This window comes from Nocardioides sp. NPDC101246 (assembly GCF_044767415.1).
Lineage (GTDB): Bacteria > Actinomycetota > Actinomycetes > Propionibacteriales > Nocardioidaceae > Nocardioides.
In genome coordinates, this window is record NZ_JBIWNX010000020.1 from 1 (window position 1) to 113511 (window position 113511).

At 70.2% G+C, this 113511-nt stretch carries 104 protein-coding genes, 3 tRNA genes and 1 riboswitch (1 of these 108 only partly in view); of the genes, 64 read left to right on the top strand and 43 right to left on the bottom strand.

Annotated elements, in window-relative coordinates; genetic code table 11:
• Nucleotides 1–369: 369 nt before the first annotated feature.
• The gene (locus ACIRON_RS27435) at nt 370–1587 is read left to right on the top strand and encodes a S8 family peptidase (protein WP_402997538.1); all 1218 of its coding nucleotides are present in this window, start codon (nt 370–372) and stop codon (nt 1585–1587) included.
• Nucleotides 1588–1657: 70 nt separating this feature from the next.
• Here the strand turns inward: ACIRON_RS27435 and ACIRON_RS27440 are convergent, their stop codons facing one another.
• Nucleotides 1658–2332 carry a class I SAM-dependent methyltransferase gene (locus tag ACIRON_RS27440; RefSeq protein ID WP_402997541.1) on the bottom strand — a complete coding sequence of 225 codons (675 nt, stop codon included), beginning with the start codon at nt 2330–2332 and terminating at the stop codon, nt 1658–1660.
• 96 nt (nt 2333–2428) lie between these two features.
• On the opposite strand from ACIRON_RS27440, the gene ACIRON_RS27445 reads away from it, so the two are divergent.
• Complete coding sequence (locus ACIRON_RS27445; RefSeq protein WP_402997544.1) at nt 2429–4399, top strand: TIGR03960 family B12-binding radical SAM protein; 1971 nt, start codon at nt 2429–2431, stop codon at nt 4397–4399.
• A 1-nt stretch (nt 4400) separates the two neighbouring features.
• On the top strand, nt 4401–5111 hold the full coding sequence (locus ACIRON_RS27450) for a hypothetical protein (protein ID WP_402997547.1): 711 nt from the start codon (nt 4401–4403) through the stop codon (nt 5109–5111).
• A gap of 148 nt (nt 5112–5259) precedes the next feature.
• Here the strand turns inward: ACIRON_RS27450 and ACIRON_RS27455 are convergent, their stop codons facing one another.
• The 3 genes from ACIRON_RS27455 to ACIRON_RS27465 form a co-directional block, all read right to left on the bottom strand.
• Nucleotides 5260–5925 carry a septum formation family protein gene (locus ACIRON_RS27455; protein WP_402997550.1) on the bottom strand — a complete coding sequence of 222 codons (666 nt, stop codon included), beginning with the start codon at nt 5923–5925 and terminating at the stop codon, nt 5260–5262.
• 109 nt (nt 5926–6034) lie between these two features.
• On the bottom strand, nt 6035–6418 hold the full coding sequence (locus tag ACIRON_RS27460; RefSeq protein WP_402997553.1) for a RidA family protein: 384 nt from the start codon (nt 6416–6418) through the stop codon (nt 6035–6037).
• A gap of 50 nt (nt 6419–6468) precedes the next feature.
• Nucleotides 6469–6891 (bottom strand): GNAT family N-acetyltransferase, encoded by a 423-nt coding sequence (locus ACIRON_RS27465; protein ID WP_402997556.1) that lies wholly within the window; start codon nt 6889–6891, stop codon nt 6469–6471.
• Nucleotides 6892–6939: 48 nt separating this feature from the next.
• Here ACIRON_RS27465 and ACIRON_RS27470 point away from each other — a divergent pair, with 48 nt between their 5' ends.
• Nucleotides 6940–7308, top strand: a complete 369-nt coding sequence (locus ACIRON_RS27470) for a nuclear transport factor 2 family protein (protein ID WP_402997559.1) — start codon at nt 6940–6942, stop codon at nt 7306–7308.
• A 1-nt stretch (nt 7309) separates the two neighbouring features.
• Here ACIRON_RS27470 and ACIRON_RS27475 read toward each other — a convergent pair whose 3' ends face one another.
• On the bottom strand, nt 7310–8302 hold the full coding sequence (locus ACIRON_RS27475) for an endonuclease/exonuclease/phosphatase family protein (protein ID WP_402997562.1): 993 nt from the start codon (nt 8300–8302) through the stop codon (nt 7310–7312).
• 100 nt (nt 8303–8402) lie between these two features.
• On the opposite strand from ACIRON_RS27475, the gene ACIRON_RS27480 reads away from it, so the two are divergent.
• The 3 genes from ACIRON_RS27480 to ACIRON_RS27490 all read left to right on the top strand — a co-directional run bounded on the left by ACIRON_RS27480 (nt 8403) and on the right by ACIRON_RS27490 (nt 14337).
• Nucleotides 8403–9131, top strand: coding sequence for a TIGR03936 family radical SAM-associated protein (locus tag ACIRON_RS27480; RefSeq protein ID WP_091049324.1), 729 nt, complete (start codon nt 8403–8405; stop codon nt 9129–9131).
• 24 nt (nt 9132–9155) lie between these two features.
• The gene (locus ACIRON_RS27485) at nt 9156–10352 is read left to right on the top strand and encodes a winged helix DNA-binding domain-containing protein (RefSeq protein WP_402997566.1); all 1197 of its coding nucleotides are present in this window, start codon (nt 9156–9158) and stop codon (nt 10350–10352) included.
• A 409-nt stretch (nt 10353–10761) separates the two neighbouring features.
• Nucleotides 10762–14337: an Rne/Rng family ribonuclease gene (locus ACIRON_RS27490; protein WP_402997569.1), complete on the top strand. Its 3576-nt coding sequence runs from the start codon at nt 10762–10764 to the stop codon at nt 14335–14337.
• An 87-nt stretch (nt 14338–14424) separates the two neighbouring features.
• Here ACIRON_RS27490 and ACIRON_RS27495 read toward each other — a convergent pair whose 3' ends face one another.
• The 5 genes from ACIRON_RS27495 to ACIRON_RS27515 form a co-directional block, all read right to left on the bottom strand.
• The gene (locus ACIRON_RS27495) at nt 14425–15900 is read right to left on the bottom strand and encodes a mannitol dehydrogenase family protein (protein WP_402997572.1); all 1476 of its coding nucleotides are present in this window, start codon (nt 15898–15900) and stop codon (nt 14425–14427) included.
• Entirely contained in the window at nt 15897–16733 is an 837-nt protein-coding gene (locus ACIRON_RS27500) for a carbohydrate ABC transporter permease (RefSeq protein ID WP_402997575.1), read from the bottom strand. The genes ACIRON_RS27495 and ACIRON_RS27500 overlap by 4 nt, the downstream gene beginning before the upstream one ends.
• Nucleotides 16730–17683: a carbohydrate ABC transporter permease gene (locus ACIRON_RS27505; protein WP_402997578.1), complete on the bottom strand. Its 954-nt coding sequence runs from the start codon at nt 17681–17683 to the stop codon at nt 16730–16732. The genes ACIRON_RS27500 and ACIRON_RS27505 overlap by 4 nt, the downstream gene beginning before the upstream one ends.
• Nucleotides 17683–19059, bottom strand: a complete 1377-nt coding sequence (locus ACIRON_RS27510; protein ID WP_402997581.1) for an ABC transporter substrate-binding protein — start codon at nt 19057–19059, stop codon at nt 17683–17685. The genes ACIRON_RS27505 and ACIRON_RS27510 overlap by 1 nt, the downstream gene beginning before the upstream one ends.
• Nucleotides 19060–19192: 133 nt before the next feature.
• The gene (locus tag ACIRON_RS27515; RefSeq protein ID WP_378732810.1) at nt 19193–19981 is read right to left on the bottom strand and encodes a DeoR/GlpR family DNA-binding transcription regulator; all 789 of its coding nucleotides are present in this window, start codon (nt 19979–19981) and stop codon (nt 19193–19195) included.
• A gap of 287 nt (nt 19982–20268) precedes the next feature.
• On the opposite strand from ACIRON_RS27515, the gene rplU reads away from it, so the two are divergent.
• A complete protein-coding gene (gene rplU / locus ACIRON_RS27520; protein WP_091050071.1) occupies nt 20269–20571 on the top strand; it encodes a 50S ribosomal protein L21 in 303 nt (100 codons plus the stop codon).
• A 36-nt stretch (nt 20572–20607) separates the two neighbouring features.
• Nucleotides 20608–20865, top strand: a complete 258-nt coding sequence (gene rpmA, locus ACIRON_RS27525) for a 50S ribosomal protein L27 (protein ID WP_091049338.1) — start codon at nt 20608–20610, stop codon at nt 20863–20865.
• 171 nt (nt 20866–21036) lie between these two features.
• Here the strand turns inward: rpmA and ACIRON_RS27530 are convergent, their stop codons facing one another.
• The gene (locus ACIRON_RS27530) at nt 21037–21891 is read right to left on the bottom strand and encodes an LLM class flavin-dependent oxidoreductase (protein WP_402997586.1); all 855 of its coding nucleotides are present in this window, start codon (nt 21889–21891) and stop codon (nt 21037–21039) included.
• A gap of 77 nt (nt 21892–21968) precedes the next feature.
• Here ACIRON_RS27530 and obgE point away from each other — a divergent pair, with 77 nt between their 5' ends.
• Genes obgE through ACIRON_RS27545 form a run of 3 tightly spaced genes read left to right on the top strand, consistent with a single transcriptional unit; the run spans nt 21969 to nt 25599 of the window.
• Entirely contained in the window at nt 21969–23519 is a 1551-nt protein-coding gene (gene obgE / locus ACIRON_RS27535; protein ID WP_402997589.1) for a GTPase ObgE, read from the top strand.
• Nucleotides 23516–24628, top strand: a complete 1113-nt coding sequence (gene proB / locus ACIRON_RS27540; RefSeq protein WP_402997592.1) for a glutamate 5-kinase — start codon at nt 23516–23518, stop codon at nt 24626–24628. Before obgE ends, proB begins: the two co-directional genes overlap by 4 nt.
• Complete coding sequence (locus ACIRON_RS27545) at nt 24625–25599, top strand: endonuclease/exonuclease/phosphatase family protein (RefSeq protein WP_402997595.1); 975 nt, start codon at nt 24625–24627, stop codon at nt 25597–25599. Before proB ends, ACIRON_RS27545 begins: the two co-directional genes overlap by 4 nt.
• 12 nt (nt 25600–25611) lie before the next feature.
• On the opposite strand, the gene ACIRON_RS27550 is transcribed toward ACIRON_RS27545, so the two are convergent.
• Complete coding sequence (locus tag ACIRON_RS27550; protein WP_402997598.1) at nt 25612–26151, bottom strand: GNAT family N-acetyltransferase; 540 nt, start codon at nt 26149–26151, stop codon at nt 25612–25614.
• An 856-nt stretch (nt 26152–27007) separates the two neighbouring features.
• On the bottom strand, nt 27008–27898 hold the full coding sequence (gene ppk2, locus ACIRON_RS27555; protein WP_402997601.1) for a polyphosphate kinase 2: 891 nt from the start codon (nt 27896–27898) through the stop codon (nt 27008–27010).
• An 81-nt stretch (nt 27899–27979) separates the two neighbouring features.
• Here ppk2 and ACIRON_RS27560 point away from each other — a divergent pair, with 81 nt between their 5' ends.
• Genes ACIRON_RS27560 through ACIRON_RS27575 form a run of 4 tightly spaced genes read left to right on the top strand, consistent with a single transcriptional unit; the run spans nt 27980 to nt 32402 of the window.
• Nucleotides 27980–29173, top strand: a complete 1194-nt coding sequence (locus tag ACIRON_RS27560; protein ID WP_402997604.1) for a cysteine desulfurase family protein — start codon at nt 27980–27982, stop codon at nt 29171–29173.
• The gene (mnmA, locus tag ACIRON_RS27565; RefSeq protein ID WP_402997607.1) at nt 29170–30282 is read left to right on the top strand and encodes a tRNA 2-thiouridine(34) synthase MnmA; all 1113 of its coding nucleotides are present in this window, start codon (nt 29170–29172) and stop codon (nt 30280–30282) included. Before ACIRON_RS27560 ends, mnmA begins: the two co-directional genes overlap by 4 nt.
• Nucleotides 30279–31280: a methionine synthase gene (locus ACIRON_RS27570; protein ID WP_402997610.1), complete on the top strand. Its 1002-nt coding sequence runs from the start codon at nt 30279–30281 to the stop codon at nt 31278–31280. Before mnmA ends, ACIRON_RS27570 begins: the two co-directional genes overlap by 4 nt.
• A gap of 9 nt (nt 31281–31289) precedes the next feature.
• Nucleotides 31290–32402, top strand: coding sequence for a hypothetical protein (locus tag ACIRON_RS27575; protein ID WP_402997613.1), 1113 nt, complete (start codon nt 31290–31292; stop codon nt 32400–32402).
• A 6-nt stretch (nt 32403–32408) separates the two neighbouring features.
• Here the strand turns inward: ACIRON_RS27575 and ACIRON_RS27580 are convergent, their stop codons facing one another.
• The gene (locus tag ACIRON_RS27580; protein ID WP_402997616.1) at nt 32409–33962 is read right to left on the bottom strand and encodes a hypothetical protein; all 1554 of its coding nucleotides are present in this window, start codon (nt 33960–33962) and stop codon (nt 32409–32411) included.
• 217 nt (nt 33963–34179) lie between these two features.
• On the opposite strand from ACIRON_RS27580, the gene ligA reads away from it, so the two are divergent.
• Both ligA and ACIRON_RS27590 read left to right on the top strand, forming a co-directional pair.
• Entirely contained in the window at nt 34180–36294 is a 2115-nt protein-coding gene (gene ligA, locus ACIRON_RS27585; protein ID WP_402997812.1) for an NAD-dependent DNA ligase LigA, read from the top strand.
• A 25-nt stretch (nt 36295–36319) separates the two neighbouring features.
• The gene (locus ACIRON_RS27590) at nt 36320–38587 is read left to right on the top strand and encodes a glycosyltransferase family 2 protein (RefSeq protein WP_402997619.1); all 2268 of its coding nucleotides are present in this window, start codon (nt 36320–36322) and stop codon (nt 38585–38587) included.
• Nucleotides 38588–38718: 131 nt separating this feature from the next.
• Here ACIRON_RS27590 and ACIRON_RS27595 read toward each other — a convergent pair whose 3' ends face one another.
• A complete protein-coding gene (locus ACIRON_RS27595; protein ID WP_402997621.1) occupies nt 38719–39063 on the bottom strand; it encodes a sigma factor in 345 nt (114 codons plus the stop codon).
• A gap of 142 nt (nt 39064–39205) precedes the next feature.
• Here ACIRON_RS27595 and gatC point away from each other — a divergent pair, with 142 nt between their 5' ends.
• The 4 genes from gatC (at nt 39206) to ACIRON_RS27615 (ending at nt 43373) form a co-directional block, all read left to right on the top strand.
• Nucleotides 39206–39505: an Asp-tRNA(Asn)/Glu-tRNA(Gln) amidotransferase subunit GatC gene (gene gatC, locus ACIRON_RS27600; RefSeq protein ID WP_091049380.1), complete on the top strand. Its 300-nt coding sequence runs from the start codon at nt 39206–39208 to the stop codon at nt 39503–39505.
• Nucleotides 39502–40995: an Asp-tRNA(Asn)/Glu-tRNA(Gln) amidotransferase subunit GatA gene (gene gatA, locus ACIRON_RS27605; RefSeq protein ID WP_402997624.1), complete on the top strand. Its 1494-nt coding sequence runs from the start codon at nt 39502–39504 to the stop codon at nt 40993–40995. The genes gatC and gatA overlap by 4 nt, the downstream gene beginning before the upstream one ends.
• Nucleotides 40992–42485, top strand: a complete 1494-nt coding sequence (gene gatB, locus ACIRON_RS27610; protein WP_402997627.1) for an Asp-tRNA(Asn)/Glu-tRNA(Gln) amidotransferase subunit GatB — start codon at nt 40992–40994, stop codon at nt 42483–42485. The genes gatA and gatB overlap by 4 nt, the downstream gene beginning before the upstream one ends.
• 129 nt (nt 42486–42614) lie before the next feature.
• Nucleotides 42615–43373, top strand: coding sequence for an NYN domain-containing protein (locus ACIRON_RS27615; RefSeq protein ID WP_402997630.1), 759 nt, complete (start codon nt 42615–42617; stop codon nt 43371–43373).
• A 10-nt stretch (nt 43374–43383) separates the two neighbouring features.
• Here ACIRON_RS27615 and ACIRON_RS27620 read toward each other — a convergent pair whose 3' ends face one another.
• Entirely contained in the window at nt 43384–44040 is a 657-nt protein-coding gene (locus ACIRON_RS27620; protein ID WP_402997633.1) for a glycoside hydrolase family 19 protein, read from the bottom strand.
• 79 nt (nt 44041–44119) lie between these two features.
• Nucleotides 44120–44244, top strand: a riboswitch (cobalamin riboswitch).
• A 65-nt stretch (nt 44245–44309) separates the two neighbouring features.
• Here ACIRON_RS27620 and ACIRON_RS27625 point away from each other — a divergent pair.
• Genes ACIRON_RS27625 through ACIRON_RS27645 form a run of 5 tightly spaced genes read left to right on the top strand, consistent with a single transcriptional unit; the run spans nt 44310 to nt 49501 of the window.
• The gene (locus tag ACIRON_RS27625) at nt 44310–45383 is read left to right on the top strand and encodes a prenyltransferase/squalene oxidase repeat-containing protein (protein WP_402997636.1); all 1074 of its coding nucleotides are present in this window, start codon (nt 44310–44312) and stop codon (nt 45381–45383) included.
• Nucleotides 45377–45994 (top strand): hypothetical protein, encoded by a 618-nt coding sequence (locus ACIRON_RS27630; protein WP_402997639.1) that lies wholly within the window; start codon nt 45377–45379, stop codon nt 45992–45994. The genes ACIRON_RS27625 and ACIRON_RS27630 overlap by 7 nt, the downstream gene beginning before the upstream one ends.
• Nucleotides 45991–47106 (top strand): CbiQ family ECF transporter T component, encoded by a 1116-nt coding sequence (locus ACIRON_RS27635; protein ID WP_402997642.1) that lies wholly within the window; start codon nt 45991–45993, stop codon nt 47104–47106. Before ACIRON_RS27630 ends, ACIRON_RS27635 begins: the two co-directional genes overlap by 4 nt.
• On the top strand, nt 47103–48674 hold the full coding sequence (locus tag ACIRON_RS27640; protein WP_402997645.1) for an ABC transporter ATP-binding protein: 1572 nt from the start codon (nt 47103–47105) through the stop codon (nt 48672–48674). The genes ACIRON_RS27635 and ACIRON_RS27640 overlap by 4 nt, the downstream gene beginning before the upstream one ends.
• Nucleotides 48671–49501, top strand: a complete 831-nt coding sequence (locus ACIRON_RS27645; protein ID WP_402997648.1) for an ECF transporter S component — start codon at nt 48671–48673, stop codon at nt 49499–49501. Before ACIRON_RS27640 ends, ACIRON_RS27645 begins: the two co-directional genes overlap by 4 nt.
• Here ACIRON_RS27645 and ACIRON_RS27650 read toward each other — a convergent pair.
• The 5 genes from ACIRON_RS27650 to ACIRON_RS27670 all read right to left on the bottom strand — a co-directional run bounded on the left by ACIRON_RS27650 (nt 49470) and on the right by ACIRON_RS27670 (nt 55104).
• A complete protein-coding gene (locus ACIRON_RS27650) occupies nt 49470–50393 on the bottom strand; it encodes an alpha/beta fold hydrolase (protein ID WP_402997651.1) in 924 nt (307 codons plus the stop codon). The genes ACIRON_RS27645 and ACIRON_RS27650 overlap by 32 nt on opposite strands.
• Nucleotides 50390–50647, bottom strand: a complete 258-nt coding sequence (locus tag ACIRON_RS27655; RefSeq protein WP_402997654.1) for a hypothetical protein — start codon at nt 50645–50647, stop codon at nt 50390–50392. The genes ACIRON_RS27650 and ACIRON_RS27655 overlap by 4 nt, the downstream gene beginning before the upstream one ends.
• Before the next feature lie 120 nt (nt 50648–50767).
• The gene (locus tag ACIRON_RS27660) at nt 50768–51670 is read right to left on the bottom strand and encodes an EamA family transporter (RefSeq protein WP_402997657.1); all 903 of its coding nucleotides are present in this window, start codon (nt 51668–51670) and stop codon (nt 50768–50770) included.
• A gap of 30 nt (nt 51671–51700) precedes the next feature.
• Nucleotides 51701–54346, bottom strand: a complete 2646-nt coding sequence (locus tag ACIRON_RS27665) for a glycoside hydrolase family 65 protein (protein WP_402997660.1) — start codon at nt 54344–54346, stop codon at nt 51701–51703.
• A complete protein-coding gene (locus ACIRON_RS27670) occupies nt 54343–55104 on the bottom strand; it encodes an HAD family hydrolase (protein WP_402997663.1) in 762 nt (253 codons plus the stop codon). The genes ACIRON_RS27665 and ACIRON_RS27670 overlap by 4 nt, the downstream gene beginning before the upstream one ends.
• A 139-nt stretch (nt 55105–55243) precedes the next feature.
• Here ACIRON_RS27670 and ACIRON_RS27675 point away from each other — a divergent pair, with 139 nt between their 5' ends.
• The 9 genes from ACIRON_RS27675 (at nt 55244) to ACIRON_RS27715 (ending at nt 63910) form a co-directional block, all read left to right on the top strand.
• On the top strand, nt 55244–56311 hold the full coding sequence (locus ACIRON_RS27675; RefSeq protein ID WP_402997666.1) for a WD40/YVTN/BNR-like repeat-containing protein: 1068 nt from the start codon (nt 55244–55246) through the stop codon (nt 56309–56311).
• Nucleotides 56312–56397: 86 nt separating this feature from the next.
• Nucleotides 56398–57438: a CapA family protein gene (locus tag ACIRON_RS27680; RefSeq protein ID WP_402997669.1), complete on the top strand. Its 1041-nt coding sequence runs from the start codon at nt 56398–56400 to the stop codon at nt 57436–57438.
• Nucleotides 57435–58409 carry a M28 family metallopeptidase gene (locus tag ACIRON_RS27685; protein WP_402997672.1) on the top strand — a complete coding sequence of 325 codons (975 nt, stop codon included), beginning with the start codon at nt 57435–57437 and terminating at the stop codon, nt 58407–58409. Before ACIRON_RS27680 ends, ACIRON_RS27685 begins: the two co-directional genes overlap by 4 nt.
• 57 nt (nt 58410–58466) lie before the next feature.
• Nucleotides 58467–60314, top strand: a complete 1848-nt coding sequence (ilvD, locus tag ACIRON_RS27690) for a dihydroxy-acid dehydratase (protein ID WP_402997674.1) — start codon at nt 58467–58469, stop codon at nt 60312–60314.
• Between the two features lie 28 nt (nt 60315–60342).
• On the top strand, nt 60343–60885 hold the full coding sequence (locus ACIRON_RS27695) for a pyridoxamine 5'-phosphate oxidase family protein (RefSeq protein WP_402997677.1): 543 nt from the start codon (nt 60343–60345) through the stop codon (nt 60883–60885).
• A gap of 135 nt (nt 60886–61020) precedes the next feature.
• On the top strand, nt 61021–62286 hold the full coding sequence (locus tag ACIRON_RS27700; protein WP_402997680.1) for an MFS transporter: 1266 nt from the start codon (nt 61021–61023) through the stop codon (nt 62284–62286).
• A gap of 34 nt (nt 62287–62320) precedes the next feature.
• On the top strand, nt 62321–63016 hold the full coding sequence (locus ACIRON_RS27705) for a GNAT family N-acetyltransferase (protein WP_402997682.1): 696 nt from the start codon (nt 62321–62323) through the stop codon (nt 63014–63016).
• Between the two features lie 122 nt (nt 63017–63138).
• The gene (locus ACIRON_RS27710) at nt 63139–63453 is read left to right on the top strand and encodes an SHOCT domain-containing protein (RefSeq protein ID WP_402997685.1); all 315 of its coding nucleotides are present in this window, start codon (nt 63139–63141) and stop codon (nt 63451–63453) included.
• Between the two features lie 46 nt (nt 63454–63499).
• A complete protein-coding gene (locus tag ACIRON_RS27715) occupies nt 63500–63910 on the top strand; it encodes a VOC family protein (RefSeq protein ID WP_402997688.1) in 411 nt (136 codons plus the stop codon).
• On the opposite strand, the gene ACIRON_RS27720 is transcribed toward ACIRON_RS27715, so the two are convergent.
• Nucleotides 63907–65244 carry an ABC1 kinase family protein gene (locus ACIRON_RS27720; protein WP_402997690.1) on the bottom strand — a complete coding sequence of 446 codons (1338 nt, stop codon included), beginning with the start codon at nt 65242–65244 and terminating at the stop codon, nt 63907–63909. The genes ACIRON_RS27715 and ACIRON_RS27720 overlap by 4 nt on opposite strands.
• Nucleotides 65245–65378: 134 nt before the next feature.
• Here ACIRON_RS27720 and ACIRON_RS27725 point away from each other — a divergent pair, with 134 nt between their 5' ends.
• On the top strand, nt 65379–67499 hold the full coding sequence (locus ACIRON_RS27725) for a prolyl oligopeptidase family protein (protein ID WP_402997693.1): 2121 nt from the start codon (nt 65379–65381) through the stop codon (nt 67497–67499).
• On the opposite strand, the gene ACIRON_RS27730 is transcribed toward ACIRON_RS27725, so the two are convergent.
• Nucleotides 67440–67967 (bottom strand): nitroreductase/quinone reductase family protein, encoded by a 528-nt coding sequence (locus ACIRON_RS27730; RefSeq protein ID WP_402997696.1) that lies wholly within the window; start codon nt 67965–67967, stop codon nt 67440–67442. The genes ACIRON_RS27725 and ACIRON_RS27730 overlap by 60 nt on opposite strands.
• Before the next feature lie 367 nt (nt 67968–68334).
• On the opposite strand from ACIRON_RS27730, the gene ACIRON_RS27735 reads away from it, so the two are divergent.
• The 3 genes from ACIRON_RS27735 to ilvC are packed head-to-tail and all read left to right on the top strand — an operon-like array spanning nt 68335 to nt 71709.
• Nucleotides 68335–70086, top strand: coding sequence for an acetolactate synthase large subunit (locus ACIRON_RS27735; protein WP_402997699.1), 1752 nt, complete (start codon nt 68335–68337; stop codon nt 70084–70086).
• Nucleotides 70086–70649 carry an acetolactate synthase small subunit gene (gene ilvN / locus ACIRON_RS27740; protein ID WP_189119427.1) on the top strand — a complete coding sequence of 188 codons (564 nt, stop codon included), beginning with the start codon at nt 70086–70088 and terminating at the stop codon, nt 70647–70649. The genes ACIRON_RS27735 and ilvN overlap by 1 nt, the downstream gene beginning before the upstream one ends.
• 34 nt (nt 70650–70683) lie before the next feature.
• Nucleotides 70684–71709 (top strand): ketol-acid reductoisomerase, encoded by a 1026-nt coding sequence (ilvC, locus tag ACIRON_RS27745; RefSeq protein ID WP_091049443.1) that lies wholly within the window; start codon nt 70684–70686, stop codon nt 71707–71709.
• An 84-nt stretch (nt 71710–71793) separates the two neighbouring features.
• On the opposite strand, the gene ACIRON_RS27750 is transcribed toward ilvC, so the two are convergent.
• Both ACIRON_RS27750 and ACIRON_RS27755 read right to left on the bottom strand, forming a co-directional pair.
• A complete protein-coding gene (locus ACIRON_RS27750) occupies nt 71794–72627 on the bottom strand; it encodes an ABC transporter permease (protein WP_402997704.1) in 834 nt (277 codons plus the stop codon).
• Nucleotides 72624–73541, bottom strand: a complete 918-nt coding sequence (locus tag ACIRON_RS27755) for an ABC transporter ATP-binding protein (protein ID WP_402997707.1) — start codon at nt 73539–73541, stop codon at nt 72624–72626. The genes ACIRON_RS27750 and ACIRON_RS27755 overlap by 4 nt, the downstream gene beginning before the upstream one ends.
• A gap of 159 nt (nt 73542–73700) precedes the next feature.
• Between ACIRON_RS27755 and ACIRON_RS27760 the strand changes: the two genes are divergently transcribed.
• The 4 genes from ACIRON_RS27760 (at nt 73701) to efeB (ending at nt 78449) form a co-directional block, all read left to right on the top strand.
• A complete protein-coding gene (locus tag ACIRON_RS27760; RefSeq protein WP_402997710.1) occupies nt 73701–74396 on the top strand; it encodes a DsbA family oxidoreductase in 696 nt (231 codons plus the stop codon).
• A 63-nt stretch (nt 74397–74459) separates the two neighbouring features.
• Nucleotides 74460–76004, top strand: coding sequence for an iron uptake transporter permease EfeU (efeU, locus tag ACIRON_RS27765; protein WP_402997713.1), 1545 nt, complete (start codon nt 74460–74462; stop codon nt 76002–76004).
• Nucleotides 75994–77199, top strand: coding sequence for an iron uptake system protein EfeO (gene efeO, locus ACIRON_RS27770; protein ID WP_402997716.1), 1206 nt, complete (start codon nt 75994–75996; stop codon nt 77197–77199). The genes efeU and efeO overlap by 11 nt, the downstream gene beginning before the upstream one ends.
• The gene (gene efeB, locus ACIRON_RS27775) at nt 77199–78449 is read left to right on the top strand and encodes an iron uptake transporter deferrochelatase/peroxidase subunit (protein ID WP_402997718.1); all 1251 of its coding nucleotides are present in this window, start codon (nt 77199–77201) and stop codon (nt 78447–78449) included. Before efeO ends, efeB begins: the two co-directional genes overlap by 1 nt.
• A 132-nt stretch (nt 78450–78581) precedes the next feature.
• Here the strand turns inward: efeB and ACIRON_RS27780 are convergent, their stop codons facing one another.
• Nucleotides 78582–79151 (bottom strand): O-methyltransferase, encoded by a 570-nt coding sequence (locus ACIRON_RS27780; protein ID WP_091049459.1) that lies wholly within the window; start codon nt 79149–79151, stop codon nt 78582–78584.
• A gap of 267 nt (nt 79152–79418) precedes the next feature.
• Here ACIRON_RS27780 and ACIRON_RS27785 point away from each other — a divergent pair, with 267 nt between their 5' ends.
• The 8 genes from ACIRON_RS27785 (at nt 79419) to ACIRON_RS27820 (ending at nt 88347) form a co-directional block, all read left to right on the top strand.
• Nucleotides 79419–79589, top strand: coding sequence for a hypothetical protein (locus tag ACIRON_RS27785; RefSeq protein ID WP_176884072.1), 171 nt, complete (start codon nt 79419–79421; stop codon nt 79587–79589).
• Nucleotides 79590–79598: 9 nt separating this feature from the next.
• A complete protein-coding gene (locus ACIRON_RS27790) occupies nt 79599–80654 on the top strand; it encodes a 3-isopropylmalate dehydrogenase (protein WP_402997722.1) in 1056 nt (351 codons plus the stop codon).
• Nucleotides 80655–80757: 103 nt separating this feature from the next.
• Nucleotides 80758–81837 (top strand): branched-chain amino acid aminotransferase, encoded by a 1080-nt coding sequence (locus ACIRON_RS27795; RefSeq protein ID WP_176884074.1) that lies wholly within the window; start codon nt 80758–80760, stop codon nt 81835–81837.
• Nucleotides 81838–81982: 145 nt separating this feature from the next.
• Nucleotides 81983–83488, top strand: coding sequence for a protein kinase (locus ACIRON_RS27800; RefSeq protein ID WP_402997725.1), 1506 nt, complete (start codon nt 81983–81985; stop codon nt 83486–83488).
• A gap of 165 nt (nt 83489–83653) precedes the next feature.
• A complete protein-coding gene (cimA, locus tag ACIRON_RS27805) occupies nt 83654–85264 on the top strand; it encodes a citramalate synthase (RefSeq protein ID WP_402997728.1) in 1611 nt (536 codons plus the stop codon).
• A gap of 64 nt (nt 85265–85328) precedes the next feature.
• Entirely contained in the window at nt 85329–85868 is a 540-nt protein-coding gene (locus ACIRON_RS27810) for an NADPH-dependent FMN reductase (protein ID WP_091049473.1), read from the top strand.
• Between the two features lie 103 nt (nt 85869–85971).
• Nucleotides 85972–86931, top strand: coding sequence for a GNAT family N-acetyltransferase (locus ACIRON_RS27815; RefSeq protein ID WP_402997733.1), 960 nt, complete (start codon nt 85972–85974; stop codon nt 86929–86931).
• A gap of 9 nt (nt 86932–86940) precedes the next feature.
• Nucleotides 86941–88347 carry an amidase gene (locus ACIRON_RS27820; protein ID WP_402997736.1) on the top strand — a complete coding sequence of 469 codons (1407 nt, stop codon included), beginning with the start codon at nt 86941–86943 and terminating at the stop codon, nt 88345–88347.
• A 228-nt stretch (nt 88348–88575) separates the two neighbouring features.
• Here ACIRON_RS27820 and ACIRON_RS27825 read toward each other — a convergent pair whose 3' ends face one another.
• Genes ACIRON_RS27825 through ACIRON_RS27835 form a run of 3 tightly spaced genes read right to left on the bottom strand, consistent with a single transcriptional unit; the run spans nt 88576 to nt 90492 of the window.
• Nucleotides 88576–89175, bottom strand: coding sequence for an energy-coupling factor transporter transmembrane component T family protein (locus ACIRON_RS27825; protein WP_402997739.1), 600 nt, complete (start codon nt 89173–89175; stop codon nt 88576–88578).
• Between the two features lie 2 nt (nt 89176–89177).
• Nucleotides 89178–89882 carry an energy-coupling factor ABC transporter ATP-binding protein gene (locus tag ACIRON_RS27830; protein ID WP_402997742.1) on the bottom strand — a complete coding sequence of 235 codons (705 nt, stop codon included), beginning with the start codon at nt 89880–89882 and terminating at the stop codon, nt 89178–89180.
• On the bottom strand, nt 89875–90492 hold the full coding sequence (locus ACIRON_RS27835; protein ID WP_402997745.1) for a biotin transporter BioY: 618 nt from the start codon (nt 90490–90492) through the stop codon (nt 89875–89877). Before ACIRON_RS27835 ends, ACIRON_RS27830 begins: the two co-directional genes overlap by 8 nt.
• Nucleotides 90493–90603: 111 nt before the next feature.
• Here ACIRON_RS27835 and ACIRON_RS27840 point away from each other — a divergent pair, with 111 nt between their 5' ends.
• Complete coding sequence (locus tag ACIRON_RS27840; RefSeq protein WP_402997748.1) at nt 90604–91173, top strand: TetR/AcrR family transcriptional regulator C-terminal domain-containing protein; 570 nt, start codon at nt 90604–90606, stop codon at nt 91171–91173.
• Here the strand turns inward: ACIRON_RS27840 and ACIRON_RS27845 are convergent.
• The 5 genes from ACIRON_RS27845 to ACIRON_RS27865 form a co-directional block, all read right to left on the bottom strand.
• Nucleotides 91159–91461 carry a hypothetical protein gene (locus ACIRON_RS27845; RefSeq protein ID WP_402997751.1) on the bottom strand — a complete coding sequence of 101 codons (303 nt, stop codon included), beginning with the start codon at nt 91459–91461 and terminating at the stop codon, nt 91159–91161. The two genes, ACIRON_RS27840 and ACIRON_RS27845, sit on opposite strands and share 15 nt — an antisense overlap.
• Nucleotides 91389–92198, bottom strand: a complete 810-nt coding sequence (locus ACIRON_RS27850) for a DUF2330 domain-containing protein (protein ID WP_402997754.1) — start codon at nt 92196–92198, stop codon at nt 91389–91391. Before ACIRON_RS27850 ends, ACIRON_RS27845 begins: the two co-directional genes overlap by 73 nt.
• 20 nt (nt 92199–92218) lie before the next feature.
• Entirely contained in the window at nt 92219–92827 is a 609-nt protein-coding gene (locus ACIRON_RS27855; RefSeq protein ID WP_402997757.1) for a pentapeptide repeat-containing protein, read from the bottom strand.
• Nucleotides 92828–92876: 49 nt separating this feature from the next.
• Entirely contained in the window at nt 92877–93965 is a 1089-nt protein-coding gene (locus ACIRON_RS27860; protein WP_402997760.1) for an alpha/beta fold hydrolase, read from the bottom strand.
• Nucleotides 93966–94032: 67 nt separating this feature from the next.
• Entirely contained in the window at nt 94033–94560 is a 528-nt protein-coding gene (locus tag ACIRON_RS27865) for a GNAT family N-acetyltransferase (RefSeq protein WP_402997763.1), read from the bottom strand.
• A gap of 48 nt (nt 94561–94608) precedes the next feature.
• On the opposite strand from ACIRON_RS27865, the gene ACIRON_RS27870 reads away from it, so the two are divergent.
• Nucleotides 94609–95688, top strand: a complete 1080-nt coding sequence (locus ACIRON_RS27870) for a GNAT family N-acetyltransferase (protein WP_402997766.1) — start codon at nt 94609–94611, stop codon at nt 95686–95688.
• Here the strand turns inward: ACIRON_RS27870 and ACIRON_RS27875 are convergent.
• Entirely contained in the window at nt 95681–96541 is an 861-nt protein-coding gene (locus ACIRON_RS27875) for a 3-methyladenine DNA glycosylase (protein ID WP_402997769.1), read from the bottom strand. The genes ACIRON_RS27870 and ACIRON_RS27875 overlap by 8 nt on opposite strands.
• 61 nt (nt 96542–96602) lie before the next feature.
• Between ACIRON_RS27875 and ACIRON_RS27880 the strand changes: the two genes are divergently transcribed.
• From ACIRON_RS27880 to ACIRON_RS27905, 6 genes are all read left to right on the top strand, one after another.
• Nucleotides 96603–97415, top strand: a complete 813-nt coding sequence (locus ACIRON_RS27880; RefSeq protein ID WP_402997772.1) for a fumarylacetoacetate hydrolase family protein — start codon at nt 96603–96605, stop codon at nt 97413–97415.
• 50 nt (nt 97416–97465) lie between these two features.
• Nucleotides 97466–98953, top strand: coding sequence for a glutamate--tRNA ligase (gene gltX, locus ACIRON_RS27885; protein WP_402997815.1), 1488 nt, complete (start codon nt 97466–97468; stop codon nt 98951–98953).
• A 10-nt stretch (nt 98954–98963) separates the two neighbouring features.
• Nucleotides 98964–99902: a lysostaphin resistance A-like protein gene (locus tag ACIRON_RS27890; RefSeq protein ID WP_402997775.1), complete on the top strand. Its 939-nt coding sequence runs from the start codon at nt 98964–98966 to the stop codon at nt 99900–99902.
• Between the two features lie 123 nt (nt 99903–100025).
• A tRNA-Gln gene (locus ACIRON_RS27895) sits at nt 100026–100097 on the top strand.
• A gap of 63 nt (nt 100098–100160) precedes the next feature.
• Nucleotides 100161–100236 (top strand) — tRNA-Glu (locus tag ACIRON_RS27900).
• Between the two features lie 120 nt (nt 100237–100356).
• Nucleotides 100357–100429: transfer RNA gene (locus tag ACIRON_RS27905), tRNA-Glu, on the top strand.
• A 122-nt stretch (nt 100430–100551) separates the two neighbouring features.
• On the opposite strand, the gene ACIRON_RS27910 is transcribed toward ACIRON_RS27905, so the two are convergent.
• Both ACIRON_RS27910 and ACIRON_RS27915 read right to left on the bottom strand, forming a co-directional pair.
• Nucleotides 100552–101601, bottom strand: a complete 1050-nt coding sequence (locus ACIRON_RS27910) for a lysylphosphatidylglycerol synthase domain-containing protein (protein WP_402997778.1) — start codon at nt 101599–101601, stop codon at nt 100552–100554.
• A 160-nt stretch (nt 101602–101761) separates the two neighbouring features.
• Nucleotides 101762–102271 carry an arsinothricin resistance N-acetyltransferase ArsN1 family B gene (locus tag ACIRON_RS27915; protein WP_402997781.1) on the bottom strand — a complete coding sequence of 170 codons (510 nt, stop codon included), beginning with the start codon at nt 102269–102271 and terminating at the stop codon, nt 101762–101764.
• An 18-nt stretch (nt 102272–102289) separates the two neighbouring features.
• Between ACIRON_RS27915 and ACIRON_RS27920 the strand changes: the two genes are divergently transcribed.
• Nucleotides 102290–102862 (top strand): helix-turn-helix domain-containing protein, encoded by a 573-nt coding sequence (locus tag ACIRON_RS27920; RefSeq protein ID WP_402997784.1) that lies wholly within the window; start codon nt 102290–102292, stop codon nt 102860–102862.
• 1 nt (nt 102863) lies between these two features.
• Here ACIRON_RS27920 and hutI read toward each other — a convergent pair whose 3' ends face one another.
• The 6 genes from hutI to ACIRON_RS27950 all read right to left on the bottom strand — a co-directional run bounded on the left by hutI (nt 102864) and on the right by ACIRON_RS27950 (nt 111230).
• A complete protein-coding gene (hutI, locus tag ACIRON_RS27925) occupies nt 102864–104009 on the bottom strand; it encodes an imidazolonepropionase (RefSeq protein ID WP_402997787.1) in 1146 nt (381 codons plus the stop codon).
• The gene (locus tag ACIRON_RS27930) at nt 104006–105310 is read right to left on the bottom strand and encodes a formimidoylglutamate deiminase (RefSeq protein WP_402997790.1); all 1305 of its coding nucleotides are present in this window, start codon (nt 105308–105310) and stop codon (nt 104006–104008) included. Before ACIRON_RS27930 ends, hutI begins: the two co-directional genes overlap by 4 nt.
• The gene (locus ACIRON_RS27935; protein ID WP_402997793.1) at nt 105307–106533 is read right to left on the bottom strand and encodes an allantoate amidohydrolase; all 1227 of its coding nucleotides are present in this window, start codon (nt 106531–106533) and stop codon (nt 105307–105309) included. The genes ACIRON_RS27930 and ACIRON_RS27935 overlap by 4 nt, the downstream gene beginning before the upstream one ends.
• A 152-nt stretch (nt 106534–106685) precedes the next feature.
• Nucleotides 106686–108341, bottom strand: a complete 1656-nt coding sequence (gene hutU, locus ACIRON_RS27940; RefSeq protein WP_402997796.1) for a urocanate hydratase — start codon at nt 108339–108341, stop codon at nt 106686–106688.
• A 169-nt stretch (nt 108342–108510) separates the two neighbouring features.
• Entirely contained in the window at nt 108511–110058 is a 1548-nt protein-coding gene (gene hutH, locus ACIRON_RS27945) for a histidine ammonia-lyase (RefSeq protein ID WP_402997818.1), read from the bottom strand.
• 17 nt (nt 110059–110075) lie between these two features.
• Complete coding sequence (locus tag ACIRON_RS27950; protein WP_402997798.1) at nt 110076–111230, bottom strand: LCP family protein; 1155 nt, start codon at nt 111228–111230, stop codon at nt 110076–110078.
• Nucleotides 111231–111405: 175 nt separating this feature from the next.
• Between ACIRON_RS27950 and ACIRON_RS27955 the strand changes: the two genes are divergently transcribed.
• The 3 genes in view from ACIRON_RS27955 to ACIRON_RS27965 are tightly spaced (each overlapping or abutting the next) and all read left to right on the top strand, a layout consistent with a single transcriptional unit that may run on beyond the window.
• Nucleotides 111406–112893 carry an Ada metal-binding domain-containing protein gene (locus ACIRON_RS27955; RefSeq protein ID WP_402997801.1) on the top strand — a complete coding sequence of 496 codons (1488 nt, stop codon included), beginning with the start codon at nt 111406–111408 and terminating at the stop codon, nt 112891–112893.
• The gene (locus ACIRON_RS27960; protein WP_091049536.1) at nt 112893–113372 is read left to right on the top strand and encodes a methylated-DNA--[protein]-cysteine S-methyltransferase; all 480 of its coding nucleotides are present in this window, start codon (nt 112893–112895) and stop codon (nt 113370–113372) included. The genes ACIRON_RS27955 and ACIRON_RS27960 overlap by 1 nt, the downstream gene beginning before the upstream one ends.
• Nucleotides 113372–113511: the beginning of a hypothetical protein gene (locus ACIRON_RS27965; RefSeq protein WP_402997804.1), read on the top strand. 307 nt of this gene lie beyond the right edge of the window; the window shows 140 of its 447 coding nt (coding positions 1–140); it begins with the start codon at nt 113372–113374; its stop codon lies off the right edge, out of view. The genes ACIRON_RS27960 and ACIRON_RS27965 overlap by 1 nt, the downstream gene beginning before the upstream one ends.

Consider the following 113511-nt stretch of genomic DNA (forward strand, 5'->3'; position numbering starts at 1 on the left):
TCTCTGACAGGCTCGCCGAGCTGGACCTCTGATACCCGCAAGTCCCGCTCCGGGGGGGGGGGGGGGGGGCCCCGGGGGTTGTTTGGGGGGGGGCCCCCCCCCCCCCCCCCCCCCCGGGGGGGGCCCCCCCCCCCCCCCCCCCCCCCCCGGTCTGCTGTTGTCAGGACTTTTTTCATGCCCTGTTTATGGGCTGTTTACAGGTGTTCACCATGGGTATCTGCACGTTGCTGCAATGCGAAGAGTTGGGTCGTTACGAGCACCACGTAACGTGATTACGTGGTTGGCCGAACGCTTCGGGCTGCGGCCGCAGGGAGGGCGCAGGGCGTTCACCGTGGCCCCACAGGGCCGCATGATGACGGGAGTCAGTTCGTGAACCGAACCATGAAGAACCGTGCCATCAAGGCGCCGGCGGTCATCTCCGCCGTAGCCGTCGGAGCAGCAGCCTCGGCGATCGCCTTCGCCGTCCCGGCCGGTGCCGCCGACAGTCCGGCGCCGCTGCGCGGCGCGGACGCCTCGACCGCGATCGAGGGCCAGTACATCGTCGTGATGGAGAAGCAGGGCCGCAGCGACGTGGCCAAGTCCGAGGCCAAGTCGGTGCGCAGCGACGCCCGCGACGCCGGTGGAGACGTACGGGAGGTCTACAACACCGCGTTCAACGGCTTCTCCGCCTCGCTCGACAAGGAGGCGCTCGCCGAGGTCCGCTCCAACCCGGACGTCGCCTACGTGCAGGCCAACCACCGCTACACCACCTCGGGTGACCAGGCTGACCCGACCTGGGGTCTGGACCGCGTCGACCAGGCCGCGCTGCCCCTCGACTCGAACTACCACTACGAGCAGACCGGCGCGGGTGTGACCGCCTACATCATCGACACCGGCGTCGCGACCGACCACTCCGAGTTCAGCGGTCGTATCGGTGAGGGCTTCGACGCCGTCGACGGCGACACCGACCCGACCGACGGCAACGGCCACGGCACCCACGTCGCGGGCACCGTCGCCGGCACCACCTACGGCCTGGCCAAGGAGGCCACGATCGTCCCGGTCCGCGTCCTCGACGACAACGGCTCCGGCACCACCGAGGGTGTCGTCGCGGGCATCGAGTGGGTCACCGAGAACCACACCGACGGCCCGGCCGTCGCCAACATGTCGCTCGGTGGCGGCAACGACGCCGCTCTCGACGCGGCCGTCCAGGCCTCGATCGCCGACGGCGTGACCTACGCCGTCGCGGCCGGCAACGAGAGCTCGGACGCCTGCGGTTCCTCGCCGGCGGCTGTTCCGGAGGCGATCACCGTCGGTGCCACCGACGACACCGACGCCGCCGCGGACTTCTCCAACACCGGTGAGTGCCTCGACATCTTCGCCCCCGGCGTCGACATCACCTCGGCCTGGAACGACGGCTCGACCAACACCATCTCCGGTACGTCGATGGCGACCCCCCATGTCGCCGGCGCCGCCGCGCTCTTCCTCGAGGCGAACCCCTCGGCCACCCCGGCCGACGTCGCCACGGGCCTGACCGGCGCCGCCACCCCCGACGTGGTCACCAACCCGGGCACCGGTTCCCCGAACCTGCTGCTCACCACGCTGTTCTGAGCCACCGGCTCTGAGCTCAGGGTGCTGGGGCCGTCCGGGAGGGGCGGCCCCAGCACCTATTTCCGCTCCGCTACGACGGCTTGGTCCACGCGATGGTGTGCCGGAAGCCGAGGCGGTGCCGGATCGAGGCGCCGGGCATGACATCGGTGAGGATCGCTCGCAGGTCCTCGAAGGGCATCGTCGGATCCTTGACGGGGACCGGCGGTGCCGGAACGCCGTCACCGCTGGGCCACGGATGCTTGACGTACCCGATCATCGGGTTGGTCACCGCGGAGGCGAGGTCCCACAGGTGATCCGTCGCGCTCTGCGGGGGAGCGAGCCCGACGGCCAGGAACCGTCCGCCCGGCTCGAGGGTGCGGCGCACCTCCCGGAGCGCGTCGGCGACGTCGAGATGATGCAGGACCGCGACCATGGTCACCAGGTCGACCGGGCCACGACCCTCGATCCAGGTGCCGTCGTGGATGGTGACGTTGGACAGCCCCGCGCAACGCGTCGCCGCCTGCCCCCGCATGGCCCCGTCCCGATCGGTGCCGTGGACCGCGGTGAACCTCGGCGACAGCGCCGCCACGAGCTCGCCGCGTCCGCAGCCGACGTCCAGTGCTCCGCGACGCTGCGTCGGCAGGTTCGCCAGGACCCAGCTGTGGAAGTGGTCGTTGTGGCTCCAGGGGTGACGGGCATTCAGATTCGCGACCGTCGTCTGCACTGCCCCTCCGGCGAACTCTCGTGCCCACGTCCTCAGCGCCATGCCCGGCATTGTGTCCCACGGCGCGACGTTTGGTCGGGCATCGCCGGGGCGGCGTACGCTTGGGGTTGATCGTTCCCGAGCTTTGAGGTGCCCATCGTGACCGTCGCCCAGAGCGACCTCGTTCCTGATTCTGTCTTCCCTCGGCTGGAGCCGCGCCTGGCGCTGGTGTCCAAGCCGATCCAGTACGTCGGTGGGGAGCTCAACTCGACCGTCAAGGAGTGGGACGAGGTCGAGGTGCGGTGGGCGCTGATGTACCCCGACGCCTACGAGGTCGGCCTGCCCAACCAGGGTGTCCAGATCCTCTACGAGGTGCTCAACGAGCGTGACTGGATCGCCGCCGAGCGCACCTACGCCGTGTGGCCCGACCTCGAGAAGATCATGCGCGAGGGCGACGAGCAGGGGCCGATCCCGCAGTTCACCGTCGACGCGCACCGTCCGGTGAAGGCCTTCGACGTCTTCGGGCTCTCGTTCTCGACCGAGCTCGGCTACACCAACATGCTCAACGCGCTCTCGCTCGCCCAGATCCCGCTGCACGCGGTGGACCGTGGCGACGACGACCCGGTCGTGCTCGCCGGCGGCCACGCCGCGTTCAACCCCGAGCCGATCGCCGACTTCCTCGACGCCGCCGTGCTCGGTGACGGCGAGGAGGTCGTGCTCAAGATCTCCGAGGTCGTGCGCGAGTGGAAGCAGGACGGTCGCCCCGGCGGCCGCGACGAGCTGCTGCGTCGGCTGGCCGTCTCCGGCGCCGTCTACGTCCCGAAGTTCTACGACGTGACCTACGCCGCCGACGGGGCGATCGAGGCCGTCGTGCCCAACGTGCCCGGCATCCCGTGGCGGGTGCGCAAGCACACCCTGATGGACCTCGACGCCTGGCCCTACCCGCGCAACCCGCTGGTGCCGCTGGCCGAGACCGTCCACGAGCGGTTCTCGGTGGAGATCTTCCGTGGCTGCACCCGTGGCTGCCGCTTCTGCCAGGCCGGGATGATCACCCGCCCGGTGCGCGAGCGCTCGATCACCACCATCGGTGACATGGTCGAGAACGGGATCCGGAAGTCCGGTTTCGAGGAGGTCGGGCTCTTGTCCCTGTCCTCCGCCGACCACACCGAGATCGGTGACGTCGCGACCGGCCTGGCCGACCGCTACGAGGGCACCAACGTGTCCCTCTCGCTGCCCTCGACCCGCGTCGACGCCTTCAACATCACCCTGGCCAACGAGTTCTCCCGCAACGGCCGTCGCTCCGGTCTGACCTTCGCCCCCGAGGGCGGTTCCGAGCGGATGCGCAAGGTGATCAACAAGATGGTCACCGAGGAGGACCTGATCCGCACCGTCGGTGCCGCCTACTCCCACGGCTGGCGCCAGGTGAAGCTCTACTTCATGTGCGGCCTGCCGACCGAGACCGACGAGGACGTGCTCCAGATCGCCGAGCTCGCCAAGAAGGTCATCGCCAAGGGCCGCGAGGTCTCGGGCCGCAACGACATCCGCTGCACCGTCTCGATCGGTGGCTTCGTACCCAAGCCCCACACCCCCTTCCAATGGGCCTCCCAGCTCGACCACGAGACGACCGACGAGCGGCTGCAGAAGCTGCGCGACGTGGTCCGCTCCGACAAGAAGTTCGGCCGCGCGATCGGCTTCCGCTACCACGACGGCAAGCCCGGCATCGTCGAGGGCCTGCTCTCCCGCGGCGACCGTCGCGTCGGCCGAATCATCGAGCAGGTCTGGCGCGACGGCGGCCGTTTCGACGGCTGGTCGGAGCACTTCTCCTACGACCGCTGGATGACCGCCGCCGAGACCGGCCTCGCCGGCACCGGCGTCGACCTCGACTGGTTCACCACCCGCGAGCGTGAGTACGACGAGATCCTCCCCTGGGACCACCTCGACTCCGGCCTCGACAAGGACTGGCTCTGGGCCGACTGGGAGGACGCCCTCGCGGTCGCCGACGGCGAGGACATCGAGGTCGAGGACTGCCGCTGGACCCCGTGCTACGACTGCGGCGTCTGCCCGGAGATGAACACCGAGATCCAGATCGGCCCCACGGGCCAGAAGCTCCTGCCGCTCAGCGTCGTCTGAGATGGCGACGGTTGCCGCGCGGGCGGCGGAGGCGGCGGATCCGGGCACTCCGGCCGACGTGCTCGCCGCCCTCGCCGCCGACCGGGCAGTCAAGGTACGCATCGCGCTTGCTCGCAACCCGGCCGTCTCGACCGAGATCTTGCGTGCTCTGGTCGACGACTCGCGTTGGGAGGTCCGGTTCACGGCGGCGGAGAATCGCAGCCAGGATGCGGTGAGGGTCGCCTTGGCGGCGACGCATGTCGATACCAGAGAGATCGCCGCACAGCGGTGCGACCTTGCTCCGGCAGAGATCGAGACGATCCTTCGTGACCCAGCCCGCCAGGTGCGTCAGCAGTTGGCCGATGCGACGGATGACCCTGAGATTCTCTCCCGCCTAGCTCGTGACGAGCATCCTTACGTCCGGGCCTCAGCCGTCCTGAACGATCACATGTCCACGGCGGACACCGAGATGCTTGCCGAGGACCGCATCGCCCGCGTGCGTGGGGCGGCCGCCGCGTCGCGGCGTCTGCGACCGGCGACGCTCACCAAGCTGGCGTCCGATCGGTCGGTCGACGTCAGGTGGAACGTGCTGGCCCACAACCCCGAGCGCCTGGACCTCGCTGCGCTGATCGCCGAGGACGACGACGAGACGAACTCCGGGCAGGCCCGTTCGCAGCTCGAAGACCCACGAACATTCACCGAGCACCTCGGCGACGTCGACCTGATCAGATGAGGCAAGCCGCCGTCACTTTCCCGCATGTGCGTGGAAGTTACCGAGACCGGCGCCGATTTGGCTCCCACAACCGCGCATGTGCGGGGTTATGGCGGTCCGTGAATCGGCTGAACTGGGAGAGCGATGACCGGCAGGGACCGGCAGGTTGTCAGGGGCGGGTGGCGCGCATCGTGCCGGTGATGGCGTCCTCGGAGACGGCCCAGCAGGCGACCCTGTGGGGCTTGTCTGCGGAGATCGAGAATCCGTAGCGCGAGGCGGCCTCGTCCGCGGGGACGCCGAGGTATGCCGCCACGGAGCGGTTGCAGAGCGGGTCGGCGTCGGTCTCGGCGTCGTCGAACCGGTCCGTGTCGGAAAGGGTGTAGGTGCCGGCGACCTCCACCCGGTGTGGCTCGTTGCACAGCGTGGTGGTCGGTCTCTCGACGCTCAGCAGGCAGTCGCCGGTGACGAGCTCTTCCGGAGGCAGCGGCCAACCGACGTCCTCCGTGGTCTCCAGGGACTCGGGATCGTCGATGGGATGGGTGGTCACCGCCAGGATCAGGCCGAGGGCAAGGGTGAGGGTCAGGTGCGCTGCGGCGCTCGACACGGCGATCCACGCCGGCAACCTGCCGTGGTCGATGCCGTGGCGTGATCGGAGGAGCACCAGGACGGCGAGGGTTGTGCCGACGAGCGTGCAGGCCAGGCCCAGGAAGGTATCCAGGATGCCGATCACCATTCCGAGCGGAGGGACCCACACGAGGTTGAGCGCCAGCGCGATCCAGGCCAGTGTCTGCGACTGTTCGGCCTGGGGCTCGACCGCCAGAGGTGGGGCATCCATGGCGCAGAGGCTAGGTCCTGAGGCGGCTCGGAGTCCTGCGAATCACAGTCGGCATACCTGATCTGACCGACCCGCCAGATCGGGACCGACCGTCTCGATCCTGGAGCCGTCAGTAGATGGCGGCGGTCGCCTCCACCTCGATGAGTACGTCGGGCCGGAACAGCCCGGCTACCTGGACCAGCGAGCTGGCAGGCGGGTGGGCGACGTCGACGAACTCGTCGCGCACCGACCGGATCAGCGGCAGCTCGGTGGTGGAGACGACGAAGTAGGTCAGCTTCACGACGTCCGCCCAGGTGGCGCCGGCTGCGGCCAGGGCTACGCCGAGGTTGATGAAGGTCTGCCGGGTCTGCGCCTCCCAACCCGCCTCGACGGTGCCGTCGGCGGTGATGCCGATCTGACCCGAGGTCACGATCAGCCGAGCGCCGGGATCGGTGATCACGACGTGGCTGTAGCCGGCGGGTGCGGGAAGGTCTTCGGGGGTCAGGAAATCCATCCGCCGAAGGTAGACCCGACTCGGTCTCTTTGGCGACCAGTTACGACTGCTCAGCCGACCGGGCGGACCCAGCGGCGCCACTCGGCCTGAGACTCGTAGCCCGAGCTCTTCCACAGCGACTGGCCCAGGTCGTTGCCCTCGAGCACCATCGCATCGATCCGGCTCGCGCCGAGGCCCACGAGGCGGTCCTCGGCGTGGGAGAGCAGGCGGCGGGCGAGCCCCTGGCGGCGTACGTCCGGGTGGACCGCCAGGCGGTAGAGGTGGGCGCGCCAGCCGTCCCAGCCGGAGATCAGGGAGCCGACGACCCGGCCCTCGGCGGTGACCGCGACGGTGCAGGCATCCGGGTCGCGCGCGATCAGTGCCTCGACCTTCGCCGCCGAGTCGGTCGGCCGCGAGTCGTTCTCCGCGGCCACCTCCCACAGCTCGATCAGCACGGGGACGTCAGCAAGAACGGCAGGTCGCAACTCGATCACGGCGGGAAGTGTCCCACGCGGTCGCCCAGCCCCCGATAGGTTGCGGCCATGACGGACAACAGTGCGCTGGGTCGCAGCTATCTCGAGCTCCTCGAGGCCAGGGACTGGGACGCCTGGGCGAGGCTGCTGGACGAGGACGTCGTCTACGACATGCCGCAGACGCGTGAGCTGGTCATCGGGCGCGCGTCGTTCCTCGAGTTCAACCAGACCTACCCCGGGGAGTGGCACCTCACCCCGAAGGTGGTGATCGCCGACGATGCGCGCGCCGTGGTCTGGTTCGACTGGCGGATGGGGGAGGAGTCGGGGGAGTCGCAGACGTTCCTCGAGATCACGGACGGGCGGATCACCCGGGTGACCGACTTCTGGCCGGAGGCGTACGAACCGCCGGAACGCGCCGTGCCCGTCGAGCGCTACTGACTCAGCAGTCCGCGGCACCGCGCATGGCGAAGTCGATGCTGACCGCGTGGTGGTCGGAGAGGCCGGTGGGGGTGACGTTGCCGTCGCCGGCCGAGAGCCATGAGTTGGGGAGCAGGTAGTCGACCCGGCCGCCGCCGTCGTGGCTTGCGCCGAGAGCGGCGCCGGCGTCGGACAGTGTGGCCAGGGCGGTGCCCAGGACGCCGGAGCCGTCGCCGGCGTTGAGGTCGCCGCCGAGGAGCTTGGCGCCGTCGTAGGCGTTGACCTTGGACATGACCGCGCCGATCTGGGCCTGCCGCAGCGAGTCGGAGGTGTGGTCGAGGTGGGTGTTGAAGACGACCAGGCGCTGGCCCTCGACGATGATGTTCGCCCGCAGCACGCCGCGCTGCTCCTTGCCGTCGCGGTTGGGCAGGTGGGTGTTGCCGGATTCCGTAATGGGGAAGCGCGACAGGATCGCGGTGCCGTAGCCACCGCGGTCGGTGATGTAGTCGTTGGCGCCGAAGACCGACTGCATCCCCAGGTGCGAGGCGATGATCGCCGGCTGGTCGACGTTGCCGGAGCGGCGGCGGTTCTGGTCGACCTCCTGGAGGAGTACGACGTCGGCGCCGGAGGCCCGGATCACGCTCGCGATGCCGCCGAGCTCGCCGGGGGAGACCCGGCCACCCTTGATGTTGAAGGTCATCACCGTCAGTTCGCGCGGGACCGCGCACGGGTCGATCTTCGGCTTCTTCGGTGCCTTGTCGATCGCCGGCGGCGCGTCGAGGGTCTTGAACTTCGGTAGCGGCTCGGACAACGTCGAGGCGGAGGCCGACGGGCCGGGGTCGGTGGGTTCGGTGCTCGGCGAGGAGGAGGCCTCCGCGGAGGCCTGCCTGGAGTCGTTCAGCCGGGGCGCGAGGACGGTCAGCGCGGCGATGGCGCCGACCGTGAGGACCACCGCGAGGATCGGCAACAGCTCCTTGAGGCGTACCGAGAACTTCCTGCTTCTGTGGTGGCTCACCGCGCGAGTCTCCCATTTTTCGTATGCGAGTCGTTACATTCCGTTGGCTTTGCATTCGCCGGATGGGTCATCGTGCCCGCGGACCGCCATAATCGACCTCGTGCGTCAACAGCCCGAACAGCAGGCCCCGCCGGTCCAGCGTCTCCGCATCCGCTACGCGAAGCGCGGCCGGCTCCGGTTCACCAGCCACCGCGACTTCAGCCGCGCCTTCGAGCGCGCGGTCGCGCGTGCCCGGATCCCGGTGGCCTACTCCTCGGGCTTCAACCCGCACCCGCGGATCTCCTACGCCGGCGCGGCCCCGACGGGAGCGGCGAGCGAGGCCGAGTACGTCGAGCTGGGACTGCGCGAGACGGTCGACCCGGCCGCGACCAAGGCTGCCCTGGACGAGGTCATGCCCGACGGTCTCGACCTGCTCGATGTCGTGGACACCGCCACCTCGCCCAAGGGTGCGCTGGCCGACCTGCTCACCGGCAGCGAGTGGATCATCGACCTCCCGACGGCGCCGGAGGAGGCCGCGGCGGCGGTCGAGGCGTTCCTCGGCGCCGAGGAGGTCATCGTCTCCCGGATGACCAAGAAGGGTCTGCGCGAGTTCGATGCCCGAGGAGCGGTCGTACGCCTCGCATCGGCGCCCCGCGAAGGCGGCTCCCGGCTGGAGCTCCTGCTCAGGCACGGCACCCCGACCGTACGTCCCGACGACGTCGTCACCGGCCTGGAGCGCATCGGTGGCCTGAAGGTGGGCCCCGAGCACGGCGGGCTGCCGCTCCTGACCCGGCTCAGCCAGGGAGTCTTCGACGAGGACTCCGGCACGATCGGCGACCCGCTCCACTAGCCTGTCTTCGATGAGGCTCTGCCGATGAGAATGGTCACCGACCGTGAGCGCCGGGCGCGGCTGGCCCGCAGGCACGGGCTCGCCCCCGCCCACAGGTACGCCGACGTGGCGGCCGCGACCCAGGCGATGACCGCATGGCACGCGACCGAGGCCGCGACCGTCCACCTCGCCCTGCGCGCGCGGGTGCGGGATCTCCGGGTCGATGACGTCGAGCGCGCGCTCTACGAGGACAGAAGCCTGGTCAAGCAGCTGGCGATGCGGCGCACGCTCTTCGCCTTCCCACGTGACCTGTTGCCGGCTGCGCTGGGGAGCGCCTCGGCCCGGGTGGCGGCGCAGGAGGAGAAGAACCTCCACAAGTGGCTGACCGCGGGTGGCATCGACGAGGACCAGGACGGCTGGATCGAGAAGGCGTACGCGGCGACGCTGGCGGCACTCGCCGCCGGCGAGCCCCGCACCACGACACAGCTGCGTGAGCTGGTGCCGGAGCTCGACGCCCGCTTCCGGATGGGCACGCCCGGCAAGAAGTGGGGCGGCGAGTTCCCGATCGGCCGCTGGGTGATCGGCACCCTCGCCGCGCAGGGCCGGCTCGTGCGGGCGACCAACGTCGGCCACTGGCGGCTCAACAAGCCGGCCTGGACGCTCACCGAGTCCTGGCTCGGTGAGGCGCCGTCCCCGCTCGCGCCCGCCGACGGCTACGCGGAGCTCGTCCGCTGCTGGCTCGGGACCTTCGGTCCGGGCACCGAGGCCGACCTGGTCTGGTGGCTCGGGTCCACGAAGACGGCCGTGCGGGCCGCGCTCGCCGCGGTCGGTGCCGTGGAGGTAGGGCTCGAGGGCGGTGGCACCGGATGGGTGCTTCCGGACGACCCGATCGCCACCTCGCCGGAGCCCGAGATCGAGCCGTGGGCCGCGCTGCTGCCCACTCTCGACCCCACCGTCATGGGCTGGAAGGAACGCGGGTTCTACCTGGACGCCGAGGATGTGGCGTACCTCTTCGACTCCAACGGCAACGCCGGCAACACCGCCTGGTGGGACGGCCGGATCGTGGGGGCCTGGGCGCAGGACGAGGACGGCCGGGTGCACCCGATCGTGCGCCACGACATCGGCGATGCCGGGAGGAAGGCGCTGGCGGCCGAGTCCGAACGGCTCACCGAATGGCTCGACGGCGTCGTGATCGTGAACGTCTACAAGTCGCGCCAGATGAAGGAAGCGAAGCTTCCCTGAGTTTCGTTGGCGTCCAGATATCGGTCTGTTGACAGGGTGTATGCGATACTCCGAGACGACTGCTCAAACAATCGGGCCCGCCCCGAGGAATGGACAGTCCGACGACGCCTCGCCGGCGTGAGCCCTCCGGGGCCGCACTCCGGCACACAGGGGTAGGGCGTCACCAGACCGCGACGCAGGCCTAGCAGGTCAGTGAGAGCGACTCGCCCGGGAAGGTCCCGGACGGCCGAGCGACCGCGGCAGGTGACGAACCGCTGCCTGTGACGCACCGCTGCGGAGGATGCCGCCGCCCTGACAAGCTTTGCGCCGCGACGCGGCTGCTACGTGGAAAAGTTAGATACTGCGCAGCGCCCGTTTCCCGGCACCTGACTATCCGGCACCTGTGAAGGTCCTGGATGAGGAGAACGGCATGGCCGACGAGACCACTGTCGAGAACACCGAGAACGGCGCTGAAACAGCGCAGGCTCCGGTGACCGACACCCCCACGACCGACGCGGAAGCGACCGGCGAGACCACTCCCGCGAAGAAGACCGCGGCGAAGAAGACCACGCGCAAGCGCACCACCAAGAAGGCCGCCGCCGCGGCCCCGGCCGAGGCTGCCGACGCCCCCGCCGACGTGACCGCCGAGGCTGCCGAGAGCGCCGAGGCCCCCGCCAAGAAGACGGCGGCGAAGAAGACGACCCGGAAGCGTACGACCAAGAAGGCCGCCCCTGCGCCGGCTGAGGTCGAGACCCCCGAGGCCACCACCGCGCCGGAGGGCGAGACCTCCGAGGCTCCCGCCGAGACCGTCGAGGCTCCGGCCAAGAAGACGGCGGCGAAGAAGACCACCGCCAAGCGGACCACCACGAAGAAGACGGCCGCCAAGAAGGCCGCCGCGCCTGTCGTAGAGCCCGTCGTCGAGGCCGTCGAGACCCCTGCGGAGGAGGTCGACGAGGAGACCCTCGAGGAGACCGAGGCCGAGCAGGCCGGTCCGCCGGCCCCCGCGGTGCTGTTCCAGGCGCCGACCAAGACGACCACCCGCAGGCGTACGCGCAAGACGGCCGAGCCGAAGCCCGTCGTCGAGGCTCCCGCCGAGGACGAGCCGCAGGCCGCTGAGCCGGTTGCCGAGCCCGCCGCCGAGCCCGCCGCCGAAGCGAAGGAGGAGGCCCCGACCCGGACGCGCAAGCGGAACGTACGCAGCGCCGCCCCGGTCGAGGAGAAGGCCGCCGACGAGGAGCAGCCCGAGGCCACCGACACCGAGTCCGAGACCGACACCGAGGCCGGCAACGAGAACGAGTCCGGCAACGAGTCCGACGAGAGCTCTGCCGATGACGGTGAGGGTGGCGGCAACGGCCGTCGTCGTCGCCGCCGTGGCGGCCGCCGCCGTCGCAAGGGTGCCAACGGCGACGCCGACGGCTCCGACGCGGCCGACGCCGAGGACAGGTCCGAGGAGTCCGAGAGCGACGAGGCAGGCAAGGACGCCGACGCCGACGCCGACCAGGGCGAGGGCGGCACGTCCTCGCGCCGTCGCCGTCGTCGCCGCCGGGCCGGCGAGGCCTCCGGCGACGCCGGGGACGACCCGGAGAACACCGTCACCAAGGTCCGCCAGAGCCGCACCGGCGAGGACCAGATCACCGCGCTGTCGGGCTCGACCCGCCTGGAGGCCAAGAAGCAGCGCCGCCGGGAGGGCCGCGAGGCCGGTCGTCGTCGCGCCCCGATCGTGAGCGAGGCCGAGTTCCTGGCCCGGCGCGAGTCGGTCGAGCGGGTCATGGTGATCCGTGAGCGCGAGGATCTCACCCAGATCGCGGTGCTCGAGGACAAGGTGCTCGTCGAGCACTACGTCGCCCGCGAGAGCCAGACCAGCCTGATCGGCAACGTCTACCTGGGTCGTGTCCAGAACGTGCTGCCGTCCATGGAGGCCGCGTTCATCGACATCGGCAAGGGCCGCAACGCGGTGCTCTACGCCGGTGAGGTCAACTGGGCCTCGCTCGGCTGGAAGGAGGGCCAGCCCCGCAAGATCGAGTCGGTGCTGACCTCCGGCCAGAAGGTGCTCGTCCAGGTGACGAAGGACCCGATCGGTCACAAGGGCGCCCGCCTGACCTCGCAGATCTCGCTGGCCGGCCGCTTCCTGGTCTACGTGCCCGACGGCACCACCTCCGGCATCTCCCGCAAGCTGCCCGACACCGAGCGCAACCGCCTCAAGACCCTCCTGAAGGAGATCGTCCCCGACACGGCCGGCGTGATCGTACGCACCGCCGCCGAGGGCGCCGCCGAGGAGGAGCTCACGCGCGACGTCGAGCGGCTCAAGGCACGCTGGGAGGACATCGAGAAGAAGGCCGGTGGCAACGCCCCGCAGCTGCTCTACGGCGAGCCCGACCTGACCCTCAAGGTCGTCCGCGACCTGTTCACCGAGGACTTCGCCAAGCTGGTCATCTCCGGCGACTCGTCGTGGGAGACCGTCAAGGACTACGTCCAGTCGGTGGCCCCCGACCTCGAGGAGCGGGTGGAGAAGTACGACGGTGAGGCCGACGCCTTCGCCGCGTACCGCATCGACGAGCAGATCGCGAAGGGCCTGGACCGCAAGGTCTGGCTGCCCTCGGGTGGCTCGCTGATCATCGACCGCACCGAGGCGATGACCGTCGTCGACGTCAACACCGGCAAGTTCACCGGCTCCGGGGGCAACCTGGAGGAGACGGTCACCAAGAACAACCTCGAGGCGGCCGAGGAGATCGTGCGCCAGCTCCGGCTGCGCGACATCGGCGGCATCATCGTCGTCGACTTCATCGACATGGTTCTCGAGTCCAACCGTGACCTGGTGCTTCGTCGCCTGGTCGAGTGCCTGGGCCGCGACCGGACCCGTCACCAGGTCGCCGAGGTCACCTCGCTGGGCCTGGTGCAGATGACCCGTAAGCGGATCGGCACCGGTCTGCTCGAGGCCTTCTCCGAGAACTGCGACGCCTGTGGCGGTCGTGGCCTGGTGATCCACGAGCACCCGGTCGAGGCCGGCAAGTCCTCCGGTGTCGCCCCCGACGAGCCGCGTTCGCGTCGTCGTGGTGGCCGTGGTGGCCGCGGCAAGGGCAAGGACGAGGTCGGCACCGAGCACCGCGCCGAGCCCGCCGAGGAGTCCGCCAAGACGCCCTCGCCCGCCGAGTTCGCCGCCATGGCCGGACAGAGCGACAGCGTGGAGAAGACCGACGAGCCGGCTGCCCAGGTCGTCGAGCCCGTCGAGACCCCCGTCGAGCCCGCTGAGGCTCCCAAGGTCACGACCCGTACGCGATCGCGTCGGTCCAAGGCGTCGGCCCCGGTGGCCGAGCCGGTCGAGACCCCCGCCGAGTCCCCGGTCGCCGAGTCCCCGGTCGCCGAGCCCGCCGAGGCCGCGTCCGACGCCGCCGCTGTCGAGGCTCCCAAGGTCACGACCCGCACGCGTTCGCGTCGGTCCAAGGCGTCGACCCCGGCCACCACGCCGGTCGAGACGCCCGCCGAGGCCCCGGCCGCCGAGACTCCGGCCGAGCCGAAGCCCCCGGCCGAGCCCGAGGCCCCGAAGATCACCACGCGTACGCGCACCCGCCGAGCCGCCACGACCGGTCGTCCGGTCCTGGCCGCGGTCGTCGGCAGCTCGACCGAGTCGAAGCCGGCGCCGGCCGCGACCGAGCCGGTTGCAGCCGAGCCGGTCGCGACCGAGCCGGTCGTCGAGGAGGAGCCCGCTCCCGTGGCCCCGGCCGTCGAGCCCGAGGTGACCGAGCCCGAGGTGACCGAGCCCGAGGCAACCGAGCCGATCGTTGCCGAGCCGGTTGCGGCCGAGCCGGTCGACTCCAAGCCCAAGGTGGTCACCCGGCAGCGCCGCGGCGCCCGCCGCGAGGTGGTGAGCACCGGCGAGGGCGCGGTGATGACCGCGACCAAGTCCGAGGCGCCGACCGTCAGCAACGGCACCGCCTCGACCCCGGCGCCCAAGGTCGTGACCCGCACCCGCGGTGGCGTGAGCCGCGACACCACGCCGTCGGAGTAACCGCCCGAACGACGGACGACAGCTGGAAACCACGACGCCCCGGTGACCCCCTCGCGGTCACCGGGGCGTCGTGCTGTCTTAGAGCGCTCAGTCCTCCCAGATCTCGAGAGTCTTGCGTGCCCCGACGGAGTGCAGAGACGCCAACGCCTCGGCGTACGGCTCGGTGAACTCGGGGGAGTCGACGAGGTCGCCGAAGAGGTCGGGGTCGCGGAGGAAGGCGAGCGGGTCCTCGCGCTGCGCGATCGCGCGGGCCGTCACGTCGGCCCGGCGCCGGTCGACGATGTCGATGGGCGAACCCTGCTCGTCGACCCCCTCGGCATAGCGGGCCCAGGACGCGACGACGAGCGCCGATCGACGGACCGAGCCGCCACGACCCAGCTGGGCGGTGATGACCGGGACGAGCCACTTCGGGATCCGGTCGGAGCTCTCCGCGCACAGCCGCGCCAGGGTGTCGCGGATGTAGGGGTTGGCGAAGCGGGCGATCAGCTCACGCTGGTAGCCCGGCAGATCCACGCCGGGCACCTGCGGCAGGGTCGGGGCGCCCTCCTGCGACATGTAGCCGAGCAGGAAGTCGACGAAGAGCGGGTCCGTGCAGACCTCGTGGGCGTAGCGGTAGCCGGACAGATAGCCGAGATAGCACAGCGCCTGGTGGCTGGCATTGAGGAGCCGCAGCTTCATCAGCTCGTACGGCTCGACGTCGGGCACCATCTCCACCCCGGCCTGCTCGAACGGCGGCCGACCCTGCGGGAAGTTGTCCTCGAGCACCCACTGGGAGAACGGCTCGCTGATCACCGGCCAGGCGTCGCCGATCCCGAACCGCCAGCCGACCTCCTCGACGTCGGCGTCGGTGGTCGCCGGGGTGATCCGGTCCACCATCGAGCTGGGGAAGGCCACCTCGGAGGTGATCCACTCACCCAGGTCCGGGTCGCGCAGGGACGCGAACGCCGACAGCATCGCCCGGGCGACCTCGCCGTTGCCGGCGATGTTGTCGCACGACATGACCGTGAACGGCGCCACCCCGGCGGCACGACGGCGAGCCAGCGCCTCCACGACGTAGCCGAACGCCGTCGAGGGCGCCGCACCCGGCCGCAGGTCCTCCTGGATGGCGGGGTCGGAGGCGTCGAAGCCGCCGGTCGCCTGGTTGACGTGATAGCCGCCCTCGGTGATGGTCAGCGACACGATCCGGATCCGCGGGTCGGTGAGCAGCCTCAGCACGTCCGCGGGGGAGTCGGGGGCGAAGAGGTAGTCGATGATCGACCCGATCACCCGCCCTCGCACGCCCCCGTCCGGCGCCCGCTCGACGAGCGTGTAGAGGTGGTCCTGCGCGGCGAGAGCATCCCGCATGCGTACGTCCTGGGGCATGAGCCCCACCCCGACGATGCCCCAGTCGCGGATGCCCGAGGCGAGCAGGTCGTCGACGTAGCGCGCCTGGTGGGCGCGGTGGAAGCCCCCGACCCCGAGATGCACGATCCCGGGGGTGATGGCGGTTCGGTCATAGGTGGGGACGGCGACAGCCGCGGACAGCTCGCCGAGCCGAGCCGTCGTGAGTCGAGCCTGGGTCATTTGACGGCCCCGAGGGAGAGTCCCTGCACCAGCTTGTCCTGAGCGGCGAAGCCGGCGATGAGCACGGGCAGCGAGATCAGCGTCGCCCCGGCCGCCAGCTCGGCGAGGTAGGCGTGCTCGGTCTGGATCAGGGTGTTCACGAAGACCGGTCCGGTCTGCGCGGCGACGCTGGTGAGCACCTTGGCGTAGAGCTGCTCGTTCCACGCGAAGATGAAGCAGATCAGCGACGTGGCCGCGACCCCGGGCATCGAGATCGGCGCCACGATGCGGGTCAGGATCCGGAGCGTGCTGGCGCCGTCGATCGATGCTGCCTCGATGATCGCGGGCGGCACCTCGGCCAGGAACGAGCGCATCATCCAGACCGCGATCGGCAGGTTCATCGCGGTGTAGAGCAGGATCAGGATGATCACGTTGTCGGGCATCTTGATGACCTGGGTCGTGAACAGGTAGATCGGCAGGATCCCCGCGACCATCGGCAGCATCTTCGTCGACAGGAAGAAGAACATCGCGTCCGACCACTTCTTGACCGGCTTGATCGCCAGGGCGTACGCCGCGGGGATGGCCAGGACGAGCACGAGCAGCGTCGAGATCACGCTGGTGATCACCGAGTTGATCAGTGCCGGGGTGATCGGGTTCGCGGAGGTGAACAGGCCGCTGTAGTTCTCCAGCGTCAGCGGGGCGCCCCAGCTGGGCGGGTAGGTCTGGGCGTCCTGCGGTGCGTGCAGCGAGGTCAGGACCATGTAGAGGATCGGGATCACGAAGATGATGCCGACCAGCCACGCTGCGATCGGGATGACGATCTTCGCCACCCGCTGCCGGTTCCATGTGTTCATCGGCTCTCCTCCTCGAGCAGGGACGACACGACGCGCAGCGCGAAGGTCGCGATGATCAGTGAGCCGATGACCACGACGACGCCCAGTGCGGAGGCGACCCCGTAGTCCTTGGCCGAGTAGAACGTCTCGTAGACGGCGTAGGGGATGTTGGTGGAGTTCAGCCCACCGGTCATGCCCAGGACCGAGTCGAAGTTCTGGACGATGAAGATCGTGCCGAGCACGATCGAGAGCTCGAGATAGCGGCGTACGTGGGGGAGCGTCATGTGCACGAACGTCTGCCACCCGTTGCAGCCGTCGATGCTCGCCGCCTCCAGGACCTCAGGGTCCTGCGACTGCAGCCCGGCGAGCAGGATCAGCATCATGAACGGCGTCCACTGCCAGATCAGCTGGATCTCGATGGCGAGCTTGGGATGGTCGGTGAGGAAGGCGATGTCCTGGGCGCCCGGCACGCCGAGCTGACCGAGCACGCCGTCGACCAGGCCGAACCCGGTCATCAGGATGCCGTTGCCCCAGAAGACCGCGGCCGCGATCGGGACGATCAGGAACGGCGCGATCATCATCGTGCGCACCACACCGCGGCCGATGAACGCATGGTTGAGCAGCAGCGCGATCCCGAGGGCGAGCAGGGCGCTGACCCCGACGACGACCACGGTCATCTCGATCGTGTTCAGGACGGCCGTACGGTACGCCGGCGTCGTGAACACGGTCTTGAAGTTGTCCAAGCCGGCGAAGCTGCGCTCCGGTGCGTCGGGCTGGGCGCTCCAGTTCATGAACGACATCACCAGCGTCGCCACGAAGGGCAGCTGCGTCACCACGATCAGGAAGATCAGGGCGGGCAGCAGCGGCGCGCGCAGCTTCCAGGACTCCCGGCCCCATTTCTTGTACGCCTCAGGCGGCCGGCTCGCCTCCGGCTCGGTCGCTTCGCGGAGTGGTGCGGTCACGGTGGCCATCACTGCTTCTCCTTCTGGACGTCGCCGTACGCCTGGGCGAGCGACTGACAGCGGTCGAGTGCCGCGTCGGTGGTCTTCGAGCCCGAGATGGCGCTGCTGAGCTGTTTGGCGCACTCGGTGCCGAAGTCGGTGAAGCTGGGAACGCCGACGAACTGGATGCCGTTGTAGGGCCGCTTCTGGACCCCGGGGTTGTCCGCCTGGGCGTTCTTGATCGCGTTCATGGTCGGGGTCGCGAAGGAGCCGGCCACCTCGAGGTACTCGGGGTCCGCATAGGTCGAGGCACGCTTGCCCGCGGGAACGTTGGTCGGCCCGCCGGTGTCGTTCTCGGTGTCGGCCATCACCAGCTGCTCGTACTCCTTGCTGGAGGCCCAGGCGACGAACTTCTTGGCGTCCTCCTGGTGCTGGGAGGCCTTCTGGATCGCCCAGGCCCAGGTGTAGAGCCAGCCGGCGTTCTCGGTCTGGTCGTGCGGCGCGGCCACGTAGCCGACCTTGCCCTTGACCGGCGACTCCTCGGCTTCCAGCGACCCGGCACCGGAGGTGGCGTCGTACCACATCGCGACCTTGCCCTGCTGCATGGCGTTGAGGCACTGCGGGAAGCTGAAGGTCGCGGCGCCTGCCTCGCCGTGCTCGCGGACCAGGTCGACGTAGAAGTTGGCCGCCTTCTTGAAGCCGCCCTTGTCGACCTGGGCGTTCCAGTCCTCGTCGAACCAGGTGCCGCCCATGGTGTTGACCACCGTCGTGATCGAGGCGAGGTTGTCGCCCCAGCCGGCCAGGCCGCGCAGGCAGATGCCGCGCATGTCGGCCTCGGCCTCGTCGATCTGGGCGGCGAAGCCGGCGACCTGCTCCCAGGTCGGGTTCGTCGGCATCTCGAGGCCGTGCTTCTCGAAGAGATCCTTGCGGTACATCAGGAACGAGGACTCGCCGTAGAACGGCTGGCCATAGACCTTGCCTCCCGCTGAGAGCGCCTCGGTCATCGGCGGCAAGATGTCGTCCTGGTCGAACTCCGGGTCGTTCGCGATGCTCTCCATGTCCGAGATCCAGCCGGCCTCGGCGTAGTAGGGGATCTCGAAGTTGGACAGCGTCGCCACGTCATAGATCCCGGACTGATTGGCGAACTCGGTGCTGGCGGTGTCGCGCATGTCCTGCTCGACCTTGACCACGAAGTTCACCTCGATCCCGGTCTCCTCGGTGAAGTGCTCCGCGGTGAGCTCCTGGAGCTCGAGCATCTGGGGGTTGTTGACCATCAGCACCGTGATGCTGTGCTCACCCGCGCTCGTCCCGCCGGCGCCCAGGCCGCCGGTTCCGCATGCCGTCAACAAAACGGTGGCCAATGAGAGCGCTGTCAGCGCTGCGGAGGTCCGTCTCCGTGCCCGCATCGATCTGCCTCCTCGCAGTGTGACTGTCGTCACGGACCACGATGGCGTAGTTCGGGCCGGACCCCCTAGCCCGGTCGGTGCGCCCGAGGCGCCCGGTTGCTGCCCGTTCTCAGGCCCGTTCTCAAGCCCCTTCTCAGGCCCGGATGACCCGGGGGCCCAGCGCCGAGAACCGGCGGGCATCGCTGGCCGCGAGCTCGGTGCCGGTGATGAGCAGCTCGAAGTCGCGTACGCCGGCGAAACGGCACAGGCTGGAGGCCCCGAACTTGGTGTGGGCGCCGAAGAAGATCCGCCGCCTGGAGCGCTCGATGGCGGTCCGCTTCACCGCGGCGACCGAGGGGTCCTGGGTGGTCAGGCCCTGCTCGCGGGAGATCCCGTTGGCACCGATGTAGGCCAGGTCGATCACCAGGTCGGCGAGCATCCGGGTCGCCCACTGGTCCACGACGCCCCGGGTGATGGTGCGGACCCGCCCGCCCAGGATGATCACGGTGAGCTCCGGATCGGCGGAGAGACGGGTGGCCACCGGGAGCGATGGGGTGATGATCGTCGCGGGTCCTTGGCCGAGCAGCTCCTCGGCCAGGAACTGCGGCATCGTGCCTTCGTCGATGTAGATCGTCTCCGCACCGTGCCGGTGCTGGAGGGCGGCCCGGGCGATCCGGTGCTTCTCGTCGACGTCGCGGCCCGCGCGGAACTCGAGCGAGGTCTCGAAGCTGCCGCTCTCCAGGGCGACCGCGCCCCCGTAGACCCGCTCCACGACGCCGCGGTCGGCGAGCACCTTGAGGTCGCGCCGGATCGTCTCGACGCTCACCCCGAGGTCGGGCGCGAGGTCGGTCACCGAGACCCGGCCGGTCGTGCGTGCGCGCGCCAGGATCTCCTCCTGCCGGGTCTCCGTGCTCTGCGCGAGCGGCGGTTCGGTCGACGTCACGGGCGCCATCATGCCCGGAATCGTGCCCGGTTCGTAGGGGTTGTGGCCGAACCGGGCGCCCGGTTGGCGCGATCGGGGCCTTCTGGGGCACCATGTCGCGGGCACTGTCCGGGTGGACGGTGTCGCGGCGTTTTGCGGCTACCTCGCCGCGTACGTAAGATTGAATCTCGGCGTGCGCAGTGCGCCGTTCCTGCAGGCATCTGCTGGCACCTATCGCTTCGGGGTCCGGTCTGCCTTGCCGCGGGTCGACACAAGACTTTGAGTTCGGAGCAATGAAGGAGACCGCGGTGTACGCGATCGTGAAGGCTGGCAGCAAGCAGCAGAAGGTCGTTGTCGGCGACGTCATCGAGATCGACCGCCTCGACGGTGAGAACGGCTCGTCCGTCTCGCTCCCCGTGGTCCTCCTGGTCGACGGCGAGAACGTGACCTCGACCGGCCTCGACAAGGCTTCGGTTGCGGCTGAGATCGTCGGTGCCTCCAAGGGCCCGAAGATCATCATCCAGAAGTACAAGAACAAGACCGGCTACAAGAAGCGCCAGGGTCACCGTCAGAAGTACACCCAGGTCAAGGTCACCGCGATCAACGCCTGATTCCGGCGTTCTAGAGACACTTAAAGGACTGAGAAGATGGCACACAAGAAGGGTGCGGCAAGCACCAAGAACGGTCGCGACTCCAACGCCCAGCGCCTCGGTGTGAAGCGCTTCGGCGGCCAGCTCGTCGGCGCCGGCGAGATCATCGTCCGCCAGCGTGGCACGCACTTCCACCCCGGCACCAACGTCGGCCGTGGCGGCGACGACACCCTGTTCGCCCTGCAGGCGGGTGCGGTCGAGTTCGGCAAGCGCCGTGGCCGCCGGGTGATCAACATCGTTCCGGGCGACGCCTGAGCAAGCTTTCGAAGGGCCCTCTCCACCAGGAGAGGGCCCTTCGGCGTTTTCTGGTGCTCCTTCGTCAAGGCGTTGTCCTGAGCCTGTCGAAGGGTATGCAGCCGAAGGAACACATCCCGTGCGGAGCTCCGCTGGGGATGTGCGCCTTGACCTGCATACCTTGACGAAGGCTCAGACAGATGCCGCGCGTGCCGCGATCGCCTCGAAGACCTGCTGCGAGACCTCCCAGCGCGTCCCCGGCCGCGGCCAGTGGATCGCGATGTCGGTGATCCCGATCTCGGCGTAGGAGCCGGCCAGGTCCTCGAAGGCGTCGGCCGACTCGGTCCAGGGCTCCTCGGTGAAGCCGGACATGAACAGCTTCGGCATCGTGTCGTAGTCCCGTCCGCGCTTCTCGCACGCCTCCCGCAGCATCTCGAGCCGCTCGGCGACGTACGCCTTCGGGTTCTCGGCCTTCGGGTTGGCGATCCACCCGTCGCCGACCTCGGCGGCGAGCCGGATCCCGCGCGGGCCGTTGCCGGCCAGCCACAGCGGCGTGCGCGGCCGCTGCACCTGGCCCGGGGAGACGGTGACCTCGTGGGTCTGCCAGTGCTCGCCGTCGATCGTCACCGGTGAGTCGCGCAGCAGCAGGTCGACGGTGCGGGTCCACTCCGCGAACCGGTCCGCGCGCTCGCGAGGCGTGAACTCGCGCCCGAGCACGTCCCCGTCGGAGGTGTGGTCGTCCCCACCCGCTCCGATGCCGATCGTGATCCGCCCGCCGGAGATCCGGTCGAGGCTGCGGATCGCGGCGGCGGTCGGGATCGGCGTACGGAAGTTGGGGGTGGTCACCAGCGTTCCGAGCCGGATCGTGGAGGTCAGGGCGGCTGCGGCCGCCATCGACGTGAACGCCTCCTCCCACGGGCTGTGCCCGCGCCAGGCCAGGTGGTCGTAGACCCACGCCGTCTCGAACCCGAGCTGCTCGGCCTGTGCCCAACGCTCGCCCATCGCCGGCCAGTCCTCGATCGGCCACATCACAGTTCCCACACGCATGCGCACAGTCTGCACCCGGCACCCCGCCGAGTCGCGCGGATAACAAGTGTGGGGCGCGCCGTCGGTAGGCTGAGGGCATGGCTGTACCCACTTTCGTCGACCGCGTCACCCTCCACGTCGAGGCCGGTCGCGGCGGACACGGGGTGGCGTCGGTGCACCGTGAGAAGTTCAAGCCGCTGGGCGGCCCCGACGGCGGCAACGGCGGCCCGGGCGGATCGATCATCCTGCGCGTCGACCCCGACGTGACGACCCTGATCGACTACCACCACAGCCCCAAGCGCAAGGCCCCCAACGGCGGCCAGGGCGCCGGTGACCACAAGAACGGCGCCCACGGCGAGGACATGGTGCTCTCCGTCCCCGACGGCACCGTGGTGACCGACATGAACGGCAACGTACTCGCCGACCTGGTCGGTCCGGGCTCCGAGCTGGTGATCGCCGAGGGCGGCCGTGGCGGGCTCGGCAACGCGGCGCTGGCCTCCTCCAAGCGCAAGGCCCCCGGCTTCGCGCTCCTCGGCGAGCCGGGCGAGGCGCGCGAGATCGGGCTCGAGCTCAAGGTCGTGGCCGACATCGGGCTGGTCGGGTTCCCGAGCGCCGGCAAGTCGTCCCTGATCGCGGCCATCTCGCGAGCCAGGCCGAAGATCGCCGACTACCCGTTCACGACCCTGGTGCCCAACCTCGGCGTCGTGAAGGGCGGCGAGATCACCTTCACCGTCGCCGACGTACCGGGCCTGATCGAGGGTGCTGCCGACGGCCGCGGCCTCGGCCACGAGTTCCTGCGCCACATCGAGCGCTGTGCCGCGCTCGTCCACGTCATCGACACCGCGAGCATCGAGCCGGGCCGCAACCCGATCGACGACCTCGATGTCATCGAGAACGAGCTCACCCGCCACGGCGGCCTCGAGGACCGGCCCCGGCTGGTCGCGTTGAACAAGGTCGACGTCCCCGACGGCCGCGAGATCGCCGAGATGACGATCGGCGAGTTCGAGAAGCGCGGGATGAAGGTCTTCGAGATCTCCGCGGCCTCCGGTGAGGGCACCCAACAGCTGATCTATGCGATGGCCGAGCTGGTGGCCGCCTCCCGCAAGGACGTACCGGTGGCGCCGCCGACCCGGATCGTGCTCCGCCCCGAGGGCGCGGAGGGCAAGAACGGTTTCACGGTCAAGGTGTCGAGGAACGGCGAATACCTCGTCCGCGGCCCGCAGCCCGAGCGCTGGGTGCGCCAGACCGACTTCGAGAACGAGGAGGCCGTGGGCTACCTCGCCGACCGCCTCAACCGGCTCGGCGTCGAGATGCGCCTGGTCGAGCTCGGAGCTCAGGAGGGCGACACCGTCATCATCGGCGACCCTGCCAACGCCGTCGTCTTCGACTTCCGCCCCTCGATCGAGACCGGTGCCGAGATGCTCGGCCGCCGCGGCGAGGACCAGCGCTTCTACGAGGAGCGCCCCGCCGCCGCCCGGCGACGCGAGATCGACGCCGGGATGGAGACCAAGGAAGAGTTCGAGGCCCGCGCCGACGTCGCCCGCCGGCTGCGCGACGGGGCAGGCCCGGTGGCGTACGAGATCGGCGGAGAGGACGACCCGGACAGCGACTGGGCCGAGGACGATCCCACGGTCAAGGAGGCCGAGTGAGTCGTGTCCAGGTCACCGGCGCGCGGCGGATCGTCGTCAAGGTCGGTTCCTCGTCACTGACGACCGCGGCCGGCGGCATCGACCCTGGCCGTCTCAGAGGGCTGGTGGACGTCCTCGCCAAGACCCGGGCCGCCGGGCAGGAGGTCGTGCTGGTCTCCTCCGGGGCGATCGCGGCCGGGTTGTCGCCGTTGGGGCTGGCGAAGCGTCCGCGGGCGCTGGCCAAGCAGCAGGCAGCGGCGAGCGTGGGTCAGGGACTGCTGGTCCACCGCTACACCGACGAGCTCGCCAGACACGGCATCATCGCAGGTCAGGTGCTGCTCACGGTCGATGACCTGAACCGGCGGGCGCACTACCGCAATGCCGACGCGACGCTGTCGAAGCTGCTCGACCTGGGTGTGCTCCCGATCGTCAACGAGAACGACACGGTCGCCACCTCCGAGATCCGGTTCGGTGACAATGACCGGCTCGCAGCGCTGGTGGCACACCTGGTCAAGGCCGACCTGCTGGTGCTGCTCAGCGACGTCGACGCGCTCTACGACGCACCTCCGTCCCAGCCCGGCTCGCAGCGGATCGACGAGGTCACCTCGCTGGCCGACCTCGCCGGGGTGACCATCGGCAAGGCCGGTGCCGCCGGAGTCGGCACCGGAGGGATGGTGACCAAGCTGGAGGCCGCCCGGATCGCCGTCGACGACGGTGTTCCGGTCGTGCTGACCTCGGCCGCTCAGGCCGAGGCCGCCCTCGCGGGCGAGGCGGTCGGCACCCTGTTCCACGCCGTCGGCAAGCGGCGCCCGGCGCGCCTGCTGTGGCTCCAGCACGCCACCGAGCCGGTCGGCTCGATCACCGTCGACGCCGGCGCGGTTGCCGCGATCAGCAAGCGGGGCGCCTCGCTGCTGGCGGCGGGCGTCACCGGGTATTCCGGGGCTTTCCACGCCGGTGACCCGGTCGACGTCGTCGACCCGTCGGGCGTGGCCGTCGCGCGCGGCCTGGTGAACTACGACGCCGACGAGATCCCGCGGCTGGCCGGGCGCTCCTCCGGCTACCTCGAGGCCAACCTGGGGGCTGCGTACGCCCGCGAGGTCATCCACCGCGACGACCTGGTCGTGCTATGAGCCGAGCCCGGTGGGTGCCGCTGGCGCTGGCGTGGGGAGTACTGGTCCTCTGTGGCCTGCCCGCGTTGGCGATCACGTTCTCCCGGGCGCTGGCGAGCACGGACCTGCGGGCGGTACGCCTGGCCGCGTTCGCGCCCTTCGGTGTCGGGTTGTACGTCCTGTGCCTGGTCGCTGTCCTGGTGCTGGTCTGGCTGGCCACCGGTCCCGGCCGGATGCGGTTCGCGGTCCTCGCCGGTGTCGTCGCGCTGCTGCTCGCGGTGCACGTGGCCTGGCAGGCGCCGCTCTACGCGGGATCGCGCGCGACCAGCGCCGGTGAGCCGTTGACGGTGATGACCACCAATCTGTTCGAGGGCAAGGGCGAGACCGACGCGGTGGTCGAGGCGGTGCGTGCGCACAAGGTCAACGTGCTCGCCATCCAGGAGATCACCCCGGAGGCGTTCGCGGAGCTGTCGAAGACGCTGCGTGACCAGCTGCCCTACCGGATCGGCGAGGCCGCCCCCGGCACCACCGGCACGATGCTCTTCGCCGACCAGCCGATCACGAAGTCGCGCCGGATCGAGACGTCGATGGGGTCCTGGGTTGCCGACGTGGGGGAGCGGCGGGTCGTCGTCGCGCATCCGGCGCCGCCCACGCTCGCGTCGTGGCCGGCCGAGCAGGAGCTGATGATCGAGGAGGCGGCCGCCGAGAAGCCCGACCTCCTCCTGGGTGACCTGAACGCCTCGCTCGACCACCACACGGTCCGGCGGCTGCTCGACGATGCCGACATGCAGGACGCGGCCCGGGCCAGCAACGCCGGGTGGCAGCCCACCTGGCCGACCGAGGGGTTCGCCGGCGTACCCCTGCCGCCGTCGACCGCGATCGACCACGTCCTGATCGGGGACGACCTGGTCGCGCTGGCGACCGAGACGGTCGAGGTGCCGGGGTCCGATCACCTGGCGCTGGTCGCCTACCTCGGTACTCCCGAGGAATGAGGCTCCGCCGGGCTAGCCGGTCTTGAGCACCCCGAACCACTGCTCCGCACCGAAGCCCAGGAACCGCTCCACCTCGACGAACCCGAGCCTCCGGGCCAGCCGCAGGGAACGTTCGTTGGCCACCTGGGTGGTGAGCACGACCGGCTCACCCGGGAGCGTCCTCTCGATCCAGCCGAGTGCCGCCCGGGTCGCCTCGGTCGCGATGCCCGCGCCCCACGATGTCGGAAGAAGCTCGTAGCCGAGCTCGACCTCGTCGCCCTCCTCGCGTACGTGGTGCGCCCATGCCCGATCCCGCCGCTGGACCGTGATCCTGCCGATGAACTCGCCCGCGTGCTCGACGGCGAAGATTCCTGGCCTGGTGTTCGGATCCTCCGGGATCAGCTGTTCCAGCTCTTCTCGGGTGTGCTGCGGGCCGCCGAGGTAGGCCTGCACGGTCTCCGAGGAGAGCAGCTCTGCCAGTCCTGGCCTGTCCTCGGGCTTGGTCTGTCGGAGGATCAGGCGGTCGGTGACGATGGGATCTGGGGGCCATGGCACGTCGCCCAGGGGTTTCATGTCGTTGGACCGTAGCTGGGATTTTGGGGTTGGTCAGGGGCTTTTGGGGGTACGCCGGGTCTTAGCTCTGCTTCTTCGGGTGCTGTGTTTTCGGGGTTGGTCTGGGCCGCCGACCCGTTCTTCGAGGGTCTTCTCGACCTGCTCCGGAGTCAAGGACGGCCTGCGGCCGCCGGCTTCGCCGGCCGCTTCGCGGTCCTTGACACCCGACCATGTCGAGAAAGATTTGGCTGGCTATCGGGGCGGCGGCCCGAGTGTGGCCACGGAACACTCACCCACGGCAGGTGACCGCTTCGAGCCTAGGCCAGATAGGGAGTCGCTGCGTGGAAGGAAAATTCCTTCCACTCGCCAACCACCTGGCCCGAGGCGGCCTGTGCGGCGAACGAAAATTCGTTCGCCTTACCGACCCGTCTGCCGAGCTAGTCGCCAGGCGGAAAGAATTTTCCTTCCACCGTTCGGCGCGACCGACGCAGTCTGGCCGACCGCCCAAGCTCCCAAGCCCGCGCCCAACCCAAGTCCCCGCGCCAAACCCCCGCCGCCGACCCGATATACAGCCAAAATTCTCGGCGACGACCGGTGTCAAGGATCGCCGCAGGCGACCGGCGAAGCCGGCGGCCGCAGGCCGTCCTTTACTCCGGACGGCGCCGAGAACACCCTCCGTAACGGGTCGGCGGCCACCAAATAGACGAGATCGAGTGCCACGCGACACCAGATTGACGATCCCACCCTGTTTGCTTGCCTGCGACCGATCAATGAAGCCGAAGATCTGAGTACCCCGATCGGGAGCCAGATGACGCCGACGCGCTCGAGGAGAGCATCGAGGCCCACCTCAGGCGCATCCCGTGGCCGGGGTGATTCGTCAGTCGCCGACGGCGTCGATGCCGCGCCGGACGATGAGGGGGTCGGGGGTGCCGACGACCTCGGGGTCCTTCTCGTCGTAGTCGTGGTGGGCGAGGAAGTAGCGCATCGCGTTGAGGCGGGCGCGCTTCTTGTCGTTGGAGCGGATCGTGGTCCAGGGTGCCCAGTCGGTGTCGGTGCGGCGGAACATCTCCTCCTTGGCGGCGGTGTAGGAGTCCCACTTGTCCAGCGACTGCACATCGATCGGGGAGAGCTTCCACTGACGCACCGGGTCGATCTGGCGGATGATGAAGCGGGTCCGCTGCTCCGAGCGTCCGACCGAGAACCAGAACTTCGTGAGGGTGATGCCGGAGTCGACGAGCATCTGCTCGAAGAGCGGCACCTGGTGCATGAACTGCTCGTACTGTTCGTCCGAGGCGAAGCCCATGACCCGCTCGACGCCGGCGCGGTTGTACCAGGACCGGTCGAAGAGGACCATCTCGCCGGCGGTGGGCAGGTGCTGGACGTACCGCTGGAAGAACCACTGCTGCGACTCACGGTCCGACGGCTTGGACAGCGCGACCGTGCGGGCGTAGCGGGGGTTGAGGTGCTCCATGAACCGCTTGATCGTGCCGCCCTTCCCGGCCGCGTCCCGGCCCTCGAAGATCAGCACGTGCTTGCCGCCGACGCGGTCGTTCCAGCGCTGGAACTTCAGCAGCTCGACCTGGAGGAGGTACTTCTGCTCGTCGTAGACCTCGCGGGCGATCCGCTCGGTGTAGGGATAGCTCTCGCGCCAGGTGTCGACGGCCTTGCCGGCCGGATCCAGGAGCACCGGGTCGTCATCGTGATCCTCGCCGATGGTGTGACCCTCGGTGATCAGGTTGTCGATGTATTCGCGGAATCCCTGGGACATGTTCTCGACCTTAGGCAGAGGAGATGAACTGGCGGCGACGTTTCAGCAAGCATCGCCATGGGGCCGTAACCTTGGTAGACGATGAATGCCCGGACCGTCTACCTGGACCACGCCGCCACGACGCCCATGGCCTCGGCGGCGATCGAGGCGATGACCGCGGAGCTGGCGCTGGTCGGCAACGCGAGCTCGCTGCACGCATCGGGTCGCCGTGCCCGCCGGGTGCTGGAGGAGTCCCGAGAACGGATCGCGGCGGCGCTCGGGTCCCGGCCGGGTGAGGTCGTCTTCACCTCCGGCGGCACCGAGGCCGACAACCTCGCGCTCAAGGGTGCCTACTGGGCGCGCCGCGGTCAGGACCCGGCGCGCACCCGGATCCTGGCCTCCACCGTCGAGCACCACGCCGTGCTCGACCCGCTGCACTGGCTGGAGTCGACCGAGGGCGCCCACGTCGACCTGATCCCGTGCGACGAGACCGGCCTTGTCGACCTCGCCGCGATGAAGGACGCCATCGAGCGCGACCCGGGCTCGGTCGCGGTCATCTCGGTGATGTGGGCCAACAACGAGGTCGGCACCCTGCAGCCGATCGCGGAGATCGCCGAGCTCGCCGCCGCCCACGGCATCCCGGTCCACACCGACGCCGTCCAGGCGGTCGGCGCGGTGCCGGTCGACTTCGCCACGAGCGGCGTCGACGCGCTCTCTCTGACCGGCCACAAGCTCGGCGGCCCGGTGGGCGCCGGCGCGCTCGTCGTGCGCCGCGAGCTCGAGCTGACCGCGCTCGTCCACGGCGGTGGCCAGGAGCGAGACGTACGCAGCGGCACCCACGCGACCGCGGCCATCGTCGGCTTCGCAGCCGCCGTCGAGCTCGCGGTCAAGGAGCAGGAGGCGTACGCGGCCAGGGTCGGTGCCCTGCGCGACCAGCTGGTCGCGCAGGTGCTGGCGGTCGTGCCCGACTGCCACCTCAACGGCCCGCCGCTGGAGCCGCTGGGTCGCCACCGGCTCCCCAACAACGCCCAGATCGCCTTCCCCGGGTGCGAGGGCGACTCGCTGCTGATGCTCCTCGACGCCGCCGGGGTCGAGTGCTCGACCGGTGCGGCCTGCTCGGCCGGCGTACCTCAGGCTTCTCATGTCCTCCTCGCCATGGGGCAGAGCGACGAGCAGGCGCGCTCCTCGCTGCGCTTCTCGCTCGGCCACACCACCACGACCGAGGACGTGGACCGGCTGGTCGCGGCGATCGGACCCGCCGTCGAGCGCGGTCGCGCGGCAGGGTTGCAGCGATGAGGATCGTGGCTGCCATGTCCGGGGGAGTGGACTCCGCCGTCGCCGCCGCGCGTGCGAAGGAAGCCGGCCACGACGTCACCGGCGTCCACCTGGCACTCTCGCGCAACCCGGCGTCCTACCGTTCGGGCGCACGCGGCTGCTGCACGATCGAGGACTCCAACGATGCCCGCCGGGCCGCCGACGTGATCGGGATCCCGTTCTACGTCTGGGACCTCTCCGACCGCTTCCACGAGGACGTGGTCGAGGACTTCATGTCGGAGTACGCCGAGGGGCGCACGCCCAACCCGTGTCTGCGCTGCAACGAGAAGATCAAGTTCGCCGCGGTGCTGGACCGGGCGCTCGCGCTCGGCTTCGACGCGGTCGCGACCGGCCACTACGCGACGCTCCGGAAGGGCGGCGACGGGCTGGTCGAGCTGCACCGTGCCGTCGACGCCGGCAAGGACCAGTCCTACGTGCTCGGGGTGCTCGACCAGGCACAGCTCGAGCACTCGCTGTTCCCGCTCGGGGACACCCCCAAGCCGCTGGTGCGGGAGGAGGCCGCTCGCCGTGGCCTGCTCGTCGCCGACAAGCCCGACTCCCACGACATCTGCTTCGTCGCCGACGGCGACAACGCCGGCTGGCTGCGCGAGAAGCTGGGCGAGCGGGCACCCAACGAGTCCGGGCCGATCGTCGACGAGACGGGCGAGGTCCTGGGCGAGCACCAGGGGACGTACGCCTACACGATCGGGCAGCGCAAGGGCCTCCGCCTCGGCAAGCCGGCGCCGGACGGGAAGCCACGGTTCGTGCTCGACATCGAGCCGGTCTCCGGCACCGTCACCGTCGGACCCCGGGAGCACCTGGCCGTCGACGGGCTCTCCGGGATCCGGCCGCGGTGGGCCGGGCGGGCGCCCGAGGGCGTCCTCGAGGGCACCGTCCAGCTGCGCGCGCACGGCGACGAGCACCGGGCCCGGGTCACCGTGGTCCCCGAAGGAGCCGAGATCGAGCTGCTCGACCCCGCCTACGGCATCGCGCCGGGCCAGGCCGCGGTCATCTACGACGGCACCCGCGTCGTCGGCTCGGTCACCATCTCCACGACCCGCCGGGTGGCTCTCGCCCAGGAAGTTCGATGACAGCGGCCACCGGGGCCGGGTCGCTGCCTGGTGAGGACTACGCAGAGGCCTGCCGGGTCGTGCTCGGTGAGCTCACCGACCTGCCGCACCTGCCCGAGCTGCCCGCGCGTGGCGCGATCGCGAACATGACCGGCCGGGCGCTGGCGGTGCTCGAGGGACTCGACGCCGACCTGCAGCCCGCGGGCTGGCGCCTGACCGGCACCTCCGGCTCCGCCGGGGTCGACCACCGGCGTGCCCGCAGCCTGCTCGCCCAGGACCTCGACACCGTCGAGGAGCTGATCCAGGACTCTCCGCTCGCCTCCGGCGGCGGCGCGTTCAAGATCCAGGTCGCCGGACCGTGGACCCTCGCCGCCACCGTCGAGCGGCCGCGCGGCGACAAGCTGCTCGCCGACCACGGCGCCCGGCGTGACCTGGCGCAGGCGCTGGCCGATGGCGTACGCACCCACATCCGTGACGTACGCCGCCGCCTCCCGGGCGCGGACACCCTGGTCGTCCAGGTCGACGAGCCGGCGCTGAGTGCCGTGCTCAACGCCCAGGTGCCGACCGCCTCGGGGTTCGGCAAGCACCGCAGCATCGACCTTCCCGAGGCCTCCCAGGCGCTGGAGTGGGTGCTCGGCGCGATCGCCGAGGAGGGCGCGACCCCGTGGGTGCACTCGTGCGCTCCCGGGACCCCGTTGGGCCTGCTCCGCAAGGCCGGCGCGACGGGGATCAGCGTCGACCTGACCCAGCTCACCGCGGCCGACCACGACGAGCTGGCCACCGCCCTGGAGGCCGGGGACACGGTCGCTCTCGGCGTGGTCCCCGCGGTCGCGCCGGCAGGCGCCGCGCCCACCGACAAGTCGGTCACCGAGACCGTGGAGCGCTGGCTCGACATGCTCGGGCTGGACAGTGCGTACGACATCGTGCTGACGCCCGCGTGCGGCCTCGCCGGTGCCGATGGGCGATGGGCTCGCACCGTCCTGCGCATCCTCACCGAAAGCGCGCGTCACCTGGCGTAGATTCCCCTCATGCGACGACGGGGGATGGCTCTGCTGGCTGCGACCGCTCTGTGTGCCGGGCTGGTCGCCGGCTGCGGCAGCAGCTCGACCGAGGCGGACGACAGTGCCAGCGAGGAACCTACGGTCGTGCCGTCGGTGAGCATCGACCCGGCTGACCTGAAGCCGGGCAACCAGCCCGCGACCCCCGAGGCGATCGCGGCGATCACGCTCCAGCGTGTGCCGGTCGAGCCGGAGACGTTCGAGGGCGGCGATCTCTACTTCGAGCAGGACGAGGTCGGCACCGTCCTCCTGTGGGGCGCCGATCACTCGCTGGAGGTGAAGGCCGGCCCGGTCGACGACGACCTCCTCTCGACCTGGTGCCGCGACGGGATGTCGGGCTGTGTCGAGGTGAAGGCCGAGACCGGTACGGCCACCGTCGCCTGGGACCTCGCCACCGACGACGGCACCCCCGGTCAGCTGATGGTCTCCTACGCCTCCGGTGGGGAGGAGCGCCGGGCCGCCTACGTCGGCGAGAAGATCACCGGCGACCCCCGCAAGCTCGATCTCGAGGTCAGCGTCGAGGATCTGGTCGCCCTGGTCACCGACCCGCGTCTCGGCACGAAGACGACCATGAAGATGACGAAGGCGCAGGTCAGCGGCTTTCCCTCAGCCGGTGCCAACGGCACCGACGAGGTCGCGCTGACCGCCGGGGCGATCGCGGCGGGACTGCTCGAGACCAAGGCGTACGCCGACATCGACTCCTTCGAGAAGGCCGACGTCTCGGCCTACGGCAAGGGTGCCTTCGGCGTCGTCGGCACCACCCCCGGCGGCGGCACCGTCACCGCGGTCCACGCCCCGAACCTGCCCGCCGGGAAACGGAAGTGCCCCTCGACGCTCACCTGCTCCAAGGGTGACACCGACGGCTACGACGGCTGGACCGACGGGTTGGCCGAGACCGTCCGCTGCCATCCGGCTGAGGGGGACGCCCGTGCCTTCTGCGCGGTCGTACGCCAGCAGGCGCCCGCTCCGTTCCCCGGGGACGACCTCGACCCGGTCCTCGCCGGACTCGAGACGGCCCTGGAGACCCTGTGGCCGACAGTTGCGGCCGAGACCGCCGCTCGGGGTGAGTCGCTGGTCGGCTGAGCGCTCTCAGCGTCCGGCGACCCGCTGGCCCTCGTAGGCCTGGGATCGCTGGCTCGGCGGGGCGAACGACTCCGGCGGGCGCGGCTGACGATGGGTCGGCTGGGGGACCGGCTGCTGCGGCAGCTGCTGCTGACGAGCCGCGTGCTGGGGAGCCGCGTGCTGCGGGGCTGCGTGCTGCGGGGCCGCATGCTGGGAGGCTGCGTGCTGCGGGGCCGGCTGGCGGCGGTTCGGCTGACGCTGGATCGACGGCTGCGCGTCCGGCAGACGGCGCGGAAGCTCGGTCTCGTGACGAGGCGGCTGGGGCTGATGCTGCGCGGGATACTGGGGCTGACGCTGCGGCTGGCGGGGATGGGCCGGGTAGGGCCCCGACGCCTGCCGGGGGTCGGACGGATAGCGCGGCGGCGCCTGCGCGTAGCTCGGCTCGTCCCACTCCTGGTCGCGCCTGCGGCGTCCGGAGAGCATCGCAACCGCAGCGCCCACGAGAGCGAGGACGATCATCGAGGCGACGATGATCCAGGTCAGTGCGCCGACGCCGTCCTCCTCGGCCGAGGCCGCTTTCTTCACGGCTCCCGCCGCCGGGGCGCAACCGCTCTGGACGCACTCGCCGTCGCTCGGGGTGCCGGTCACGACGAACGAGATCCCGCGGTTCACCGAGCCCTGGAAGGTGATCGTGTGCTTGCCGAGGCCGATGTCCTTGGGAAGCCGGCCGGACCACTTCGCGACGCCGTGGCCGTTGGCCTTGACGCTGGTCGAGAGGACCAGCGGGGTCGAGTAGACGACGACCCGGATGCCGGTCTCGTTGGGCTTGAACCCGGAGGCCTCGGCGTGGATGACGTCCTCGGCGTCCACGGAACCGTCCTCGACCCTGGTGAGGGTCACGCCCTTGGCGGTCGGCGGCTCCTCGGGCGCGACCCACGGCTTCTTGGACGCCTTGGCCTTCGGCTTGTCGCCGGAGCCGGCGCCGGCACCATCGCCGGACTCACCACCGGCGGGGCGGCCCGAGGTCGTACCGCCGCCGGCTCCCGAGCCGGAGCCCGAGCCCGAACCCGAGCCGGATCCGTCGGAGGATCCGGTGTCGTCCGCGGGCTCGTCCGGGGTCGGCGAGCTGCTGGGCTGGGCGAGCGCGTCGAAGTCGAAGGGGATCTTCGCCTGCCTCGACTCGGAGGAGTCGTAGATGTCGCGGCCGCCACCACGCATGGTCATGATCTGGTAGCTGGTGTCCGGGTCGAGCTCGGCGACCTGGGCGGCGTCGAGGGTGAACCGGTAGGTCCAGTCCTCGGGGTCGTCCGGGTTGATGACGACCGACTTGATGAACGTGTTCCTGGTGCCGGAGCCGAGGTAGCCGGAGGGGTTGAGCGCGATCTCGATGCCGGGTGTCTTGCCGTTGTAGTCGGTGCCGTGGACATCGATCACCACGCCGTCCTTCGACTGCGACACGAGCGAGATCTCGAGGGCGGCGTTGGAGAAGACGCTCCCCAGCCCGAGCGCGTACGTAGCGCCGACCGGGGCGAGCACGATTGCGAGCGCCACCGACAGCGTCACCACGATCCGAGAGAACACGCAGACCTCACAAGGCGGTCAATGGGGGACTGGTGTCGGCCCGCCTTGCCCGACTCGGGAGGAAGGTAGCCCTCTTTACCTCCCGTCGTGACCCGCGTCACCCAGGTGTTGATCGGTTGCATCGATATTGAGGGGGTTGAGTGTCGTTCGGGTCGAGGAAACGCCGAAAACGCCCGGGTGGGTATGGCGTCGAGAAATGTCGGCGGGACCAGGCAAGATGGTGCCTGTGAACGATGACGTGACCGACGCGGGCCCCGAGCAGAAGAACGAGCACCAGGAGCTCGCCGAGCAGATCGAGGACGCTCGCTACCGCTACTTCGTGCTCGACGAGCCGACGCTCTCCGACGCCGACTACGACCAGAAGTGGCGCCGGATCAACGAGCTCGAGGAGCAGTTCCCCGAGCTGCGCACGCCCGACTCGCCGACCCAGAAGGTCGGTGGCACGTTCTCGACGGAGTTCACCGCGGTCGACCACCTGCAGCGGATGGAGTCGCTCGACAACGTCTTCTCGTTCGACGAGCTCGCCGGCTGGCACGCCCGGGTCGCCAAGGACGGCGCCGGTCAGGCCGAGCTGCTGTGCGAGCTCAAGGTCGACGGGCTGGCCATCAACCTGCTCTACGAGAAGGGCCGTCTGGTTCGGGCGCTGACCCGTGGCGACGGGCGCACCGGCGAGGACGTCACCCCGAACGTACGCACCATCAAGTCGATTCCGCACCGGCTCACCGGCACCGACGAGTTCCCTGTGCCGGACCTGGTCGAGGTGCGCGGCGAGGTCTTCTTGTCCATCGAGGCCTTCGACAAGCTCAACGCCTCGCTGGTCGACGCGGGCAAGCCGATGTTCGCCAACCCGCGCAACTCCGCCGCCGGCTCCCTGCGCCAGAAGGACCCGCGGGTGACCGCGACCCGTGCGCTCGGCATGGTCTGCCACGGCATCGGCGCCCGCGAGGGCTTCCAGCCGGTGGCTCAGTCGCATGCGTACGACGCGCTGAAGGCCTGGGGGCTGCCCACCTCCAAGCGGGTCAAGGTGCTCAAGAGCCTCGCCGAGGTCGAGGAGTTCATCAGCTACTTCGGCGAGCACCGCCACGACGTCACCGAGCACGAGATCGACGGGGTCGTGATCAAGGTCGACGACATCTCGCTGCAGCGCCGCCTCGGCTCGACCAGCCGCGCGCCACGGTGGGCGATCGCCTACAAGTACCCGCCGGAGGAGGTCAACGCCAAGCTGCTCGCCATCGACGTCGGCGTGGGCCGCACCGGCCGGGTCACGCCGTTCGGCGTCATGGAGCCGACCAAGGTCGCCGGTTCGACCGTCGAGCGCGCGACGCTCCACAACGCCCACGAGGTCAAGCGGAAGGACGTACGCCCCGGCGACACCGTCATCCTTCGCAAGGCCGGCGACGTCATCCCGGAGATCCTCGGCCCGGTGCTGCCGCTGCGGCCCGAGGGGCTGCCGGAGTGGGTGATGCCCACCGAGTGCCCCGCGTGCGGCACCACGCTCGCCGAGCAGAAGGAAGGCGACAAGGACCTGCGCTGCCCCAACCACCGCGGCTGCCCGGCGCAGGTGCGGGAGCGGGTCTTCTTCGCCTCCGGGCGGGGCGCCTTCGACATCGAGGGGATGGGCTACGAGGCGGCGGACGCGCTGCTGGCCGCCGAGGTGATCACCAACGAGGGCGACATCTTCTCGCTCGACGAGGCCAAGCTCGCCACGACCGCGTTCTTCACGCGGGCCGCGAAGAAGGCCGAGAAGGAGGCCGGCGCCGGCGACCGGGTGCTCAACGCCAATGCCGCCGGGCTGCTGGCCAACCTGGAGGAGCGCAAGCAGGTTCCGCTGTGGCGGGTGCTGGTCGCGCTCTCCATCCGCCACGTCGGCCCGTCCGCGGCCCGGGCGCTGGCCACCGAGTTCGGCTCGCTGGATGCCATCTGGGCCGCCTCCCAGGAGGAGCTGGCCGGCACCGAGGGCGTCGGCGGGATCATCGCCGAGGCCATCGTCGAGTGGCGCCAGGTCGACTGGCACCAGGAGATCGTGGACAAGTGGCGCGACGCCGGGGTCTCCCTCGCCGACGAGCGCGACGAGTCGGTGGCGCGCACCCTCGAGGGCCTGACCATCGTCGTCACCGGGTCGCTCGTGGACTTCTCCCGCGACGGCGCCAAGGAGGCGATCATCAGCCGCGGCGGCAAGGCCGCGGGCTCGGTCTCCAAGAAGACCGACTACGTCGTGGTCGGCGAGAGTGCCGGCTCCAAGGCCGCCAAGGCCGAGGAGCTGGGCCTCCCGATCCTCGACGAGGCGGCGTTCAAGGTCCTGCTGGAGTCCGGCCCGAATGGACTCGGCTAGAAAATACCCCCCATAGTGTGGCGTCGTGCTCGACGCTCTTCCCCCACTCCTCACGGTCGCCGCGGTCCTGCTGGTCCCGGCGACCGTGCTGTTGTTCATGATCCGTACGCCGCGCACCGGCTCTCTCGCGGCGGCCACGGCGATCCAGGTGGCGACCCTCACCGCGGTGTTCGCCCTCGGGGTCGGTCTGCTGCTCGGCCACGACATCGTCAGGGCCGTGATCGGCGGCGTCGTCCTCGGTGCCTCGTTGCTGGCCTGGCTGCCCGCGGCGCGGGACTGGGACGTACGCGGTCTGGTCGCCTGGGCCCTCACCATCGACGTGGGCCTGCTCTACCTGACCTATGTGGGGCTGTGGACGGTCACGACCCACCCCGGGGTGTGGACGACGACGCTGTCGAGCGTGCTGTGGCTGCTGGAGGTCTTCGTCTTCCTGATCGGCGTCGGCTACCTGTGGGAGATGGTCGACGTGCTCGCCCGGCGCCGCTGGCGCGGATGGCCGACGCGGGGTGAGCACCACCCGGGCTGGGGTCGACCGTTCGTGAGCCTGCACGTCCCGACCCACAACGAGCCGCCCGAGATGGTCATCGAGACGCTCCAGCGGATGCTCGAGCTGGACTACGACGCGTACGAGATCCTGGTCATCGACAACAACACCGACGACCCCGCGCTGTGGCGCCCGGTGCAGGACTTCTGCGAGCAGTACGACGGAGTCAGCTTCATCCACCTGGCGAACTGGCCGGGCTTCAAGTCCGGAGCGCTGAACTACGCGCTGACCAGGATGAACCCGCGCACCGAGGTCGTCGGGATCGTCGACGCCGACTACCACGTCGCCCCGGACTTCCTGGCCCACAACGCCCCGCTGTTCACCGACGAGTCGGTGGCCTTCGTGCAGACGCCTCAGGACTACCGGGACTGGGACGTCTCGCCCTACTTCCGCCGCCTCTACCACTCCTACGGCTACTTCTTCGACGTCAGCCAGGTCTCCCGCAACGAGCGCAACGGCGCCATCTTCGGCGGCACCATGGGGCTGATCCGGGCCTCCGCGCTGGTCCGCTCCGGCGGCTGGGACGAGTGGTGCATCACCGAGGACGCCGAGCTGTCGCTGCGGCTGCTGAAGATGGGCTACAACGGGATGCACGTCGACCGCTCCTACGGCCACGGTGTGATGCCGCTGACCTTCGAGACGCTCAAGAAGCAGCGGTTCCGGTGGTGCTTCGGCGGCATCCAGATCCTGCGGATGCACTGGCGCTCGCTGCTGCCCGGGCAACGCACCGAGGACAACCAGCTGACGCTGGCGCAGCGCTGGGCCTACCTCGTCGGCGGGCTGCAGTGGTTCGGTGACCTCGCCGGTGCACTGTTCACCTTCTTCCTGATCTCGGGTGCGCTCGACCTGATGCTCGGCGGGGGTCTGGTCGTACGCCGCCTCTCGGGGCTCCTGCTGTTCGCCGCCGTCGCGCTGGTGCTCTTCGGCGCGGCCCGCTCGATCGCGCTGGTCCGGCTCCGCGGTGGCGCCTCCTGGGCGGACGCGCTCGGTGCCTTCGGGCTCTGGCTCGCGCTCGGGGTGACCGTCACGCGGGCCTCCTGGCTCGGGCTGGTCTCGCGCGAGGGCACCTTCCTGCGTACACCGAAGATCAAGGGGCAGCCCCGGTTGCGTGACGTGGTGCGGGGCAACCTGGTGGAGTCCGTCGCAGCCGTGGTCTGTCTGATGGTCGCGGTCACGGTCGGTGTGACCGGCGGGGCGACCGGGGTCGCCGTCGCGGCACTGCTCGGCTTCCAGGGGATCGGCTACGCGCTGGCCCCGATCAACAGCTGGGCGGCGATCCGCAGCGACCTGCCCGCCGACCTGCGCCGCCGCCGCGAGCGGATCTGGGCCTGGAGCGCGGCGGCAGCCGCCCCCGCGGCCCGGCGCGGTGGGCTGGTGCTGGCGTTCACCTCGGTGCTGCTCGCCGGACTGGTCGCGCTCGCGGCCCCGGTGGGCAGCCCGAAGGTGCCCGAGGTCGGCGACGTCCACGGGGCGCTCGAGAAGAAGTCGCGCGCCGAGGACGAGAAGCCGTCGATCGAGCGAAGCCCGGCTCCGGAGACCACCGTGGACCCGACCCAGGCGCCGGAGAGCACCCCGGGTCAGGCCGGCGCCACGGCCAGCGCTCAGCCGACCGAGACCGCCGACCCGACCCCGTCGGCCGATCCCACCCGCGGGGCCGCCCCGACCCAGGCCGCGACCGGGCAGCCCGGCTCGGCCGGCAGGCCTACCGACAAGCCGTCCAACGGCGGAGGCCCGAAAAAGACGCAGTAGGCCCGCAGGCGGTCAGGACTGGTTCATCGTCCCGCTGATGGTCGAGACGCGCTTCTCGAGGGTGATCGGGGCGTCGGTGCACCCCTGACCGATCTCGTCGCAGGTCTCCACCTTCGTCCCCGTCGCCCGGATCAGCTGCCCCTCGGAGGTCCAGCCGATCCGGTCGCCGAGCGCGACGGCGGTCTCGGTGCCCTGTCCGAGGTCGTGGGGAGGACCTCGGTGGGCTTCTCGCGGTTCCACGAAGCCTTCCGGAACCAGCTCATCGCGGTGTTGAACAGCACCTGCCTGGCGTAGGCGGGGGCGGCTTCGAGCGTGCGCACCCGGCCCCAGTTACCGAAGGTCTTCGCCAACGCCGTCTGGACCAGGTCCTCCGCGCTGGCGTGGTCCCCGACGAGCAGGTAGGCAGAGCGATAGAGCCGCGGCCAGGCAACCTGGGCGAACTCGTCGAACTGCTCCTTGGTTGGGGGTCTCGCCATCGATCCATCCGATCTCTCGAGCCGATTGTCAGGGTTGAGGACGCGGTGGGGCCACTGATCGGTTGTATGTGCGCAGAACTCCCGTCGGGCACGGGCACGGCCGAGGTGAGAGATGGGCGTTCGGCCGCCTAGGATGTGCGGCATGCCAGAAATCACCCGCGACGAGGTCGCGCACCTGGCCGACCTCGCCCGCATCGACCTCAGCGACGCCGAGCTCGATCACCTTGCCCCGCAGCTGCAGGTGATCCTCGAGTCCGTCGCCTCGATCCAGGGGCTTGCCGGCGACGACGTGCCTGCCACCTCCCACCCGCTTCCGATGACCAACGTCTTCCGTGAGGACGTCGTCGTGCCCGGCCTGACGCCGGAGCAGGCGCTCTCCGGTGCGCCCGCCGTCGAGGAGCAGCGATTCTCGGTGCCGCGGATCCTGGGGGACGAGCAGTGAGCATCATCGAGAAGACCGCCGCCGAGCTGATCGACGCGCTCGCCGCCGGCGAGACCACCTCGGTCGAGCTGACCCAGGCCCACCTCGACCGGATCGCCGCGGTCGACGGCGACGTCCACGCCTTCTTGCACATCGACACCGAGGGTGCGCTGAGCCAGGCCGCCGCCTCCGACGCGCGCCGGGCGGACGGCAACGCGCTGCATGCCCTCGATGGCGTACCGATCGCGGTCAAGGACGTGCTGACCACCACCGGTCTGCCGACGACCTGCGGCTCCAAGATCCTCGAGGGCTGGATCCCGCCCTACGACGCGACCGTGGTCAAGAAGATCAAGGCCGCCGGTCTGCCGATCCTGGGCAAGACCAACATGGACGAGTTCGCGATGGGCTCCTCCACCGAGCACTCCGCCTACGGCCCGACGAAGAACCCGTGGAAGCTCGACCGGATCCCCGGCGGCTCCGGCGGTGGCTCGGCCGCGGCCGTCGCCGCCTTCGAGGCGCCGCTGGCGCTCGGCACCGACACCGGTGGCTCGATCCGCCAGCCGGGCGCGGTCACCGGCACCGTCGGCGTGAAGCCGACCTACGGGTCGGTCTCCCGCTACGGCCTGGTCGCCCTGGCCAACTCGCTGGACCAGGTCGGTCCGGTGACCCGCACGGTCCTCGACTCGGCGCTCCTGCACGAGCTCATCGGCGGTCACGACCCGCTCGACTCGACCTCGACGACGACCCCGGTGACCGGGCTCGTCGACGCCGCCCGCGCCGGCCTGACCGGCGACCTGAAGGGCGTGAAGGTCGGCGTCATCAAGGAGCTCGCGGGCGAGGGCTGGGCCCCGGACGTGATGAGCAAGTTCAACGAGTCGGTCGACCTGCTCACCAAGCTGGGTGCCGATGTCGTGGAGGTCTCCACGCCGAGCTTCGAGCACGCGATGGCGGCCTACTACCTGATCCTGCCGGCGGAGTGCTCCTCCAACCTGGCCAAGTTCGATGCGATGCGCTACGGCCTGCGGGTCACCCCGTCCGGGGACCCGTCGGCCGAGGACGTGATGAAGGCCTCCCGCGACGCGGGCTTCGGTGACGAGGTCAAGCGCCGGATCATCCTCGGCACCTACGCCCTGTCGAGCGGCTACTACGACGCCTACTACGGTCAGGCGCAGAAGATCCGCACGCTGATCATCGAGGACTTCAAGAAGGCCTTCGAGCAGGTCGACGTGCTGGTCTCGCCGACCTCCCCGTCGACCGCGTTCCCGCTGGGTGCGAAGCTCGACGACCCGCTGGCCATGTACATGCAGGATCTGGCCACCATCCCGGCCAACCTGGCCGGCACGCCCGGCATCTCCATCCCGGCCGGGGTCTCCGACGTGGACGGGCTGCCCGTCGGCGTACAGCTCCTGGCTCCGGTCCTGGAGGACGCCCGTCTCTACCGCGTCGGTGCTGCCCTCGAGGCCGCCATCGGTCCGGTGCTCTCGATCGACAAGCTGGAGGTGGCCCGATGACCGAGACCCTGGTCGAGTTCGACGAGGTGCTGGAGCGCTACGACCCGGCTTTCGGGCTCGAGGTGCACGTCGAGCTCAACACCAACACCAAGATGTTCTGCGGCTGCCCGGCGACGTTCGGCGGCGAGCCCAACTCCCAGGTCTGCCCGACCTGCCTCGGCCTGCCCGGCTCGATGCCGGTCGTGAACGCGAAGGCCGTGGAGAGCGCCATCCGGATCGGCCTCGCGCTCAACGGCTCGATCGCCGAGTGGTGCCGGTTCGCCCGGAAGAACTACTTCTACCCGGACATGCCGAAGAACTTCCAGACCTCCCAGTACGACGAGCCGATCGTCTACGACGGCTACCTCGACGTCGAGGTCGAGGGGGAGACCTACCGGGTCGAGATCGAGCGCGCCCACATGGAGGAGGACACCGGCAAGACCACCCACATCGGTGGCGCGACCGGCCGCATCCACGGCGCCGACTACTCGCTGGTCGACTACAACCGTGCGGGCATCCCCCTGATCGAGATCGTCACCCGTCCGATCATCGGCACCGGCGCCAAGGCGCCGCTGGTGGCGAAGGCCTACGTCGCCGCGCTGCGCGAGATCCTGCTGGGCCTGGGCGTCTCCGACGTACGCATGGACCAGGGCTCGATGCGCTGCGACGTCAACCTGTCGCTGTCCGCGAAGGGATCGGACAAGCTCGGCACCCGCACCGAGACGAAGAACGTGAACTCGCTGCGCTCGGTCGAGCGGGCCGTACGTTTCGAGATGTCGCGCCACGCCGGGATCCTCGACGCGGGGGAGGCGATCTTCCAGGAGACCCGCCACTTCCACGAGGACACCGGGACCACCTCGGCAGGCCGGCCGAAGTCGGACGCCGACGACTACCGCTACTTCCCCGAGCCCGACCTGGTGCCCGTGGCCCCGGCGCGGGAGTGGGTCGAGGAGCTGCGGGCGAGCCTGCCGGAGCGCACCGCTGACAAGCGGGCCCGCCTGCAGGTCGAGTGGGGCTACTCCGAGCTGGAGATGCGGGACGTCTGGGCCGCCGGCGCCCTGTCGCTGATCGAGGCGACGGTCGCCGAAGGAGCCTCCGCGCAGGCCGCCCGTAAGTGGTGGATGGCCGAGCTCTCCCGCAGCGCCAACGACCGTGGCGTCGAGCTCGCCGAGCTCGGTGTCACCCCGGTGCAGGTCGCCGAGGTGCAGAAGCTGGTCGACGGCGGTTCGCTGACCGACAAGCTTGCCCGCCAGGTCTTCGAGGGCCTGCTCGCAGGTGAGGGCACGGTCGCCGAGATCATCGACGCCCGCGGTCTCGCCGTGGTCTCCGACGACGGCGCCCTCGGTGCCGCCGTCGACGAGGCCATCGCCGCCCAGCCCGCGGTCGCCGAGAAGATCCGCGGCGGCAACCAGGCCGCGGCCGGTGCGCTCATCGGCGCGGTGATGAAGTCGACCGGCGGCAAGGCCGACGCCAAGCGCGTCCGCGAGCTGATCCTGGAGAAGCTCGCCTGACTCCACGCCGAGTCGGCTCGTCCTGACAACAAATCCCGCCGAGTCGGCGCGTCATGACGCGCCGACTCGGCGGTCGTTTTGGTCAGGATGAGCCGACTCGGCGATGGGGTGCACTGGCAGACTGTCCGCGTGACCGAGCCCTTCCGCATCGCGCTGCTCATCGACGCCGACAACGCCCCCGCGTCCAAGATCGACGCGATCTTGAACGACCTGGCCGAATACGGGGAGGTGACGATCCGCCGGGCGTACGGCAACTGGACCAAGCCCGAGCTCAAGGGGTGGATCGAGGAGCTGCACGACGCCGCGATCAGGCCGATGCAGCAGTTCGACCTGACCGCGCACAAGAACGCCTCCGACATGGCGCTCGCGATCGACGCCGTGGAGCTGCTACATGCGGCGGTCCCGGACGCGTTCGCGCTGGTCTCCTCCGACTCCGACTTCACGCCGCTGGTGCACTACCTGCGGGAGAAGGGGCGCGCGGTCTACGGCTACGGCCGGGAGAAGACGCCGGCGCCGTTCAAGAGCGCCTGCACCCGGTTCACCGTGGTGGAGAAGCTCGGCGGCTCCGAGGAGGAGACCGAGGCTGACACCGAGGCCGGTGCCACGCCCGCCCGCAAGCCGTCCTCCTCGGCGACTTCGGGACAACTCCTGAAGCGCAACGCCCGGCTGATCCAGCTGCTGCGCAACTCCATCGCGGCGGCCGCCGACGACGACGGCTGGGCCCTGGTCGGCACGGTCGTCTCGCGCATCCGCAACCAGTCCTCCGAGGACCCGCGCAACTACGGGTACGCCACCTGGACCAAGCTGATCAAGGCGATTGACCTCTTCGAGCTCAAGGACGAGGGCACCTCGGCGATCGCGGTCAGCGACAAGCGCACGAAGAAGTGACGTACGTCTGCTAGGACGCGTCCGGGGTGCGGTCCTGGCTGCTCGCCTTCTTCGGGCGGGTGCAGTCGATCCCCTTGGGCACCGACCCGTTGAGGTGCTTCAGCGCGGCCTTGAAGTCGCGGCAGCGCTCGGTGTCCTCCTCCTTGTTGTACGGATACCCGATCGCCGCGTTGACCGCACCCATGTCGAGGACGTCGGCGAGCGGGTTGATGTCGCGGGCGACGGTCCAGTACCACCGCGAGATCGGCGCGCTGTGGTCCAGCGACCTGGCCAGCTCCGGGCGGCGGCGCAGGTCGATCCCGAGGTAGGCGCCGGCGTCGGTGTAGTTGGCCTCGCCAGTCAGCTGGATGTAGCCACGGCCGGCGTACTTCCGCTTGTCGCGGCCCTTGGCGTCGTGGTGGAAGGAGCTCTCGTGGGCAAGCGTGGTCAGGTAGGCCGCCTGCCGGTAGGGGGTCGTGATCCGGGCGTCTGACATGGCGCGGTTGAGGGTCGGCAGCCCGGTCTCGACGGTCTTCCTGTCGCCGACCCTGTCGCCGAACATGGCGACCAGATCTGCGTACGTGACCGAGGTCCGAGCCGGTTGCGCGACCGCCGTCGTGGTCGGGCAGAGAGCGAGAAGGGTGGCCGAGATCGATAGTGCGACAAGGCCGAGAATCCTGTGGCGCATGGGGACAGAGTGACTGCTCGTCGGCGATCCCGCAAGAGGCGCTCGCCAGGCATAGGATTGCCCCGAAACAAGCAGAGCCTCAATCAACACACGCCGTGGTGGGGGAAGCCGGTCGAATCCCGGCGCTGACCCGCAACCGTAGGCCCGGGACGCCGACCGCGACCCGAGTGAGCCGGAGCACCTGCCGACGGACGCGTACTGACCTGACGCTGTCGTGGAAAGCAGCGGGTCGGCCCTGGGCCTTCCCGACGAACAGCGCGGAAGGAACCATGAAGAAGACCGTCCTCGGTGGCATCGCCGCCGCTCTCGCCCTCACCTCGCTCGCCGGCTGTGGCGAGAAAGCCATCGAGGAGGGGGAGAAGTCCACCTACGACGCCAAGGTGTCGACCTCGGTGGCCGACTGGCTCGTGGCCCAGGCGCCGGAGGGTGTGGCCCACAACGCGCAGTACGGCACCGACGACTTCGGGCTCAGCGCCGACATCGGGATCGCGCTGGCAGAGGTCGGCGGCTACGACGAGGAGCTCTCCACGATCGCCTCGGCCGTGATGGCCAACAAGAAGGCCTACACCTCACCCGGGTTCGGCACCGTCACCTCGGCCGGGTCCACCGCGAAGGCGCTGGTCCTCCAGCAGAACGTGGACGCCTCCGACCCCGGTCTGCTGAAGCAGCTCGAGGGCACGGTCGCCGCCAACGGCCGCATCGCCGACAAGCTCGACCCCAAGAACAAGGAGGCGGCCGACTACTCCAACACCATCGGACAGTCGTACGCCGTGTGGGCACTGAACAACGCCGAGAGCAAGAAGGCCGCGGCCGCGACGGAGTTCCTGGCCGGGCAGCAGTGCGAGGAGGGGTGGTTCCGGGTCACCTTCGCGGCCGACCCCACCGCTGCCGACCAGACCTGCGACGCCGACCCGAAGGCCGTCCCGGACGCCGACGCCACCGCGTTCGCGCTGATCGCCCTCTCCGGCGTGGCCTCGCCGGAGGCGGAGAAGGCCGTCGAGGCAGGCGTGGAGTGGCTGAAGGAGACCCAGGCGAAGGACGGGTCGTTCAAGGCGGCGACCGGCAACATCGCCAACTCCAACACCACCGGCCTGGCCGGGTGGGCGTTCGGGCGTGCCGGTGAGGCCGACGCCGCGGAGAAGGCGGCGACCTGGGTCGCCGACCACGTCGTGACCTGTGGTGACGACGCCGGCGCGGTCGCCTACGACGACGCCGCGCTGACCGAGGGCAACACCAAGGGGCTGACCAAGGAGTCCGAGGGGATGTATCGCCTCGCGGCCGCTCAGGCGCTGCCGTCGCTGGTCTTCCTGCCCAAGGACGCGACCGCGAAGAGCTCGTGCTGATCCTGCGGTCCACCTCGGTGGCCCTGGCGATCCTTGCCGGGGCCACCGCACCCGTCTTCACGACCGTCTCCGCATCCTCTGCCGCCGAGGGGTGTGACGGCGTCACCGTCGTCGTCGAGCCCAACGCGCTGGGCGGCGACCCGGAGGTGAGCTGTGTCCAGCCCGGGGAGGGCGACACCGGCGCCGACCTCTTCGAGAAGGCGGGACATCCGCTCACCTATGTGACCTCGATGCCCAGCGTCGTATGTCGCGTCGATGAGCGGCCGAAATCCGCCGGTTGCGCCCAGATGCCGCCTGCCGACGCGTACTGGTCGCTGTGGATCACCGACGATTCGGGGGCCTGGAGCTACGCCTCCAGAAATGTTACCGAAATCAGCGTGACCTCCGGGCAGGGTGTTGCGTTCACGTGGATAGACGACGATGTCGTTACCGCTCCGGCGACGGAGCTTGGGGATGCTGTGGGGGCGCCCTCAAGCCCGTCGCCGGAGTTATCTCCGGAGGAATCGACGGATCCGGACTCCGGGCCTGAGCATCTGCCCGCCTGGGTCGCGCCCGCGGGGATCCTCGGACTCTTCACCCTCGCCGGTGTCGTGTGGTGGCGTCGGCGATGAGCGAGCTGGTCCGTGAGGCTGCGGTCGCGCGCCTTCCGCGTGATCTGCACCCCGTCGCCTGGTGGGTGTGGGCGATCGGCATGGCTGCGTACGCCTCGTTCACCACCAACCCGTTGCTGCTCCTGCTCGTGGTGGGGGTGGTGTCGGTGGTGGTCGCCGCGCGCCGCGGTGATCAGCCGTGGGCGAAGGCGTTCCGGCTCTACGTCGGCCTCGCGGTGTTCATCGTCGTGACCCGGGTGCTGTTCCGGGTGCTCCTGGGCGCCGTGCCGGGTCACGTACTCCTCGACCTGCCCGAGATCCCGCTCCCGGAGTGGGTGCTGGGGATCCGGCTGCTCGGGCCGCTCACCCGGGAGGCGCTGCTGGCCGGCCTCTACGACGGGCTACGGCTGGGTGTCATCGTGATCTGCGTCGGCGCGGCCAACGCACTGGCGAACCCGAAGCGGCTGCTGCGCTCGCTGCCGCCGGCGCTCTACGAGATCGGCACCGCTGTCGTGGTCGCCGTGACGGTGCTGCCGCAGCTGGCCGAGTCGGTGCAGCGGGTGCGTGCCGCGCAACGGCTGCGCGCCGGTGCGACCGGGAAGGTCAAGCGACTGCGCCGCTTCCTGGTGCCGGTGCTCGAGGACGCCCTGGAGCGGTCGATGGCGCTGGCCGCGGGCATGGACACGCGCGGCTACGGGCGTACGGCCGGAGTCCCGGTCGCCACCCGGCGGATCACCTCGGCGCTCATGCTGGTCTCGCTCGTCGGGCTCTGCGCCGGTGTCTACGCGGTGCTGGACGGCACCACGCCCGGCTGGCTGGCCGTCACCATGCTGAGCCTGGGCGTCGGCACCGCGGCCGGAGGGCTGGCGCTCGCCGGCCGCCGGGTGACGCGGACCGTCTACCGGCCCGACCGATGGCGCTGGCCCGAGGTCGTGGTGGCAGCGAGCGGGATCGTGGTCGTCGCCGTGGGCTGGTGGGTCGCCCGCGATCAGGTCCCGGTCGCCTTTCCGGGAGTGAGCACCGTGCCGGCCGTCACGCTGAGCGCCATGCTGGGTGTGCTCGTCGGGCTGGTCCCGGCCGTCGCCGCCCCGCCACCGGCATCATCGCTCGTCCACGAGGAGGCAGTCGCATGATCGACCTGCGAGGCATCACGTTCACCCCGCCGGACTCCTCCGAACACGTGCTCAAGGACGTCGACCTCACCATCGAGGAGGGCGAGCTGCTGCTCGTCTCCGGCCCGACAGGCTCGGGGAAGTCGACGCTGCTCGGCGTGCTCGCCGGCCTGGTGCCGCGCTTCTCCGGCGGCGTGCTCGACGGTGACGTGCTGCTGGACGGGACCTCGATCGTCCACAGCCCACCGCGCGAGCGCGCCGGGATCATCGGCTACGTCGGTCAGGACCCGGTGGCCGGGTTCGTCACCGACACGGTCGAGGAGGAGCTCGCCTACGGGATGGAGCAGCTCGGCCTCCCGCCGGCGACCATGCGGCGCCGGGTGGAGGAGACCCTCGACCTGCTCGGCATCGCCGAGCTCCGGCAGCGGTCGCTGCGTACGCTCTCGGGAGGGCAGCAGCAGCGCGTCGCGATCGGCTCGGTGCTCACCACCCACCCCCGCGTCGTCGTGCTCGACGAGCCGACCTCCGCGCTCGACCCCACCGCCGCCGAGGACGTGCTCGCCACCATCACCCGGCTGGTGCACGACCTCGGCACCTCCGTCGTGCTCGCCGAGCACCGCCTCGAGCGGGTCGTGCCGTTCGCCGACCGCATCGCGCTCCTCGTCGGCGACGGCTCCGTCGCCGTCGGCGACCCTGCCGAGGTCCTGGCGACCTCGCCCATCGTGCCGCCGCTCGTCGAGCTCGGCCGCGAGCTCGGCTGGTCGCCGCTGCCGCTGACGGTTCGGGATGCGAAGCGGAAGGCACGGGGCGTGGCGCTTGCTGACCGTGTTGATCTCGACACGCCTCCGCCTAGCGGCTCCGGCGGCTCGACCAGCGGGGTCACGGTCACCCGAGGACGTACGCCGGTCCTGCACGACGTCTCGATCGAGCTGCCCGCGGGGCGGGTGACGGCGCTGATGGGACGCAACGGGTCGGGCAAGTCGACGCTGCTGTGGACGCTGCAGGGGACCCAGAAAAGGCTGGCCGGGTCGGTCGCCGTGGACGGCAAGGATCCGGCGACCCTCGACCCTGCCGCCCGCCGAGAGCTCGTCGGGCTGCTGCCGCAGACCGCGGCCGATCTGCTCTACCTGGAGACGGTGGCCGAGGAGTGCGACGCCGGCGGGCCGCGGACCCGGGAGATCCTGGACAGCCTCGTTCCGGGCATCCCCGACGACCAGCACCCGCGCGACCTCTCCGAGGGCCAGCGCCTGGCTCTGGCACTGTCGCTGATCCTGAGCGCCGACCCGCCGGTCGTGCTCCTCGACGAGCCGACCCGCGGCCTCGACTACGCCGCCAAGCACGCGCTCTCGGAGATCCTGCGCGACCTCACCGGAGCCGGCAAGGCGGTCCTGGTGGCGACCCACGACGTCGAGTTCGTCGCCGAGGCGGCAGACGACGTGGTGGTGCTCGCCGACGGCGAGGTGGTCTCCGCCGGTGACGTACGCACCGTCACGGCCGAGTCGCCCGCGTTCGCGCCCCAGGTGAGCAAGGTCTTCGGCCCGGGCCGGCTGACCGTGCGCGAGATCGTCGAGGCGGTGGGCGAAGGATGATCAGGTTCTCGCCCCGCACGGCGGTCCTGCTCGCGATCATCTCCGTGGCCGGGCTGATGATGTTCTGCTGGCCGCTGCTGCTCCACGGCTACGACCGGGTGCAGCCGCCGTTCATCTTCCTCGCGCTGCTGCCGCTGATGCTGGTGGTGCTGCTGAGCGAGCTCTCCACGGGCGGCATCGACACCCGGATGATCGCGGTCCTGGGCGTGCTCAGCGCGATCGAGGCCGTCCTGCGCGCCGTCTCGGCCGGCACCGGCGGGGTGGAGCTGGTCTTCTTCATGCTCATCCTCGGCGGCCGGGTCTTCGGTCCGGCCTTCGGGTTCGTCCTCGGCTGCACCGGCCTGTTCGTCGCCGCGCTCGTGACCGCCGGCGTCGGGCCGTGGCTGCCCTACCAGATGCTCGGCGCCGCCTGGGTGGCGATGGGCGCCGGGTTCCTGCCGCGCGCGAGCGGCCGCCGGGAGATCGGGATGCTGGCGGCGTACGGGGTCTTCGCCTCGTACGCCTACGGGCTCCTCCTCAACCTGCAGGGCTGGCCGCTGCTCACCGGCGTCACGGTGCCCGGCGCGAGCGGCAACCTCTCCTACGATCCCGGTGCCGCGGTCGGCGAGAACCTGGCGACGTTCCTGCGCTACACCCTGGTCACCTCGACCAGCAGCTGGGACACCGTGCGCGCGATCACCACCGCCGTCGCCATCGCCCTGCTCGGGCCTGCCGTGCTCGCCACCCTGCGCCGCGTCGCCCGGAGGGCCACGGTCACCGGAGTGGTGGTTGCGACGAGCTCCACCACCGACCAGGTCAGGCGTGCTGGTGCTCGGCGACCCGGGTGAGGAAGGCGAGCAGCAGCTGGTGGACCCGGTCGGGCTGCTCCATCTGCACGAAGTGGGTGCCCTCGAGCTCGACGAAGGTGCCGTTCTTGACCCCGGCGGCGACCCGCGACATGTGGCGCGAACCGGCGATGAGGTCGCGGGTGCCCGCGACCAGCACGACCGGCACCTTGATCCGGCGCAATGAGACCGAACGGCGCTGCGAGGTGCGCAGCGCGAGGTGGAAGTACCACTCGACGGGGGTGGTCAGGAACTCGGCCAGCGCGGCCGCGGCGAGCTCGGGATCCGGGACCTTGCCGATCAGGCCGGCCCTGGAGAACACCTCGATCGCCCGCGGACCGAGGTCCAGACGCGTCGCCACGGGAGTGATCAGGGAGCCGGTGCGACGCAGCACCCTCGAGGCCGTGCGGGTCACGATCGCGGCAGCGGGGGCGGGCAGCCGCAGCGGACCCAGCATCGACTTGAACGTGTCACCGGGCACCCCGGCGACACCGAAGACGCCGGAGACCCGCTCGGGATGGTCCGCGGCCAGCTCGAACGCGGTGTTGACCCCGATCGACCAGCCCATCACGACCGGCCGGGAGAGCGCGAAGGCGTCCATCACCGACAGTGCGTCCTCGGCGAAGTGCCTCGAGGTGGTCTGCTCCGGGTCCTTCGGCCGCGCGGAGCCGGAGGTGCCACGGTGTTGCCAGGAGACGACGCGTACGCCGCACGAGGTGTGCAGCAGCGCCGGCCAGTTCCACGGGCTGGTGCCGAGGCCGTTGCACAGCAGCACCGTCGGCCCCTCGATCACACCCTCGGGGTCGTTGGTCCAGGCGCGGATCAGGGTGCCGTCGTCGGAGAGCACGTCCCGGAACGCGACCGTCGACTCGGCCATCGCCCGCGGAACGTTCATGCGGTCATTCTCTCCGAAGCGAGCAGCTGGAGATAGGTCTGTACGTCCTCACGCTCGGCACGCCGCAGCAGGATGGCCTCCTCGGCGGCCTTGGCGTTGTGGCGGGCGACGAGCTGGGAGGTCACCGGCCAGGCGAGCAGCAGCTGGATCGGTCGTAGGAACGGGCCGACCATTCGCCCCGCGGTGCGTGCGGCGAGGAGGGCGGCCACCTGGGTGACGGCAGCGGTGTGTACGGGTGCGGTGACGGTCGACAACGGAGCAACTCCAAGGACAGGCGGGGGACCGGGCGGCGGAGGGGGAGTTGTCACCAAACTGTAGTGACCCTGACGTTCGGAGTCAGTGACGTTCCGATGTCGCTTGTGTGAAACGCCCCACTACACCGGGGTCGACTCCGCCGGTACGTGATGCTCGGGCTTCCCGGTGCGGGTCGCCCCCGCGGAGGCGACCACGACGCAGGCGATCGCCAGCCACTGCAGGACCGAGAGTCCCTCGTGGAGGATCAGGATCGCGGCCAGAGCCCCGGCGGCCGGCTCCAGCGACATCAGGATCGCGTAGAGCCCGGACTTGATCGAACGCAGCGCGACGAGATCGAGGGAGTAGGGGATCACCGACGACATCAGGCCCACGATCAGTCCGACCAGCCACACGTGCGGAGCGCCGAGCCCGTCCGCGTACGCCATCGCCGCAGGTGTCAGCGCCACCGCCGCGACGGTGGAGGCCAGGGCGAGGCCGTCGAGCCCCTCCCAGCGGGCGCCGGTCGCCTTCGACAGCACGATGTAGGCAGCCCAGCAGACCCCCGCGAGCAGCGCGAAGAGCACGCCCGCGACCGAGATCCGGCCGGGCTCGAGACCGAGCAGCACGACCCCCGCCGCCGCCAGCGCGACCCAGACCAGGTCGCGGGCCCGACGCGATGTGACCAGCGCGATCGTGAGCGGGCCGATGAACTCGATGGTGACCGCGATCCCGATCGGGAGCCGGGCGAAGGACTGGTAGATGGCCCAGTTCATCAGCCCGAGCGAGGCCCCGAAGGCGACCACGACCAGCCAGTCGCGGCGCGAGAGACCGCGGACCCTGGGCCGGGTGATCGCCAGCAGGATCAGCGCGGACAGCGTCAGCCGCAGCCACACCATGGCCGTCGGGGTGACCTCGTCGAAGAGCGACTTCGCGAAGGTCGCGCCGACCTGCACCGACGCGATCCCGATCAGAACCAGAACGACCGGGTGGGCCAGCCTCGTCCGGACAGAGGAGGCTCTACCGGTTGAGAAGCGGGCGACCACCCGGTCAGTCTAGGTCCACGTAAAGACCCGCTACTGCGCCGAGTCCGTCTGCGAGACGTTGGACAGGTTGGTGGCCTTGTTGGCCTCCTCCGCGAGCCGCTCGGACCCGCGCACGGAGTCGTGCGGGATCGTGGCGTGCTCGGTGTGGTCCTGCTCGTAGATCTCCGGCGGGATCGGCGTGGGCACGGTGGCGGTGATCCGCGATCCGTCGGGGCGGATGCCGCGGTGCGGTTCCTCGTCGATGTGGGCACCGATCCGCGGCCCCTGGTCGGCGAGCGGCACGATGACCGGCGATCCCTTCGAGACCACGAACTCCTCCCCGCGGACGCTGATCGGGATGTCGAACTCCTCGCCCGGGGTGTCCACGACCGTGAACACGATCTGGTCCCGGGTGACGGCGACCTGCATCCGGGTCGAGTGCCACTGCACCCGGAAGATCAGCGAGCCCCACTCCACCGGCAGGCGCGGGTCGAAGGAGAGCTTGCCGTCGTAGTCGCGCATCCCGCCGAAGCCGAACGCGAGCCCGCCCCACACGCCCCCGGTGGAGGCGATGTGCATGCCGTCGACGGTGTTGCCGTGCATGTTGTGCAGGTCGACGTAGAGCGCGTCGTAGAAGTAGCGCAGCGCGTCGTCCTGGTAGCCCACCTCGGCCGCCACGATCGACTGCACGACCGCCGAGAGCGTCGAGTCGCCGGTGGTGATCGGGTCGTAGTACTCGAAGTCGGCCCGCTTCTCCTCGGGTGTGAACCGGTTGCCCTGCTGGAAGAGGGCGAGCACCACGTCGGTCTGCTTGAGCACCTGGAACCGGTAGATCACCAGCGGGTGGTAGTGCAGCAGCAGAGGACGTACGTCGTCGGGGGTGTTGGGCAGGTCCCACACCTCGCGGTCGAGGAAGTTGTCGTCCTGCGGGTGGATGCCGAGCCCCTCCTCGTAGGGGATGTGCATCGCGGCGGCGCAGCGGCCCCACTCCTCGACCTCGTCGGGGGAGATGTCGAGCCGGCCCATGACCTGCGCGTACTCGCGCGGATAGTCCGCCCGGAGCATCTCGATGGTCTCGACGGCCTTCTCCAGGTTGTAGCGGGCCATCACGTTGGTGAACAGGTTGTTGTTGACCACCGTGGTGTACTCGTCCGGCCCGGTCACCCCGTGGATGTGGAAGGACGGCTCGCCGTTGTGGCGCCAGAAGCCGAGGTCGGCCCACATCCGCGAGGTCTCGACCAGGATGTCGACGCCTTCGCGGATGAGATAGCCGATGTCGCCGGTCGCGTAGACGTACTTCATCAGCGCGAAGGCGATGTCGGCATCGATGTGCACCTGCGCGGTGCCGGCCGCGTAGTAGGCCGAGGCCTCCTGCCCGTTGATGGTGCGCCAGGCGAACAGCGCACCCTTCGCGGCCATCTCCAGCGCCCGCTGCCGGGCCGCGGGAAGCATCACCGAGCGGGCGTGCATCACGTTGCGGGCGACCTCGGGCTGGGTGTAGCAGAGGAACGGGACGACGTAGCACTCCGTGTCCCAGAAGTAGTGCCCCTCGTAGCCGGAGCCGGTGACGCCCTTCGCGGGGACGCCGAGCCCGTCGGTGCGGGCGGTCGCCTGGGCCAGCGAGAACAGGTTGAACCGGATCGCCTGCTGGGCCGCGGCGATGTCCTCGGCGTCGTCGTCCGCGGCGGCGGTGATCTCGCCGTCGGCGGCGGACCAGAACTCGTCGTACCAGTTGCGCTGGTCGCGCTCGAAGTGGCCGACGCCGAGCCGGATCGCCCGGTCGAGAGTACGTCCGCAGCGGTCGGCCAGCTCGCGCACCGGCACCCCGCGGGAGGTGTGGTACGTCACCGTCTTCTGCAGCCGCAGCGTGCTGCCCTCGGTCGCGTCGACCCTGAAGACCGTCTTGGCCAGGTCGTCCTCGGCACGGACGACGGTCTCGACCGGGTCCGGCGTGTCGATCTGGTGGGCGGCGCTGACCGCGATCGTCATCCCCGAGTTGGCGCACCGGTAGCCGAGGGTCATCTGCTCCTCGTCGGCGACCGACATCTGCGGGAGCAGGACGCGGGTGTCGAAGGCGGAGGCCTTGCGCGGGTCCATGCCCTCGCCCAGCGCCGCCGACGGCACGTGGTACTCGTCCTTGCCGTCTTGCCGGTTGAGCAGCTGGGAGGAGATCACGATCGGCGCCGCGCCGCTGAGCATCGTGATCTCCAGGGTCTGGATCGAGAGGTGCCGCTGCGTCATCGACACCATCCGGGTCGACTTGATCGCGACCCGCTTGCCCGAGGGCGTACGCCACACCAGGTGCCGGCGCAGCACACCCTCGCGGAAGTCGAGCACCCGCTCGTACTCCTCGAGGTCCGAGGTGCCGAAGGTGAGCGGCTCGTCGTCGACGTAGATCTTCATGATCTTGGCGTCGGGGGCGTTGACGATGGTCTGCCCGGTCTTGGCGAAGCCGTAGGCGTTCTCGGCATGGCGGATCGGCCAGGTCTCGTGGAACCCGTTGATGAAGGTGCCGTGCGCGTAGGTCGGGCGACCCTCCTCGGGAGTGCCGCGCATGCCGAGATAGCCGTTGGCGACGCTGAAGATCGTCTCGGTCAGACCGAGGTCGTCGGGGGAGTAGCTGGTCTCCACCAGCCGCCACGGGTCGATGGGGTAACGGGCCCGGTCCAGGGGGTTCGGGCCGACGTTGGTTCTCACTGCTGTGCTCCTTGAGCAGGGCTGTGGTGGTCAGGGATGAGTTCGGCGAGATCGGAAACGACGAGACCGGCGCCGGCGGCCGCGAGGGTGTCGTGGCCGGCGCCACGATCCACCCCGACGACCAGCCCGAACTCGCCTGCCTTGCCGGCGCGCACCCCGGAGACGGCGTCCTCGAGGACGACGGCTTCGCTCGGGGTGGCTCCGAGGACCTTACCGGCGTAGACGAACGTGTCCGGTGCAGGCTTGCCGGGCAGTCCCAGCTCATCGGCGACGGCACCCGACACGACCGTCTCGAACCGGTCCAGCAGCCCCGCCGCCTTCAGCACGGTCGGCGCGTTGACCGACGAGGACACCACGCCGAGCCGGACGTCGAGGGTGGCCAGATGGTCCAGGAACCGCACCGAGCCGGGGTAGGCCTCCACACCGTCGCGCTCGAGCACCAGGTTGAAGGCGTTGTTCTTCCGGTTGCCGAGTCCACACACGGTCTCGAGCTCGGGCGCGTCCTCCGGGGTGCCCTCGGGAAGGGTGATGTCGCGGGAGGCGAGGAAGTCACGGACGCCGTCGTAGCGCGGCTTGCCGTCGACGTACGCGAAGTAGTCCTGGTCGGTGTAGGCCGGCGCCCCCGGGGTCTTCTCCTGCAGGTAGGCGTTGAACATCTCCTCCCAGGCACGCATGTGCACGCCCGCGGTCGGCGTGATCACGCCGTCCAGGTCGAAGAGGATCGCGGTGAACGTCTCCCAGGCAACAGGTCTGGTCATGACTTCAGGCTAGGGGCTGGGCCGCTCAGGCCGAAGAACCCGGGCCCGCCCGATGTCACCGACGCACGATGTTTTCCCTCGACGCCCTTTCGCCGAAATCTCCTGGCCACAGACGACGACCGGGTGGATGCTGGAATGCATGGGTACGCAGCTGCTGGTCGGGACCCGGAAGGGTCTGTGGATAGGGCGCTCTGACGACGCCCGGCAGGACTGGGACTTCACCGGTCCGCACCATGACATGGAGGAGATCTACTCCGCCATGATCGAGCCCGGGACCGGGCGAGTCCTTGCCGGATGCTCCTCGCTGTGGCTGGGTGCGCTGGTGCGCGCCTCCGCCGACGGGGGCGAGACCTGGACCGAGACCTCGATGTCGTTCCCCGAGGACGTCGACGCGAGCCTGGCCCGGGTCTGGCAGCTCCAGCCGGGGCTCCCCGACGGCACGATCTGGGCCGGTGTCGAGCCGGGCGCGATCTTCCGCTCACGCGACGCCGGCGCGTCCTTCGAGCTGGTGCGCGGACTGTGGGACCACCCGCACCGCACCGAGTGGAACGAGGGATTCGGTGGGCAGGCGTTCCACACGATCCTGCCGCACCCGACCGATCCCGACTCGGTGACCGCGGCGATCTCGACCGGCGGCGTCTACCAGACCTCGGACGGCGGCGAGAGCTGGGAGGCGCGCAACAACGGCATCATCGCCGTCTTCCTCCCCGAGGGGCAGCAGTACCCCGAGTTCGGCCAGTGCGTCCACAAGGTCGCCCGTCACGCCTCCCGCCCCGAGCGGCTCTACCTGCAGAACCACGGAGGCGTCTACCGCTCCGACGACGAGGGCGTCTCCTGGAAGTCCATCGCCGACGGGCTGCCCACCGACTTCGGCTTCGCGATGGTCGTCCACCCGAAGGAGCCCGACACGATCTTCACCTTCCCGATCGGTGCCGGCGAGTCCCGCTACCCGCCGGAGGCCAAGCCGATCGTGTGGCGCTCGCGTGACGCAGGTGACCACTGGGAGGCGCTCGACAAGGGCCTGCCCGACCACTTCTACGTCGGGGTCATGCGCGATGCGATGTGCGCCGACGACCACGAGGTGGCCGGTGTCTACTTCGGCGCCCGCAACGGCTCCGTCTGGGCCTCCGCCGACGCCGGCGAGACCTGGCGCGAGATCCTCCGCGACATCCCCGACGTGATGGTGGTCCGGGCCGCGAAGATCTGAGGCGCACGGATCCGTAGCGTGCTGCCGTCCTCGATGCGGTCGGTCGAGGCTGCACAGGATCCTTGGTCCGGGGGCATGCTGGATGTATGGGACGCCACTGGCTCACCGTCGTGCTCGTATGCGCGCTGTCCGCCTGTGGCGCCGGCACACCAGTCGGGTCCTCGACGACGCCGGCCCCTCCCTCGTCCTCGTCGGTTCCGGTGCCCACTCCTGCTGCGGAGCCGCGTGTGCGGCTGACCGTCGTCGGGGATCTGATGCTGACCCGCGGGGTGCCCGATGCGGCAGCGGCGCTGGCTCCGATGCAGGCGCGCTTGGCGGGCGCTGACATCACCGTCGGCAATCTCGAGTCGACGTTGTCGAGAGCAGGGAGCCCGACTCAGGGTGGGGATTCCTTCGGTGGTGGGCCGGAGCTGCTGCGGCCTCTGCGGGCGGCTGGTTTCGATGCGATCTCGTTGGCGAACAACCACACAGGTGACTTCGGCGACCGGGCGCTGACGGAGACGGTCGAGGCGTTGTCGGGGGCGGGGATCGTGCCGTTCGGGGCAGGGCGGGATCTCGACGCGGCTGCCCGGCCGGCCGTGGTGGAGAGAGCCGGGATCACCTTCGCGTTCCTGGGGTTCAACGCGATCGGCGAGACGCCTCGGGCGACGAGGAGCGACCCGGGCGCCTTCTCGGTGCGGATGCCGCCACGTACGGGTCCTCTCGTCGATGCCGACCTGCGCCGGGTCGAGCGGGAGGTCCGAGCCGCCGAGAAGGTTGCCGACGTCGTGGTGGTGCTGCCGCACTGGGGTACGCAGTACACCCATCGCCCCGAGGCGATCCAGCGCCATGTCGCCCGTCGTCTCGTCGCTGCCGGGGCGGATCTCGTCGCCGGCGGCCACCCGCACTGGGTCCAGCCGCTCGAGCGGGTCGGCGGCGTACCGGTCCTCCACTCGCTCGGAAACTTCGTCTTCGACATGGACTTCATGTCCCAGACGATGGAGGGCGTCGTTCTCGACGCGACCTTCCGCGGCGCCACGCTGGAGGACCTGAACCTCGTGCCCTACCGGATGGATCCCGAGACGTTTGCTCCACGCGTGGTGGGCGGTCGTGAGGCGGCCCGGATCCTTGGGCAGGCGAGGCCATGATCCGTCGGATCGCGTGCGCGGCCGGGTCCCTCCTCGTCCTCACCGGGTGCGGTGAGGCGTCACCGACCCCCGAGACGTCTCCGACAACCACCGCGACAGCGCCGGCCACCGCGTCCAAGCCCTCGCCCACCCCGAGCAGGACCCGGGCCGCCCCGCCACTGACACCCGAGCAGCTCCGCGTCGGGACAGCGACCGTCGCCGTACGCCATCTGGCGGGTGAGATCGGCCCGAGACCCGGGACGTCGCCCGCTTACCATCGAGCCGCAGCCTGGGTCGAGGGACAGCTGGCAGGGTTCGGCTGGCAGGTGCACCGACAGCGGTTCCAAACACCCGCCGGAGTCTCGTGGGGCATCCCGGTCAGCGCGGGGGAGTCGGTCAACCTGGTCGCCGACAGAGGCGACGTACGCCCCGGGCAGCCGTGGCTCCTGGTCGGTGCCCACCTCGACACCGTCCCGCAGGCACCGGGTGCGGAGGACAACGCGTCCGGCGTGGCTGTGCTGCTGGCGATCGCCGAGACGGCCGCAGGACGGTCGACGAGGATGCCGGTGCGGTTGGTCGTCTTCGGCTCCGAGGAGCCGCGAGGTGAGACCGACGACGACCACCACTACGGCTCTCGCGCGTATGTTGCGTCCCTCCCGCCTGTCGAGCGCAGGTCGCTGACCGGCATGGTCTCACTGGACCGGGTCGGCGTAGGGGAGGCTGTCCCGGCGTGCGGCGCACGCCCAGGACGCGACCGCACCCTGGCGAGCCTCCGAGCGGCGGCAAGGCGCGCGAAGGTGCCGACCACCGGCTGCTCCCAGACCCCCAACCGTTCCAGCGACCACTGGTCCTTCGTACGGGCGGGCCTGCCCGGCGTGCGCCTCGGGTCGACTCCGTACGCCGCGTACCACTCACCCGCCGACACACCCGACGTCGTCGACCCGGCCCAGCTCGTGCGCACCGGTCGGATCATGCTTGCCTGGCTCGCCTGACGTCCGCCGTACGTCACTGTGTCGAACGATCCACCCGAACGGGTCTAGCCTTCTGGCATGCCCACTCTTCGCTCCGCAACCTCGACCTCGGGCCGCAACATGGCGGGTGCCCGCGCGCTCTGGCGCGCGACCGGCATGACCGATGACGACTTCGGCAAGCCGATCATCGCGATCGCCAACTCGTTCACCGAGTTCGTGCCCGGCCATGTCCACCTCCGTGACCTCGGCAAGATCGTCGCCGAGAAGATCCAGGAGGCCGGGGGAGTGGCCAAGGAGTTCAACACGATCGCCGTCGACGACGGCATCGCGATGGGCCACGCCGGGATGCTCTACTCGCTGCCCAGCCGCGAGCTGATCGCGGACGCGGTCGAATACATGGTCGAGGCGCACCGCGCCGACGCGATCGTGTGCATCTCCAACTGCGACAAGATCACCCCCGGCATGCTGCTGGCCAGCCTGCGGCTCAACATCCCGGTCGTCTTCGTCTCCGGTGGCCCGATGGAGGCCGGCAAGACGACCGCCATCGAGGGGATCGTGCACGACAAGCTCGACCTGGTCGACGCGATGGTGCTCTCGGTCAACGAGGCGGTCACCGACGAGCAGCTCGACGTCATCGAGCGCGCCGCGTGTCCGACCTGCGGCTCCTGCAGCGGCATGTTCACCGCCAACTCGATGAACTGCCTCACCGAGGCCATCGGCCTCAGCCTGCCGGGAAACGGGTCGACCCTGGCCACCCACGCCAAGCGCCGCGCGCTCTTCGAGGAGGCCGGCCGCACCATCGTGGAGCTGTGCCGCCGCTACTACGAGGAGGGCGACGAGTCCGTCCTGCCGCGCAACATCGCCAGCCGCAGCGCCTTCGAGAACGCGGTCGCGCTCGACGTCGCCATGGGCGGCTCGACCAACACCGTGCTGCACCTGCTCGCGGCCGCGCGCGAGGCCGAGCTCGACTTCAACGTGCACGACATCGACGCGATCTCGCGTCGGGTGCCGTGCCTGAGCAAGGTCGCTCCCAACAGCCCGAAGTACCACATGGAGGACGTCCACCGCGCCGGCGGCATCCCCGCCCTGCTCGGCGAGCTGCGCCGTGGTGGCGCGCTCAACGAGGACGTCCACACCATCCACTCCGACACCATCGAGGAGTGGCTGGGCAGTTGGGACATCCGCGCGGAGAACCCCAGCCAGGAGGCGCTCGACCTCTTCCTCGCCGCACCGGGCGGAGTGCGTACGACCGAGGCGTTCTCCACCGAGAACCTCTGGGCGAGCCTGGACACCGACGCCGCCGAGGGCTGCATCCGCGACTTCGAGCACGCCTACTCCGAAGACGGCGGGCTGGCGATCCTGTCGGGCAACATCGCCCCCGACGGCTGTGTGGTGAAGACCGCCGGAGTTCCCGACGACTGCCTGACCTTCACCGGCACCGCGATCGTCTTCGAGTCCCAGGACGCCGCGGTCGACGGGATCCTCGCCAAGAAGGTCGAGGCCGGCCACGTCGTGGTGATCCGCTACGAGGGCCCGAAGGGTGGGCCGGGCATGCAGGAGATGCTCTACCCGACCTCGTTCCTCAAGGGCCGTGGTCTGGGCCAGAAGTGCGCGCTGATCACCGACGGCCGCTTCTCCGGTGGCACCTCGGGGCTCTCGATCGGTCACGTCTCCCCGGAGGCGGCCGGTGGCGGCCTGATCGCCCTGATCGAGGACGGCGACCAGATCTCCATCGACATCCCGAACCGCTCGATCGCCCTCGACGTCGACGACCTCGTCCTCGACCAGCGCCGAGCCCTCCAGGAGAAGCGGGACAAGCCCTACACCCCGGCCAACCGGGACCGGAAGGTCTCCGCGGCCCTGCGGGCGTACGCCTCGATGGCCACCTCGGCCTCCGACGGCGCCTACCGCAGCGTGCCCGAGTAAACGGCCCATGGGGAAGGTTCACACGCGGGTGGAAGGTCGCCTGCGGGAGTTCGTCGACCGTCAGGTCGTCTTCTTCGTCGCCACCGCGCCGCTCGCCGGCGAGGGTCACGTCAACCTCTCGCCCCGGGGGATCCCGGGCACCTTCGGGATGCTCGACGAGCTCACCTTCGCGTGGCTCGACGGCACCGGGAGCGGCAGCGAGACGATCGCGCACCTGCGTGAGAACGGACGGATCACGGTGATGTTCTGTGCCTTCGACGGGGCTCCGAACATCGTCCGCTTCCACGGCCGCGGCCGGGTGGTGACCCGCTACGAGGAGGAGTACGCCGATCTGGCCGGCCGCTTCACCGACCTGCCCGGTGCCCGGGCGGTCGTCGTCGTGGACATCGAGCGCGTCTCCGACTCCTGCGGCTACGCCGTCCCGCTGATGTCGTACGTCGGCGAGCGCGAGCTGCTCCCGGCGTACTTCGAGCGCAAGGGGGTCGAGGGGTCGGCCGAATACCGGCGCCGGAAGAACCTCGCCAGTCTCGACGGTCTGCCGGCCTTCGACTTCGACCCCGCGCTGGAGTAGCCGTTGCGGGTTGTGAAGCCGAGAGTGGCCTATGGGTCACTCTCGGCTTCACAACCTGTCGGATTCGCTTGACCCCGTTCGTGGCATGGGTGAGGGGCCCGACGGAGCGGCCCACCGGGTGCGGGAGTGGTTGCGATGTCGGATCAGGGGCAGGAACAGAAGTCGGATCGGTGGAAGCGGAATCTGCTGGTCTTCCTCGGCGGCCAGACGGTGTCGTCGTTGGGGTCGATGATCGTCGGGTACGCGGTGATGTGGCATCTCACCGTCGAGACCGGGTCGGCCGCGGTGCTGACCCTGAGCGTGGCGGCCGGGATGCTGCCGCAGGCGGTGGTGTCGGTCTTCGGCGGCGTATGGGCCGACCGGCACTCGCGCAAGCTGCTGATCATCGGGGCCGACTCGGCGATCGCGGTGGCGACCTTGGTGCTCGCGCTGCTGATGCTGAGCGGCGTCGGTGACCTGTGGATGATCTTCGTCGCGATGGCGGTCCGCTCGGCGCTGGCCGGGATCCAGGGGCCAGCGGTCAACGCCATGCTCCCGCAGATCGTCCCGGCCGAGCATCTGATGCGGGTCAACGGGGCTCAGCAGACGATCCAGTCAGGGATGATGCTGTTCGCGCCCGCCGTGGCGGCCGCGGTCTACGCGAGCACCGGCATCGTCGCGGTCTTCTTCATCGACGTGGTGACGGCCGTGGCCGGCGTACTCCTGCTGCTTCTGGTCCCGGTGGGGCGGACGGTCCGCTCGGCGGGCTCGTCAGCACCGGTCAGCTACTTCGGCGATCTCCTCGCCGGGCTGCGGTACGTCAAGGGGAACCCCTCGGTGCGCTGGGTGATGGGGCTCGTGGCCGTCGTGATGTTCATGGCCGGGGCGCCGGCGCACCTCACGCCGCTGATGATCACGCGCAGCTTCGGCGACGAGGTCTGGATGCTGAGCGTCAACGAGCTGTTCTGGAGCGTCGGGATGGTCCTCGGCGGCGCGCTGATGGCCGTCTTCGGGCCCCGGGTGAAGCGCCGGGTGCGGCTGATGGTGGCCGCCTCGGTCGGGGTCGGGGTGCTCGTCGTCGGGCTCGGTGTCTCTGCCGACTTCTGGGTGTTCTCGGTCGCCGGCCTGGTGATCTGCATACTCTTCCAGACGCTGCTGGTGCCCGCGGCGACCGTCCTGCAGGAGCAGGTCGAGGACTCGATGCGCGGGCGGGTGTTCGGGTTCTACGGGATCGTGATGTCGGTGGCGATGCCCGTCTCGATGATCGTCTTCGGGCCGCTCGCCGACAGGTTCGCGGTGGAGTCGGTGATGGTCCTCGCCGGGGTGCTGCTGCTGGGCTGCCTGGTCGGGATGCTCGCCCTCGGCGGCGCCCGGCGCTCGCTCGCCACGGTGGACACGACAGCCGAGGCGACGGCCTCCTGAGCAACGGTCACGGCGGTCGGAGACAATGACCGCCGTGACCGATTTCTCCTATCCCGTAGGTGCTGTCGTCGAGGACTGGCAGGCGCGGCCATGGCCCGAGCCGGTGACCCTCGAGGGGAGCTACGTCCGGGTCGCGCCGCTCTCGTCGGCACAGTATTCGGACCTCTACGCCGCGGTCTGTGGCCCCGAGGACGCCGACCTGTGGACCTACCGGCCGATCGTGATGCCGACCTCGCTGCAGGACCTGTGGATGCACCTGGCGGGTCTGGTCGACGCGGCCGACGTCGTGCCGTTCGCATTCGTCCCGTTGGAGGGGGAGCGGGAGGGCCGGGCGAGCGGTGTCGCGGGCTACCACGCGATCAACCCGAGGAATGGGAGCATCGAGGTGGGTGGGGTGCTCTTCGGGTCCGCGCTGGCTCGCACCAGGGCGGCGACCGAGACGATCCACCTGCTCCTGCTGCACGCGTTCGACACGCTGGGCTACCGGCGCTTCGAGTGGAAGCTCGACTCGCTCAACGAACCGTCCCGGCGGGCCGCGGAGCGGCTCGGGTTCAGCTATGAGGGCCGCTTCCGCAACCACATGGTCGTCAAGGGCCGCAACCGGGACACCGACTGGTTCTCGATCACCGCCGAGGAGTGGCCGAAGGTGCGCGAGGGCCACGAGCGCTGGCTCGACCCCGCGAACTTCGACGAGCAGGGGCGCCAGCACAGCCGGCTCCGGATCGGCTAGGTGCACCTAGGGGCCGCGTACGCACGATTGCGTACGCGGCCCCCGCTCCTGAGCCGATGTGCCGGCGGCTCGTGGGCAGCAGTCTGAGGGCATAGGCAAGCCCGACAGATTGGACACGAGCAATGAGCATCAACGAGACGGTGGCCACCGTGGTGGCCGACGACCACTGGGGTCCGTGGCGCGAGAACGGACCGTGGCAGGACGGGGGAGGGCCGCCGGCGTTCTGGCCGATCTTCCCGATCCTGTGGTTCCTGGTGATCGCCGCGATCATCACGGCTGTCGTCCTCTACAACCGCAAGCGGGTGGCCGAGGGGCCGCGGCGCGCGGGCGAGGCCAGGCTGGCCGAGAGGTACGCCGCGGGCGAGATCGACGAGAACGAGTACCGCGCTCGCCGAGACGTCCTCCGGGAGAAGCCGGGCCGGCCCGAGGAAGCCTGACAGTGGAGGCCTGACACCCGCGCTGGTCCGTGGCAGTGTGACGGTCATGGACCAGCGCATCAGCTTCGTCACCCTCGCTGTCGCCGACGTGGCGGCGAGCCGGTCGTTCTATGTCGACGGCCTCGGCTGGACCCCCGAGATGGAGGCCGACGGCGTGCTCATGATCCGCGTCGGCGAGCACGTCATCCTCTCGCTGTGGGACCGGCGCGAGTTCGAGGAGGAGGTCGGCACGATCGCCGTCGCCGACGGCGTGGCGCCGTTCACCCTCGCTCACAACGTCGCCACCCGCGAGGAGGTCGACGGCGTCTTGGAGCTCGCCCGGTCGCTCGGGTGTGAGGCCCCGGCCGCCCAGGAGCGGGTCTGGGGCGGCTACACCGGCTACTTCGCGGACCCCGACGGCGTGCGCTGGGAGATCGCCTACAACCCCGGTCCAGTCGGGCAGGTCGTACTTCCCTAGTCGGCGAACCCCGGCAGATACTCCTCGAGGATCTCCCGGAACGGCGCCTCCGCGTTGAGCTGCGCCAGCACCCCGAGACCACCGAGCCAGACCCGGTGGATGAGCAGGTAGGACGGCGGCAGGTTGAGCTTGAGGCCGACCGTGTAGGCGGGATCCTTGGGATCGTTGATCCGCTTGAACTCCTCCCGCATCCATTCCCGGGTGAACCGGAAGCGCTCCTCCAGCGCCGGGGTCACGAACGGAGCTAGGTAGTCGAGCACGTGCTGCGGCTCGACCTTGATCCCCTCGCGGATGAAGCCCACCTCGCGCAGACCCGCGACCAGGGCATCGGCGTCGCCGGTCGCGGCGATCCGGATCAGCCGCCCCATCGGCTCGGGGAAGCCTCGCTCCGGGAGTCGCGCGGCGAGCCCGAAGTCGAGCACCGCCATGCGGCCGTCGGGAAGGACCCGGAAGTTGCCCGGGTGCGGGTCGGCGTGGAGCATCCCGGTCAAGCCGGGTGCGGAGAACCAGAACCGGGCGAGCAGCTCGCCATAGTGGTCGCGCTCCTCGGGAGTGCCCTCGGCGATCACCTTCGCGATCGAGCCCTCCGACTCCACCCACTCGGTGATGAGCACCGAGGGTCCCACCGCGACGACATCGGGGACGTCGATGAGGGGATGGTCGGCGTACGCCGTTGCGAAGACGTGCTGGGCCTCGGCCTCCTTCGGGTAGTCGAGCTCCTCGACCACCCGCTCCTGCAGCTCGGTGACGAGCGCCTTGATGTCCATCCCGGGAACCACCGCGTTGCCGATCGCCGCGACCCGGCCGATCTGGCGCAGGTCGGCGCGCAGCGCCTCGTCGGCACCCGGGTACTGCACCTTCACCGCGACCTCGCGACCGTCGGCCCACCGGCCGCGGTGGACCTGCCCGATCGAGGCCGAGGCGGCCGGCTCGTCGGAGAGCTCGACCAGCTGCTCGGACCAGTCGGGCCCGAGATCCCGGGCCAGCAGGCCGCGGACGATCCCGGTCGGCATCGGGGGAGCGGAGTCCTGGAGCCGGGTGAGCTGGGCGCGGTAGTGGGCCGCCTGCGACTCCGGCAGCGCCGCCTCCATCACCGAGAGCATCTGCCCGAACTTCATCGCGCCGCCCTTGAGCTCACCCAGGGTGCGGAAGAGCTGGTCGGCCGTACGCTGGTGCACATCGGCCAGCACCGCCTCGGCGGGCTTGCCCCCGATCCGCTTCCCGAGCCCGAGCGCCTTGCGCCCGGCGTACCCCATCGGCAGCGCGGCCAGCTTCGCCGTCCGTGTCGCCGCTCGCCGCGGCAGACCCTTCGACGACCCCTCCGCCTCACTCATGCCGCAATTGTGCCTGTCGGCCGCAACTTGCGCACCGCGAAGTAGCCTTCCGGCATGAGTGAGCGCCAGCGAACGACGACAAGCGTCAGGCCACCGCATCCGTACTCTTCGTCCTGCCCTACGGAGGCGGTGGCATGACCTCTGAGCAGACGATCGTGACCCCGCTCGACCCCGCCGCAGAGGACCCGTTCGGCTGGTTGGAGGAGGTCGAGGGGGTCGAGGCGCTGGCGTGGGTGCGGGCCCGCAACGAGGAGGCTCACGCGGGCGTCGGTGCCGATCCCGTCTTCGCCAAGATCGAGGCGCAGATCCTCGAGGTGCTCGACTCCGACGACCGGGTGCCCGAGGTCTCGCGCCTCGGCGAGCATCTCTACAACTTCTGGCGCGACGCCGACCACGAGCGCGGCATCTGGCGCCGCACCACGCCGGACTCCTACCGCACCGACGACCCCGAGTGGGAGCTCCTGCTCGACCTCGACGCGCTCGCCGCCGAGGAGGGCGAGAGCTGGGTCTGGCACGGCGCCTCGGTGCTCCGGCCCGAGCCCGGCGAGCCGTGGCGCAAGGTGCTCGTCGACCTCTCCCCGGGTGGCTCGGACGCCGACGTGACGCGGGAGTTCGACCTGGTCGAGAAGGCCTTCGTGAGCCCGGCCGAGGGTGGCTTCACCCGTGCCGTCGAGCAGGGCGGCGCGAAGGGCGCACTCTCCTGGTGCGGCCCGGACGCGGTCTACGTCTTCACCGACTTCGGCGAGGGCTCGCTGACCCCGAGCGGCTATCCGCGGATCGTGAAGCTGTGGCGCCGCGGCACCCCGTTCGAGGACGCGGCGGTGGTCTACGAGGGCACCGACGAGGACATGTACATCTCCGCCCGCCGCATCCACACGCCCGGCTTCGAGCGCGACCTGGTCAGCCGCTCGATCGCGTTCTACAGGTCCGAGACCTACGTCGCCACGGACCCCGGCACCCCCGAGCAGACCCTCACCAAGCTCGACATCCCCGACTCCGCCGAGGCCGGCTTCCACCGCGAGTGGCTGGTCATCGAGCTTCGCGAGGAGTGGACCGTCGCGGGCACGACGTACGCCGCCGGCTCGCTGCTCGCGAGCGACGCGGAGCGGTTCCTGGCCGGTGAGCGTGACCTCACCGTGCTCTTCGAGCCCACCGCGAAGACCTCGCTCGCCGGGGCGACCTGGACCCGCAACCACCTCGTCCTCAACGTGTTCGAGGACGTCAAGAACAAGCTGAGCGTGCTGACCCCGTCCGAGTCCGGCGAGTGGACGCGCTCCGACTTCCCCGCGACCGACCCGGTGGCCGCGGTCGGCACCCGTGCCGTCGACGCGGTCGAGTCCGACGAGGTCTGGGTCGTCACCAGCGGCTACCTGACCCCGGCGACGTACGGCCTGACGACCATCGGCGCGGAGACGATCGAGCCGCTGAAGTCGGCGCCGTCCTGGTTCGACACCGAAGGGCTCCGCGCCGAGCAGCGTTTCGCGACCTCGGCGGACGGCACCCGGATCCCCTACTTCATCGTCGGCGCCGAGGCCGCCCTCGACGCGAGCGGCGGCCCGGCCCCGACGCTGCTCTACGGCTACGGCGGCTTCGAGATCCCGATGACCCCGGGCTACTCCGCCGGTGTGGGCCGGAGCTGGCTCAGCGAGGGCGGCGTCTACGTCGTGGCCAACATCCGCGGGGGAGGGGAGTACGGCCCGGCCTGGCACCAGGCGGCGCTGAAGGAGAACCGGCACAAGGCCTACGAGGACTTCGCCGCGGTCGCCCGCCATCTCGTCGAGACCGGGGTGACCTCTGCCGAGCGTCTCGGGATCCAGGGCGGTTCCAACGGCGGGCTGCTCACCGGCAACATGCTCACCCTCTACCCCGAGCTGTTCGGCGCGGTCGTGATCCAGGTGCCGCTGCTGGACATGAAGCGCTACTCGCACCTCCTCGCCGGAGCGTCGTGGATGGCCGAGTACGGCGACCCGGACAACCCCGACGAGTGGGAGTACATCCGGACGTTCTCGCCCTACCACCTGCTCGACGGCGCGAAGTCCTACCCGCCGGTCCTGCTCACCACCTCGACCAAGGACGACCGCGTCCACCCCGGCCACGCCCGCAAGATGGCCGCGCTCCTGGCGGCCACTGGCAAGGACGTCACCTACTACGAGAACATCGAGGGCGGCCACGGCGGTGCCGCCAACAACGCCCAGTCAGCCCACCTCTCCGCCTTCGCCTGGACCTTCCTGCGCGAGCGGCTCGGCCTGGTCTGAGAGCTCGAGGACCACGACCGGGGTTGGGTGCGAGCGCCGGACGGCATAGTCGTCCAGCTCGCCCCACCCGTCGTCGCTGGCCGCGAGCAGCCCCCACAGCCGCTCCCGGTCAGGGCCGGTCGCCTCGCGGGCGCGCACCCGCTGCGTGCCCTCCTCGACCGTCTCGGCGACGGCGTCGGGATTCGCCAGCAGGTTGAGCCACCAGGCGGGCGGCGGGTCGGCCCAGCCGTTCATCGCCAGCGTGACGTAGCTCGACCCGTCGGGGACGTAGGACACGATCACCGAGCGCTCCTGCCCGGTGCGGCGCCCGGTCGTGGTCAGCCGGAGCATGCCGGCCCGCTCGGCGGTCGGGCGGCGCAGGAATCGCGCTCCGCCCGCGGCGTACAGCCGGCGGTGGAACCACCACGCGGCGCGGATGAACCAGCGGGGCGGCAGCCACGCGGATCTGTGCTTCTCGTCGGTCGACATCGTCGCCTCCACAGGACGGACCCGAGAACCACTTGGTACGTCCAGGCTAGCGATCGCCACGGGCCCGCCGCCTCGGTGAGAACCCTGAGATCCACCGAGCGACTGACAGATACTGGGACGGTGATCTCAGATCATGGGACGCGCGCTAGGGTGAGGTGACACGGCGCGACACATGGGGTTAACGTGTGGGCATGCTGAACAGCATTCTCGTACTTATCAGGCGCGTCGCCTAGGAGCCACTGGCCCCAGACGACGCGTCTCCCTCCGTTGCCCGCCGGGCCGGAGGGTTTTTTGTTGCACGAGCAGCCCAAGCCAGACAACCGAGTACAGCCCATGAGTAGAAGCTCCGATGAGTAGGACGGCGGACATGAGCGAGCAGATGACAGGCGCCCAGAGCCTGATCAAGTCGCTGGAAGCAGCGGGTGCCGAGAACATCTTCGGCATTCCGGGAGGAGCGATCCTTCCGGCGTACGACCCGCTGATGGACTCGAAGATCCGCCACATTCTCGTACGTCACGAGCAGGGCGCCGGCCACGCGGCCCAGGGCTACGCCGCCGCGACCGGCAAGGTCGGGGTCTGCATGGCCACCAGCGGCCCGGGCGCGACCAACCTGGTCACCCCGCTCGCCGACGCCAACATGGACTCCGTGCCGATGGTGGCCATCACCGGCCAGGTCGGCGCGGCGATGATCGGCACCGACGCCTTCCAGGAGGCGGACATCAAGGGCATCACGATGCCGGTCACCAAGCACAGCTTCCTCATCACCGACCCGGCGGAGATCCCGCTGCGGGTCGCTGAGGCCTTCCACCTCGCCTCCACCGGGAGGCCGGGTCCGGTCCTCGTCGACGTCACCAAGTCGGCGTTGCAGGCCACCACCACCTACCGGTGGCCGACCGAGCTCCACCTGCCGGGCTACCGCCCGGTGACCAGGCCGCACGCCAAGCAGATCCGCGAGGCGGCGCGCCTGATGCTGGAGGCCAAGAAGCCGGTCCTCTACGTCGGTGGCGGCACGATCCGCTCGGGCGCCCACCGCGAGCTCCTGCAGCTGGCCACGCTCACCGGGATCCCGGTGGTGACCACGCTGATGGCCCGCGGCGCCTTCCCCGACTCCCACCCGCAGCACCTCGGCATGCCGGGCATGCACGGCACCGTCCCCGCCGTCGCCGGCCTGCAGAAGTCGGACCTGATCATCAGCCTCGGTGCCCGCTTCGACGACCGCGTCACCGGCAACCTGGACTCCTTCGCTCCCAACGCCAAGGTGATCCACGCCGACATCGACCCGGCCGAGATCGGGAAGAACCGCTACGCCGACGTCCCGATCGTGGGCGACGTGCGTGAGGTCCTCACCGACCTGATCGCGGTGCTCACCGCCGAGAAGGAAGCCGGCAAGGAGGGCGACTACGAGGGTTGGATCGCGTTCATGGCCGGGATCAAGAAGGCGTACCCGCTCGGCTACGACCTCCCCGCGGACGGTCTCTCGCCGCAGTACGTCATCGAGCGGCTCGGCAAGATCTCCGGCGAGGAGACGATCTTCACCGCCGGTGTCGGCCAGCACCAGATGTGGGCCGCGCAGTTCATCGGCTACGAGCACCCCAACACCTGGATCAACTCCGGTGGCCTCGGCACGATGGGCTACTCCGTCCCCGCCGCGATGGGCGCGAAGGTCGGCTGCCCGGACTCCACGGTGTGGTCGATCGACGGCGACGGCTGCTTCCAGATGACCAACCAGGAGCTGGCCACCTGCGCGATCGAGGGCATCCCGATCAAGGTCGCGATCATCAACAACGACAACCTCGGCATGGTGCGCCAGTGGCAGACGCTCTTCTACGGCGAGCGCTACTCCAACACCAACCTGCAGTCCCACGGCCAGCCCAAGCGCATCCCCGACTTCCCCAAGCTGGCCGAGGCCATGGGCTGCGTCGGCCTGGCCTGTGACTCCGCCGAGGACGTCGACGCCACCATCGAGAAGGCCATGGAGATCAACGACATGCCCGTCGTCGTCGACTTCCGGGTCAACAAGGACGCCATGGTGTGGCCGATGGTCGCCGCCGGCTCCTCCAACGACGAGATCCAGTACGCGCGCGACCTCGCGCCCGAGTTCGACGAGGACGACCTGTGATGAGCATCCAGCCCGTGAAGACCGGCGGCAAGCACACGCTGAGCGTCCTGGTCGAGAACAAGCCCGGCGTCCTGGCCCGCGTGGCCGCGCTCTTCTCGCGCCGCGGCTTCAACATCGAATCTCTCGCGGTGGGACCGACCGAGCACGACGAGGTCTCCCGCATGACGGTCGTGGTCAATCTCGAGAACACCCCTCTCGAGCAGGTCACCAAGCAGCTCAACAAGCTGGTCGAGGTGATCAAGATCGTCGAGCTCGAGCCTGAGTCGCGCGTCCAGCGCGCCCTCATGCTGGTCAAGATCACCGCCACCACGGAGACCCGCAGCCAGGTGCTCGACACCATCCAGCTCTTCCGGGCCAAGGTCGTCGACGTGTCCACCGACACCGTCGTCGTCCAGCTGGCCGGCAACACCGGAAAGCTCAACGACTTCCTCCGGGTCATCGAGCCCTTCGGTATCCGTGAGCTCTCCCAGTCCGGCATGGTCGGCATGGGCCGCGGCTCCCGGTCGATCTCCGAGCGCAGCCTGCGATCCGTGGCTGTGCCCGCTCCGCCTTCCGCGGTCTGAACCCCATCAACAAACAACTGAAGGAGAAGCCCTCGTGGCTGAGATTTTCTACGACGACGACGCCGACCTCGCGCTGATCCAGGCGAAGAAGGTCGCCGTCATCGGCTACGGCAGCCAGGGCCACGCCCACGCGCTCAACCTGCGTGACTCCGGTGTGGACGTGCGCATCGGCCTGCAGCCCGGTTCGAAGTCGACCGCCAAGGCGGAGGAGGAGGGCCTCAAGGTCCTCACCCCGGCCGAGGCCGCCGCCGAGGCCGACGTGATCGTCATCCTCGCCCCCGACCAGCACCAGCGTGGTCTCTACAACGACGAGCTCGCGCCCCACGTGACCGCCGGCAAGACCCTCGTGTTCGGTCACGGCTTCAACGTGCGCTTCGGCTACATCAAGGCGCCCGAGGGCGTCGACGTGATCCTGGTGGCCCCGAAGGCCCCGGGCCACACCGTCCGTCGTGAGTACGTCGCCGGCCGGGGCATCCCGGACATCATCGCCGTCGAGCAGGACGCCTCCGGCTCCGCGTGGGACCTCGCGAAGTCGTACGCCAAGGGCATCGGTGGCACCCGCGCCGGTGTCATCAAGACGACCTTCACCGAGGAGACCGAGACCGACCTCTTCGGCGAGCAGGCCGTGCTCTGCGGCGGCGTGTCCCACCTGGTCCAGGCTGGGTTCGAGACGCTGACCGAGGCCGGCTACCAGCCCGAGATCGCCTACTTCGAGGTGCTTCACGAGCTCAAGCTCATCGTGGACCTGATGTGGGAGGGTGGCATCGCCAAGCAGCGCTGGTCGATCTCCGACACCGCTGAGTACGGCGACTACGTCTCCGGCCCGCGCGTCATCGCCCCCGCCGTCAAGGAGACGATGCAGCAGATCCTCGCCGAGATCCAGGACGGCTCCTTCGCCGCCCGCTTCATCGCCGACCAGGACAACGGTGCGGCCGAGTTCAAGAAGCTGCGCGAGGAGGAGGCCGGTCACCCGATCGAGGCCACCGGCAAGACCCTGCGCTCGCACTTCTCGTGGAGCCAGTCGGACGACGACTACACCGAGGGCAGCGCTGCTCGCTGACCCCCGGAAAACCCATGCCGAGTCGGCGCGTTCTAACGCGCCGACTCGGCATGATTTATGGTCAGTTCGCGCCGACTCGGCGGGTTACTTGACCTCGGAGCGGAGCACGAGGCGGAGGCCGACGAGCATCGGGACCACCAGCCAGATCACGCTTGCGACACCGAGCTGGGCCCACATCTTGTCGGTCATGTCGGAGTACAGGTTCATCGTCGCCCAGTTGAGGTCGAACCAGGTGGCGTGCTCGGCCCACCAGGTGTTGGTCGAGGCCAGAGCCGAGGAGACGCCGGGCAGGATGAGGGCGTAGACGAAGTACGCCACGATCGCGGCCGGTGAGCTGCGGAAGACCGTGCCGAGCATGAAGCCCATGAACATGCCGATCTCGCTGGCCAGGGTCACCTGGGCGAGCTCGGTGAAGGAGATGTTCCACACCGGGTCGAGGTCCATGACGACTGCCACGCCGAGGTAGCCGAGCGCCCCGACGGCCGCCGCGACCGCGATGGCGACGACGCCGACAACGGCCGTGACGAGCGCCTTCGCGGCGATGACACGTCCGCGGCCAGGCACCAGGGTGAAGGTGGTCAGGGCGCTGCGGGCGCTCCATTCGCTGGTGACCGCCAGCACCGCGATCATCGGCAGGACCACCGACATCGGCATGCCCCAGGCGCTGGCGAAGCCCTCGTAGTCGAGGTTGTCGGCGTCGACGAAGATGATCGTCACCGCGGTCGCTGCCAGCGAGAGCACGACCAGGCTGGCCATCAGCCAGAACCCCGAGCGGGTGTCGAACATCTTGCGCAGCTCGATGCCGGCGATCCGGCCGAAGGGGATCGGGGCCGGCACGGCCCGCTCACGGCGGCGTACCGCCTCGGGGTCGCGTTCGGCCGGGGTTGCCGGCTCAGGGGCGAGGGTCGTGGTGCTCATGCTGCTTTCCCTTCGGGGGTCTCGAGGTGGTCGCGCTGGGTCTCGGCGGTCAGCTGGAGGAACATCTCCTCCAGGCCGGCGCCGTCGGCGGCGCGGAGCTCGGCCAGCACGAGTCCGGTGTCGAAGGCGATCTGGCCGACGGTGGTGAGGTCGGCGTCGCTGAGGACGGCCCCCTCGGTGGTGAGCTCGGCGGTGAAGCCGGCCCGCTGGAGCGCCCGGCCGAGTGAGGTGGGATCACTGGAACGGGCGTACGTCTCGCCGCTGCTGAGCAGCTCCTGCTTGGTGCCCTGCGCCACGATCCGGCCGTTGCCGATGACCACGATGTCGTCGGCGATCACCTCGATCTCGTGCAGCAGGTGCGAGGAGAGCAGCACGGTGCCGCCGTCGTCGGCGAAGCCACGCAGCAGGTCGCGCATCCAGCGGATGCCGGCCGGGTCGAGGCCGTTGGCCGGCTCGTCGAGGATCAGCACCTCGGGGTCGCCGATCAGGGCCGTCGCGATCCCGAGCCGCTGCCGCATCCCGAGGGAGTAGTTGCGTACGCGACGCCCGGCCTCCTCCTCGGTCAGGCTGACCCGGTCGAGGGTCTCTGCGACGCTGGACTTCGCCAGCCCCATGGTGCGGGCCGCCAGGGTGAGGATCTCGCGGCCGGTGCGGCCGCCGTGCTGGGCCGAGGCGTCCAGCAGCACCCCGACCTCGCGACCGGGGTTGGGCAGCTGGGAGAAGTGGCGGCCGAGCAGGTGCGCACTGCCGGAGGACGGATCGGTGAGTCCGACCAGGATGCGCATGGTCGTGGACTTACCGGCGCCGTTGGGGCCGAGGAAGCCGGTCACCCGGCCGGGCTCGGCGGTGAAGGTCACGTTGTCGACGGCCGTGAACCTGCCGTACCTCTTGGAGAGGGCATCGATCTGGATCATGCTCCGAGCCTCGCCTGACACGGGCCCCGCGCGCGTCCGGCAGACCCCTGGCAGATCCCTGGTGGGTTCCTGGCGGTTCCCCTGATCTCCCCTGAGACCGTCTCGGGGTAGATCGGTCCGTTCCGGAATGTTTCCTACCGAACTAAACGTTGTCGAGGTATGCGTATTGATGTCTGGTCCGACGTTGTCTGCCCGTGGTGCTACATCGGCAAGCGCCACCTCGAGGAAGCCCTGGAGCGCTTCGAGCACAGCGACGACGTCGAGATCGTCTACCACTCCTTCGAGCTCGACCCCAGTGCGCCGCAGGTGCCGGTCGAGACCACGGTCGAGGCCCTGGCGAAGAAGTTCGGGGCTTCCGTCGACCAGGCCCGTGAGCTGATGAAGCAGGCCAACGTGCCGGCCGCCGCGGCCGGCCTCGAGTTCCGTCACGAGGACACCCCGCACGCGCGCACCATCGACGCCCACCGGCTGCTCCACCTGGCCAAGGCCGAGGGCAAGCAGGCGGTGCTCAAGGAGGAGCTGCTCGCTGCGTACTTCACCCGCGGTGAGTCGATGGGCGACCACGCCGTCCTGAAGCAGGCAGCGGTGAACGTCGGTCTCGACGCCGCCCGCGTGGACGAGGTGCTCGCGAGTGAGGAGTTCGCCGGTGACGTACAGGCCGACATCGACCAAGCCCGCGCCTACGGCGCGACCGGGGTGCCGTTCTACGTCGTCGAGGGGAAGTACGGCGTCTCCGGCGCTCAGCCGACCGACCTGTTCAGCCAGCTCCTGGAGAAGGTCCACGCCGAGACGAAGCCGGCCCTCACGATCGTCGGTGACGGCGACGCCTGCGGCCCCGACGGCTGCGCGATCTGACCCAGGGCAAAGTTCTGGCTCCCGGTCTACAAGGTGAGGCTTGCCTAAGGTTACGCTGCGGGAATGCTGCCAACCTTCGTCATCGGGCTGCGCGAGGGCCTCGAGGCGGCGCTGATCGTATCGATCATCGCCACCTTCCTCCGCCGTAACGGTGCCCCCCTGCGTGGTCTGTGGATCGGCGTCGGCGCCGGCATCGGGTTGAGCATCGCCGTCGGGGTCGCGCTGAGGCTCCTCGAGCAGGCGTTGCCGCAGCGGCAGCAGGAGATGCTCGAGTGCGTGATCGGCGTCATCGCCATCGTCTTCGTGACCGGGATGATCCGCTGGATGCACACCCACGCCCGCACGCTGAAGGGTGACCTCGAGCAGGCGGCGGCCGCGGCGCTGGGCGCGGGCACGCTGACCGCGATGGCGCTGATGGGCTTCCTGGCCGTGCTGCGCGAGGGCTTCGAGACCTCGGTCTTCTTGCTCGCGACGATCCAGAACGCCACCAGCGCCCCCGCCGCGATCCTCGGCGCGCTGCTCGGTCTGGCGATCGCGATCGGTCTCGGCTGGGGCATCTACGCCGGCGGCCTGCGGCTCAACCTGAAGGTGTTCTTCCAGGTCACCGGCGTGTTCCTGGTCTTCGTGGCGGCAGGGCTGGTGATGTTCGCGCTGCGCACCGGACACGAGGCCGGCTGGGTCACCGTCGGCCAAGGCTCCACCGTCGACCTGTCCTGGCTGATCCCCAACGGCTCGGTGCGCTCGGCACTGATCACCGGGATCCTCGGCATCCCCGCCGACCCGCGGGTGATCGAGGTGCTCGGCTGGTTCGCCTACCTGGTGCCGATGCTCGCGATGCTTCTCCTGCCCGCACACCTGCGGCCAGGCGCCGCGCTCGCCCGACGGCTGCGGATCGGCGGCGCCGTCGTCGCGATCCTCGCCGCGGCCGCTCTCTTCCTCCTCGTGCCGCTGCCGAGTGTCGAGGTGCCTCGCGAGGCCCCGCTGGCGGACGGACGTACGGCGGTGCTGGCCGTCACCGGCGACCGGGCGACGCTGACCGCGGACAGCGAGAAGATCGAGCTCGGCGACCCCAGCGACCACACCGGCACCGCCGACACCGCCTGGCACGCGGAGGGCTCCGGGGAGCTGCCGGCCACGCTCACCGCCCAGGATCTGCTGACCTACACCGGCGACCGGATCCCGGTCGGACTCAACCTCAGCACCGCCCCAGGCCCCTACGAGGCCCGCTGGACCGACACCACCCGCCACACGGTGCTCAGCCGCGACGACGGTCTGGTCGACGTACGCACCTCCGGCAAGCTCGTGCTGACCATCGAGTCCGGCGGACTGACCTCACCGCGCACCTTCACCGTCGACGGGGCCGTTCTGCAGGTCGAGGAGACCTATGCGACGGACCTGATCGCGACGATCGCCGAGGCGGACCGGGCCGCCCACGACCGGCTCCTGTGGAAGCACTGGCTGCCGGTCGCCCTCCTCGTCCTCGCCGGGGTGCTGCTGTGGCAGTCCCGGCGCAGGCCCGGCCGCGACACCACACCGCGCGCCGTCAACGACTCTGGCCGCGCAGGGCGCCAGGAGTCTTCAGTGAAAGGTTCAACCCATGTCGCGTAAGGCGATCTCCGTTGCAGCACTCACCGCGCTGTGTCTCACCGGTCTGGCTGCCTGCGGCAGCGAGAGCGACGACTCGGCGGCCCCGAAGAAGAAGGGCGCCAGCCAGGTCGCGGTGAAGCTGGTCAGCGGCTCCGACGGCGACGTCTGCGAGCTCGACACCGACACCGCCGCCGCCGGTCCGGTGACCTTCACGGTCGCCAACGAGTCGGCCGCCGGCCTCACCGAGGTCGAGCTGATGGACGGTCAGAAGATCCTCGGCGAGAAGGAGAACCTCGCCCCAGGTCTGCCCGAGGTGACCTTCACCCTGACTCTCGGTGGCGGCGACTACGAGGTCTACTGCCCGGGTGCCGCCGAGGAGCGGATCCCCTTCACGGTGACCGGCGAGGCCGCCGCGGCCCCGGCCGGCGACACCGCCGAGCTGCTCGCCGCGGGCGCGAAGGACTACACCGGCTACGTCAACACCCAGCTCGACGCGATGGTCACCGGTGTCGAGAACCTCCGCAAGGCCGTCGACTCCGGCGACGTCGCCGCGGCCCAGCAGGCCTACGCCGACGCGCGTCCCTTCTACGAGAAGATCGAGTCCGACGTCGAGGGCTTCGTGATGGAGGGCTTCGACCCGACCGACAACAAGGGCAACCTCGACTACCTGATCGACATGCGCGCCTCCAACCTCGACGAGGCCGTCGGCTGGAGCGGCTTCCACGCCGTCGAGCGCGACCTGTTCGAGGCCAAGAAGATCACCGACGAGACCAAGAAGTACGCCGCCGACCTGGTCACCAACGTCGCCAAGCTCGCCGAGGTCGGCAAGACGCTGGAGTTCAAGCCCGAGGACCTTGCCAACGGTGCCGCTGCGCTGCTCGAGGAGGTCCAGTCGGGCAAGATCACCGGCGAGGAGGAGGCCTACAGCCACATCGACCTGGTCGACTTCGCCAACAACGTCGAGGGCGCCCAGCAGGCCTACGCCGCACTCCGTCCCGGCCTGGAGAAGATCGACGCCGAGCTGGTCACGACCATCGACGCGCGGTTCACCGCCGTCATCGACGACCTCGAGGGCTACAAGGACCCGGAGGCGCTGGGCGGCTACCAGCCCTACACCGCCGAGCTGAAGGCCTCCGACGGCAAGAAGCTCTCGGCCACCGTGCAGTCGCTGCAGGACGTGCTCGGCCGGCTGGCGGAGAAGGCAGCGACGGCCTGATGGCCACCGAAGGCAAGGGCTTCACCCGGCGCCGGCTCCTCGCCGGCGCCGGGGGAGGCGCCGCGGCCGGGGCCGCGGTCGGGTTCCTCGGCGGCCGTGCGGTCTCGCCCGCCGAAGCGTCGGCCGCGGACGGGCTCGACCTCTCCAAGGCGTACGACTTCTACACCGGCGACCACCAGGTCGGCGTCGCCACGCCGCCGCAGCGGCACCTGGTCTTCATGTCCCTCGACGTCGTCGAGGGCACCACGGCCGAGCAGCTGAAGGTCCTCTTCGCGCGCTGGTCAGCGGCGATGGCCACGATGATGAAGGGCAACCCGGTCGGGTCCGTGGAGCCCTCGCGGAGCAACGGCGTGCCGCAGGACACGGGGGAGGCGTACGACCTCTCGCCGGCCTCGCTCACCGTCACCCTCGGTCTGGGGCCCGGGCTCTTCGACGACCGTTTCGGGCTCGCCGGACGGGGCCCGAAGCTGCTGGCCGAGATCCCGCGGCTGCCCGCCGACGAGCTCAAGCCGGAGCTGTGCGGCGGCGACCTGGCCCTGCAGGCCTGCGCCGACGACCCGCAGGTGGCCTACCACGCCATCCGCGACCTGATCCGGATCGGACGCGGTCTGGTCACCACCCGCTGGACGGTGCTCGGCTTCGGCCGTGCCTCGGCCGGCAAGGGTCAGAAGACCCCGCGCAACCTGATGGGTCTCAAGGACGGCACCCGCAACATCACGACCGACGAGGACCTGGACGAGTTCGTCTGGGTCGCGGACGACGACGAGCCGGCGTGGATGCGGGGCGGCAGCTACCTGGTCACCCGCAAGATCAACATGGACATCGAGGTCTGGGACGGCACCACCATCCAGACCCAGCACCTCACCATCGGCCGAGACAAGGCCGAGGGCGCTCCGCTGACCGGGACGAAGGAGTCCGACACCCCGGACTTCAAGGCCGTACGCGACGGCGAGCCCGTCATCGACCCGACCTCCCACGTCGCCCTGGCCGCCTCGGAGAACAACGGGGGAGCCAAGATCCTGCGCCGCGGCTACAACTTCACCGACGGGCTCAACCCGCTCGGCCAGCTCGACGCCGGGCTCTTCTTCATCGCCTTCATGAAGGACCCGGCGACCTTCGTCGACCTGCAGCGCAAGCTCGGACGGGTCGACCTGCTCAACGAGTACATCGCTCACGTCGGGTCGGCGATCTTCGCCGTCCCGCGTGCGCCGAAGTCAGGCCACTTCTTGGCTCAGGAGCTCTTCGGCTGAGGGTGGACCTTCGTCAAGGTATGCAGCCGAAGGCGCACATCCCGCGCGGAACCCCGCCCGGGATGTGCGCCTTGACCGGCATACCCTTCGACAAGCTCAGGACACCGCCTTGACGAAGGAGCAGACAGCCGCTCAGCGCTTGGTGGCGAGCAGGACGCTGGTGTCGGCGGCGACCATGACCTCGACGGTGGTGAAGCGCTCGTCGGTGAGCCAGGACTCGCGCAGGCTGTCGACTCGGCCGTAGACGATCGGCGGCCACAGGTCGGTCGGGATGAGGTCGTCGATGACGACGATGCCGCCCTCCTCGACGAGGTCGGAGAGCTGGTCGGGGGAGACCCCGCCGGGGGTCTCGGCGTCGAGGAAGAGCAGCGCGAACGGGCCGCGGTCGCGCAGGATGCCCCAGTCGGCGGCGATGACCTCGACCTGCGCGTCGTCGGCGAAGATCTCGGCGGCCTCCTTGGCGAGGTGCTCGTCGAGCTCGGCGGAGACGATCTGGGCGGCCTTGCCGCGTACGCCGCTTCGCAGCCACGCTGTGCCGACACCGCAACCGGTGCCGAACTCCGCCATCGTGCCGCTCCGGGTGGCCGCCAGAGTCGCCAGCAGCCGCCCGGTCTCGTTGCGGCAGAACGACACGTAGCCCGCCCGACGGGAGACGTCGAAGGCACGGGTCACGATGTCCGGAAGCTCTGGAGGTGCGCTCACAGGACCAGTCTTCCCGATGTTCCGGCGACTTACCCGCATGTGTGTCTCGGATGTCGGACCTTTGGTCCAGATTCGATGACGGAAGAGACATCTCGGGTTACCGTCAGTTCACCATGCGGAGCATTTTTCTCGTACTCGAGTGCCGCGACGGGGCCCAGCGGTAACGACCGCAGGAGAAGCCACCTCGTCGCGGTGGCTTCCGTCTTCTAAAAGACCCCGGCTTCTCTCCCACACCCTCTGATGACCCGAAGTGTGAAGGAAGAAGCCATGTACGCGATGTACCCCGAGAGCCCTGCCGACTACAACGAGCGAGGCCGCGAGTGGGGCCCGGCGAGCCACGACCCCGACAACCCGCACAGCGTCGAGAACACCATCGCCGCGGTCCAGCAGGCGCTCGACCTGCGGGACAACGGCGGCCAGCTGCCCGACGACAACTAGTCTCGCCGTATGTCTACGACCAACCTCGCAGTGATCCCCGGCGACGGCATCGGACCGGAGGTGACTGCCGAGGCTCTCAAGGTGCTCGAGGTCGCCTCGCCGGTGAAGTTCGAGCAGACCCGCTACGACCTCGGCGCCGAGCGCTATCTCGCCACCGGCGAGGTGCTTCCGTCCTCCGTGCTCGCTGAGATCAAGGAGCAGGACGCCATCCTGCTCGGCGCGGTCGGCGGCAAGCCCAACGACCCGAACCTGCCTCCGGGCATCCTGGAGCGCGGGCTGCTGCTCAAGCTCCGCTTCGAGCTCGACCACTACGTCAACCTGCGCCCGTCGCGGCTGTTCCCGGGGGCGACCTCCCCGCTGTCGCCGGCCGTGCTCGACAAGGGCGAGATCGACTTCGTCGTGGTGCGCGAGGGCACCGAGGGCCTCTACACCGGCAACGGTGGCGCGATGCGGGTCGGAACCCCGCACGAGGTCGCCACCGAGACCTCGGTCAACACCGCCTACGGCGTGGAGCGGGTCGTACGCGACGCCTTCGCCCGTGCCCAGGCGCGTCCGCGCAAGAAGCTGACGCTGGTCCACAAGACCAACGTGCTCGTCAACGCCGGCTCGCTGTGGTGGCGGGTCACCCAGCAGGTCGCCGAGGAGTTCCCCGACGTCACCGTGGACTACCTCCACATCGACGCGGTGATGATCTTCCTCGCCACCGACCCGAGCCGCTTCGACGTGATCGTCACCGACAACATCTTCGGCGACATCATCACCGACCTCGCCGCTGCCATCACCGGCGGCATCGGCCTGGCGGCCTCCGGCAACATCAACTCCTCCCGGGAGTTCCCCTCGATGTTCGAGCCCGTCCACGGCTCCGCCCCCGACATCGCCGGCCAGCAGAAGGCGGACCCCACCGCGGCCATCCTGTCCGGGGCCCTTCTGCTCGAGCACCTCGGCCACCCCGAGGCTGCCGCCGTCATCGACGCCGCCGTGCTCGCCGACCTCTCCGAGCGCGGCACCGAGCCACGTACGACCTCCGAGGTCGGCGACGCGATCGCCGCCCGCGTAACCAGCTAGACGCTCACCCTCGACGGGCCGGGCGCAGATTCTCCTGCGCCCGGCCCTTCGTCTGCCCCCATCACTTACGTTTCCCGCGTAGAACAGGACTAATCTCATGGTCATGGAGATCAGCACCACATTGTCGACCCAACCGGCCACCGACAAGCAGCTCGCGGAGGTCCTGGCGAACCCAGGCTTCGGCAACCATTTCACCGATCACATGCTCACCGTCGAGTGGACTCCCGAACAGGGCTGGCACAACGGTCGCATCGAGGCGTACGCACCGCTCAGCCTGGACCCGTCGGCAGCCGTGCTGCACTACGCCCAGGAGATCTTCGAGGGGATGAAGGCCTACCGGCACGCCGACGGCTCGATCTGGTCGTTCCGGCCAGAGGCCAACGCCGCCCGGATGGCCCGCTCGAGCGAGCGGCTCGCACTGCCCGTCCTCGACATCGAGGACTTCGTGCAGACCGTCTTCGACCTGGTCAAGGTCGACGCGCGCTGGGTGCCCGAGGCCTCCGAGACCGACGAGAAGAGCCTCTACCTGCGGCCCTTCATGTTCGCCTCGGAGTCGTTCCTCGGCGTGCGCCCGGCCCAGCACGTGACCTACATGGTCATCGCCTCGCCCGCCGGCTCCTACTTCAAGGGCGGCGTGAAGCCGGTGCGGATCTGGCTCACCGAGGACTACACCCGCGCCGGCCGCGGCGGCATGGGTGCGGCCAAGACCGGCGGCAACTACGCCTCCTCCCTGGTCGCCCAGGCCGAGGCGTCGGCCAACGGCTGTGACCAGGTGGTGTTCCTGGACGCGCAGGAGGGCAAGTACGTCGAGGAGCTCGGCGGCATGAACCTCTACTTCGTCCACGCCGACGGCCGGATCGTCACCCCCGAGACCGGCACCATCCTCGAGGGCATCACCCGCGCGTCCATCATCGAGCTCGCGGGCAAGCTCGGCTACACCGTCGAGGAGCGCAGGTTCGCCATCGACGAGTGGAAGGCCGGCGTCGAGTCTGGCGAGATCACCGAGGTCTTCGCCTGCGGCACCGCCGCCGTCGTCACCCCCGTCGGTGAGCTCGTCTACAACGGCGGCTCCATCGCCTCCGCCGGTGACGGCGAGGTCTGGAAGACCATCCGCAAGCAGCTCGTCGACATCCAGTTCGGTCGCGCCGAGGACACCTTCGGCTGGATGCGCAAGATCGTCTAGCCGAAGCGTCAGCCCGGTCGGCCGAAGCGTCAGGTACGCAGGCCGAGGCGTCGCTCCCGTCGGCCGAGTCGGCATCGGGTGACGTCTCGGCCGACGTAGGCGACGCCTCGGCGGGGTGTCGGCTGCGGCCGATAAGGTTTGTCACGTGACGACAGCCCCTCGCCGGCTCCCGGTGAACCAACGCGACACCGTTGGTGACTACGACCTGCTCTCCCTGCTGGGGCAGGGCGGGATGGGACGGGTCCACCTGGCCAGCCACCGTACGAGCGGCGAGCGGGTGGCGCTGAAGGTGCTGCGCACCCAGTTCGTGGGGGATGAGGAGGGCCGCCATCGGCTCGCGCGCGAGGTCTCCTCGCTGCAGCGGGTGCGGAGCAGGTGGGTTGCCGGCGTGGTCGGCGCCGACCCGTGGGGCGAGGTGCCGTGGCTGGCGACCCGCTACGTACCAGGGCCGACGCTGCACGACAAGATCGTCAACGAGGGCGTGCTCTCGCGCGAGGAGGTCGAGCAGCTGGCCAGCGACCTGGCCGAGGGCATCGCCGACTGCCATGCCGTCGGCGTCCTCCACCGCGACATCAAGCCGGCCAACATCATCGTCGAGGGCCGCACCCCGATCCTGATCGACTTCGGGCTGGCCCGCGTCTCCGACGACCCGAAGATCACCGTGACCGGCCTGCTGATCGGCACGCCCGGCTATCTCCCGCCCGAGATCGCCGTCGGCGACCCGGCCACCCCGGCCTCGGACGTGCACTCGTGGGCCTCCGTGGTGGCGTACGCGGCGACCGGCCGTCCGCCCTTCGGTGAGGGCAACGCGATGAAGCTGATGGACCGCGCCCGGCGCGGTGAGCACGACCTCGAGGGAGTGCCGCAGCCGCTGCGCGGGCTGCTCGGCCAGGCGCTCGCGCCCAACCCCGCCGACCGCCCGACGCTGGACGAGGTGCGCGAGTGGCTGCGTACGCCGCGCCGGCCGTTCGTGCACCGGCCGGTCGAGCAGCTCTCGCTGAGCGACCGGGCCGAGCGGGAGAAGGCCACCACCCCGGCCGCGCCTTTCCCACCGGTCGCGAAGGTCGTCGCGCCACCCAACAAGAGGCTGGAGAAGCTGCGCCGTGGCGCCCTCTGGCTCGGTCTGCTCGCCTTCGCGGTCGGCGTGATCGCCGCGTTCCCGAGCATCGGGTTCTGGACCGTGCTTGGTGTGGCCTGGCTGATCCGCGCCGGCACCCTCGCAGCCGGTGACCTGCGCCGCTGGCGGTGGTATCGCGGCCGCAAGTGGCACGACGCGCCCCGGCTCCTGATCGGCGCCCCGTGGCGGCTGGTCCGTTCGCTCCCGAAGACGTTCGTCGTCGGGGTGTGGGGCTTCGGCTTCGTGGTGGCGGCGGTGCTGATCGGGTTCGCCCTGCAGCTCTCCCTCGAGGCGGCGCTGGGGCTCGCCGGTCTGGCGTTCGTCGTCGCGCTGTGGACCGGTTCCGGGCGCGACCGGTTGCGTGACCCGGTGACCAGGGCGGTCCATCGGATCTCGGCTCGCTGGGTGCCGTGGATCCTCGGGTTCGCGGTGGTCCTCACCCTGGCGCTCTTCCCGATCCAGAACCTCTCCGAGGAGGGCTCGCAGTTCTCCGGCGGCGACGAGCCGTGGTGGGTCGAGCTCCTCGGCTGGTGAGACGGCCGTCCCACGGGAGGAGATTTCGTGGCAGTATCGGGGCTATGACGACCAACGTCATCATCATTCGCTAGCGCGTCGAGCAACCGCCCGACGCGCCACCCTCTCGTTCCCGAGAGGGTTTTTTGTTGCCCAGCCGCAGGACGACCCGAGGACAGAAGAGCCATGGAATTCCACGTCTACGACACCACCCTGCGCGACGGTGCGCAGCAGGAGGGCCTCAACCTCAGCGTCGCCGACAAGCTCGCGATCGCCCGGCACCTCGACGGCCTGGGCGTCGGGTTCATCGAGGGCGGCTGGCCCGGTGCGAACCCGAAGGACACCGAGTTCTTCAAGCGGGCCGTCTCCGAGCTCGACCTCAAGCACGCGCGGCTGGCGGCGTTCGGGTCGACCCGCCGGGCCGGGGTGCGGGCCGCTGACGACCCCCAGGTGGCCGCGCTCCGCGACTCCGGCGCGTCGGTCGTCACCCTCGTGGCCAAGTCCCACGACCGCCATGTCGAGCTCGCGCTGCGGACCACGCTCGAGGAGAACCTCGCGATGATCCGCGACACGGTCTCCCACCTGCGCGAGGAGGGCCAGCAGGTCTTCCTCGACGCCGAGCACTTCTTCGACGGCTACCGGGCCAACCGCGACTACGCGCTGGAGGTCCTGAGGACGGCCTACGAGGCGGGCGCCGACGTGGTCGCGCTGTGCGACACCAACGGCGGCATGCTGCCGGGCTGGGTGGCCGACGTCGTCCACGACGTCCGCACCGCCACCCAAGGAGCGGTCGGCATCCACTGCCACAACGACACCGGGTGTGCGGTCGCCAACTCGCTGGCCGCCGTGGACGCCGGCGCGATGCACGTCCAGGGCTGCATCAACGGCTACGGGGAGCGTACGGGCAATGCCGACCTCGTCTCCGTGGTCGCCAACCTGCAGCTGAAGCTGGGCCGCGAGGTGCTGCCGACGGGGCTGCTGGGCGAGGCGACCCGCGTCGCCCACGCGGTCGCCGAGGTGACCAACGTGCCGCCGGCGGGCCGGCAGCCGTACGTCGGTGCCTCCGCGTTCACCCACAAGGCCGGGCTGCACGCCTCGGCGATCAAGGTGGACCCCAACCTCTACCAGCACATGGACCCGGCAGGCGTTGGCAACGACATGCGGCTGCTGGTCTCGGACATGGCGGGGCGGGCGTCGATCGAGCTGAAGGGACGCGAGCTCGGCTACGACCTCTCCGACGACCGCGACCTGGTGACCCGGGTGACCGAGCGGGTCAAGGAGGCCGAGCAGCGCGGCTACACCTTCGAGGCGGCCGACGCCTCCTTCGAGCTGCTCCTGATCGAGGAGGTCGAAGGCTCTCGTCCGTCCTTCTTCGACGTCGAGTCCTGGCGGGTCATCTCCGAGGCTCGCGGCGGCGGCCAGGAGACGGCGTCGACCACCGAGGCGATCGTGAAGATCCACGCCGACGGCGTACGTCACGTCGAGACCGGCGAGGGCAACGGCCCGGTCAACGCGCTCGACCAGGCATTGCGGGCCGCGATCACGCGTGCCTTCCCGGTGGTCGCCGACTTCGACCTGATCGACTTCAAGGTGCGGCTCTTCGACCAGGGGCACGGCACCGACGCGAGGACCCGGGTGCTGATCGAGACCTCCGACGGCTCGACGTCGTGGACGACGGTCGGGGTCGGGTCGAACGTGATCGAGGCGTCCTGGGAGGCCCTCGTCGACGGGCTGACCTTCGGGCTGCGCCGGCATGTGGGCGAGACCACACCCCCGGAGGCGGCTGTCACGGAATGAACCTCCCGGACGCGGGCGTTGAACACTTCAACATTGAACTACCCGCGTCCTTCGAGGAGAACCCGTGACCGACACCCGTATCGCCGTACTCGTTGGCAGCCTGCGCGCCGACTCCATCAACCGCAAGCTCGCCGAGAAGCTCGTCGCCGAGGCCCCTGATGGTGTCGTCCTGGAGATCGTCGACGGGCTGGCGGACGTGCCGTTCTTCAACGAGGACCTCGAGGCCGACCCGGGCGAGGCCGTGAGCCAGCTCCGCAAGGTGATCGACGAGGCCGACCGCGTCCTCATCGTGACCCCTGAGTACAACGGCACCATGCCCGCCGTCATCAACAACGCGATCGACTGGCTCTCGCGCCCCTACGCCGCCGGCGTGCTCAAGGGCAAGATCCTCTCCGTCGTCGGCGTCGCCCCGACCCCCTACGGTGCCAAGTGGTCCCACGCCGACGCGGCCCGCTCGGCCGGCATCGGTGGCGCCATCGTCGTCGAGGACGCCATCGTCTCCCAGCCGGTCCACGAGATCGACGTCTTCACCGACGCCGACGCCCAGGCCCGCTTCACCGAGGCGGTCGCCAAGCTCGCGGGCTTCCAGCCCGCTGCTGTCTGATCTCCATCCAGACGGCACCACGAGGTCAGGTCTCTGCGGGGGGAGACCTGACCTTGGTCATTTATCGCGTGCGCGATAGGTCTATCGGCCGTACCTTGCGGTCATGAGTGGACCCGTGAAGCAGCTCCGTCTGGTGGTCGAGGCCAAGGACTACGAGGAGGCGGTGGCGTTCTACCGCGACACCCTCGGCCTGCCGGAGGAGGCAGCGTTCTCCGGCCCCGGTGAGGCGCACGTGACGATCCTGGACGCCGGCCGGGCCACGCTCGAGCTCGCCAACTCCGCCCAGCACGCCTACATCGACGAGGTCGAGGTCGGGCGTCCGGCGGCCGGCCACGTACGGGTGGCGTTCGAGGTCGAGGACTCCGCCGCCGTCGCCTCCGGGCTCGTCGATGGCGGTGCCACGCTCGTCGCGCCGCCCACCCGCACCCCGTGGGAGTCGCTCAACGCCCGTCTCGACGGGCCGGCGGGTCTGCATCTGAGTGTCTTCCAGGAGCTCGCCGAGCCCGCGCTGGCGCCGGACTACCCGGTCACCACCGAGCGGTTGGCGCTGCGACCGATCGACGTCGAGCGCGACCTCGAGGACCTGCACGCCTATCTCTCGCTCGAGGAGGTGTGCCGCTACATCCCGCCGGTGCCGCGTGACCGCGAGCAGCTGCGGAAGGCGTACGCACCCGAGAGGCGTCTCTCCGTCCTGCGCCAGGAGGGCGAGGTGCTCTGCCTCGCCGTCGAGCACGAAGGCCGGCTGATCGGCGACGTGGTGCTCTTCTGGCACAGCAAGGAGCAGCGGTCGGGGGAGATCGGCTACGCCTTCAACCCCGAGTTCAGCGGCCGCGGCTTCGCCACCGAGACCGCACGGGCGCTGCTCGGCCTGGCCTTCGACGGCCTCGGCCTGCACCGGGTGACCGCCAGGGTCGACGAGCGCAACACCGCCTCGGCGCGGGTGGTCGAGCGGCTCGGGATGCGCAAGGAGGCGGTCGAGCGGGAGGCCGAGTGGTTCAAGGGTGAGTGGACGACATTGGTGCACTACGCGATGCTCGAGGACGAGTGGCGCTCGGGCCACTAGTCTGCAGGGGTGGCCGAGCTTCATGATCTGACCGCCCTGGAACAGGGAGAGCTGCTGCATCGGTGCGAGATCTCCCCGGGAGAGATCGCCGAGCACTATCTCGACCGGATCGCCCGGCTCGACGATGTCGGTGCCTTCGTCACGGTGGCCGAGTCGCGGATCTCCACTTGTGCCCGGGAGCTCGCGGTGAAGCCGGTCGGCGCCTCGCCGCTGTGGGGCGTACCCACCGCCATCAAGGACCTCAACCTCACCCGCGGGGTACGTACGACCTTCGGGTCGGCGGTCTTCGCCGACTTCGTCCCCGACGTCTCCGACAACGTCACCCTCTCGATCGAGGCGGCCGGGATGATCTCGCTCGGAAAGACCAACACCCCCGAGTTCGGCTCGCCCTGCTACACCGAGCCGGACGTGGCGCCGCCCGCCGTCACCCCCTGGGACCGTACGCGGATCGCCGGCGGCTCCTCCGGAGGTGCTGCCGCGGCGGTCGCCGCCGGGCTCGTTCCGGTCGCCCAGGGCTCCGACGGGGGCGGATCGATCCGGATCCCGGCCTCGTGCTGCGGGCTGGTCGGCCTCAAGCCGACCCGTGGGCGGATCTCCCCGTCACCGATGTACGGCGACGCGGCCGGACTCGCCACCGCCGGTCCGATCGCCCGGTCGGTACGCGACGCGGCGGCCTTCCTCGACGTGCTCGCGGGGCGGCGTACGGGCGATCCCTTCTGGGCACCCGAGGAACCCTTGCCGTTCCTGGACGCGTGCGAGCAGCCGCCGGGGCGGCTGCGCATCGCCCGGTTCATCGAGCCGCTGATCGCGCCGACCGAGGTCGATGCCGAGTGCGTCGCGGCCTGGGAGAACGCCTCGGTTCTGTTGGAGTCGCTGGGCCACGAGATCGTCGACATCCCACGGCCGCTGCCGGTCGAGGCGGTCGCGGTCTTCGAGACTGTTTGGGCCGTCGGCACCGCGATGTCGGTCGTCAACCTCACCCCCGAGCAGCGCTCGCAGATCCGGCCGCTGACCCGCTGGCTCACCGAGCAGGGGGAGGCGGTCAGCGGTCCGGCCTTCGGGCTGGCGATCGCCGAGCTGCGTCGCTTCGCCGCCGGTGCGCTGGAGGCGCTGGCGCCCTACGACGCCGTGCTCACCCCGACCCTCGCCACCCCGCCGCCGAAGGTCGGCGAGATCCGCGACGACGCCGACCCCGCGCGCGACTTCCAGGCCCAGAAGGAGTTCACCCCCTGGACCTCGGCCTGGAACGTCACCGGCATGCCCGCCATCTCCCTGCCCCTCCACTGGACCCCGTCCGGCCTCCCGGTCGGCGTCATGCTCGCCGCCCGCCCCGCCGAGGAGCCCCTCCTGCTCTCCCTCGCGGCCCAGATCGAAGACGCCGCCCTCTGGGACCACCGCCTCCCGCCTGGCTGGTGACCCCACGCCGAGACGTCAGTTAGGTCGGGCGAGACGTCAGTTAGGTCGGGCGAGACGTCAGTTAGGTCGGGCGAGACGGCACATGGTGCCGTCTCGACCGACGTACGTGACGCTTCGGCCGACCGGGGTGACGCTTCGGCCGACCGGGGTGACGCTTCGGCCGACGTACGTGACGCTTCGGCCGACCGGGGTGACGCTTCGGCCGACGTACGTGACGCCTCGGCTGGGTCAGTCGCCGAGGCCGCGGGCCTTGAGAGCGTCGCCGGTCTCGTGAGCGCGGGCGACGACGCGGATGACGAAGGGGGTGAGGTACGCCCTGGGGGAGTGGCCGAGGCCGCGGGCTCGGGCGGCGTCGCGGGTCTCCACGCCCAGGGCGAGGGTGCCGGGAAGGGCCTGGATGGCCATCGCGATCGTGAGCGCGACCCGCTCGGGGTCGAGCCCGACGCGGCGCAGCGGACGGATCCAGCGGACGACGGCGTCGAGCGTCTCGGTGGTCGGCGTGGTGACCGTCAGGGTGAGCGCCAGCAGGGCGAGCGAGACGAGGTCGAGCAGGGACTCCAGCGCTCGGTCGAAGGTGAACAGCCACCACTGCAGCAGGGCGACGAGCACGGCGATGACCAGAACGGCGCGCAGCGCCCGCGCGGTCGAGGCCAGGTCGAGCCGGCCGATGAGCGCGAGCACGACCGCAACCACGAGGAAGCCGACCGCGATGAGCGGGCCGCGCAGCGCCACGATCGCGACGCTGAGCACGGCCAGGCCGAGCAGCTTGGCGCCCACCGGTAGCCGGTGGAGCACGGTGTCGCCCGGGCGGTAGAGCCCGACGGTCATGCTCACCCCTGGCTCACCGCCCCCACGTAGTGCGCAACCGCCGCGTCGGCATCGCCGTCATAGCAGACCCGGCCGTCCTCGACGACGAGGACGCGGTCGCAGCGGCGTACGAGGTCGAGATCGTGGGTGACGAGGACCAGCTGCTGCGGCAGCGAGAAGAGCAGGTCGCCGACCATGCGGGTGTTGCGCAGGTCGAGCAGGGTGGTCGGCTCGTCGGTGACGAGCACGTCGGGTTCGGTGGCGAGCACACCGGCCAGTGCGAGCAGCTGACGTTGGCCGCCGGAGAGCGCGTGGACGCTGACCTCGGCGCGCTCGGAGAGCCCGAAGCGGGCCAGCGTGTCGAGGGCGACCTGCTTGCGGCGTACGCGGTCCTTCACGGTCCTGCGCAGCGACAGCTCGACGTCCTCGACGCAGGTCGGCATCACCAGCTGGGCGGCGGGATCGGTGAACGTGAACCCGACACGCCGGCGTACGGCGGCGCCCTTGCGGGCCACGTCGAGGCCACCGACGGAGACGCTCCCGGCGCTGGGTGCGACCAGGCCGTTGATCATCCGGGCGAGGGTCGACTTGCCGGAGCCGTTGCTCCCGACGATCCCGATCCGCTGCTCGCTCAGGGTCAGCGTGGTGGGCTGCAGGATGGTGCGATCGCCGCCGAGATCCGGGGACTCGACCCGGACCTCGGCGGCTTCGAAGCGGATCTCAGGCACGTCGGGCGAGCAGCTTCGGGAAGGCGCGGTGGACCTGGGAGGCGACGACCGCGGCGACAGCGGCCTTGATGAAGTCGCCGATCCAGTAGGGGGCGTCGAACGCCGCCGCCTGGGGCAGGCTGACGTGGAGCACGATGGCCATCCCGATGATGCCGCCGACGTGGTTGATGACGACGCCGACGACACAGGCGGCGAAGACGAGCAGGGGGTTGGTGCGGCGGGACCGCAGGACGTACTTCACCAGCAGGCCGACGACGAGCACCATGACCGGGAAGGACCACAGGTAGCCACCGGTCACCCCGACGAAGACGCCGGGACCGGCGGAGTGGCCGGCGAAGACGGGGAGGCCGGCGACGCCGAGGAGCAGGTAGAGCACCACGGCGGCGGTGCCGCGCAGCGGGCCCAGCAGGGCGCCGGTCAGCAGGAGCGCGAAGCCCTGCAGCGTCAGCGGTACGCCGGCGCCGCCCATCGGGATGGCGGCGAGGTAGGAGCAGACCGCGATCAGGGCGGCGAACGCGGCGATCAGTGCGAGGTCGGTGGTGTCGAGCCGCGACGACTTGGTCGCCGGGGTCGCCGGGGTCTCGTCGGTGCTCGTGGGGGACTCGGTCATACTCGCTCCTGCGTACTCAGACCTGAACCTTGGTCAGGTGAACGGTGTTCAGGTTAAGGTCGACGTACGTCTTCGTCCACTTCGTCCCACCACCCGGCCCCTGGGAGCAATATGCGTTACCGCCGTGAGGACGTCGTCGCCCGCGCGCTGCAGGTCCTCGACGACTACGGTCTCGCCGACCTGACCATGCGTCGCCTCGGCACCGAGCTCGGCGTACGCCCCAGCGCGCTCTACCACCACTTCGCGAACAAGCAGTCCCTGCTGGCCGCGGTGGCCGACGAGATCCTGCTCCGGGGCCGACACGAGCCGTCGGGAGCCTGGGACGTACGCGTCACCGGCATCTGCACCGACCTGCGCGACTCGCTGCTCGCCTACCGCGACGGCGCGGAGGTCGTCGCCACGGTCTGGGCCTTCGGGCTGGGCGCGACCCAGCCCCACGACGACCTCGTCGCGGCCCTGAAGGACGGCGGCCTCGGCGACCTCGCCCCCGTCGCCGCCCGCACCCTGCTCCACTTCGTCTACGGCCACGCCGTCGACGAGCAGACCCACCTCCAGGCCGCCGCCGCGGGCGCCATCGAGGACGACGTACGCGACACCGACGACTTCGTCACCGGTCTGGGCCTGATCGCTGCCGGCATCTCGATGGCCAAGGTCGTCCGCGAGGCCTCAGCTGACCGTTGAGGTCCGGCGCCTGCGCACGAGCAGGACCGCCCCGGCCCCGACGACCAGCCCGACTGCTCCGGTGAGGACCGCAACCCACGGCGGGATGTCCCGCTCGGCATCGCGCGCCGACTCGGTTGCGAGCGGCGTGAAGGTCTCCGCGATCTCCGGCTCCCGGGCGAGCTCGAGGTCGCTGGTGAGCGTGGCCGGGTCCGCGACCGAGAAGATCCACTTGGTCAGCCGGTTCTCGCCGCGCTCGACGAGGTTGTCGAGCACATCGTCGTGGACCCCGTCCTCGACCAGCTCCACGGCGGCCTCGGGCGGCCCGAGGTCACCCAGGACGCACGAGGCGCACGGAACGTACGGTCGAGGGTGAAGACGGTCACCTCGCCGATCTCGTCGGCGGCCGAGCTGAGCCGCATCGGGTAGACGAGGCTCGCGGTGTCGAAGGTGAGCACGATCGGGTCGGCGTACCCGTCGAACGGCTTGTCGCCGCGCATCTTGACCGCCGTGAACCGCCAGCCCTGTGCGAGATAGTCCGCGATGACCGGCTCGAGCTCGGGCTTGGTCGCGTAGCCGTTCGTACGCAGCCACGTCGCCACCCCGCTCGCGTCCCCGCCCTCGATGACGGTGGCGACGACGTCCTCGAGCACCGTGCGCGAGACGACGTCGGGCGCGGCACCCGGTGGCGCCCCGGCGCCGTCCTCGCCCCCGAACAGCGACCGGTCCTCCTCCGGCGGTGGGGTGGTGAGCCGCGCCAGCTCGTCGAAGCGCTCCGGGTCTCCCTGGGTGACGGCCGGGACCGTCGGTGTCGGCACCAGCACCGCGAGGTCGGGCGTCTCCGTGGTGATCCCGAGCAGCATCTCGAGCCGCTCCCGCTCGCCCTCCTCGGCCCAGCTCAGGAACGCGATCTCCTCCCCGGCCTCGACAGTGTGCCCCTCCGGGACGTACGCCGCGCCGCAGGCGCACGCCCGCGCGGAACCGGGGACCAGGAGCAGGCCGGCGATGACGGCGATCAAGGCGATGCGAATCGCTCCACGAAGCATGGCGGACAACCTATCGGTGCTCAGGCCGTCTCGATCTCGGCTCCGTGCAGCTCGGCGAGCATCACGGCGCCGGCGAGGTCGAGCTTCGTGGCGCGCAGCGACGCCACGGTGAGATCGACCCGGTCGAGGTCGGCGCCGCGAAGGTCGGCACCGTGCAGCGTCGCCTCCTGGAGCGTGGCTCCGGCGAGCTGGGCATCGCGCAGCACCGCGTCGGTGAGATCGGCCAGCGACAGGTCGGCGTCGCGCAGGTCCAGCCCGGACAGGTCGAGCCGGGACAGGTTCGCCCCGCGCAACGAGACTCCGCGCCAGACGCCGCCGCTCACCTTCAGCGGCCGCAGGGTGCAGCCCGAGAACTCGCTCCCGCTGAGCTTGCAGCCCTCGAAGGTCGAGTCGAAGAAGTTCGTCCGCCGGAAGTCACAGCCGACGAACGCCGAGCCGACGTGGGTGGAGGCGTTGAACCGGCCGCCGTGGAAGGTGCAGTTCTCGAAGAGCGCCGCCGACGTCGTCGCCTCGGTGAGGTCGACATCGGTGAAGACGCAGTCGACGAACCGAGCCCCGGTGAGGTCGGCCGCGTACCAGTCCTCGTTGCGGAAGTGCTCCTCGGTCGCCTCGGCGGGTGGGTTCGACATGGCGCACACCCTGCCACCCGCCACCGACAACCCGGGCGACCCGGGCAACTCAGTCGTGCTGGCTGAACCACTCGTCGAGCAGGGGCCAGGTGTTGTCGCGCGCGGCGCGGCCGGTGAGGAGCCCGAGATGGCCGCCGGGGACGATCTCGAAGCGGAGCTCCTCGGCGCCGGTGAGCAGGTCGACCAGCGGCCGGACCGAGGCGACCGGGCCGATGCCGTCGTTGGCGCCGGCGACGACGAGCGTGGGCTGCTTGACGTCGCGCAGGTGGACGGAGTGGTCGTCACTGAGGTCGATCTGCCCGCTGAACAGCGCGTTGGTGCGGAAGAAGTGGTGATAGAGCTGCCCGAACGTACGCCCCGGGTAGGCGATGATGTTGTCGGTGAACCGGTCGACGGCCTCGAGCTGGGCGAGGAACTCACGGTCGGCCAGGTTGGACAGCTTCGCCACCGGCTTGGTGAACATCTTGTCGACCGAGGAGATCTGGAAAGCCCACCTGACCAGCGGCTTCGGGGCACCTCCGAAGGCCTGGTAGGCAGTGGTGACCAGGTTTCCCGGCGGCAGGTTGAGCAGCGGCCGCAGCGGCGCGATCAACGGCACCTGACGTACGTCGCAGGGCGAGCCGAGCACTGCCAGCGAGGCGATCGGGAGGTCGGGGGCGTCGGCGGCGGTGAGCATCGTGAAGATCCCGCCCAGCGACCAGCCGACCACGTGCACCGGCCGACCGCCCGCGTGCTCGGAGACCGACCGGATCGCCTCCGGCACGACGTGCGCGATCCAGTGCTCGATGCCGAGGCTGCGATCGGCGAAGTTCACCTCGCCGTACTCGACCAGATACGTCGGCCGGTCCGTCCCCACCAGGTGCTCGACCACCGAGCAGCCGCGCCGCAGGTCGTAGCAGATCGCCGGCGCCGCCAGCGGCGTGACCAGCAGCACCGGGTCACCCTCCGGCGTCGTTCCCGCCGTCGGCCGGTAGTGGTAGAGCTCGCGCCGGGTGCCGTCGTCGATCAACGTACGCGGCATCGGCCGCAGGTCGGCGAGCCCGCCGTAGAGCAGCGAGTGCGCGACGTTCCCCGCCGCGGCGCCGACCGTGGTGGCGATCGAGGCGGCGGTTTTCCGGGGGTGGGGAAGGATGGCCATCGTGGGATCAACGTATCCCGCCGATCGAGGTCACGCCGGGAGCAGCGGGCACCGCGTGTGACGTCCGTTACTGACGCCTCGTTCCTGCGCGCAGGTCCAGCGTCCAGGTCTGACCGAGGAGGTCGTGGCCGAAGCTGTGGTGCTGCTCCTCGCCGGTCAGGACGAAGCCGTACGCCTCGTAGATCCGGCGTGCGGAGGTCAGGATGTCGTTGGTCCACAGGGTGACCTGGTCGTATCCCGCGGTCTGGGCGAAGCCGAGGCACTCATCGACGAGGCGGGAACCGACGCCGAGGCCACGGGCCCGGGCGGCGACCAGCAGGATCCGCAGCTTGGCGACACCGGGCTCCTCGCCGGTGACCAGCAGGATGCAGCCGGCGCGCTCGCCGTCGACCTCGGCGATCCAGGCCGCCTCCGTCGCCGGGTCGTGCTCGGTGGCGTAGTCGGCCACGATCCGGGCGACCAGCACCTCGAAGTCGCTGCTCCAGCCGAACTGCTCGGCATAGACCTCACCGTGGGTCATCACCATCCAGCCCAGGTCGCCGGGTCTGTCGGCGCGCCTGACGCGCACCTGCGCGCCTCGGTCTTCGAGTGTCATCGGACCTCCTACTGACACGACTGTTTCAGTTGGCGTTATGCTAGGCCGATGACCACGCCGAAGCCAACCCCGTCGGCCCGCAAGACCGAGCTCCTCGAGGCGGCCTACGCCTACGCCCTCGAGCACGGTCTCGCCGACCTCTCGCTGCGCCCGGTGGCCGCCGCGATCGGCTCCAGCCCCCGGGTGCTGATGTTCCTGTTCGGCAACAAGGACGGCCTGGTCAAGGCGCTGCTGGTCCGCGCACGGGTCGACGAGCTGGCGATGATCGAGCCCCTGCCCTCCTCGGCCATGGGCCTGCCCGAGGCGGTCACCCACGTCTGGGCGTGGCTCGCCGCCGAGGAGCACCGCCCCCTCCTGCGCCTGTGGGTGGAGGCGTACGCCCGCTCGCTGGTCGAGCCCGACGGCCCTTGGGCAGGCTTCGCCGAGTCAACCGTGAACGACTGGCTCGCGCTCCTCGCCGCCTCTCAACCCGAACCCGAGCGGACCAACCCCGACGGCGAGGCCCGTCGCACCCTCGCCCTCGCCACCCTGCGCGGCGCCCTGCTCGACCTGCTCGCCACCGGTGACGTCGAGCGGGTCACCGCCGCCGTCGAGCTCCAAGCCGGTAGCTTCGGCAGGACCACGCCGGCCGAGCAGCAGCACCCCGTCATCCGCCCTGCGGCCGGCGCTGACCTCGGCGACCTACAGTCCCTCGCGCGGCGCGTGATCGACACCTGCTACCGCGGGTTCCTCGGCGACGAGGCCGTCGACTGGTTCATCGGCAGCGGCGCCTCGGACGAACACGTGGCGACCCATCTGGAGCAGGGTGGCGTCTACTGCCTCGTCCAGGACGGCCGGATCATCGGCCTCTCCATCCTCGACGGCACCACTGTCGACCTGATGATGATCGACCCGGAACGCCAGGGCCAGGGGCTCGGCCGCCTCCTGCTCCGGCACGCCGAGGACACCCTTCTCGCCCAGCACCCGACCATCCGGCTGGAGACCTTCTCGGGCAACACCCGCGCCATGTCGTTCTACGACGCCTGCGGCTGGGTCCTCGGGGAGCGGCTGGAGGGGGAGGGGCCCGACAAGGTCGAATACCTCAAGAGCCGCACCGCCGACCCCGTCCCGGCCAGCACCCTCACCTAGAGAGTGCGAGCAGCCGTTCGCACTCGGCGACCAGCCGCTCCCGCAGCGGGGCGGCGCGCTCGGCGAAGCCGCGCTGGGCGGCGGCGTACTCCTGCTTCCCGGCGGCGGTCTCGATGCGGATCGGGTCGAGGTCGAGCTCGGCGAGGTCGTACGGAGCAGCCTTCATGTCCATGGTGCGGATGTCCCAGGCGAGCTCGAAGCAGTCGGCGACGAGGTCGGAGGAGACCAGGGGCGAGAGCCGGAAGGCGTGCTTGTAGAGGTCCATGTTGCCGTGCAGGCAGGCCGGTTGCTCGAAGGCCGCCCGGTCCTCGGAGCGCGGGGAGAGGGTGTTGAGCGGTGCCGCCGGGGGAGTGAAGAAGCGGTACGCGTCGAAGTGGCTGCAGGCGATGCGGTGGGACTCCACGACCCGGTCGGTGCCGGCGGCACCGAGGCGCAGTGGCCAGTCGGCGTGGCGTACCTGCTCCGGGGTCAGCCGGTAGACCATCGCCCACTCGTGGAGGCCGAAGCAGCCGAAGTTGCCCTCACGCCCGGCGGTGGCGCGGAGCAGCTTCACCAGCGTCTCGAGGAGGAGACGCTTGTCCGCGAGGAAGTCGTGAGAGACGGCGCCGTCGGCGTAGCCGCGCAGATCCGCGTACTCCGAAGCGTCCGAGAGCGCCACCCCGAACCCCGGGTGCCAGCGCAGCAGCTGAGCGGGCCGGTAGGAGTAGTAGGTGAACAGGAAGTCGTTGACCGGGTGCTTGACCCGGGCGCCGCGGCGGGCGAGATGCGGCTCGACGTAGGGCGCCAGGCGCGCGCGGTGGGCGTCCGCGCGAGCGGTCCACTCCGAACGCGACAGCACCTCCACGACGTACAAGCCTACGAAGGCGGCGCATAGTGAAGTGAATCGTGGCGACGGGTCCGGATAGGCTCAGCACGTGCGCATCGCCAGATTCACGACCAAGGGTGGCGAGCCCCAGTTCGGCGTCGTCATGGGGGACCTCGACGGCTACGGCCAGCTCAGCGAGGACGCGACCGTCGTCGCGCTCCAGGGCGACCCGCTGTTCTCGGGTGTCAACATCACCGATCAGGTCCACAAGTTCGAAGACGTCAAGCTGCTCGCGCCGGTGATCCCGCGCAGCAAGGTGGTCGCGGTCGCCCGCAACTACGCCAAGCATGCGGCCGAGCTGGGCAACGAGGTTCCGGAGGAGCCGCTCTTCTTCATCAAGCCCAACACCTCGGTCTGCGGCCCCGACGACGCGATCCAGCGACCGAGCAACGTCGAAGACCTGCACTTCGAGGGCGAGCTCGCGATCGTTATCGGCCGGATCTGCCGCGACGTGCCGGAGGAGAAGGTCAGCGACGTCATCTACGGGATGACGGTCGCCAACGACGTCACCGCGCGCGACGTCCAGCGACGGCTCAAGCACTTCTCCCAGGCGAAGGGGTACGACACCTTCTGCCCGCTCGGTCCCTGGATCGAGACCGACGTCGAGATCGAGCAGCTCGCCGCCGGCGTACGCATCCAGACCTTCCTCAACGGGGATGTCGTCCAGGACGGGTCCACGAAGGACCTCGTCCACGACATCCCGAAGCTGATCGCCCACATCAGCAGCGTCATGACGCTGTTGCCGGGCGATGTGATCCTCACCGGCACCCCCGAGGGTGTCGGCCCCATGGAGCCCGGAGACGAGATCGAGATCTTCGTCGAGGGGCTCGGAGCTCTGACGAACAAGGTGGCACAGCGTTGACTGGCAATGAATTGACCGGCACCCTCGACCCGAAGGACTACCGCGTCCGGATGGCGCCCAGCCCGACCGGCTCGCCCCACGTGGGTCTGGTCCGGACCGCCCTGTTCAACTGGGCCTTCGCGCGCCACCACGGCGGCACCTTCGTGTTCCGCATCGAGGACACCGACAAGGCTCGCAACACCCAGGAGTCCTATGACGGGCTCATCGACCTGATGCGCTGGCTCGGGCTCGACTGGGACGAGGGCGTCGAGGTCGGCGGTCCCTACGGCCCCTACCGCCAGTCGGAGCGCTCGGAGATCTACGCCGACGCGCTCGGCCGTCTGCGCGCCTCCTCCCACGTCTACGAGTGCTACTGCACCGGCGAGGAGACCACCGCCCGCTACGAGCAGCGCCTGACCGCCTACAAGGCCGCGAAGGCCGAGGGGATCAAGGGCGAGGCTCCGGCGCAGGGGTACGACAACCACTGCCGTGACCTGAGCGAGGACCAGATCAAGGCGTACGAGGCCGAGGGCCGCTCCTCGGTCCCGCGGTTCCGCATGCCCGACGGCTCGATCACCTTCGACGACCTCGTCCGCGGCGAGGTGACCTTCGAGACCAAGCACGTCCCCGACTACGCGCTCGCGCGTGCCAACGGCGACCCGCTCTACACGCTCACCGCGCCGGTCGACGACGCCACCATGAACATCACCCACGTCTTCCGCGGCGAGGACCTGCTCTCCTCGACCCCGCGCCAGATCGCGCTCTTCGACGCGTTCGTCGAGGTCGGTCTGGCCGAGCGTGCTCCCGCGTTCGGCCACCTGCCCTACGTCATGGGCCAGGGCAACAAGAAGCTCTCCAAGCGCGATCCGGAGGCGCACGCGCTGAAGTACCGCGAGGAGGGCTTCCTGCCCGAGGGGTTGCTCAACTACGTGGCGCTGCTCGGCTGGGCGATCGCGGCCGACCGCGACATCTTCACCATGGAGGAGATGGTCGAGGCCTTCGAGATCCACGACGTGGTCAAGAACCCGGCCCGCTTCGACATCAAGAAGGCGGAGGCGATCAACGCCTCCCACATGCGGCTGCTGCCGGTCGAGGAGATCACCCACCGGGTGATTCCCTACCTCAAGGCCGACGGCGTCATCGGCGACCCGGTGCACGACGCCGACGCGCAGATGCTCGAGGCCGCGATGCCGTTGGTCGCCGAGCGGATCAACAAGCTCGGCGAGGCCTCCGACATGCTGCGGTTCCTCTTCGTCCCGGAGGCCGACTTCGCGCTCGACGAGGAGGACTCCGCCAAGCTGCTCGACGAGGAGGGTCTGGACGTCGTCCGGGCTTCGCGCGACGCGCTCGTGGGGCTCCACACGTGGTCGACGGCCGAGATCCAGGACGCGCTGACCGCGGCCCTGATCGACGGTCTCGGCCTCAAGCCGCGCAAGGCGTACGGCCCGGTGCGGGTCGCGGTGACGGGAAAGCGGATCAGCCCGCCACTGTTCGAATCCATGGAGCTGCTCGGTCGGGAGCGTACGCTGGGCCGTCTGAAGGCGGTTCTCGGGAAGTAGGTCGGACAGGATGAGTACGGTCGTGGAGCCGCCTTCGGGACTGGCGTACTACCAGGTGCAGCGCAGCGGGCGCAGCGGCTGGGGGCGGCCTCTGGTCGGACTCATCCTGATCGGGCTGTGTGTCTTCTTCGTCTCGCCGGCCGTGGTGCTGGTCGGGTTCGAGCTCTTCTTTCGGTTCACCGGCAGCGACGTCGCCACCGCGATGCCGGCGGTCGCCGATGTGGAGGTCGTCACTCCCGAGTCGCTGGCGTTCCTGCTGCTCTCGCTGGCCGGGGCGATCCCGGCGGCGATGCTGCTGTGCTGGGGGCTGCACGGTCTGCGCCCGGGCTGGCTGGCCTCGGTCGAGCGCCGGATCCGCTGGTCGTGGCTGCTGCAGTGTCTCGGGATCGCCGCGATCACCATGGTGGTCACCGTCATCATCGCCTCCCGGCTGCCGATCCCGGGCGACGACCTCGGGCCCAGCACGCTCAACCCCTATACGAGCACCATGCGCGACTTCGTGCTGGTGATCGTGCTCCTCACCCCGCTGCAGGCGGCGGGGGAGGAATACCTCTTCCGCGGCTACATCTTCCAGACCTTCGGGTCCCTCTTCGGCGGGATGATGGGCGCCCGGACCGTCTCGGTGACGATCACCGCGCTCCTGTTCGCCTTCGCCCACGGCTCCCAGGACCTGCCGCTGTTCCTGGACCGGTTCGCCTTCGGCATCGTGGCCGGCATCTGCGTCATCGCCACCGGGGGCATCGAGGCGGGCATCGCGATGCATGTCCTCAACAACTTCGTCAGCCTCGGCATGGCGGTGGCCTTCGGTGACATCTCGACGGTGCTCAACACCACCGAGGGTTCGTGGTGGCGGATCCCGGTCACCCTGGTCCAGTCGGGCGTCTTCCTGGCACTCACCGTGTGGGCCGCGCGGTCGGCGGGCCTCTCGACCACGACGAAGAGCCCGTGAAATGAGGCCGGAGGGCGTGCCGATTTCGTCGCCCGGGGGCCTCGCCGGTAATGTTCACTCTCGGTTCGAGGGAGAAATCCTGAGGGCCGAATCGTCCTTGTGAAGCTTAGTCGAGCAAGGCGATGGGCTATGGTGTAATTGGCAACACGACTGGTTCTGGTCCAGTTATTCTAGGTTCGAGTCCTAGTAGCCCAGCGGATCCTCTCCGGAGGATTTGGGAGTCACTGAAGCGCTTCGCTAAGGTTTCACCCGCTGCAAGCCCCCGTCGTCTAGCGGCCTAGGACGTCGCCCTCTCACGGCGGTAACGCCGGTTCAAATCCGGTCGGGGGTACCACGCAGGAAGAGCCCGAGTCATCGACTCGGGCTCTTCGTCATTTCGTGTCAATGCGGTGCCCTGGAGGGGTGGTGCCGATGTGGGGGATCGGCAGGTCGTCCGGTAATGTTTCTCCCGCAAGCCCCCGTCGTCTAGCGGCCTAGGACGTCGCCCTCTCACGGCGGTAACGCCGGTTCAAATCCGGTCGGGGGTACAACGCACGAAGAGCCCCGAGTCACTGACTCGGGGCTCTTCGCCTTCCTGCTCTGAGGCTACGAGCGGATCCGGTGAGCGACGCGCCGCGTCCGATGAGCGCGGAACCCGACGGTGCTGTGGTCACGGCGACTCGGGCTCGTGACCGGCGAGGGCGGCATCCGTGGTCGTGCGCCGGGTCGTGCGCCGCCACAGCCCGATGGCCACGAGCCCCGCGAGCGCCGGGACGCCCAGGGTGTAGACCCGCCAGATGACGAGAGCCGCGATCGCCGGGGCCTCGACGGCATGTCCGCCGCTCTGGACCAGTGCGGCAATGATGAGTGAGTCGACGATCGCGATGCCACTGAAGGGCAGGATCGTCAGTGGAAACGCGAAGATGTAGGCGATGGCGATGTCGAGGATCCCGACCTCGGCGGGGGACACGCCCACGAACCGCAGGCAGAACACCACGATGGCCAGGTCGGCCAGCACCATTGCGATCACCCCGGCCAGCGACCGCGGCAAGCCGTAGCGGACGCGAGCGGAGATGTGGCCACGGAAGTCGGTGCAGCTCTGCGCCCAGCGCTCGGGGTCGACGCCGCGCCGGATCCTGCCGACGATCCGGCCGGCGTGGGTCCCAAAAGCGCGCGCGAGCGCATCGCTGTGGAGCACCACCAACACACACGCAGCAATCGCGGCGGAGATCAGCAGGCTGAACAGGTCGGCCCAGCGATAGGAGAAGTCGCCGCCGATCATCACGAGCATGATGAAGCCGACCAGCGGCAGCGCGAACCGCACCACCATCACGGTTACGGTGTTCATCGTCGCGCCCGCCAAACCGCGGGCGGCCGAGAGTCCCCACGAGGTGAACATCGTCACCCGGATCGCATAATCGGCAGGTGCCGGGGCGATCGTCGCCATCAGGATGGCGCCGAGGTCGTTCTGCGTCGCGCGACCCAGCGACACGTTCTCGATGTAGAAATGCAGCGGGCTGGCCTTGAACAGTTGCCGTGCGGCAACCATCGTCAGCAGGATCAGTGGTTGCCACCAGGTCAGCTGGCTCAGTGCGTCCCAGACCGCAGGCCATTCGACCTGACCGACCCGGTCGATGATCACGACCGCGATCACGACGGCGGCGACGAGTATCGTGAACCGCGTCCAGCGTCGTCTTGACCTCGAGCTGAGCGTCGGCATGCTGGCCACCTTACGGTCGTCGCTGTCGGAGGGCTAGCAGGTCAGGTGGCCCGTCGCGCCGGAGATCATCGGCCGCGCATAGCAGTCGCGCGCTGGTCGAAACCCCCGTCCAGGCCGCGACGACAGATGGACCGTCCCGTCTCGAACGTTCGTACCCGCGCTAGAGATCGAGCTGCATCCAGGTGACGTCGTGCCAGGCGTCGAACTTCTTGCCGATTCGGCGGTACGTCCCGACCTCGGTGAACCCGAAGGAGCGGTGGATCCCGATGCTGGCATCGTTCGGGATCGCGATCCCGGCCAGCGCCCGGTGGTAGCCGCGCTCCTTCAGGACCGGGAAGAGGGCCGCGTACAGGGCCTTGCCGGCGCCCTTGCCGCGGCGCTCCTGGTCGAGATAGATCGACACGTCGCAGGCCCAGCGGTAGGCGGCGCGGGTGCGGTGCTGGGTGGCGTACGCGTAGCCGAGCACCTCCGGTCCGGCCTCGCCCTCGGTCTCCAGCACGAGCCAGGCGTGCTCGGCCAGGGACGACTCGATGCGACGCGCCATCTCCTCGGCCGTCGGCGGCTCGGTCTCGAAGGAGATGACGGTGTCGCGGACGTACGGGTCGTAGATCGCCGCGCAGGCGCCGGCATCTGCGGGCGTCGCGTGGCGGATGGTCCAGGCAGGAGGCATGTCTCTTATAGTAGTCCCGTGGATGACGATAGTGACAAGTTCGGTGAAGCCCTGGCATCCAACATCAGGTCGGCGCGGGAGTCGCTCGGGATGACCGTCGCGGGCCTCGCGGAGGCGTCCGGGGTGTCTCGAGCGATGATCTCGAAGATCGAGCGGGGCGAGGCGCAGCCGACCGCCGTCCTGCTCACCCGCCTCTCCGGTGCTTTGGAGCTGACCCTGTCCGAGCTGATCGCGCGGGCCGAGGGAGACGCCGTGCGCGTGGCCCGGCGCTCGGAGCAGACCGAGTGGACCGATCCCGAGACCGGCTACGTACGTCGCGCCGTCTCGCCGCCCGCGCGCGGCATCCTGGAGCTGGTCGAGGTGGAGTTCCCGGCCGGTGCCTCGGTGGCGTCGCCCGCCTCGGCGTACCACTTCAAGGAGCAGCAGATCTGGGTGCTCTCGGGGCATCTGCGGTTCGTCGAGGGTGACCTCGTCCACGAGCTCGACGCGGGCGACTGCCTGCAGCTGGGGCCGCCTGCCGACTGCGTCTTCGTCAACCCGACCGACGAGCCCTGCCGCTACCTGGTCGTGATCGGCAAGCGGCGCGGCTGAGTCATACCGGGTTTCCCCTGCTCCAGACCTGGTGGGTGAGGGGAACGCCGGGGCGGTAGGCCAGGTGCTTGGCGGAGGGGGCATCGAGCGCGTGCAGGTCGGCGCGGCCGCCTTCGCTGATCCGTCCCGTGGGGTCGTCGAGGCCGAGCGCGGTGGCGCCGCCGACGGTCGCTGCCCACAGGGCCTCCTCGAAGGTCAGGCGCTGCTGGAGGACGGCGGTGGCGACGCAGAAGGCCATCGAGGTCGTGAAGGAGGAGCCGGGGTTGCAGTTGGAGGCGATCGCGATCGTGACGCCGGCATCGACCAGCTCGCGGGCGGGCGGGAACGGCTCGCGGGTGGAGAGGTCGCAGGCGGGCAGGAGCGTGGCGACGGTGTCGGACCCGGCGAGCGCCTCGATGTCCTGCGGGCTCAGGTGGTTGCAGTGGTCGACGCTCGTCGCGCCCATCTCGACGGCCAGCTGGACACCGCCCGACTCGCCGAGCTGGTTGCCATGCACCTTGATGCCGAGCCCCGCGGCGCGGCCGGCCTCGAGGATCTCGCGGGACTCCTCGACGTCGAAGGCGCCCTGCTCGCAGAAGACGTCGATGTAGGTCGCATGGGGTGCGACGGCGGCGAGCATCGGGCCGGTGACGAGGTCGATGTAGGCGCGACGGTCCACGCCCGCGGGGACGACGTGAGCACCGAGGTAGGTGACCACCTCGGCGTGCTCGGCGCTGATCCGGGCCAGGCGCTGCTCGGTCTCGACGTCGAGGCCGTAGCCGGTCTTGGCCTCGATCGTCGTGGTACCGCCGCGGTAGGCCTCCTCGCGCAGCCGGCGCGCCCGCGCCCGGAGGTCGTCGTCGGTGGCGGCCCGGGTCGCATCGACCGTACGCATGATCCCGCCGGCCTCGTAGGGCCGGCCGGCCATCCGGTCGATGAACTCCTCGGCGCGGTCGCCCATCGAGACCAGATGGGTGTGGGAGTCGACCCAGCCGGGGAGCACCGCACGACCGTCGAGGTCGTCGTGGGTGTCCGCTGCCGGGGCCCGGTCGGCGGGGCCGATCCAGGCGATGCGGCCGTCCTCGATCACCACGGCGGCGTCGCGGAGGGTGCCGTGCTCCTCGGCGTGGGTGGTCAGCTCGCCGATGTTGGTCAGCAGCAGGCTCATCCGAGCTCCTTCAGTGCGTGCGTGAACAGGGCGGCCGGGTCGCGACCATCGGCCAGCCGGCCGTCCTCGGCCACCACCCGCCCGCCGACCACGACGCGACGTACGTCGGTGGCGGTGGCCACCAGGGCGAGCTGGTCGAGGGCGGCTCCGGCGGTGCGTACGGACTCGGGGTCGATCTCCACCAGGTCGGCGCAGGCACCGATCCGGAGGCCGCCCGGAAGGCCGCAGGCGGCGTAGCCGGCGCTCGCGCGGGCGGTCTCGAGCTCGGCGGGGGAGAAGCGTCCGCGCTGTCGGCTGCGGAGCCGTTCGCCGGCCTCCAGACCGCGCACCTCGAGCCAGGGGTCGATGACCGCGTTCTGGTCGGATCCCAAGGCGATCCGTACGCCGGCGTCGGCGAGCTCCCGGGCAGGTCCGATGCCGTCACCGAGGTCGGCCTCGGTGGTCGGGCACATCACCACCCCGGCACCGCTGTCCGCGATGAGGGCGATGTCGGCGTCGGTCAGGTGGGTGGCGTGGACCAGCCAGGTCCGCGGGGTGAGGGCGCCGGCGTCGGCGAGAACCTGAGTGGGCGTCCGCCCGTACGCCGCGAGCGACTGCTCGTTCTCCGCGGGCTGCTCGGAGAGATGGACGTGCAGGGGCACATCGGGCGGGAGGTCGGCGGCGACCTGAGCGATGTCGTCGGGCGAGGCGGCTCGTACCGAATGGATCGCGGCGCCGATGGTGACCGGGCCGTTCCCCGCCCGGAGGTCGCGCCAGCGACCCAGCCAACCAGCCGCCGAGCCGTCGCCGAAGCGGCGCTGTTCGGGGAGGAGCGGCCTGCCCGGGGCGCTGGACAGGTAGAGGGTGTCGAGGAGGGTCAGCCGGATGCCGACGCTGCTCGCGGCCTCGGCGAGCGCGGTGCCGAACGCGTTGGGGTCCTCGTGGGGCGTCCCGTCGGGGCGGTGGTGGACGTAGTGGAACTCCGCGACGGTGGTCCAGCCGGTCACCAGCATCTCGGCGAAGACCGCCTCGGCCAGGCGCTGGTAGGAGTCGGGGGTGAGGCGGCCGGCGACGGCGTACATCTGCTCGCGCCAGCGCCAGAAGTCACCTCCCTGGTCGTGCGTCCTGCCGCGCAGCGCGCGGTGGAACGCGTGGGAGTGGGCGTTGCCAGAGCCGGCGAGCACGGTGCCGAGGCGGAGGTCGGCGGGCTCGGTGCTCCCGCCCGGGGTGATCGCGGTGATCCGGCCCTCGGCCGTCTCGATCACGACGTCGGTGAGCTCGCGACCCTCGACCAGCGCCCGCTCGGCATGGATCCGGGTCATCTGCGGGGCTCGCTCGCGAGCAGTCTGACGACCTCGGTCAGCGCCTTCGCCCCGGCGCGGCAGTCCTCGTCGGTGGCGGTCTCGTGGGGGGAGTGGGAGACGCCGGTGGGGTTGCGGGTGAACAGCATCGCGGTGGGGATCTCGGCGGCGAAGATGCCGGCGTCGTGGCCGGCGCCGGTGGCGAGCACGGGGACCTCGCCCAGCAGGCCGAGGAGGCGTTTTTGCAGGTCAGGGTCGAAGTCGACGGTGGAGACGTAGGACTCCTCGGTCACCTCCAGGGTGCAACCGTGCTCCTGCGCGGCCGCGTGGGACGCCTCCAGGATCTCCTTGAGGAGGGCTCGGGTCTGCGGGTCGGTGTCGCCGCGTACGTCGAGCCAGGCATCCACCCGGGAGGCGATGACGTTGGTGCCGCCCGGGATCGGGACGAGGCGGCCGATCGTGGCCCGGGCGGAGTCGGCACCGTCGTGGGCGGACGCGATGCGCTGGGTGGCCAGGACCGCGGCGGCCATCGCGGCGACCGGGTCGCGACGGTCCCGCATCCGGGTCGCCCCGGCGTGGTTGCCCTCGCCGGAGAAGACCAGCTTCCAGCGGCCATGGGCCAGGATCGAGGAGGCCACCGCGACCGGCGCATCGATATCGGCGAGACCGATGCCCTGCTCCACGTGGAGCTCGACGAACGCCGCCAGGCTCGCCAGCCGCTCCTCGTCGCGGTCGAGCCCGGCCGGGTCGATCCCGTCGGCCCGGCAGGCCTCGGCGTACGTCACCCCGGACTCGTCGACCAGCGCGGCGACCTTCGCGCCGGGGAGCGCTCCGGTCATCAGCTTCGACCCGAGGCACGCGATGCCGAACCGGGATCCCTCCTCCTCGCCGAACGCGGCGACCGTCACCGGCCGAGCCGGCACGAAGCCTTCCTCCATCAGCGCCGAGACGGCGGCGAGGGAGGAGGCGACGCCGAGCGGGCCGTCATAGGCGCCTCCGCCCGGCACCGAGTCGAGGTGGGACCCGATCGCGATCGCCCCGTCCGCCCGCGGACCCCAGTGGGCCCAGATGTTGCCGTTGCGGTCGGTCTCGACCTCGAGCCCGAGGCCTGCCGACGTACGCCGGAACCACTCGCGCAGCTCCAGCTCGGCCGGCTCGTAGACGTGCCGGGAGTAGCCGCCGCGGACGGGGTCGCGGCCGATATCGGCGATCTCGTCGAGCAGGTCGATGACGTCCAAACTCACAGTCTTCCTCTACTTCTTCGCCGAGTCGGCTCATCTTGACGAGATTTCTCGCCGAGTCGGCCCGTCATGACGAGCCGACTCGGTGCGGATTGTGCTCAGGATGAGCCGACTCGGTGCGGATCGTGGTCAAGATGAGCCGACTCGGCGGGGTTTCAGGAGTCGAGCATCGGGACGTTGAGGCCGCGCTCGCGAGCGACGTCGCGCGCGTGCTCGTAGCCGGCGTCGACATGGCGCATGACGCCGGTGCCGGGGTCGTTGGTGAGGACCCGCTCGATCTTCTCCGCGGCGAGCGCAGTGCCGTCGGCGACGCAGACCTGGCCGGCGTGGATGGAGCGGCCGATGCCGACGCCGCCACCGTGGTGGATGCTCACCCAGCTCGCGCCGGAGGCGGTGTTGAGCAGCGCGTTGAGCAGCGGCCAGTCGGCGATCGCGTCGGACCCGTCCTTCATCGCCTCGGTCTCGCGGTAGGGCGAGGCCACGGAGCCGGAGTCGAGGTGGTCGCGCCCGATGACGACCGGGGCCGAGAGCTCCCCGGAGGCGACCATCTCGTTGAACTTCAGCCCGGCGAGGTGGCGCTCCTTGTAGCCCAGCCAGCAGATCCGTGCCGGCAGGCCCTCGAAGTGCACCTTCTCGCCCGCCTGGGTGATCCAGCGCTTGAGGCCCTCGTTCTCGGGGAAGAGGTCGACGATCGCCCGGTCGGTCCTGGCGATGTCCTCGGGGTCGCCCGAGAGCGCTGCCCAGCGGAACGGGCCCAGACCCTCCTCGAAGAGCGGTCGGATGTAGGCGGGGACGAAGCCGGGGAAGGCGAACGCGTTCGCGAACCCGCCCAGGCGGGCTCCCTCGCGCAGCGAGTTGCCGTAGTCGAAGACCTCGGCGTCACGGCTCATGAAGCCGACCATCGCCTCGACGTGCTTGGCCATCGAGGCCTGCGCCTTCTCGGTGAAGTCGTCGGGGTCCTCCTCGGCGCGCGCGGCCCACTCCTCGACGGTGTACTCCAGCGGGAGGTAGGAGAGCGGGTCGTGCGCCGAGGTCTGGTCGGTGACGATGTCGATATCTACCCCGCGAGCCAGGACCTCGGGGAAGACCGAGGCACAGTTGCCGACGAGGCCGATGGAGCGCGGCGTACGCGACTTCTTGGCCTCCTCGGCCTGGGCCAGCGCGTCGTCGAGATCCGCGGCCACGGTGTCCATGTAGCCGTGGTCGACTCGGCGCTGGAGGCGGGCCGCGTCGACGTCGACGACGATCACGACGCCCTCGTTGAGCGTCACCGCGAGGGGCTGCGCGCCGCCCATGCCGCCCGCGCCGCCGGTGAGGGTCAGCGTCCCGGCCAGCGTGCCGCCGAACTTCTTGCGCGCGATCGCGGCGAAGCACTCATACGTCCCTTGGAGGATGCCCTGGGTGCCGATGTAGATCCACGAGCCGGCGGTCATCTGGCCGTACATGGTCAGGCCGAGCGACTCCAGCCGCCGGAACTCCGGCCAGGTCGCCCAGTCGCCGACGAGGTTGGAGTTGGCGATCAGGACCCGCGGTGCCCACTCGTGGGTGCGGAAGACGCCGACCGGCTTGCCCGACTGCACCAGCAGCGTCTCGTCGGCCTCGAGCTCGTCGAGGGTGCGGACGATGGCGTCGTACGCCTCCCAGGACCGCGCGGCGCGGCCGGTGCCGCCGTAGACGACCAGGTCGTCGGGGCGCTCGGCCACCTCCGGGTCGAGGTTGTTCATCAGCATGCGCTTGGCGGCCTCGGTCTGCCAGTTCTTGGCGGTGATCTCGGGGCCGTGCGGTGCGCGGACAGTGCGTGGTTCGCTCATGTGGTCCATCTCACCTCATCGCGGGATCGGGCGTAAGACCGGCCCGGCGAAAAGCTCGTTCTGGGCGTGGGTGTCGGCGCATTTTCCCGCCATGGCGGGATTCTGTCGCGGGATCTACGGCCGTACGGCGCCACTTTCCCGTCATGGCGGGAAAATGGCGCCGCCTCGGTCAGCGGATGTCGGCGAGGGTGCGCGCCTTGTCCAGGAGCGCACCGGTGGCGACGAGGTCCACGACCGCCCTGATGTCGGGCGCCAGGAACCGGTCCGGGCCCGGGGGCGGGACCAGCTCGCGGACCTGCGCGACCAGCGCGGCGCCGACGGCGCCGGGACGCTCGGGGGCGCGCATGTCGATCGCGCGGGCGGCGGTGAGGATCTCGATGGCGACGACCTGCCGGGCCCCGAAGATCGCGCGGCGCAGCTTGCGGGCGGCGTTCCAGCCCATCGAGACGTGGTCCTCCTGCATCGCGGAGGTGGGGATGGAGTCGACAGAGGCCGGGACCGCGAGGCGCTTGAGGTCGGAGACGATCCCGGCCTGCGTGTACTGGGCGATCATGTGCCCGGAGTCGACCCCGGGGTCGTGGGCGAGGAACGGCGGCAGCCCGTGGTTGCGCGACTTGTCGAGGAAGCGGTCGGTGCGGCGCTCCGAGATCGAGGCGAGGTCGGCGGTGGCGATGGCCAGGAAGTCGAGTACGTAGCCGATCGGTGCGCCGTGGAAGTTGCCGTTGGACTCGACTCGGCCGTCGAGGGTGACCACCGGGTTGTCGACCGCGCTGGCGAGCTCGACCTCGGCCACCCGCGCGGCGTGGGCCATGGTGTCGCGCACCGCGCCGTGGACCTGGGGGGCGCAGCGCAGCGAGTAGGCGTCCTGCACCCGGGTGAACCCGGTGCCGCGGTGGTCGGCGACGATGCCGCTGCCCGCGAGGACGGCGCGGATGTTGGCCGCCGAGGTCGCCTGGCCGGCGTGCGGGCGCAGCTCCTGTAGATCGGAGGCGAAGACGCTGTCGGTGCCCTGGAGCCCCTCGATGCTGAGCGCTCCGGCGATGTCGGCGGTGGCCACCAGCTCGTCGAGGTCGGCCAGCGCCAGGATCAGCATCGCCAGCATCCCGTCGGTGCCGTTGATCAGCGCCAGCCCCTCCTTCTCGCGCAGCCGCACCGGGGTGATCCCGGCTGCCGCCAGCGCATCGGCGGCGGGAACGAGGTCGCCGCCGGCGTCGCGTACCTCGCCCTCACCCATCGCCGCGAGCGCGCAGTGGGCCAGCGGGGCCAGGTCGCCGGAGCAGCCGAGCGAGCCGTACTCACCGATCACCGGGGTGATCTGGGCGTTCAGGAGCGCCGCGTAGGTCTGGGCGACCTCGGGGCGCACACCCGTCCGCCCCGTGGCGAGGGTCGAGAGACGCAGCAGCATGAGGCCGCGTACGACCTCCTTCTCGATCTCCGCACCCGAGGAGGCCGCGTGCGAACGGACCAGCGAGGCCTGCAGCTGCGCGCGGTGCTCGGGCGGGATCGAGGTGTTGGCCAGAGCGCCGAAACCGGTCGAGATGCCGTAGTGGGGACGGGTGTCGTGAGCCAGGGACTCGATGAGCTCGCGGCTCGTGGCCATCGCGGTCAGCGACTCGTCGGTCAGGGTGATGGGAGCGTTGTGACGGGCGACGGCGACGACCTGATCGAAGGTGAGGGCGCCGACCCCGACGGGAACCGTGGTGTTGGTCATGACCAGAGTGGATCACATCACATTCACGCGGGTGCGCACAGGCCGTTGTCGGCGGCGTCCTTCTCCTGGTCCTCGGGGCTCACGGAGTCGGCCGGCGCCTCGGCCGGTGAGGCGCTGACCTCGGGATCTCTCGGTGTGGCGGACGCCTTCGGCGAGGGCGCGGCGGAGGCCGTGGCCTCGTGCAGCGGACGGTCCTCGAGCATCCGCTGCCACAGCTCCTCGGACTCCGGCAGGATCTCGAGACGGCCCCAGTTGGGGTCGCCGGTGGGGTAGGCCCGGTTGGGCACGGTCTCGAACTCGATGCCCGAGGGGTCGAGGTCGCGCATCTCGCCGGCCAGGGCGGCCAGCTCGGCGACGGAGCCGACGTCGGTGGTGATCGACTTGGAGAGCTCGGTGGCGAACGTGGCCAGCCGTCGCGGGCGGGTCAGGGTGCCGGCGGAGAGGACCTTGGTGGCCAGGGCGGTGAGGAAGTACTGCTGACGCCGCATCCGGCCCAGGTCGGCGTTGGGGGTGGAGGAGCGGTTGCGTACGTAGTCGAGGGCCTGTTTGCCGCGCAGGTTGTGGGTGCCGGCGGGCAGGAAGATGTTGTGCTCCTCGTCGTCGATCGCCTCCGGGATGCAGATCGTGACGCCGCCGACGGCGTCGACCATGCCGCGGAAACCCGCGAAGTCGAGCGCGAGGTAGTGGTCGATCGGGATCCCGGTGAGCAGCTCGGTCTGGCGGGCGGTGCAGATCGGGCCGCCCAGGGAGTAGGCCCCGTTCCACATCACGCCGCTCGCCTCGGGGATCGTGGAGCCGTCCGCGGCGGTGCACTCCGGCCGGTCGACGAGCGCGTCGCGGGGGATCGAGACGCCGTAGGCCGAGGTCCGGTCGGCGGAGACGTGCAGCAGGATCGTGCTGTCGGAGCCGCCGGAGCCACCCTCGCCGTCGATCGAGCAGCCGTCGCAGTCACGTCCGTCGGTGCCCAAGATCAAGATGTTGAGCGGCTGCTTGGGGCCCTCGTCCTCGTTCTCCGGCTCGTCGAGGAGGTGGTTGATGTCGCCCCCGGAGCCGAGATTGCTGTTGAGATGGTCGTAGAACGCCCAGGTGCCGATCCCGGTGCCGACCGCCAAGAACAGCATCGTGACCACGACGGTGAGCACGACCGTACGTGTCCCCGACCTCGATTCGGTCCCCATCACCCTCCCTCACCCGTCCGCCTGAGCGGACCGTCTGCGTGTGCAGCCCACACAGGTTGTACGCGCCAGTGAGCCGAGAGGTTGCTGCTTCAGGTAACGGCATTGTGAAACCATGAGGAAGGCACTGTCCGAAAACCGCGCGTAATTTCTTTCCGAACGCGGCAACATGGTGGACATGGATGGGACGACGAGCGTGAACGGACTCGACTTCGAATCGTGCTACCGCGCCGTTCGTTCGCGCGACCGGCGCTTCGACGGCATCTTCTACACGGCGGTCGCCTCGACCGGGATCTACTGCCGGCCCTCGTGCCCGGCGCGGACCCCGGCGCTGGTGAACGTCTCCTTCCACCGCACCGCCGCGGCCGCTCAGGCCGCTGGCTACCGGGCCTGCAAGCGCTGCCGTCCCGATGCCACCCCGGGCAGCCCGGAGTGGGACGTGGCCGCGACCCTGGCCGGGCGCGCGATGCGCCTGATCGCCGACGGCGTCGTCGACAGGGAAGGCGTCGAGGGGCTGGCTCGTCGGGTCGGCTACTCGCCGCGCCACCTGACCCGGCTGCTGACCACCGAGCTCGGCGCCGGTCCCTTGGCACTGGCCAGGGCGCGCCGCGCGCAGACCGCCCGGACGCTGGTGGAGACCACCGAGCTCGGCTTCGCGGACATCGCCTTCGCGGCCGGCTTCTCGAGCGTACGTCAGTTCAACGACACCGTCCGCGAGGTCTATGCGGCCTCGCCGACCGAGCTCCGCGGACGCCGCGGCTCGCGGCGCCGGGCCGACGGGACGATCGCGCTGCGGCTCGCCGTCCGTACGCCGTTCGCCGGCCGAGCGCTGCATGCGTTCCTGCGCGACCACCTGGTGCCGGGCGTCGAGGCCGCCGGGGTCGACGACGGGCGGCGATGGTTCGCCCGCACCCTCGACCTGCCCAACGGGCCCGGCACGCTGCGTCTCGAGCTGGCCGACATCCCCGAGGGCGAGACTGGCTTCGTCCACGCGACCTTCAAGCTCGCCGACCTGCGCGACACCACCGCCGCCGTCGAGCGCGCCCGCCGGCTGCTCGACGCCGACTGCGACCCGCGTGCGGTCGGCGACGTCTTCGTCGGGGACGAGGTGATCGGCCCGCTGGCCCTGGCGCTGCCGGGGCTCCGGGTGCCGGGCACCGTCGACGGGGGCGAGCTGGCGCTGCGTACGATCGTGGGACAGCAGGTCTCGGTCGCCGGGGCGCGCACCGTGCTGGCGGGGATCGTCGCCGAGCACGGCCGCCCGATCACGACCGACATCGACGGCCTCACCCATCTGTTCCCGTCCGCGGACACCCTCGCCGCAGCCGACCCGGCCGGCATGCCGATGCCGCGCTCGCGCGGGCGTGCGGTCACCGGCCTGGCCGCGGCGCTCGCCTCCGGCGAGCTCCAGCTGGACCGCGGCACCGACCGTGACGTCGTGCACGAGCAGCTGATCGGCCTGCCCGGCGTCGGACCCTGGACCGCCGACTACGTCGCGCTGCGCGCGCTCGGCCATCCCGATGTCTTCCTGCCGACCGATGTCGGCATCAAACGAGCGCTGGAAGCGCTCGGTGCGCCCGCGGCGGACGTCGCCGGGTGGCGGCCGTGGCGCTCGTACGCCCTGCTCTACCTGTGGACTTCACTGACTGCCCTGGAGGAACTCTGATGTGGACCATCATCGACTCGCCCGTCGGCGAGCTCCGGCTGGTCGCGCACGACGGCGCGATCACCGCGATCGACTTCATGCCGGCCGACTATGCCAAGGGCCGGGTGCTCGGGGACCGGTCCGACTCGGATCCGCTGTTGCTGGAATGTGGCCGGCAGCTCGCCGAGTACTTCAAGGGTGACCGGACGAGCTTCGACCTCCCGCTGGCGCCCTCGGGCACGGCGTTCCAGGCGCGGGTCTGGGAGCAGCTGCAGCAGATCGAGTACGGCACGACCTGCTCCTACGGGCAGATCGCCGGCCGACTCTCGCTGACCGGCCACGGCGCGCGCGCCGTCGGGCTCGCCAACGGCAAGAACCCGATCCCGATCGTCATCCCGTGTCACCGGGTCGTCGGTGCGGACGGCTCCCTGACCGGCTACGCCGGTGGCCTGGACCGCAAGACCACGCTGCTGGGCCTGGAGAGCGGTGCGCTCTTCTGATGCCGAGACCGCATATGTGGCGTACGTCGGTGGTGGCCGTGGCGCTCGTGGCTGCCCTCGCCGGGTGCGGTGAGGGCGCCACGCAACCAGCGGGGTCGGGCTCGCCGGCGGAGCCTGTGGAGCCCGCGACCGGTGAGAG

Excerpts from the sequence above, each read along its gene's own strand:
- ACIRON_RS27750 (WP_402997704.1), bottom strand. The coding sequence starts at position 72,627 with ATGAGCACCACGACCCTCGCCCCTGAGCCGGCAACCCCGGCCGAACGC.
- ACIRON_RS27890 (WP_402997775.1), top strand. The coding sequence starts at position 98,964 with ATGAGTACGGTCGTGGAGCCGCCTTCGGGACTGGCGTACTACCAGGTG.
- ACIRON_RS27675 (WP_402997666.1), top strand. The coding sequence starts at position 55,244 with ATGGGTACGCAGCTGCTGGTCGGGACCCGGAAGGGTCTGTGGATAGGG.
- ACIRON_RS27455 (WP_402997550.1), bottom strand. The coding sequence starts at position 5,925 with ATGGATGCCCCACCTCTGGCGGTCGAGCCCCAGGCCGAACAGTCGCAG.
- ACIRON_RS27955 (WP_402997801.1), top strand. The coding sequence starts at position 111,406 with ATGGATGGGACGACGAGCGTGAACGGACTCGACTTCGAATCGTGCTAC.
- hutU (WP_402997796.1), bottom strand. The coding sequence starts at position 108,341 with ATGAGCGAACCACGCACTGTCCGCGCACCGCACGGCCCCGAGATCACC.
- ACIRON_RS27930 (WP_402997790.1), bottom strand. The coding sequence starts at position 105,310 with ATGACCCGGATCCATGCCGAGCGGGCGCTGGTCGAGGGTCGCGAGCTC.
- ACIRON_RS27640 (WP_402997645.1), top strand. The coding sequence starts at position 47,103 with ATGATCGACCTGCGAGGCATCACGTTCACCCCGCCGGACTCCTCCGAA.
- gltX (WP_402997815.1), top strand. The coding sequence starts at position 97,466 with ATGGCGCCCAGCCCGACCGGCTCGCCCCACGTGGGTCTGGTCCGGACC.
- ACIRON_RS27835 (WP_402997745.1), bottom strand. The coding sequence starts at position 90,492 with ATGACCGAGTCCCCCACGAGCACCGACGAGACCCCGGCGACCCCGGCG.
- ACIRON_RS27460 (WP_402997553.1), bottom strand. The coding sequence starts at position 6,418 with ATGGATTTCCTGACCCCCGAAGACCTTCCCGCACCCGCCGGCTACAGC.
- ACIRON_RS27510 (WP_402997581.1), bottom strand. The coding sequence starts at position 19,059 with ATGCGGGCACGGAGACGGACCTCCGCAGCGCTGACAGCGCTCTCATTG.
- hutI (WP_402997787.1), bottom strand. The coding sequence starts at position 104,009 with ATGAGCCTGCTGCTGACCAACATCGGCGAGCTGACCACCCACGCCGAG.
- ACIRON_RS27950 (WP_402997798.1), bottom strand. The coding sequence starts at position 111,230 with ATGGGGACCGAATCGAGGTCGGGGACACGTACGGTCGTGCTCACCGTC.
- ilvN (WP_189119427.1), top strand. The coding sequence starts at position 70,086 with ATGAGCATCCAGCCCGTGAAGACCGGCGGCAAGCACACGCTGAGCGTC.
- gatB (WP_402997627.1), top strand. The coding sequence starts at position 40,992 with ATGACCGAGACCCTGGTCGAGTTCGACGAGGTGCTGGAGCGCTACGAC.
- ACIRON_RS27730 (WP_402997696.1), bottom strand. The coding sequence starts at position 67,967 with ATGTCGACCGACGAGAAGCACAGATCCGCGTGGCTGCCGCCCCGCTGG.
- ACIRON_RS27870 (WP_402997766.1), top strand. The coding sequence starts at position 94,609 with ATGACCACGCCGAAGCCAACCCCGTCGGCCCGCAAGACCGAGCTCCTC.
- ACIRON_RS27470 (WP_402997559.1), top strand. The coding sequence starts at position 6,940 with ATGACGGACAACAGTGCGCTGGGTCGCAGCTATCTCGAGCTCCTCGAG.
- ACIRON_RS27570 (WP_402997610.1), top strand. The coding sequence starts at position 30,279 with ATGACAGCGGCCACCGGGGCCGGGTCGCTGCCTGGTGAGGACTACGCA.
- ACIRON_RS27545 (WP_402997595.1), top strand. The coding sequence starts at position 24,625 with ATGAGCCGAGCCCGGTGGGTGCCGCTGGCGCTGGCGTGGGGAGTACTG.
- ACIRON_RS27795 (WP_176884074.1), top strand. The coding sequence starts at position 80,758 with ATGGAGATCAGCACCACATTGTCGACCCAACCGGCCACCGACAAGCAG.
- ACIRON_RS27485 (WP_402997566.1), top strand. The coding sequence starts at position 9,156 with ATGAGAATGGTCACCGACCGTGAGCGCCGGGCGCGGCTGGCCCGCAGG.
- ACIRON_RS27495 (WP_402997572.1), bottom strand. The coding sequence starts at position 15,900 with ATGACCCAGGCTCGACTCACGACGGCTCGGCTCGGCGAGCTGTCCGCG.
- ACIRON_RS27450 (WP_402997547.1), top strand. The coding sequence starts at position 4,401 with ATGGCGACGGTTGCCGCGCGGGCGGCGGAGGCGGCGGATCCGGGCACT.
- ilvD (WP_402997674.1), top strand. The coding sequence starts at position 58,467 with ATGCCCACTCTTCGCTCCGCAACCTCGACCTCGGGCCGCAACATGGCG.
- ACIRON_RS27625 (WP_402997636.1), top strand. The coding sequence starts at position 44,310 with ATGAAGAAGACCGTCCTCGGTGGCATCGCCGCCGCTCTCGCCCTCACC.
- ACIRON_RS27760 (WP_402997710.1), top strand. The coding sequence starts at position 73,701 with ATGCGTATTGATGTCTGGTCCGACGTTGTCTGCCCGTGGTGCTACATC.
- ACIRON_RS27560 (WP_402997604.1), top strand. The coding sequence starts at position 27,980 with ATGAATGCCCGGACCGTCTACCTGGACCACGCCGCCACGACGCCCATG.
- ligA (WP_402997812.1), top strand. The coding sequence starts at position 34,180 with ATGGTGCCTGTGAACGATGACGTGACCGACGCGGGCCCCGAGCAGAAG.
- ACIRON_RS27700 (WP_402997680.1), top strand. The coding sequence starts at position 61,021 with ATGTCGGATCAGGGGCAGGAACAGAAGTCGGATCGGTGGAAGCGGAAT.
- ACIRON_RS27785 (WP_176884072.1), top strand. The coding sequence starts at position 79,419 with ATGTACGCGATGTACCCCGAGAGCCCTGCCGACTACAACGAGCGAGGC.
- ACIRON_RS27860 (WP_402997760.1), bottom strand. The coding sequence starts at position 93,965 with ATGGCCATCCTTCCCCACCCCCGGAAAACCGCCGCCTCGATCGCCACC.
- ACIRON_RS27440 (WP_402997541.1), bottom strand. The coding sequence starts at position 2,332 with ATGGCGCTGAGGACGTGGGCACGAGAGTTCGCCGGAGGGGCAGTGCAG.
- ACIRON_RS27790 (WP_402997722.1), top strand. The coding sequence starts at position 79,599 with ATGTCTACGACCAACCTCGCAGTGATCCCCGGCGACGGCATCGGACCG.
- rpmA (WP_091049338.1), top strand. The coding sequence starts at position 20,608 with ATGGCACACAAGAAGGGTGCGGCAAGCACCAAGAACGGTCGCGACTCC.
- efeU (WP_402997713.1), top strand. The coding sequence starts at position 74,460 with ATGCTGCCAACCTTCGTCATCGGGCTGCGCGAGGGCCTCGAGGCGGCG.
- ACIRON_RS27725 (WP_402997693.1), top strand. The coding sequence starts at position 65,379 with ATGACCTCTGAGCAGACGATCGTGACCCCGCTCGACCCCGCCGCAGAG.
- ACIRON_RS27840 (WP_402997748.1), top strand. The coding sequence starts at position 90,604 with ATGCGTTACCGCCGTGAGGACGTCGTCGCCCGCGCGCTGCAGGTCCTC.
- ACIRON_RS27850 (WP_402997754.1), bottom strand. The coding sequence starts at position 92,198 with ATGCTTCGTGGAGCGATTCGCATCGCCTTGATCGCCGTCATCGCCGGC.
- ACIRON_RS27825 (WP_402997739.1), bottom strand. The coding sequence starts at position 89,175 with ATGACCGTCGGGCTCTACCGCCCGGGCGACACCGTGCTCCACCGGCTA.
- ACIRON_RS27635 (WP_402997642.1), top strand. The coding sequence starts at position 45,991 with ATGAGCGAGCTGGTCCGTGAGGCTGCGGTCGCGCGCCTTCCGCGTGAT.
- ACIRON_RS27595 (WP_402997621.1), bottom strand. The coding sequence starts at position 39,063 with ATGGCGAGACCCCCAACCAAGGAGCAGTTCGACGAGTTCGCCCAGGTT.
- cimA (WP_402997728.1), top strand. The coding sequence starts at position 83,654 with ATGGAATTCCACGTCTACGACACCACCCTGCGCGACGGTGCGCAGCAG.
- ACIRON_RS27620 (WP_402997633.1), bottom strand. The coding sequence starts at position 44,040 with ATGCGCCACAGGATTCTCGGCCTTGTCGCACTATCGATCTCGGCCACC.
- ACIRON_RS27710 (WP_402997685.1), top strand. The coding sequence starts at position 63,139 with ATGAGCATCAACGAGACGGTGGCCACCGTGGTGGCCGACGACCACTGG.
- ACIRON_RS27530 (WP_402997586.1), bottom strand. The coding sequence starts at position 21,891 with ATGCGTGTGGGAACTGTGATGTGGCCGATCGAGGACTGGCCGGCGATG.
- obgE (WP_402997589.1), top strand. The coding sequence starts at position 21,969 with ATGGCTGTACCCACTTTCGTCGACCGCGTCACCCTCCACGTCGAGGCC.
- ACIRON_RS27910 (WP_402997778.1), bottom strand. The coding sequence starts at position 101,601 with ATGCCGACGCTCAGCTCGAGGTCAAGACGACGCTGGACGCGGTTCACG.
- ACIRON_RS27505 (WP_402997578.1), bottom strand. The coding sequence starts at position 17,683 with ATGGCCACCGTGACCGCACCACTCCGCGAAGCGACCGAGCCGGAGGCG.
- ACIRON_RS27960 (WP_091049536.1), top strand. The coding sequence starts at position 112,893 with ATGTGGACCATCATCGACTCGCCCGTCGGCGAGCTCCGGCTGGTCGCG.
- ACIRON_RS27575 (WP_402997613.1), top strand. The coding sequence starts at position 31,290 with ATGCGACGACGGGGGATGGCTCTGCTGGCTGCGACCGCTCTGTGTGCC.
- ACIRON_RS27720 (WP_402997690.1), bottom strand. The coding sequence starts at position 65,244 with ATGAGTGAGGCGGAGGGGTCGTCGAAGGGTCTGCCGCGGCGAGCGGCG.
- ACIRON_RS27490 (WP_402997569.1), top strand. The coding sequence starts at position 10,762 with ATGGCCGACGAGACCACTGTCGAGAACACCGAGAACGGCGCTGAAACA.
- ACIRON_RS27645 (WP_402997648.1), top strand. The coding sequence starts at position 48,671 with ATGATCAGGTTCTCGCCCCGCACGGCGGTCCTGCTCGCGATCATCTCC.
- ACIRON_RS27735 (WP_402997699.1), top strand. The coding sequence starts at position 68,335 with ATGAGCGAGCAGATGACAGGCGCCCAGAGCCTGATCAAGTCGCTGGAA.
- ACIRON_RS27500 (WP_402997575.1), bottom strand. The coding sequence starts at position 16,733 with ATGAACACATGGAACCGGCAGCGGGTGGCGAAGATCGTCATCCCGATC.
- mnmA (WP_402997607.1), top strand. The coding sequence starts at position 29,170 with ATGAGGATCGTGGCTGCCATGTCCGGGGGAGTGGACTCCGCCGTCGCC.
- efeO (WP_402997716.1), top strand. The coding sequence starts at position 75,994 with ATGTCGCGTAAGGCGATCTCCGTTGCAGCACTCACCGCGCTGTGTCTC.
- ACIRON_RS27715 (WP_402997688.1), top strand. The coding sequence starts at position 63,500 with ATGGACCAGCGCATCAGCTTCGTCACCCTCGCTGTCGCCGACGTGGCG.
- ACIRON_RS27650 (WP_402997651.1), bottom strand. The coding sequence starts at position 50,393 with ATGAACGTTCCGCGGGCGATGGCCGAGTCGACGGTCGCGTTCCGGGAC.
- ACIRON_RS27855 (WP_402997757.1), bottom strand. The coding sequence starts at position 92,827 with ATGTCGAACCCACCCGCCGAGGCGACCGAGGAGCACTTCCGCAACGAG.
- ACIRON_RS27915 (WP_402997781.1), bottom strand. The coding sequence starts at position 102,271 with ATGCCTCCTGCCTGGACCATCCGCCACGCGACGCCCGCAGATGCCGGC.
- ACIRON_RS27755 (WP_402997707.1), bottom strand. The coding sequence starts at position 73,541 with ATGATCCAGATCGATGCCCTCTCCAAGAGGTACGGCAGGTTCACGGCC.
- ppk2 (WP_402997601.1), bottom strand. The coding sequence starts at position 27,898 with ATGTCCCAGGGATTCCGCGAATACATCGACAACCTGATCACCGAGGGT.
- ACIRON_RS27680 (WP_402997669.1), top strand. The coding sequence starts at position 56,398 with ATGGGACGCCACTGGCTCACCGTCGTGCTCGTATGCGCGCTGTCCGCC.
- gatC (WP_091049380.1), top strand. The coding sequence starts at position 39,206 with ATGCCAGAAATCACCCGCGACGAGGTCGCGCACCTGGCCGACCTCGCC.
- ACIRON_RS27815 (WP_402997733.1), top strand. The coding sequence starts at position 85,972 with ATGAGTGGACCCGTGAAGCAGCTCCGTCTGGTGGTCGAGGCCAAGGAC.
- ACIRON_RS27550 (WP_402997598.1), bottom strand. The coding sequence starts at position 26,151 with ATGAAACCCCTGGGCGACGTGCCATGGCCCCCAGATCCCATCGTCACC.
- efeB (WP_402997718.1), top strand. The coding sequence starts at position 77,199 with ATGGCCACCGAAGGCAAGGGCTTCACCCGGCGCCGGCTCCTCGCCGGC.
- ACIRON_RS27865 (WP_402997763.1), bottom strand. The coding sequence starts at position 94,560 with ATGACACTCGAAGACCGAGGCGCGCAGGTGCGCGTCAGGCGCGCCGAC.
- ACIRON_RS27685 (WP_402997672.1), top strand. The coding sequence starts at position 57,435 with ATGATCCGTCGGATCGCGTGCGCGGCCGGGTCCCTCCTCGTCCTCACC.
- ACIRON_RS27670 (WP_402997663.1), bottom strand. The coding sequence starts at position 55,104 with ATGACCAGACCTGTTGCCTGGGAGACGTTCACCGCGATCCTCTTCGAC.